This window comes from Actinomycetospora sp. TBRC 11914, assembly GCF_012933465.1.
Lineage (GTDB): Bacteria > Actinomycetota > Actinomycetes > Mycobacteriales > Pseudonocardiaceae > Actinomycetospora.
In genome coordinates, this window is sequence record NZ_JABBND010000009.1 from 1 (window position 1) to 113,991 (window position 113,991).

The 113,991-nt window shown below is 74.9% G+C and carries 107 protein-coding genes and 2 tRNA genes (1 of these 109 only partly in view); 47 read left to right on the forward strand and 62 right to left on the reverse strand.

The features are described from left to right. Window positions 1–17 precede the first annotated feature (17 nt). From mutM to coaD, 6 genes are all read right to left on the reverse strand, one after another. Window positions 18–893, reverse strand: coding sequence for a bifunctional DNA-formamidopyrimidine glycosylase/DNA-(apurinic or apyrimidinic site) lyase (gene mutM, locus HH311_RS15205; RefSeq protein WP_169184709.1), 876 nt, complete (start codon window positions 891–893; stop codon window positions 18–20). Between the two features lies 1 nt (window position 894). Then, window positions 895–1,608 (reverse strand): ribonuclease III, encoded by a 714-nt coding sequence (rnc, locus tag HH311_RS15210; protein WP_169184527.1) that lies wholly within the window; start codon window positions 1,606–1,608, stop codon window positions 895–897. 79 nt (window positions 1,609–1,687) lie between these two features. Beyond that, window positions 1,688–1,870 (reverse strand): 50S ribosomal protein L32, encoded by a 183-nt coding sequence (gene rpmF, locus HH311_RS15215; protein ID WP_169184528.1) that lies wholly within the window; start codon window positions 1,868–1,870, stop codon window positions 1,688–1,690. Between the two features lie 15 nt (window positions 1,871–1,885). Further along, on the reverse strand, window positions 1,886–2,491 hold the full coding sequence (locus HH311_RS15220; protein ID WP_169184529.1) for a DUF177 domain-containing protein: 606 nt from the start codon (window positions 2,489–2,491) through the stop codon (window positions 1,886–1,888). A gap of 78 nt (window positions 2,492–2,569) precedes the next feature. Beyond that, window positions 2,570–3,286, reverse strand: coding sequence for a DivIVA domain-containing protein (locus HH311_RS15225; RefSeq protein WP_169184530.1), 717 nt, complete (start codon window positions 3,284–3,286; stop codon window positions 2,570–2,572). A gap of 171 nt (window positions 3,287–3,457) precedes the next feature. Beyond that, the gene (gene coaD / locus HH311_RS15230) at window positions 3,458–3,940 is read right to left on the reverse strand and encodes a pantetheine-phosphate adenylyltransferase (protein WP_248292632.1); all 483 of its coding nucleotides are present in this window, start codon (window positions 3,938–3,940) and stop codon (window positions 3,458–3,460) included. A 26-nt stretch (window positions 3,941–3,966) separates the two neighbouring features. On the opposite strand from coaD, the gene HH311_RS15235 reads away from it, so the two are divergent. After that, window positions 3,967–4,626, forward strand: coding sequence for a GNAT family N-acetyltransferase (locus HH311_RS15235; protein WP_169184531.1), 660 nt, complete (start codon window positions 3,967–3,969; stop codon window positions 4,624–4,626). Here HH311_RS15235 and HH311_RS15240 read toward each other — a convergent pair. The 3 genes from HH311_RS15240 to HH311_RS15250 are packed head-to-tail and all read right to left on the reverse strand — an operon-like array spanning window position 4,613 to window position 9,449. Beyond that, window positions 4,613–5,482: a MaoC family dehydratase N-terminal domain-containing protein gene (locus HH311_RS15240; protein ID WP_169184532.1), complete on the reverse strand. Its 870-nt coding sequence runs from the start codon at window positions 5,480–5,482 to the stop codon at window positions 4,613–4,615. The two genes, HH311_RS15235 and HH311_RS15240, sit on opposite strands and share 14 nt — an antisense overlap. Window positions 5,483–5,490: 8 nt before the next feature. Then, window positions 5,491–6,072 (reverse strand): 16S rRNA (guanine(966)-N(2))-methyltransferase RsmD, encoded by a 582-nt coding sequence (gene rsmD, locus HH311_RS15245; protein ID WP_169184533.1) that lies wholly within the window; start codon window positions 6,070–6,072, stop codon window positions 5,491–5,493. Further along, window positions 6,069–9,449 (reverse strand): pyruvate carboxylase, encoded by a 3,381-nt coding sequence (locus tag HH311_RS15250; RefSeq protein ID WP_169184534.1) that lies wholly within the window; start codon window positions 9,447–9,449, stop codon window positions 6,069–6,071. Before HH311_RS15250 ends, rsmD begins: the two co-directional genes overlap by 4 nt. Before the next feature lie 167 nt (window positions 9,450–9,616). Between HH311_RS15250 and HH311_RS15255 the strand changes: the two genes are divergently transcribed. Further along, complete coding sequence (locus HH311_RS15255) at window positions 9,617–10,348, forward strand: hypothetical protein (protein WP_169184535.1); 732 nt, start codon at window positions 9,617–9,619, stop codon at window positions 10,346–10,348. 286 nt (window positions 10,349–10,634) lie between these two features. Here HH311_RS15255 and HH311_RS15260 read toward each other — a convergent pair whose 3' ends face one another. After that, window positions 10,635–11,531: a C40 family peptidase gene (locus HH311_RS15260; protein WP_169184536.1), complete on the reverse strand. Its 897-nt coding sequence runs from the start codon at window positions 11,529–11,531 to the stop codon at window positions 10,635–10,637. A 451-nt stretch (window positions 11,532–11,982) separates the two neighbouring features. Further along, entirely contained in the window at window positions 11,983–14,250 is a 2,268-nt protein-coding gene (locus HH311_RS15265) for an ATP-dependent DNA helicase RecG (protein ID WP_169184537.1), read from the reverse strand. A gap of 181 nt (window positions 14,251–14,431) precedes the next feature. On the opposite strand from HH311_RS15265, the gene rpmB reads away from it, so the two are divergent. After that, a complete protein-coding gene (rpmB, locus tag HH311_RS15270; protein WP_169184538.1) occupies window positions 14,432–14,623 on the forward strand; it encodes a 50S ribosomal protein L28 in 192 nt (63 codons plus the stop codon). Between the two features lie 106 nt (window positions 14,624–14,729). Here the strand turns inward: rpmB and HH311_RS33345 are convergent, their stop codons facing one another. Further along, entirely contained in the window at window positions 14,730–14,933 is a 204-nt protein-coding gene (locus HH311_RS33345) for a DUF397 domain-containing protein (protein WP_169184539.1), read from the reverse strand. Window positions 14,934–15,075: 142 nt separating this feature from the next. Here HH311_RS33345 and HH311_RS33350 point away from each other — a divergent pair, with 142 nt between their 5' ends. Next, window positions 15,076–15,531, forward strand: a complete 456-nt coding sequence (locus HH311_RS33350; RefSeq protein ID WP_169184540.1) for a hypothetical protein — start codon at window positions 15,076–15,078, stop codon at window positions 15,529–15,531. Between the two features lie 40 nt (window positions 15,532–15,571). On the opposite strand, the gene HH311_RS15285 is transcribed toward HH311_RS33350, so the two are convergent. Continuing rightward, on the reverse strand, window positions 15,572–16,255 hold the full coding sequence (locus HH311_RS15285) for a uracil-DNA glycosylase (protein WP_169184541.1): 684 nt from the start codon (window positions 16,253–16,255) through the stop codon (window positions 15,572–15,574). 79 nt (window positions 16,256–16,334) lie between these two features. Further along, complete coding sequence (locus HH311_RS15290) at window positions 16,335–16,865, reverse strand: GNAT family N-acetyltransferase (RefSeq protein ID WP_312030170.1); 531 nt, start codon at window positions 16,863–16,865, stop codon at window positions 16,335–16,337. Between the two features lie 229 nt (window positions 16,866–17,094). On the opposite strand from HH311_RS15290, the gene HH311_RS15295 reads away from it, so the two are divergent. From HH311_RS15295 to HH311_RS15315, 5 genes are read left to right on the forward strand one after another with little or no spacing between them, the layout of a single operon-like run. Further along, complete coding sequence (locus HH311_RS15295; RefSeq protein WP_312030171.1) at window positions 17,095–17,898, forward strand: IclR family transcriptional regulator; 804 nt, start codon at window positions 17,095–17,097, stop codon at window positions 17,896–17,898. Continuing rightward, entirely contained in the window at window positions 17,895–18,638 is a 744-nt protein-coding gene (locus HH311_RS15300; RefSeq protein ID WP_169184543.1) for an HAD family hydrolase, read from the forward strand. The genes HH311_RS15295 and HH311_RS15300 overlap by 4 nt, the downstream gene beginning before the upstream one ends. Before the next feature lie 4 nt (window positions 18,639–18,642). Next, window positions 18,643–20,121 carry an FAD-binding oxidoreductase gene (locus HH311_RS15305; protein WP_169184544.1) on the forward strand — a complete coding sequence of 493 codons (1,479 nt, stop codon included), beginning with the start codon at window positions 18,643–18,645 and terminating at the stop codon, window positions 20,119–20,121. Then, window positions 20,118–21,290 carry an FAD-binding protein gene (locus HH311_RS15310; RefSeq protein WP_169184545.1) on the forward strand — a complete coding sequence of 391 codons (1,173 nt, stop codon included), beginning with the start codon at window positions 20,118–20,120 and terminating at the stop codon, window positions 21,288–21,290. Before HH311_RS15305 ends, HH311_RS15310 begins: the two co-directional genes overlap by 4 nt. Beyond that, complete coding sequence (locus HH311_RS15315; protein ID WP_169184546.1) at window positions 21,287–22,693, forward strand: (Fe-S)-binding protein; 1,407 nt, start codon at window positions 21,287–21,289, stop codon at window positions 22,691–22,693. Before HH311_RS15310 ends, HH311_RS15315 begins: the two co-directional genes overlap by 4 nt. A gap of 13 nt (window positions 22,694–22,706) precedes the next feature. On the opposite strand, the gene HH311_RS15320 is transcribed toward HH311_RS15315, so the two are convergent. After that, window positions 22,707–23,672, reverse strand: a complete 966-nt coding sequence (locus HH311_RS15320; RefSeq protein WP_169184547.1) for a thiamine-phosphate kinase — start codon at window positions 23,670–23,672, stop codon at window positions 22,707–22,709. 173 nt (window positions 23,673–23,845) lie between these two features. Here HH311_RS15320 and HH311_RS15325 point away from each other — a divergent pair, with 173 nt between their 5' ends. Both HH311_RS15325 and HH311_RS15330 read left to right on the forward strand, forming a co-directional pair. After that, on the forward strand, window positions 23,846–24,100 hold the full coding sequence (locus HH311_RS15325) for an Lrp/AsnC family transcriptional regulator (RefSeq protein WP_169184548.1): 255 nt from the start codon (window positions 23,846–23,848) through the stop codon (window positions 24,098–24,100). Window positions 24,101–24,113: 13 nt separating this feature from the next. Beyond that, window positions 24,114–24,716, forward strand: a complete 603-nt coding sequence (locus HH311_RS15330) for a DUF3515 domain-containing protein (protein ID WP_312030172.1) — start codon at window positions 24,114–24,116, stop codon at window positions 24,714–24,716. A 12-nt stretch (window positions 24,717–24,728) separates the two neighbouring features. Here the strand turns inward: HH311_RS15330 and HH311_RS15335 are convergent, their stop codons facing one another. Both HH311_RS15335 and HH311_RS15340 read right to left on the reverse strand, forming a co-directional pair. Beyond that, entirely contained in the window at window positions 24,729–25,832 is a 1,104-nt protein-coding gene (locus HH311_RS15335; RefSeq protein ID WP_169184549.1) for a D-alanine--D-alanine ligase family protein, read from the reverse strand. 11 nt (window positions 25,833–25,843) lie between these two features. Beyond that, window positions 25,844–27,280, reverse strand: a complete 1,437-nt coding sequence (locus HH311_RS15340; protein WP_169184550.1) for a PLP-dependent aminotransferase family protein — start codon at window positions 27,278–27,280, stop codon at window positions 25,844–25,846. A gap of 69 nt (window positions 27,281–27,349) precedes the next feature. Between HH311_RS15340 and HH311_RS15345 the strand changes: the two genes are divergently transcribed. Next, the gene (locus HH311_RS15345) at window positions 27,350–28,030 is read left to right on the forward strand and encodes a pyridoxamine 5'-phosphate oxidase family protein (RefSeq protein WP_169184551.1); all 681 of its coding nucleotides are present in this window, start codon (window positions 27,350–27,352) and stop codon (window positions 28,028–28,030) included. 33 nt (window positions 28,031–28,063) lie between these two features. On the opposite strand, the gene HH311_RS15350 is transcribed toward HH311_RS15345, so the two are convergent. The 3 genes from HH311_RS15350 to HH311_RS15360 form a co-directional block, all read right to left on the reverse strand. Next, a complete protein-coding gene (locus tag HH311_RS15350) occupies window positions 28,064–28,528 on the reverse strand; it encodes an ATP-binding protein (protein WP_312030173.1) in 465 nt (154 codons plus the stop codon). A 74-nt stretch (window positions 28,529–28,602) separates the two neighbouring features. After that, window positions 28,603–29,613 (reverse strand): NAD(P)H-dependent glycerol-3-phosphate dehydrogenase, encoded by a 1,011-nt coding sequence (locus HH311_RS15355; RefSeq protein WP_169184552.1) that lies wholly within the window; start codon window positions 29,611–29,613, stop codon window positions 28,603–28,605. After that, window positions 29,610–30,410: a 1-acyl-sn-glycerol-3-phosphate acyltransferase gene (locus HH311_RS15360; protein ID WP_248292634.1), complete on the reverse strand. Its 801-nt coding sequence runs from the start codon at window positions 30,408–30,410 to the stop codon at window positions 29,610–29,612. Before HH311_RS15360 ends, HH311_RS15355 begins: the two co-directional genes overlap by 4 nt. A gap of 130 nt (window positions 30,411–30,540) precedes the next feature. Between HH311_RS15360 and cofC the strand changes: the two genes are divergently transcribed. The 8 genes from cofC (at window position 30,541) to HH311_RS15400 (ending at window position 42,484) form a co-directional block, all read left to right on the forward strand. Then, window positions 30,541–31,284, forward strand: coding sequence for a 2-phospho-L-lactate guanylyltransferase (gene cofC / locus HH311_RS15365; RefSeq protein WP_211190312.1), 744 nt, complete (start codon window positions 30,541–30,543; stop codon window positions 31,282–31,284). A 64-nt stretch (window positions 31,285–31,348) separates the two neighbouring features. Then, window positions 31,349–33,694, forward strand: a complete 2,346-nt coding sequence (locus HH311_RS15370) for an RNA degradosome polyphosphate kinase (protein WP_211190313.1) — start codon at window positions 31,349–31,351, stop codon at window positions 33,692–33,694. Next, a complete protein-coding gene (locus HH311_RS15375) occupies window positions 33,691–34,689 on the forward strand; it encodes an NUDIX domain-containing protein (RefSeq protein WP_312030174.1) in 999 nt (332 codons plus the stop codon). The genes HH311_RS15370 and HH311_RS15375 overlap by 4 nt, the downstream gene beginning before the upstream one ends. Window positions 34,690–34,793: 104 nt before the next feature. Continuing rightward, entirely contained in the window at window positions 34,794–36,722 is a 1,929-nt protein-coding gene (locus tag HH311_RS15380; protein WP_169184555.1) for a galactose oxidase early set domain-containing protein, read from the forward strand. A gap of 9 nt (window positions 36,723–36,731) precedes the next feature. Next, entirely contained in the window at window positions 36,732–37,688 is a 957-nt protein-coding gene (gene speB, locus HH311_RS15385; protein WP_169184556.1) for an agmatinase, read from the forward strand. Window positions 37,689–37,709: 21 nt separating this feature from the next. Next, a complete protein-coding gene (locus tag HH311_RS15390) occupies window positions 37,710–38,435 on the forward strand; it encodes a nitrilase-related carbon-nitrogen hydrolase (RefSeq protein ID WP_169184557.1) in 726 nt (241 codons plus the stop codon). Window positions 38,436–38,466: 31 nt separating this feature from the next. Further along, complete coding sequence (locus HH311_RS15395) at window positions 38,467–40,116, forward strand: NAD(P)/FAD-dependent oxidoreductase (RefSeq protein WP_211190336.1); 1,650 nt, start codon at window positions 38,467–38,469, stop codon at window positions 40,114–40,116. Window positions 40,117–40,333: 217 nt separating this feature from the next. Further along, window positions 40,334–42,484: an HNH endonuclease signature motif containing protein gene (locus HH311_RS15400; protein ID WP_169184559.1), complete on the forward strand. Its 2,151-nt coding sequence runs from the start codon at window positions 40,334–40,336 to the stop codon at window positions 42,482–42,484. 31 nt (window positions 42,485–42,515) lie between these two features. On the opposite strand, the gene leuD is transcribed toward HH311_RS15400, so the two are convergent. Together leuD and leuC are read right to left on the reverse strand one after the other, a co-directional pair. Then, complete coding sequence (leuD, locus tag HH311_RS15405) at window positions 42,516–43,106, reverse strand: 3-isopropylmalate dehydratase small subunit (protein ID WP_169184560.1); 591 nt, start codon at window positions 43,104–43,106, stop codon at window positions 42,516–42,518. 11 nt (window positions 43,107–43,117) lie between these two features. Continuing rightward, complete coding sequence (gene leuC / locus HH311_RS15410; protein ID WP_169184561.1) at window positions 43,118–44,539, reverse strand: 3-isopropylmalate dehydratase large subunit; 1,422 nt, start codon at window positions 44,537–44,539, stop codon at window positions 43,118–43,120. 65 nt (window positions 44,540–44,604) lie between these two features. Between leuC and HH311_RS15415 the strand changes: the two genes are divergently transcribed. Then, window positions 44,605–45,315 (forward strand): IclR family transcriptional regulator, encoded by a 711-nt coding sequence (locus HH311_RS15415; RefSeq protein WP_169184562.1) that lies wholly within the window; start codon window positions 44,605–44,607, stop codon window positions 45,313–45,315. A 41-nt stretch (window positions 45,316–45,356) separates the two neighbouring features. Then, window positions 45,357–45,992, forward strand: coding sequence for an MSMEG_1061 family FMN-dependent PPOX-type flavoprotein (locus HH311_RS15420; RefSeq protein ID WP_312030175.1), 636 nt, complete (start codon window positions 45,357–45,359; stop codon window positions 45,990–45,992). A 7-nt stretch (window positions 45,993–45,999) separates the two neighbouring features. Here the strand turns inward: HH311_RS15420 and HH311_RS15425 are convergent, their stop codons facing one another. Next, complete coding sequence (locus HH311_RS15425) at window positions 46,000–47,085, reverse strand: DUF2235 domain-containing protein (protein WP_169184564.1); 1,086 nt, start codon at window positions 47,083–47,085, stop codon at window positions 46,000–46,002. Window positions 47,086–47,187: 102 nt separating this feature from the next. Here HH311_RS15425 and HH311_RS15430 point away from each other — a divergent pair, with 102 nt between their 5' ends. Beyond that, entirely contained in the window at window positions 47,188–47,772 is a 585-nt protein-coding gene (locus HH311_RS15430) for a dimethylsulfonioproprionate lyase family protein (RefSeq protein WP_169184565.1), read from the forward strand. A 49-nt stretch (window positions 47,773–47,821) separates the two neighbouring features. On the opposite strand, the gene HH311_RS15435 is transcribed toward HH311_RS15430, so the two are convergent. Together HH311_RS15435 and HH311_RS15440 are read right to left on the reverse strand one after the other, a co-directional pair. After that, window positions 47,822–47,894: transfer RNA gene (locus HH311_RS15435), tRNA-Glu, on the reverse strand. A gap of 55 nt (window positions 47,895–47,949) precedes the next feature. Continuing rightward, window positions 47,950–48,021: transfer RNA gene (locus tag HH311_RS15440), tRNA-Gln, on the reverse strand. A 202-nt stretch (window positions 48,022–48,223) separates the two neighbouring features. Between HH311_RS15440 and ileS the strand changes: the two genes are divergently transcribed. Beyond that, window positions 48,224–51,421, forward strand: a complete 3,198-nt coding sequence (ileS, locus tag HH311_RS15445; RefSeq protein WP_169184566.1) for an isoleucine--tRNA ligase — start codon at window positions 48,224–48,226, stop codon at window positions 51,419–51,421. Window positions 51,422–51,428: 7 nt separating this feature from the next. Here ileS and HH311_RS15450 read toward each other — a convergent pair whose 3' ends face one another. From HH311_RS15450 to galT, 3 genes are read right to left on the reverse strand one after another with little or no spacing between them, the layout of a single operon-like run. Next, window positions 51,429–52,454 carry a LacI family DNA-binding transcriptional regulator gene (locus tag HH311_RS15450; protein ID WP_169184567.1) on the reverse strand — a complete coding sequence of 342 codons (1,026 nt, stop codon included), beginning with the start codon at window positions 52,452–52,454 and terminating at the stop codon, window positions 51,429–51,431. A gap of 10 nt (window positions 52,455–52,464) precedes the next feature. Beyond that, on the reverse strand, window positions 52,465–53,592 hold the full coding sequence (gene galK / locus HH311_RS15455; RefSeq protein WP_169184568.1) for a galactokinase: 1,128 nt from the start codon (window positions 53,590–53,592) through the stop codon (window positions 52,465–52,467). Then, a complete protein-coding gene (gene galT / locus HH311_RS15460; protein ID WP_169184569.1) occupies window positions 53,589–54,581 on the reverse strand; it encodes a galactose-1-phosphate uridylyltransferase in 993 nt (330 codons plus the stop codon). The genes galK and galT overlap by 4 nt, the downstream gene beginning before the upstream one ends. A 319-nt stretch (window positions 54,582–54,900) precedes the next feature. Here galT and HH311_RS15465 point away from each other — a divergent pair, with 319 nt between their 5' ends. Both HH311_RS15465 and HH311_RS15470 read left to right on the forward strand, forming a co-directional pair. Beyond that, a complete protein-coding gene (locus HH311_RS15465; RefSeq protein ID WP_169184570.1) occupies window positions 54,901–56,562 on the forward strand; it encodes a sodium:solute symporter family protein in 1,662 nt (553 codons plus the stop codon). 14 nt (window positions 56,563–56,576) lie between these two features. After that, on the forward strand, window positions 56,577–56,915 hold the full coding sequence (locus tag HH311_RS15470) for a hypothetical protein (protein WP_248292635.1): 339 nt from the start codon (window positions 56,577–56,579) through the stop codon (window positions 56,913–56,915). A gap of 63 nt (window positions 56,916–56,978) precedes the next feature. Here the strand turns inward: HH311_RS15470 and HH311_RS15475 are convergent, their stop codons facing one another. Beyond that, the gene (locus HH311_RS15475) at window positions 56,979–58,112 is read right to left on the reverse strand and encodes a CaiB/BaiF CoA-transferase family protein (protein WP_169184571.1); all 1,134 of its coding nucleotides are present in this window, start codon (window positions 58,110–58,112) and stop codon (window positions 56,979–56,981) included. Window positions 58,113–58,268: 156 nt separating this feature from the next. Between HH311_RS15475 and HH311_RS32715 the strand changes: the two genes are divergently transcribed. The 5 genes from HH311_RS32715 to HH311_RS15500 all read left to right on the forward strand — a co-directional run bounded on the left by HH311_RS32715 (window position 58,269) and on the right by HH311_RS15500 (window position 63,857). Continuing rightward, window positions 58,269–60,674 (forward strand): class F sortase, encoded by a 2,406-nt coding sequence (locus tag HH311_RS32715; protein ID WP_169184572.1) that lies wholly within the window; start codon window positions 58,269–58,271, stop codon window positions 60,672–60,674. A 116-nt stretch (window positions 60,675–60,790) separates the two neighbouring features. Beyond that, window positions 60,791–61,336 (forward strand): GNAT family N-acetyltransferase, encoded by a 546-nt coding sequence (locus HH311_RS15485; protein ID WP_169184573.1) that lies wholly within the window; start codon window positions 60,791–60,793, stop codon window positions 61,334–61,336. Window positions 61,337–61,402: 66 nt separating this feature from the next. Beyond that, complete coding sequence (locus tag HH311_RS15490) at window positions 61,403–62,152, forward strand: AIM24 family protein (RefSeq protein WP_169184574.1); 750 nt, start codon at window positions 61,403–61,405, stop codon at window positions 62,150–62,152. A gap of 56 nt (window positions 62,153–62,208) precedes the next feature. Beyond that, window positions 62,209–62,937, forward strand: coding sequence for a thiamine pyrophosphate-dependent enzyme (locus HH311_RS15495; RefSeq protein ID WP_169184575.1), 729 nt, complete (start codon window positions 62,209–62,211; stop codon window positions 62,935–62,937). Between the two features lie 26 nt (window positions 62,938–62,963). After that, the gene (locus tag HH311_RS15500; protein WP_169184717.1) at window positions 62,964–63,857 is read left to right on the forward strand and encodes a transketolase family protein; all 894 of its coding nucleotides are present in this window, start codon (window positions 62,964–62,966) and stop codon (window positions 63,855–63,857) included. Window positions 63,858–63,882: 25 nt separating this feature from the next. On the opposite strand, the gene lysS is transcribed toward HH311_RS15500, so the two are convergent. The 10 genes from lysS to HH311_RS15550 form a co-directional block, all read right to left on the reverse strand. After that, the gene (gene lysS / locus HH311_RS15505) at window positions 63,883–65,619 is read right to left on the reverse strand and encodes a lysine--tRNA ligase (protein ID WP_169184576.1); all 1,737 of its coding nucleotides are present in this window, start codon (window positions 65,617–65,619) and stop codon (window positions 63,883–63,885) included. Beyond that, window positions 65,616–66,413, reverse strand: coding sequence for a fumarylacetoacetate hydrolase family protein (locus HH311_RS15510; protein ID WP_169184577.1), 798 nt, complete (start codon window positions 66,411–66,413; stop codon window positions 65,616–65,618). The genes lysS and HH311_RS15510 overlap by 4 nt, the downstream gene beginning before the upstream one ends. A gap of 11 nt (window positions 66,414–66,424) precedes the next feature. Beyond that, window positions 66,425–67,393, reverse strand: a complete 969-nt coding sequence (locus HH311_RS15515) for a hypothetical protein (RefSeq protein ID WP_169184578.1) — start codon at window positions 67,391–67,393, stop codon at window positions 66,425–66,427. Between the two features lie 4 nt (window positions 67,394–67,397). Then, window positions 67,398–68,444, reverse strand: a complete 1,047-nt coding sequence (locus tag HH311_RS15520) for a 3-isopropylmalate dehydrogenase (protein WP_169184579.1) — start codon at window positions 68,442–68,444, stop codon at window positions 67,398–67,400. A gap of 142 nt (window positions 68,445–68,586) precedes the next feature. Then, complete coding sequence (gene serA / locus HH311_RS15525) at window positions 68,587–70,149, reverse strand: phosphoglycerate dehydrogenase (protein ID WP_248292653.1); 1,563 nt, start codon at window positions 70,147–70,149, stop codon at window positions 68,587–68,589. A 414-nt stretch (window positions 70,150–70,563) separates the two neighbouring features. Then, window positions 70,564–71,541 (reverse strand): hypothetical protein, encoded by a 978-nt coding sequence (locus HH311_RS15530; protein WP_169184581.1) that lies wholly within the window; start codon window positions 71,539–71,541, stop codon window positions 70,564–70,566. Between the two features lie 297 nt (window positions 71,542–71,838). After that, on the reverse strand, window positions 71,839–72,855 hold the full coding sequence (gene ilvC, locus HH311_RS15535) for a ketol-acid reductoisomerase (protein WP_169184582.1): 1,017 nt from the start codon (window positions 72,853–72,855) through the stop codon (window positions 71,839–71,841). Between the two features lie 27 nt (window positions 72,856–72,882). After that, the gene (gene ilvN / locus HH311_RS15540) at window positions 72,883–73,383 is read right to left on the reverse strand and encodes an acetolactate synthase small subunit (RefSeq protein WP_169184583.1); all 501 of its coding nucleotides are present in this window, start codon (window positions 73,381–73,383) and stop codon (window positions 72,883–72,885) included. Continuing rightward, on the reverse strand, window positions 73,383–75,287 hold the full coding sequence (locus tag HH311_RS15545; protein WP_169184584.1) for an acetolactate synthase large subunit: 1,905 nt from the start codon (window positions 75,285–75,287) through the stop codon (window positions 73,383–73,385). The genes ilvN and HH311_RS15545 overlap by 1 nt, the downstream gene beginning before the upstream one ends. A 243-nt stretch (window positions 75,288–75,530) precedes the next feature. After that, a complete protein-coding gene (locus tag HH311_RS15550; RefSeq protein WP_211190317.1) occupies window positions 75,531–76,982 on the reverse strand; it encodes a glucose/sorbosone family PQQ-dependent dehydrogenase in 1,452 nt (483 codons plus the stop codon). Between the two features lie 145 nt (window positions 76,983–77,127). Here HH311_RS15550 and HH311_RS15555 point away from each other — a divergent pair, with 145 nt between their 5' ends. Both HH311_RS15555 and ilvD read left to right on the forward strand, forming a co-directional pair. After that, window positions 77,128–77,868: a PH domain-containing protein gene (locus HH311_RS15555; RefSeq protein ID WP_169184585.1), complete on the forward strand. Its 741-nt coding sequence runs from the start codon at window positions 77,128–77,130 to the stop codon at window positions 77,866–77,868. A 92-nt stretch (window positions 77,869–77,960) separates the two neighbouring features. Then, window positions 77,961–79,802, forward strand: coding sequence for a dihydroxy-acid dehydratase (ilvD, locus tag HH311_RS15560; RefSeq protein WP_169184586.1), 1,842 nt, complete (start codon window positions 77,961–77,963; stop codon window positions 79,800–79,802). Window positions 79,803–79,809: 7 nt separating this feature from the next. On the opposite strand, the gene HH311_RS15565 is transcribed toward ilvD, so the two are convergent. Both HH311_RS15565 and HH311_RS15570 read right to left on the reverse strand, forming a co-directional pair. Beyond that, window positions 79,810–80,460, reverse strand: coding sequence for a DoxX family membrane protein (locus HH311_RS15565; protein WP_169184587.1), 651 nt, complete (start codon window positions 80,458–80,460; stop codon window positions 79,810–79,812). Window positions 80,461–80,517: 57 nt separating this feature from the next. Next, window positions 80,518–81,456 (reverse strand): 2-hydroxyacid dehydrogenase, encoded by a 939-nt coding sequence (locus HH311_RS15570; protein WP_169184588.1) that lies wholly within the window; start codon window positions 81,454–81,456, stop codon window positions 80,518–80,520. A gap of 61 nt (window positions 81,457–81,517) precedes the next feature. Between HH311_RS15570 and HH311_RS15575 the strand changes: the two genes are divergently transcribed. Further along, the gene (locus tag HH311_RS15575; RefSeq protein ID WP_312030176.1) at window positions 81,518–82,735 is read left to right on the forward strand and encodes a PQQ-dependent sugar dehydrogenase; all 1,218 of its coding nucleotides are present in this window, start codon (window positions 81,518–81,520) and stop codon (window positions 82,733–82,735) included. On the opposite strand, the gene HH311_RS15580 is transcribed toward HH311_RS15575, so the two are convergent. The 6 genes from HH311_RS15580 to gatC all read right to left on the reverse strand — a co-directional run bounded on the left by HH311_RS15580 (window position 82,732) and on the right by gatC (window position 88,563). Next, entirely contained in the window at window positions 82,732–82,962 is a 231-nt protein-coding gene (locus HH311_RS15580) for a hypothetical protein (RefSeq protein ID WP_169184589.1), read from the reverse strand. The genes HH311_RS15575 and HH311_RS15580 overlap by 4 nt on opposite strands. Window positions 82,963–83,106: 144 nt before the next feature. Beyond that, window positions 83,107–83,919: a hypothetical protein gene (locus tag HH311_RS15585; protein ID WP_169184590.1), complete on the reverse strand. Its 813-nt coding sequence runs from the start codon at window positions 83,917–83,919 to the stop codon at window positions 83,107–83,109. A gap of 343 nt (window positions 83,920–84,262) precedes the next feature. Then, window positions 84,263–84,916, reverse strand: a complete 654-nt coding sequence (locus HH311_RS15590) for a hypothetical protein (RefSeq protein ID WP_169184591.1) — start codon at window positions 84,914–84,916, stop codon at window positions 84,263–84,265. Window positions 84,917–85,205: 289 nt separating this feature from the next. Further along, window positions 85,206–86,720: an Asp-tRNA(Asn)/Glu-tRNA(Gln) amidotransferase subunit GatB gene (gatB, locus tag HH311_RS15595; protein ID WP_169184592.1), complete on the reverse strand. Its 1,515-nt coding sequence runs from the start codon at window positions 86,718–86,720 to the stop codon at window positions 85,206–85,208. Then, window positions 86,717–88,270 carry an Asp-tRNA(Asn)/Glu-tRNA(Gln) amidotransferase subunit GatA gene (gatA, locus tag HH311_RS15600; RefSeq protein ID WP_169184593.1) on the reverse strand — a complete coding sequence of 518 codons (1,554 nt, stop codon included), beginning with the start codon at window positions 88,268–88,270 and terminating at the stop codon, window positions 86,717–86,719. Before gatA ends, gatB begins: the two co-directional genes overlap by 4 nt. Continuing rightward, window positions 88,267–88,563, reverse strand: a complete 297-nt coding sequence (gatC, locus tag HH311_RS15605; protein ID WP_169184594.1) for an Asp-tRNA(Asn)/Glu-tRNA(Gln) amidotransferase subunit GatC — start codon at window positions 88,561–88,563, stop codon at window positions 88,267–88,269. The genes gatA and gatC overlap by 4 nt, the downstream gene beginning before the upstream one ends. 352 nt (window positions 88,564–88,915) lie before the next feature. Here gatC and HH311_RS31845 point away from each other — a divergent pair, with 352 nt between their 5' ends. After that, on the forward strand, window positions 88,916–89,593 hold the full coding sequence (locus HH311_RS31845; RefSeq protein ID WP_169184595.1) for an ACT domain-containing protein: 678 nt from the start codon (window positions 88,916–88,918) through the stop codon (window positions 89,591–89,593). A gap of 19 nt (window positions 89,594–89,612) precedes the next feature. Here HH311_RS31845 and HH311_RS15615 read toward each other — a convergent pair whose 3' ends face one another. The 3 genes from HH311_RS15615 to HH311_RS15625 form a co-directional block, all read right to left on the reverse strand. Beyond that, the gene (locus HH311_RS15615) at window positions 89,613–90,422 is read right to left on the reverse strand and encodes a 3-keto-5-aminohexanoate cleavage protein (RefSeq protein WP_169184596.1); all 810 of its coding nucleotides are present in this window, start codon (window positions 90,420–90,422) and stop codon (window positions 89,613–89,615) included. 180 nt (window positions 90,423–90,602) lie between these two features. Next, the gene (gene ligA, locus HH311_RS15620; RefSeq protein WP_211190343.1) at window positions 90,603–92,711 is read right to left on the reverse strand and encodes an NAD-dependent DNA ligase LigA; all 2,109 of its coding nucleotides are present in this window, start codon (window positions 92,709–92,711) and stop codon (window positions 90,603–90,605) included. Window positions 92,712–92,804: 93 nt separating this feature from the next. Beyond that, on the reverse strand, window positions 92,805–93,899 hold the full coding sequence (locus tag HH311_RS15625) for a methionine synthase (protein WP_396027444.1): 1,095 nt from the start codon (window positions 93,897–93,899) through the stop codon (window positions 92,805–92,807). 31 nt (window positions 93,900–93,930) lie between these two features. On the opposite strand from HH311_RS15625, the gene HH311_RS15630 reads away from it, so the two are divergent. From HH311_RS15630 to rpmJ, 5 genes are all read left to right on the forward strand, one after another. Next, window positions 93,931–94,767, forward strand: coding sequence for a TSUP family transporter (locus HH311_RS15630; RefSeq protein WP_169184599.1), 837 nt, complete (start codon window positions 93,931–93,933; stop codon window positions 94,765–94,767). 17 nt (window positions 94,768–94,784) lie between these two features. Next, the gene (locus tag HH311_RS15635; RefSeq protein WP_169184600.1) at window positions 94,785–95,612 is read left to right on the forward strand and encodes a 3-methyladenine DNA glycosylase; all 828 of its coding nucleotides are present in this window, start codon (window positions 94,785–94,787) and stop codon (window positions 95,610–95,612) included. Between the two features lie 9 nt (window positions 95,613–95,621). Then, the gene (locus HH311_RS15640; RefSeq protein ID WP_169184601.1) at window positions 95,622–96,692 is read left to right on the forward strand and encodes a glycosyltransferase family 4 protein; all 1,071 of its coding nucleotides are present in this window, start codon (window positions 95,622–95,624) and stop codon (window positions 96,690–96,692) included. 67 nt (window positions 96,693–96,759) lie between these two features. Beyond that, entirely contained in the window at window positions 96,760–96,924 is a 165-nt protein-coding gene (gene rpmG / locus HH311_RS15645; RefSeq protein ID WP_169184602.1) for a 50S ribosomal protein L33, read from the forward strand. Window positions 96,925–96,939: 15 nt separating this feature from the next. Beyond that, window positions 96,940–97,062 (forward strand): 50S ribosomal protein L36, encoded by a 123-nt coding sequence (gene rpmJ, locus HH311_RS15650; protein WP_169184603.1) that lies wholly within the window; start codon window positions 96,940–96,942, stop codon window positions 97,060–97,062. A 7-nt stretch (window positions 97,063–97,069) separates the two neighbouring features. On the opposite strand, the gene HH311_RS15655 is transcribed toward rpmJ, so the two are convergent. The 6 genes from HH311_RS15655 to HH311_RS15680 form a co-directional block, all read right to left on the reverse strand. Continuing rightward, window positions 97,070–97,366, reverse strand: coding sequence for a hypothetical protein (locus HH311_RS15655; RefSeq protein ID WP_169184604.1), 297 nt, complete (start codon window positions 97,364–97,366; stop codon window positions 97,070–97,072). 61 nt (window positions 97,367–97,427) lie between these two features. Further along, window positions 97,428–97,781 (reverse strand): PRC-barrel domain-containing protein, encoded by a 354-nt coding sequence (locus tag HH311_RS15660; protein ID WP_169184605.1) that lies wholly within the window; start codon window positions 97,779–97,781, stop codon window positions 97,428–97,430. A 25-nt stretch (window positions 97,782–97,806) separates the two neighbouring features. Beyond that, window positions 97,807–98,865, reverse strand: a complete 1,059-nt coding sequence (gene mnmA / locus HH311_RS15665) for a tRNA 2-thiouridine(34) synthase MnmA (protein WP_169184606.1) — start codon at window positions 98,863–98,865, stop codon at window positions 97,807–97,809. Between the two features lie 76 nt (window positions 98,866–98,941). Then, window positions 98,942–100,135 carry a cysteine desulfurase family protein gene (locus HH311_RS15670; RefSeq protein WP_169184607.1) on the reverse strand — a complete coding sequence of 398 codons (1,194 nt, stop codon included), beginning with the start codon at window positions 100,133–100,135 and terminating at the stop codon, window positions 98,942–98,944. A 122-nt stretch (window positions 100,136–100,257) separates the two neighbouring features. Next, complete coding sequence (locus HH311_RS15675; protein WP_169184608.1) at window positions 100,258–101,217, reverse strand: electron transfer flavoprotein subunit alpha/FixB family protein; 960 nt, start codon at window positions 101,215–101,217, stop codon at window positions 100,258–100,260. A gap of 31 nt (window positions 101,218–101,248) precedes the next feature. After that, complete coding sequence (locus tag HH311_RS15680) at window positions 101,249–102,031, reverse strand: electron transfer flavoprotein subunit beta/FixA family protein (protein ID WP_169184609.1); 783 nt, start codon at window positions 102,029–102,031, stop codon at window positions 101,249–101,251. Between the two features lie 229 nt (window positions 102,032–102,260). Here HH311_RS15680 and HH311_RS15685 point away from each other — a divergent pair, with 229 nt between their 5' ends. Beyond that, window positions 102,261–102,413, forward strand: a complete 153-nt coding sequence (locus HH311_RS15685) for a hypothetical protein (protein ID WP_169184610.1) — start codon at window positions 102,261–102,263, stop codon at window positions 102,411–102,413. A 9-nt stretch (window positions 102,414–102,422) separates the two neighbouring features. Here the strand turns inward: HH311_RS15685 and HH311_RS15690 are convergent, their stop codons facing one another. From HH311_RS15690 to HH311_RS15705, 4 genes are all read right to left on the reverse strand, one after another. Further along, window positions 102,423–103,646 carry an amidohydrolase family protein gene (locus tag HH311_RS15690; RefSeq protein WP_169184611.1) on the reverse strand — a complete coding sequence of 408 codons (1,224 nt, stop codon included), beginning with the start codon at window positions 103,644–103,646 and terminating at the stop codon, window positions 102,423–102,425. Between the two features lie 52 nt (window positions 103,647–103,698). Then, entirely contained in the window at window positions 103,699–105,189 is a 1,491-nt protein-coding gene (locus HH311_RS15695) for a sodium:solute symporter (protein ID WP_169184612.1), read from the reverse strand. Beyond that, window positions 105,186–105,392 carry a hypothetical protein gene (locus tag HH311_RS15700; RefSeq protein ID WP_211190319.1) on the reverse strand — a complete coding sequence of 69 codons (207 nt, stop codon included), beginning with the start codon at window positions 105,390–105,392 and terminating at the stop codon, window positions 105,186–105,188. The genes HH311_RS15695 and HH311_RS15700 overlap by 4 nt, the downstream gene beginning before the upstream one ends. A gap of 63 nt (window positions 105,393–105,455) precedes the next feature. After that, a complete protein-coding gene (locus HH311_RS15705) occupies window positions 105,456–105,926 on the reverse strand; it encodes a hypothetical protein (RefSeq protein WP_169184613.1) in 471 nt (156 codons plus the stop codon). Window positions 105,927–106,141: 215 nt separating this feature from the next. On the opposite strand from HH311_RS15705, the gene HH311_RS15710 reads away from it, so the two are divergent. The 4 genes from HH311_RS15710 to HH311_RS15725 are packed head-to-tail and all read left to right on the forward strand — an operon-like array spanning window position 106,142 to window position 109,966. Continuing rightward, entirely contained in the window at window positions 106,142–106,906 is a 765-nt protein-coding gene (locus tag HH311_RS15710; RefSeq protein ID WP_169184614.1) for a bifunctional 2-polyprenyl-6-hydroxyphenol methylase/3-demethylubiquinol 3-O-methyltransferase UbiG, read from the forward strand. Window positions 106,907–106,959: 53 nt separating this feature from the next. After that, on the forward strand, window positions 106,960–108,477 hold the full coding sequence (locus HH311_RS15715; RefSeq protein ID WP_169184615.1) for a 1,4-alpha-glucan branching protein domain-containing protein: 1,518 nt from the start codon (window positions 106,960–106,962) through the stop codon (window positions 108,475–108,477). Then, a complete protein-coding gene (locus HH311_RS15720) occupies window positions 108,474–109,706 on the forward strand; it encodes a glycosyltransferase family 4 protein (RefSeq protein WP_169184616.1) in 1,233 nt (410 codons plus the stop codon). Before HH311_RS15715 ends, HH311_RS15720 begins: the two co-directional genes overlap by 4 nt. Window positions 109,707–109,747: 41 nt before the next feature. After that, window positions 109,748–109,966, forward strand: coding sequence for a hypothetical protein (locus tag HH311_RS15725; RefSeq protein ID WP_169184617.1), 219 nt, complete (start codon window positions 109,748–109,750; stop codon window positions 109,964–109,966). Window positions 109,967–110,017: 51 nt separating this feature from the next. Here the strand turns inward: HH311_RS15725 and HH311_RS15730 are convergent, their stop codons facing one another. After that, window positions 110,018–110,764, reverse strand: coding sequence for an acyltransferase (locus HH311_RS15730; RefSeq protein ID WP_312030177.1), 747 nt, complete (start codon window positions 110,762–110,764; stop codon window positions 110,018–110,020). A 49-nt stretch (window positions 110,765–110,813) separates the two neighbouring features. Here HH311_RS15730 and HH311_RS15735 point away from each other — a divergent pair, with 49 nt between their 5' ends. Both HH311_RS15735 and HH311_RS15740 read left to right on the forward strand, forming a co-directional pair. Then, on the forward strand, window positions 110,814–111,665 hold the full coding sequence (locus HH311_RS15735; protein WP_312030178.1) for a ribokinase: 852 nt from the start codon (window positions 110,814–110,816) through the stop codon (window positions 111,663–111,665). Next, the gene (locus HH311_RS15740) at window positions 111,662–112,606 is read left to right on the forward strand and encodes a nucleoside hydrolase (RefSeq protein ID WP_169184619.1); all 945 of its coding nucleotides are present in this window, start codon (window positions 111,662–111,664) and stop codon (window positions 112,604–112,606) included. The genes HH311_RS15735 and HH311_RS15740 overlap by 4 nt, the downstream gene beginning before the upstream one ends. On the opposite strand, the gene HH311_RS15745 is transcribed toward HH311_RS15740, so the two are convergent. Next, window positions 112,596–113,991 carry the 3' portion of an MFS transporter gene (locus tag HH311_RS15745; protein WP_169184620.1) on the reverse strand. It continues 242 nt past the right edge of the window, so only the last 1,396 of its 1,638 coding nucleotides appear in the window; its start codon lies beyond the right edge, outside the window; its stop codon occupies window positions 112,596–112,598. The genes HH311_RS15740 and HH311_RS15745 overlap by 11 nt on opposite strands.

Sequence of the window (113,991 nt, forward strand, 5' to 3'; positions counted from 1 at the left end):
TAGTGCTCACGAGCGCGTCAGCGCACCTTCCGAGGCGCCTTCTGGCACGTCGGGCACCAGTACGACGAGCGGTTCGTGAACGACGTCCGCACGATCGGCGTCCCGTCGCGCGGGCACGGCTCGTCCTCGCGCCCGTAGACCGCGAGGGAGCGCTCGAAGTAGCCCCGGTCGCCGTGGACGTCGACGTAGAGCGCGTCGAACGACGTCCCGCCCGCGGCCAGCGCCTCACCCATCACCTCGGCGGCCGCGTCCAGCACGCGCCGTCCCTCTGGCCGGGTCAGCGTCGCCGTCGGGCGCAGCGAGTGCAGCCTGGCCCGCCACAGCGCCTCGTCCGCGTAGATGTTGCCGATCCCCGACACCACCGTCTGGTCGAGCAGCGCCCGCTTCAGCTCGGTGCGCCGCCGGCGGTAGGCCCCGACGGCCGCCTCCCGGTCGAACCGCGGGTCCAGCGGGTCCCGGCCGATGTGGGCCACCAGCGCCGGCACCGTCTCGCCGTCGGACTCCGCGGTGTCGACGGCGGTGAGGCCGCCGAACGTCCGCTGGTCGACGAACCGCAGCTCCGAGCCCCCGTCGTCGAAGCGGACCCGCACCCGCAGATGGGTCTCGTCGGGCCGCTCGGCGGGCTGCACCAGCAGCTGCCCGCTCATCCCGAGGTGCGCGAGGACGGCACCGTCGGGCTCGCCGTCGCGGGTGAGGTCGAGCCACAGGAACTTCCCCCGCCGCCGCGCCGCCGCCAGCGTGCGGCCCGCGAGGCGGCTCGCGAGCTCCGGCGCCCCGCCGGGCTGGCGCCGCACCGCGCGCGGGTGCCGCACCTCGACGGAGGACACGGTGCGCCCGACCGCGTGGTCGGCCAGACCGCGGCGCACGACCTCGACCTCGGGCAGCTCGGGCAGGTCAGCCCGCCGAACCCGAGGAGTCGGGGTCCTCGCCCTGCAGCGCCTCGTAGGCCGCCTGCGCCGCCTTCTGCTCGGCGTCCTTCTTCGTCCGCCCCACCCCGACGCCGAGGTCGCGGTCGGCCACCACGGCCGTCGCGGTGAACTCCTTGGCGTGGTCCGGGCCCTCGTCGGTGATCCGGTACTCCGGCACGCCCCGCCCGGTGGCCGCGGTGAGCTCCTGCAGGCTGGTCTTCCAGTCCAGGCCGGCGCCCAGCCGCGGCGCCGCGTGCATCAGCTCGCCGAAGAGCCGCAGCACCAGCGCCCGGGACACGTCGATGCCGTGCTGGAGGTGCACCGCGCCGAGGATCGCCTCGACGGCGTCGCCGAGGATCGAGTCCTTGTCGCGGCCGCCGGTCATCTCCTCGCCGCGGCCCAGGTACACGAGCTCGCCGAGCCCGAGGGTGCGGGCGACGCCGGCCAGCGCGTGCATGTTGACCACGCTCGCGCGGAGCTTCGCCAGCTGCCCCTCGGGCAGGTCGGGGTGCTCGCGGTAGAGCCGCTCGGTGACCGCCACACCGAGCACCGAGTCGCCCAGGAACTCCAGGCGCTCGTTGGTGGGCAGCCCGCCCTTCTCGTAGGCGTAGGACCGGTGGGTCAGGGCGAGCGTCAGCAGCTCGGGGTCGACGTCGACCCCGAGCACCCGGCTCAGCCGTGCGGCCCGGTCCTCACCCACGGCGTCCGGGTGGGCTGCCGTGCGGTCTTCTCCGTCGCGTCCCGTCGAGGGCGCGGGCGCCGTCGGGGGCACCCCGGCGTCAGGCCGGGGTGACGGCCCGGCGGCCGGCGTACTGGCCGCAGTTCGGGCAGGCGACGTGCGGGGGCTTCGGCTTCCCGCAGGCCTTGTTCTGGCAGGCGACGAGCGTGGGCGCGGACGCCTTCCACTGCGAGCGGCGGGCGTGGGTGTTGGCGCGCGACATCCGGCGCTTGGGGACGGCCACGGTGGTTCGATCTCCTCAGGTATCTGTGCTGTCGCCGGCGAAACGCTCCTGCAGGGCGGCCCAGCGAGGATCGATTCTCTCACGCGCGGTCCCGGCGGGCACGAAGGCCCATGCCTGTTCGTCCGGGGAGGCCACGCCGGGGCAGTCCTCGCGGCACAGCGGAGCGTTCGGCAGCTCGAGGAGCACCGCGTCGCGCACGGCCGGCTCCAGGTCGATCTTCTCGTCGACGATGCGGCTGACGTCGTCGGAGTCGGTCGTCTCGTCGGTCACCGAGTCCGGGTAGGCGTACAGCTCGGTGAGGTCGACGTCGACGTGGTCGTGCACCGGCCCCAGGCACCGGGAGCACTCCCCGACGACGTCGGCGCTCACGCCGCCGCTCGCCAGGACGCCCTCGACGACGGACTCGAGGCGCAGGTCCAGGTGGATGGGCTCGCCGGCGGGCACGCCGATGACCTCGAGGCCGAAGTCGTCGGGCGCGGGCACGTCGCGCACCCAGGGCTTCATGGTGCCCGGGCGCCGCGAGATCTCGCGCAGGACGTCGATCGTCCACGGACTCGTGGGGTCGGGCGGCGTCGCCCTGTCCTGGGGGGTCTTCTCGACCGGGGTCTTGTCAGTAGTCATCTCGCCGCGTTCCAACGTGCTCGGCCGAGGGGCGTGTTCCCGACGGCGGCCGTCGTCTCCCGAGGGTACGGGGCGGGTTCAGGCGCTCGCGCGGTCGGACCAGCGGGCGCCGTCGCCGGCGTCGTCGTGCTGCCCCGCGGCCGCCCCGACCTGCCCGGTGCGCAGCTGGTGGCGGTGCCGGCCCACGGTGTCGAGCACCGACTCGAGGGTCTCGGTGAACTCGGCGAGCGCCGTGTCGACGTAGGAGTCGCAGTCGGTCCGGGCGCGGTGGGCGTCCTCGGCGGCGCGGTCCAGAATGCGGCCGGCCTCGTCGCGGGCGGCGTGCGTGACGGCGTGCTCGGACACCAGCCGCTGCTGCTCGGCGCGCCCGTCGGCGACGGCGCGGTCGTAGCTCTGCCGACCGGCCTCGGCCATGCGGTCGGCCTCCGCCGCGGCCCGGTCGGTGAGGTCGGCGTACTCGCGGCGCCCGCGCGAGACGACCCGCTCGGCCTCGTGCTCGGCCTCGGCGATCATCTGCTGGGCCTGCTCCCGGGCCTCGGCGAGGAGCCGCTCGGCCTCGGTCCGCGCCTCCTCGGTGGCCCGCGACGCCTGCTCGGTGGCCTCGGTGACCAGCTGGTCGCGGTGGTCGAGCACGTCCTGGGCGTCGTCGAGCTCGCCCGGGATGGCCTCGCGGACGTCGTCGAGCAGCTCGAGGACGTCCCCGCGCGGCACGACGCAGCTCGTCGTCATGGGGACCCCGCGAGCCTCCTCGCAGATGGTCACCAGTTCGTCGAGCGCCTCGAACACCCGGTACACGTCCGCCCACCTCCCGCCGTCACGATCGCTGTTCCAGTCTGCGACGCCCGTCCCCGCGGGCGGTGCATTCGGCGCGGGTCCGGCGTGTCGAGGAGCCCGGCCCTGCACGGGAGCAACGGCACATTCCCGCCACCCGACGCGAGGACGGCGCCACTCACTCGTGGCGGACCGTCAGCCCAGCTTCGTCCGCAGCGCGTCGAGGACGGCGGGGGTCAGGAACGCCGAGACGTCCCCGCCGCCCCGCGCGACCTCCTTGACCAGCGAGCTGGAGACGAACGTGTGCGCCGGGTCGGCGGTGAGGAAGACGGTGTCGACGCCGGTGAGGTGCCGGTTCATCTGCGCCATCGGCAGCTCGTAGGCGTAGTCGGTGTCCGAGCGCAGACCCTTGGCGATGACGCCGACGCCCTGCTCGCGGCACCAGTCGACGAGCAGGCCGGAGAAGGCCGCCGTCGTGACGTTCGGGAGGTCGCCGACCGCGCCGGCGATGAGGTCGCGGCGCTCGTCGACGGTGAACAGGCCCTGCTTGGCGGGGTTGACCGCCACCGCGACGACGACCTCGTCGAACATCGCCGCCGCCCGGCGGACCACGTCGACGTGCCCCAGGGTCATCGGGTCGAACGAGCCGGGGCACACCGCGCGCATGGCGGTGATCATGCCCGATCCGCGCCACGATGGGCGCCGTGGACCCCGGCCTGCTGCGCGACGACCTCGCCGCGCTCTACCCGCAGTTCGCCGTGACCGTCGCCCACGCCGGCCTCCTGCTCGCCCCGCCGACGGACGTCGAGCTGCTCGAGCTGGCGGCGATCGTCGCCGAGCCCGGCGGCATCGTCGAACCCGGGCGGGAGCGCGAGCTGCTCGGCTGGCCCACCGAGGGCGGCGCCGTCGCCGCCCGCCGGTTCCTCGAGTGGGCCTGGCGCCTGCGGGAGGTCCCGACGGCGGGTCGGTGGCGGCTGCCGCTCGCCGTCATCGAGGGCGGCCGGACCGTCGGGCTCGTGGTGCTCTCGCACGAGGTCGACCACCCCGCGGGGACCGTGCACACCTCGTCCTGGCTGGCGCGGGCCGAGCAGGGCCGGGGGCTCGGCCGGCGGGTGCGGCTCATGCTGCTCGAGCTGGCGTTCGGCCACCTCGGCGCGGTCCGCGCGGTCACCGGGGCCGCGGCGGGCAACACCGCCTCGCTGCGGGTCAGCACCCGGCTCGGCTACCGCGAGACCCACCGCGAGACCGGCTCCGTCGTCGAGGTCCACCTCGCGGTCACCCCCGGCGCCTGGCGCCGGCGGCGCCTCGCCGACGTCGTCGTCGAGGGGCTCGACGGGTTCCGCGAGGCGATCACTCCAGGGTGATCGTCCCGGTCACCGAGGGCGGGAGGCCGACCGCGCCCGCGGTGACCACGAGCTCGTCGGTCCCCGCCCCGCCGTCGTGGTCGGCCACCAGCGGCGTCCCCGCGAACGCGGGCCGGGTGAGCCGGTAGTCGAACCCGGTCACGGTGCGCCCGGCCCGGTGGCGGCGCGGGATCTCCAGCAGCATCAGCGCGAGCAGCGGCCCGTGGACGACGAGGCCGGGGTAGCCCTCGACGCCCGTCGCGTACGGGTGGTCGTAGTGGATGCGGTGGCTGTTGTAGGTCAGCGCGGAGACCCGGAAGAGCAGTGTCTCGTCGGGGTGCAGCGTCACCGCCTCGCTGCTCGTGGCCGGCGCCGCGGCCGCGGGCGTGTCGAACCCGATCCCCCGCGCCTGCCCGGGGGCCTGCGAGCGGTAGACCAGGTCCGAGTCCTCGGTGACGGCCACGTCACCGCCCGGCCCGGCCCGGAACTCGTCGCGCACGGTCACCAGCAGCATCTCCCCGCTGCGGCCGTGCTTGACGCGGGCGTCGACGAGCGTCGACGTCCGGGACAGCGCCTCCCCCACCCGCATCGGCCGGGCCACGCGCAGCCGGCCGCCCGCGAACATCCGGCGCCGTTGCGGCAGCGGCGGGAGGAAGTGCCCGTCCTCGATGTGGCCGTCCTCCGCGAGCTCGTCCGAGCGGGGCTGCTCCAGGAAGCCGAACCAGTGCCACAGCGGCGGCAGGTCGTCGCCCTCGCCGGCCACCGGCTCGAGGTCGAACAGCCCGCTCGCGGCGGCGACCGCCCACGGCGTCGTCGTCCCCGTCGTGGTCACCGGCTCCGGGGCCCAGCCGCGGATCGCGTCCTCGAGGTCCGTCACGGCCACGATCATGCTCCCCGGCCGGGGGTTCCGCGGCGTTCGGCGGCCCACCCGCTCGCCAGGTGCAGCGTGGTCTCCCCGTAGACCCGCGGCTCCTCCGGCGCGAGCGCCTCGGGCCAGGCGGGGGTGCGCGACCGGGAGTCCCGTTCGACGACGACGAGCGCCCCGGCCCCGAGCCACGGCGGCAGCGCGGCGAGCACCGCGTCGACCTCCGCCTCGGTGTCGGCGTACGGCGGGTCGACGAACACCAGGTCGACCGTGTCGGTGGCCCGCTTGAGGAAGGTGAGGACCGAGGCTCGGCGCACGAGCGCACCGGACAGGTGCGTCGTGCGCGCGTTGGTCTGGATGAACCCGCAGGCCCGGGGGTCGCGCTCGACGAGGGTCGCGGTGAGGGCGCCGCGGCTCAGTGCCTCGAGCCCGAGCGCGCCCGACCCGGCGTAGAGGTCGAGCACCGTCGCGTCCTCGAGCGCCCCGCGCGCCTCGAGCAGCGAGAACAGCGCCTCGCGGACCCGGTCCGACGTCGGCCGGACGCCGTGGGGCGGCACCGCGATCCGCACGCCGCCCGCCGTCCCCGCGACGATCCGGCTCACGAGGACAGCACGACGACCAGGTCGCCGCCCTCGACCTGCTGGACGGACCCGATCGCCAGCCGCTCGACCGTCCCGGCCCGCGGCGCGGTGATCGCCGCCTCCATCTTCATGGCCTCGATCGTGCCGACGGTGTCGCCGGCCGCGACCCGGTCGCCCTCGGCCACCCCGAGCGTCACCACCCCCGCGAACGGCGCCGCGACGTGGCCCGGGTCGGACCGGTCGGCCTTCTCGGCGACCTTGACGTCGGTGTCGACGGCGCGGTCGCGGACCTGCACCGGGCGCAGCTGCCCGTTGAGCGACATCAGCACGGTGCGCAGCCCGCGCGCGTCGGGCTCGGAGATCGCCTCGAGCGCGATCAGCAGCTGGACCCCGGGCTCGAGGTCGACCGCGTACTCCGTCTCCGGGCGCAGCCCGTAGAAGAACTCCTGGCTGCGCAGCACCGAGGTGTCGCCGTAGGTGTCGCGGTGCTCGCGGAACTCCCGGGTGGGCCCGGGGAAGAGCAGCGCGTTGAGCGTGGCGGCGCGGTCGGCCTCGAGGCCCTTGCGGTCGTCGTCGGAGAGGTCCGCCGGTCCCGGGCGCTCGGTACGTCCCTCCAGCGCGCGGGTGCGCAGCGGCTCGGGCCAGCCGCCGGGCGGGTCGCCGAGCTCGCCGCGCAGGAACCCGATCACCGAGTCGGGGATGTCGTAGCGCGACGGGTCGGCCTCGAACGCGGCCGGGTCCACGCCGGCGCCCACGAAGTGCAGCGCGAGGTCCCCGACGACCTTCGACGACGGCGTCACCTTCACCAGGTGCCCCAGCATCCGGTCGGCGGCGGCGTAGGCGTCCTCGACCTGCTCGAAGCGGTCGCCCAGCCCGAGCGCCACCGCCTGGGTGCGCAGGTTCGACAGCTGCCCGCCGGGGATCTCGTGGGTGTAGACCCGGCCGGTCGGCGACGTCAGGCCCGCCTCGAACGGCGCGTAGACCTTGCGGACCAGCTCCCAGTACGGCTCGAGGGCGTTGACGGCGTCCAGCGAGAGCCCGGTGGTGCGGTCGCTGTGGTCGGTGGCCGCGACGAGCGCGGACAGCGAGGGCTGCGACGTCGTGCCCGCCATCGAGGCGACGGCCGCGTCGACGGCGTCCACCCCGGCGTCGATCGCGGCGGTGAGCGTGGCCAGCTGGCCGCCCGCGGTGTCGTGGGTGTGCAGGTGCACGGGCAGGTCGAACCGCTCCCGCAGCGCCCCCACCAGCCGGCGCGCCGCCGGCGGGCGCAGCAGCCCGGCCATGTCCTTGATCGCGAGCACGTGCGCCCCGGCGTCGACGATCTGCTCGGCCAGGCGCAGGTAGTAGTCGAGGGTGTAGAGCCGCTCGGCCGGGTCGGAGAGGTCGCCGGTGTAGCAGAGCGCGACCTCGGCCACCGCCCCGCCGGACTGCCGCACCGCCTCGATCGCCGGGCGCATCTGCCCGACGTCGTTGAGGGCGTCGAAGATGCGGAAGACGTCGATCCCGACGCGGGCCGCCTCGGCGACGAAGGCGTCGGTCACCTCCGTCGGGTAGGGCGTGTAGCCCACGGTGTTCCGGCCGCGCAGCAGCATCTGCAGGCAGAGGTTCGGCACGGCCTCGCGCAGCCGGGCCAGCCGCTCCCACGGGTCCTCGGCGAGGAAGCGCAGCGCCACGTCGTAGGTCGCGCCGCCCCAGCACTCCAGCGAGAGCAGCTCGGGCGCGGTGCGGGCCACGTGGGGCGCGATCTCGACGAGGTCGCGGGTCCTCACCCGGGTGGCGAGCAGCGACTGGTGGGCGTCGCGGAAGGTGGTGTCGGTGACGAGGACGCCCGACTGCTCGCGCAGCCACGCCGCGAAGCCCTCCGGACCGAGCTCCCCCAGCCGCCGGCGGGACCCGTCGGGCGGAGCCGCCGTGAGGTCGACGGCCGGGAGCTTCTCGCGCGGGTCGACGAGGTCGGGCGGGGCGCCGTGCGGCTTGTTCACCGTGACGTCGGCGAGGTAGCTCATCAGCCGGGTACCGCGGTCGGCGGGCGCGCGGGCCGAGAGCAGGCCCGGGTGGTCGGCGATGAAGCTCGTCGTGACCCGGCCGTCGCGGAAGTCCGGGTCGTCGAGCAGCGCCATGAGGAACGGGATGTTCGTCGACACGCCCCGCACCCGGAACTCCGCGAGGGCTCGGCGCGCGCGCCTGACCGCCGTCGTGAAGTCGCGGCCGCGGCAGGTGACCTTGACCAGCAGCGAGTCGAAGTGGGCGCTGATCTGGGCGCCGGCGTAGGCCGTGCCCCCGTCGAGGCGGACGCCGGAGCCCGACGCCGAGCGGTAGGCCGAGATCATCCCGATGTCGGGGCGGAACTCGTTGGCGGGGTCCTCGGTGGTGATCCGGCACTGCAGCGCGAAGCCGTGCAGGGCCACCGCGTCCTGGGACAGGCCGAGGTCGGCGAGGGTCTCCCCCGAGGCGATCCGCATCTGGGCGGCGACGAGGTCGACGTCGGCGACCTCCTCGGTCACCGTGTGCTCGACCTGGATCCGCGGGTTCATCTCGATGAAGTGGTGGTGGCCGTCGCGGTCGAGCAGGAACTCGACGGTGCCGGCGTTGACGTAGCCGATCGCGGTGGCGAAGCGGACCGCGTCGGCGCAGATCCGCTCCCGCAGCTCCGGGGAGAGGTGGGGGGCGGGCGCGATCTCGACGACCTTCTGGTGACGACGCTGCACCGAGCAGTCGCGCTCGAAGAGGTGCATGACGTGGCCCTGCGCGTCGGCGAGGATCTGCACCTCGATGTGCCGCGGGTCGACCACCGCCTGCTCGAGGATCACCGTGGCGTCCCCGAACGCCGACGACGCCTCGTTCATCGCGGCCTGGAGGGCGTCGCGCAGGCCGCGCTCCTCCTCGACCAGGCGCATCCCGCGCCCGCCGCCGCCCGCGACCGCCTTGACGAAGAGCGGGAACGTCATCTCCCGCGCGGCGGCGAGCAGGGTGTCGACGTCGTCGGACGGGTCGGAGGAGTCGAGCACCGGGACGCCGGCCTCGCGGGCCGCCGCCACGGCCCGGTGCTTGTTCCCGGCCATCGCGAGCACGCGCGGCGGCGGGCCGATGAAGGTGATGCCGGCCTCGGCGCAGGCACCGGCGAGCTTCGGGTTCTCCGAGAGGAACCCGTAGCCGGGGTAGATCGCGTCGGCCCCGGCCTTCCGGGCGGCGCGGATCATCTCCTCGATCGAGAGGTACGCCCGGACCGGGTGGCCCGCCTCGCCGATCTGGTAGGCCTCGTCGGCCTTGAGCCGGTGCTCGGAGTTGCGGTCCTCGACGGGGAACACCGCCACCGTGGCGGCGCCGAGCTCGTAGGCGGCACGGAACCCCCGGATGGCGATCTCGCCGCGGTTGGCCACCAGCACCTTGCGGAACATCGACTCCACCCTCCGGGACCGGCCTCGCGACGTCGGGGAGCACCACCCTCCCCGCCCGGCGGGGTGGAGCGGGCGCGACGTTATCGCGGGTCCGGGTGCGCGGCCGTGGTCCTCGTCGCCCCGCGTGCGGTACCAAGGAGGAGTCACCCCGGCGAGGAGGGCACGCGATGGCTGCCGACACCGTTCCCCTGCGACGCTCCGCCGTGCCCTGGCTCTACGGCCTCGCGGCGCTGCTGACCGTGCTCGTCCCGGTGGTCCTCCTCGGCGTCTGGGTCGGCGGGGCCGGCATCGGCGCCGCGCTGTTCGCCGCGGTCGCGGACCTCGTCGCCGCCGTGATCGCCGCGGCCACGGCGACGGTGCTGCTCGCCCGGCGGGGCGTCCGGCGGGTGCGCGCGACGGTGCTCGGCCACCCCGACGGCCGCGCCGGGCGCCTGGCCGCGCACGGTGCGGCACGCTGGGTCCTCGCCCGCGACCGCTTCGCCGCCCTGCAGGCCGAGTACGCCCGGGCGGAGTCCGACCCGCACGAGATCGCCGCGCGCCCGGCCCTCCGCGACGTGTCGGTGCCCGCCACGGCCCGCTTCGTCGAGGCGCTCGGCGAGGCGCACGACCTCGCCACCCCGGGCGAGCCGGCCGACCCGCGCGACCGCGAGCGCTTCACGGCGGCGGTCGACCGGGCGGTGGCCGCGTGGGATGAGGCGTGCCGCACGGCCGACGCCCTGGCCGCCGCCACGGGGCCCGTGGTCACGGGACCGCCGGTCACGCCGCGGCCCACCCTCGCCCCCGGCACCGCGGGCCGGCCTCGGTCAGCGGGGAGCGACGAGTACGGGGCGGCCGCCCAGGCGGTCCGCGCCGCGGCCGCGCGCGGGGTGCGTGACCTGCGGGAACGGTTGCGGGCCTGACGCCGCGCACCCGGTCAGCGGCACGATGATGCGCTGAGTAGTGCTGTGCGCTAGCTCACTTCACCCGATCGAACCCGATTGGGGAGGCCGTCGTTGGGACATCCTCTCGGGAACGGGCGCCGCGACGAGCGGGGCCTGACGAGAGACCATCGGTGTATGGGAGCTGGGGAGCGTCCGTCCACCGAGCAAGGCCCGGGGTTCCCTTTCGGGGAGGGAGCCCCGGGCCGTTCTCGTGTGTGGGGCCGTTCCGGTGGCCGGGTCGTGCCGGCCGGTGCGCGGTGCGGTCTCAGGCGACCCGGCGGGCGCCGACCGCGTTCTTCTCGATCTTCGACAGCGGCGTGTACTTGACGTCCTCGCCGCTGTTCGGCGCTTCGATGACCTTGCCGTTGCCGACGTACATGACGACGTGGCTCACGGGGCTGTAGAGGAAGATCAGGTCGCCGGGCTTGAGGTCGTCCATCGAGACCTCCTCGCCGACCTGCGACTGCGCGGCCGAGGTGCGCGGGAGGTCCTTGCCGGCCTGCTCGAAGGCGTACTGCATGAGCCCGGAGCAGTCGAAGGAGTTCGGGCCGGTGGCGCCCCAGACGTAGGGCTTGCCGAGCTTCGACTCCGCGGCGTCGATCGCGTCGGCGGCGATCGACGACGGCTGGTCCGCGGCGGGCTTCGCGGCCGGCTCGGGCGCGGCGGCAGCATGGCGGGCGGACGCGGCGACCGTCTTGTACTGCGGCGCCTCGACGTGCGACGCGGCCGGGACGACCGGCATCACGGTGGTGACCGAGGGGGCCTGCACCTGGTGCGAGGCGCCCTGCAGCGACAGGTTGCTGGACGCGAGGCTCGTCGGGAGCGCGACCTCGCCGGTGGTGGCGGGCTCGTCGCTCGGGAGGAGGCCGTGGGCGGCGGCGCCGCCCGCGCCGGCGAGGGCGCCGAGGGCGGCGAGCGAGAGGCCCGCGGTGCGCGCGGCGCGGTTCAGCGGCGCCGGGCCCGGGCGCTGGTCGCGCCGCGGCTGCGGGCCACCGGGACGGGGACCCCGGGGGCCGACCGGGCGGCCGTCGCCGGGGGCGCCGTGCGCGGCGCGGCCGGTCCACTCCTGCGGGATCGGCCCGAGCGAGCCCGTCGTCGCGGCGTCGGGCGCGCGGTGGCGCCCGGCGGGAACAGGCCTGACCGGAGGAAGGACAGCGGTCATGCGGGGTCTCCTCACCCGACGGCGACCGGACGAGGACGGCACGCGACCGTTCCCTGGTCGGCCCGACCGCTGGGGAGTGCTGCGGGCCGACGATCTCCGTCCCGTCCTGGACGTCCACGCGCTCCGGGGAGGCCGCCGAACGGGAGTCGGGCGAAACGGCCGAGCGCATCGGCACGCTGTTGCGGACCGACCGCCAGACCGTAACCGAACCGTGACCGGTGTGGCCCGGGCAGGACCTGGGTGTCGCGCCCGGAGGTCGCCCCCGCGCGGTGATCGGCGAGCGCCCCGTACCCGGATGGTCACCCGCTGTTCGCCCCGGCGACCGCGCGCGGCGCGCCGCCCGTCGGCCGTCCGGACCGCTCGACCCCCGTGGGAGCCGTTCGGGGGCGGTCGGTGGACCGTTCAGAGCCGTGCCGGGCCGTGCAAGGCCGTGCAGAACCGTCCAGAGTCCTCAGAGCCGGTCGAGGAAGCGGGCGCCCTCGTCACCGACGACCGCACGGACGAGCCCGACCAGCCGCGGGTGCCGGGCCAGCGCCGGGTCCTCCTCGAGCACCGTCCGCGCCACCTCCCGCGCCTCGGCGATCTCCTCGCCGTGCCGGCGCACCGAGAGGAAGCGCAGCGTGCTCATCCGCCCGGCCTGCTCGGTACCGAGCACGTCGCCCTCGCTGCGCAGCTCCAGGTCCAGGTCGGCCATGGCGAACCCGTCCGAGATCTCGGCGATGCGCTCCAGCCGGGTCATCGCCGGGCTGCCCGGCGCCGCGTCGGTCACGAGGAAGCACGACGCGGGCGACGTACCCCGGCCGACGCGGCCGCGGAGCTGGTGGAGCTGCGAGACCCCGAACCGCTCGGCGTCGAGCACCACGATCGCCGTGGCGTTGGGGACGTCGACACCCACCTCGACGACGGTCGTCGCGACCAGCACGTCGATGTCCCCCGCGCCGAAGCGGCGCATCACGTCGTCCTTCTCCTCGGCGGGCAGCCTGCCGTGCAGGATCTCGACCCGCAGCCCGGCCAGCGGCCCGGCGACGAGCAGCTCGGCCACCTCCAGGACCCCGAGGGGCGGGCGCCGCTCCTCCCCGTCGGCGGCGTCGTCGGGGGAGGCCGACCCGTCCGCCTGGTCGCCGGGGTCGGCGGGCTCGTCGTCGCCGATGCGCGGGCAGACGACGTAGGCCTGGTGGCCGGCGTCGACCTCCTCGCGCACCCGTTCCCACACCCGCGCGAGCCACTTCGGGAGCCCGCCGGGCACGGCCCGCGTCCCGATCGGCTGCCGCCCGGCGGGCAGCTCGTCGAGCACGGAGACGTCGAGGTCGCCGTAGAGGGTGAGGGCGACGGTGCGCGGGATCGGGGTCGCCGTCATCACCAGCAGGTGCGGCACGGTGTCCCCGGTGCGGGACCGGAGCTCGTCGCGCTGGCGGACCCCGAAGCGGTGCTGCTCGTCGACGACGACGAGGCCGAGGTCGGCGAAGCCCACGCCCTCCTGGATCACCGCGTGCGTGCCGACCACGATCCCGGCCGCCCCGGACTGCACGTCGAGGAGGGCCGCCCGGCGGTCCTTCGCCGACAGCGAGCCCGTGAGCAGGACGACGCGCGTGGCCCGGTCGCTGGTGTCGAGCTCGACCGGCTCGGGCAGGGCATCGGCGGCGTCGTCGAACAGCGCCGCGGGCTCCCCCGCCCGGCCCAGCGGGCCGAGCATGGCGCGCAGCGACCGGGCGTGCTGGGCGGCGAGGACCTCGGTGGGCGCGAGGAGCACGGCCTGGCGCCCGGCGTCGACGACCTGCAGCATCGCCCGCAGCGCCACCACGGTCTTGCCGGACCCGACGTCGCCCTGCAGTAGCCGGTTGAGCGGTCGGGTGCCCGCGAGGGACTCCGCGAGGTCGGCCCCGACCTTCTGCTGCCCGGCGGTCAGCGCGAACGGCAGGCGGGCGTCGAAGGCCGCCGCCAGGCCGTCGGCGGTCCGCGGGCAGGACGGCGCCGGGCGGTCGGACGCGGCGAGCTTCTCGCCCTGCAGGACGAGCTGGAGGGCCAGCGCCTCGTCCCAGGTCAGCCGGCGCATCGCGGGCTTCGTGTCCTCGAGCGTGGCCGGCAGGTGGATGTCGCGCAGCGCCCGGCCCAGCCCGACGAGGCCGTGGCGGCGGCGGATCTCCTCCGGGACCGGGTCCACCGGGTCGTCGAACACGTCGAGGGTCTGGCGGACCGCGGCGAGCAGGTCCCAGGTCTGGACGTTGCGGGTGGCGGGGTAGATGGGCGTGACCGGGGGGAGCTTGAGCGACTCCTCCCCCCCACCGTCGTCGTCCTCGCCGTCGGCCCGGATCTTGCGGGCCTGGGGGGTGTCGAGCTGCCAGCCCCCGCGAAAGCGCTGCAGCTTGCCGGCGAACATCGCCCGGCTGCCGCGCGGCATCTGCAGGTGGCGCCAGGGCTGGTTGAAGAAGGTGACGCCGAGCTCGATCGACCCGACCGAGATCTGCATGCTCGTGATGTCCAGCAGGCCGCGGCCCCCGCGCCGGGGACGGCGCTGGTGGGTGACGCGCTCGACCTCGGCCACGACCGTGACGTAGGTGCCCTCGCGCAGCTCCCGCGGGTCCATGGCCCCGAGGTCGTTCACCAGCTGGTACTTCCGCGGGAGGTGACGCAGGAGGTCACCGACGGTGTCCATCCCGAGGTGCTTGCGCAGCGCGGCCGCCGAGCGCCCGCCGAGGGCCGCCGCGAGGGGGGAGTCCATGTCCACCACGGGGTGAAGGTTCTCATCCCCCACCGACGGCGTGGCCGACTCAGCCGCACGCGGCGCCCCGGGACCCCCGGCCGCCGGGTCCACCCGGCCGCTCGGTTACGCTGGAGTCCTGTCGCGCGGGAGCTCGTCCGCCGCGCGCTCCGGTGATCGGCGATCTCGAGAGGTGTTCGAAGTGGCTGCGGTGTGCGACGTGTGCGCGAAGGGCCCCGGGTTCGGGAAGTCGGTCTCGCACTCCCACCGCCGGACCAACCGCCGGTGGAACCCGAACGTGCAGACGGTGCACGCCCGCATCGGCAAGGGCAACCGCCAGCGGCTCAACGTCTGCACCTCCTGCCTGAAGGCGGGCAAGGTCAGCCGCGCCTGACCCCCTCCCCGGCCGGCGGCCGGGGAACCACGCGCCACCTCGGGCCCGGCCTCGTGCCGGGCCCGAGGTGTGTCAGGGGGGTGCCAGGGTCAGCGGAGTGCCGGGGTCAGGGGCGTGCCGACCCGGCGTCGCACCCCGCCAGGTCGTCGAACTCGCCGTCCTTGGCGCCGCGCACGAAGGCGTCGACCTCGGCGCGCGTGTAGTGCAGCACCGGACCCTCCGCGTCCCCCGCCGCCCGGACCAGGAGCCCGCCGTCGGCCAGCCGGGCCGTCTCGATGCCCGCCCCGCTCGGTGTCCACGTCGGTACCACGGTCCTCCCCCCGGTGCACGCGTCGCGACCGCGGCACGTGCCGTCGGCAGACGCACATGCGGTCGTCCTTGCGCCTGCACGGTACGTAGGTGAAGATCGAACGACAGCCACCAGAGCCGATGAGCGACGAACGGGGGACGCGGTGAGCCGACCGGATCCGGACCCGGCCGCCGAGCCCCGCGTCCCCCGCGCCGAGCGCACGGTGCACCGTCGCTCGGCCCCGGTGCCGCTGCGGGTGGTGGCGCAACGTCTCACCCCCGAGGAGGCCGCCCGTCCGGCCGCGCCCGTTCCCGCTCCCCGTCCGGCGCCGGGCCCGGCCGCCGGGGCCCGTCCGGCGGCGGGCGCGGTGGCCACGCTCGAGGCCGCGCCGCCGTCCTCACCGGAGGCCGCCGGCCTGCCCGTCCGGGCCGACCGGCCCCTGCCCGTCCTCGACCGGCGGCCCCGCCGCAGGCCGTTCGCCCGCCTGCTCGCGCTGGTGCGCGGCCGGCGCCGGGCCGAGGGCTGCGGGCGGCACCGGCCCGACACCATCCCCACCAGCGGGTGGAGCATGTTCGCCCCGCACCGGCGCTCGCGGCGCCGCTTCGGCGCGCGGCGCTGACCCGCGGGATCCACCACCGGCCCCGCGGGCCTCATGGGTCTCAGGGCAGGCGCCAGTCCACCGGGTCGTCGCCGAGCTCCTCGAGGTAGGCGTTGACGCGGCTGAACGGCCGGGAGCCGAAGAAGCCGCCGGCGGCCGACATCGGGCTCGGGTGGGCCGACTCGACCGTGGGCACGTCCTCGCCCAGGAGCGGGGCGAGCGAGCGGGCGTCACGTCCCCAGAGGATCGCGACGAGGGGCTGGTCGATGCGGTCGACCAGGGCGCGGATGGCCTGCTCGGTGACCTTCTCCCACCCCTTGTTGCGGTGGGAGCCGGGAGCCCCGGGCGCCACGGTGAGCACGCGATTGAGGAGCAGGACGCCCTGCTCGGTCCACGGGGAGAGGTCGCCGGTGGCGGGCGGCGGGTGGCCGAGGTCCTCGCCGTACTCGCGGAAGATGTTCTGCAGGCTCTTGGGCAGCGGGCGCACGTCGGGCGCGACCGAGAAGGACAGGCCGACGGCGTGGCCGGGCGTCGGGTAGGGGTCCTGGCCGACCACGAGCACCCGCACGTCGGAGAACGGCTGGGAGAACGCCCGGAGCACGTTGGCCCCCGACGGGAGGTAGGTGCGGCCCGCGGCGACCTCGGCGCGCAGGAAGTCGCCCATCGCCGCCACGTCCTCGGCCACCGGTTCGAGGGCCTGCGCCCAGCCGGCCTCGACGGTCTCGGAGAGGGGGCGCGCCATCACGTGTCCCGGTCCTCGGTCGCCACGGCGATCACGCTAGCCGCGGGCGGGGCCGCCACCGCGTGGGGGTCGCGCCGCCCGGTCAGCCCGCGAGGTCCCGGGCGCAGCAGATGCTGCCGGGCTCGTCGCGGTAGACGCCGAAGCGGGGGATGCGGCGGTAGCCGCGCTCGGCGTAGAACGCCAGCGCCTCGGGCTGGCGGTCACCGGTCTCGAGGACGGTGCGGCGGCACCCGGCCGCACGGGCGGTGCGCTCGAGCTCGGCGAGCACCGCGGTCGCGAGGCCCCGCCGCCGGTGGGCCGGGTCGACCCACATCCGCTTGATCTCCGCGTCGTCGGGGCGCAGGACCCCGCGGTCCTCCGGGGCGACCGAGCCGGCGGTGTGCCGGCGCCAGCCGCCGCAGCACACCGGCCCGGTCCCCGGCAGGGCCCCGAGCAGGAACAGGCCTCGCGGGGCGGCGAACTCGGCGGGGTCGACCGGCGTGCGGTCGGCCCCGCCGTAGCGCTCGGTGTAGAAGGCCTGGACCGCGTCGACGAACCGGACGCTGCGGGGGTCGTCGTAGGCGGCGACCTCCAGCACCAGCCCGTCCGGGCCGGCGACCGACCCGGCCGTCACCTCGGTCGACGAGCGCGTCGGCGGGCCTGCCGGCGGTCGGCCGTGGACCTGGGGAGCTCGACACCCGTCGACGGCATGACTGCGTGCTCCTCCCCGTGACGTGGTGGCACCGCCGACGGTACTTCCCCGGCGCTCCCCTCCACAGCGCGGAACTTGTTTCCCGCATCGCGGAATGGTGCACTGGCCCCGCCGTGGGCCGGGCCAGGGGTACCCGGACAGGAGGTGCGCCGTGCCGGAGTCCCCGGGCCGTCCCGTCCAGTCGCTGCAGCGCGCGTTCGACCTGCTGGACGACCTCGCGGACGCCGGCGGCCGCGCCACCCTCTCCGAGCTCGCGGCCGCCTCCGGGCTGCCGGTCGCGACGATCCACCGCCTGCTCGCCACGCTCGTCGAGCTCGGCCACGTGCGTCGTGAGCCCGGTCGGCGCTACGCGCTCGGACCGCGGCTGGTGCGCCTCGGGGACACCGCCGGGCGGGTGCTGGGCGACGGGGTGCGCCCGGTGCTGGCCGACCTCGTCGCGCGCACGGGCGAGTCGGCCAACCTCGCGGGACTCGACGGCTCCTCGGCCGTCTACCTCGCCCAGGTGCCCTCGCCGCACCCGATGCGGATGTTCACCGAGGTCGGCGCCCACGTCCCGCTGCACTGCACCGGGGTGGGCAAGGCACTGCTGTCCACCGTGGGGGCCTCGCGCGCCCGGCAGCTCGTGGAGCGCGCCGGGATGCCGGCGCTCACCCCGTCCACCATCGTCGACGTCGTGACGCTCGATCGCGAGATCCGGGCCGGCCTCGAACGGGGCTGGCACGTGGACGACGGTGAGCAGGAGATCGGGGTCCGCTGCGTCGCGGTGCCCGTCCCCGACGCCCCGACGCCGTGCGCGGTCTCGGTGTCCGGGCCGGCGGCGCGCCTCGGCTCCGACCGCATGGCGGCGGTGGGCGCCCTGCTCGGCGAGGCCGCCCGGCGCATCGCCGGCCGGCCGGCGGGCGCGGCACCCGGCGCCGCCCCGGCCGTCCGCGTCCCCGAGGGGACGAGCCCGTGACCCGGCCGGTCGGGGTGTGCTGGGACGTCGACGGCACGCTGCTGCGCGGCGGCAGGGTCGGCGGCGAGGTGCTGCGCCGGGCGTTCCTGGCAGTCACCGGCCACGAGCCACCGCCCGTGGCGATGGGCGGGATGACCGACCACCTCGTCGCCGAGGCCTTCCGCGACGGCCTGCCGTCCGACCACGCCGCCGCGCTCTGGCGCCGCGGCGACGAGTACACCCGCGCGATGGTGGCGGCGATCGCCCGCGAGTGGGACGGCCGCGTCCCGGAGCTCGCCGAGGTCCTCACCGTCCTGCCCGGCGTGCCCGAGGCGGTCGGGCTGCTCGCCGCCGCACCGCACGTCGACCAGATCGTCGTCACCGGCAACGTCCGCGCGGGTGCCGAGGCCAAGCTCACCGCCGCCGGCCTGCACCCGGGGCCGTTCGACCTCGACGCCGGGGTCTACGGCGACCTCCCCGGGCCCCGGTCGGTCCTCGTCCACACCGCGCGGGCGCACCTCGAACGCCGCCACGGCGGCCCGGTGGCACTCGTCGTCGTCGGGGACACCCCGCGCGACGTCGAGGCCGCGCACGCCGCCGGGGCGCTGGCGGTCGGGGTGGCCACGGGCGCGGCCACCGCGGCCGAGCTCGCGGCGGCCGGGGCCGACCACGTCGCCGAGGACCTCGCCGACCCGTCGGCTCTGGTGGCGATCGTGACGGCGGCGGGCGAGGATCCCCACCACACCCGAGGGAGCGTGTAGAGCCATGGCCACACCCACCACCGCCACCGGGCCCACCACGGGCCCCCTGGCGGCGGACTTCGCCGCCGTCCTGCCCGACACGTGCGTCATCACCGACGAGGTCGGCCTGCGCAGCTACGAGTGCGACGGGCTGACCGGCTTCCGGCAGGTCCCCGCCGTCGTCGTGCTCCCGCGCGACGCCGAGGAGGTCGCGGCCTGCGTGCGGGTCTGCGCCCGCCACGGCGTGCCCTTCGTCGCCCGCGGCGCCGGCACCGGCCTGTCGGGGGGCGCGCTGCCGGTGGCGGACGGCGTCGTGATCTCGCTGCAGAAGCTGCGCCGGATCCTCGAGATCGACGTGGAGAACCGCCGGGCGGTGCTCGAGCCGGGCGTGTTCAACCTCGACATCACCCGGGCCGCGTCACCGCACGGGCTGTACTACGCCCCGGACCCGTCGAGCCAGCAGGTGTGCACCATCGGCGGCAACGTCGCGGAGAACTCCGGCGGCGCCCACTGCCTCAAGTACGGGTTCACCACGAACCACGTGCTCGAGATGGAGGTCGTGCTCGCCGACGGGTCGCTGGTCACCCTCGGCGGCCCCACCGGCGACCAGGCGGGGCCGGACCTGCGCGGGCTGTTCATCGGGTCGGAGGGCACGCTCGGGATCTGCACCAAGGTCACCGTGCGGCTGCTGCAGACGCCGGAGTCGGTGCGCACCCTGCTCGCGGACTTCCCGTCGATCGAGGCCGCGGGCGACGTCGTCGGCGACATCGTCGAGGCGGCGATCATCCCCGCCGCCGTCGAGATGATGGACTCGCTGGCTATGGAGGCCGCCGAGGCCGCGACGGGCGCCGGGCTGACCGTCGACGCCCCCGCGGCGCTGATCGTCGAGCTCGACGGGCCCGCCGACGAGGTCGACGCGGAGTTCGAGCACCTCACCGCGATCTGCGAGCGCCACGGCGCCACCCGGCTCCACGTGCCGACCGAGGCCGAGGAGCGCGCCCGGGTATGGAAGGGCCGCAAGGCCGCGTTCGCCGCGGTCGGGCGCATCAGCCCCGACTACATCGTCCAGGACGGCGTGGTCCCGCGGACGCGGCTGGCCGAGGTGCTGACGCGCATCGCCGAGATGGGCCGCGACGCCGGGCTGCGCGTCGCCAACGTCTTCCACGCCGGCGACGGGAACCTCCACCCCCTGGTGCTGTACTCGGAGGCCGCGGGCGAGCACGACGCCGCGGAGGAGCTCTCCACGCAGATCGCCGAGCTGTGCGTCGAGCTGGGCGGGTCGCTCTCGGGGGAGCACGGCATCGGCACCGACAAGGCGTGCTCGATGCCGCGGATGTTCTCCCCGGACGACCTCGACGTCATGCACCGCGTCCGCCTCGGGTTCGACCCCGACTCGCGCTGCAACCCGGGCAAGCTGTTCCCGACGCCGCGGCTGTGCGGCGAGCGGCCCGGCCCGTACCGCCCCCACCCCCTCGAGGAAGCCGGAGTGATCGAGCGCCTGTGACCACGTCGGACCCCACCACCGTCACCCCGTCGTCGCTCGAGGAGCTGCGCGACGCCGTCCTCGACCGCCCGGGCCCGATCCGTGTCGCCGGCGCCGGCACCGCGCACGACTGGGCGGGCACCCCGGCGCCCGCCGGCACCGTCCTGTCCACCACCGGGCTGTCCGGGATCGTCACCCACAACCCCGGCGACATGACCGCCGAGGTGTGGGCGGGGACGCCCTTCGCGCAGCTGCAGGCCCGGCTCGGCGAGCACCACCAGCGCATCGCCGCCGACCCCGCGCGGGAGGCCGACGGCGCCACGCTCGGCGGGCTGTTCGCCACGGCCGACTCCGGGCCGCGCTCGCTGCAGTACGGCTCGCTGCGCGACGTCGTCATCGGCGCCACGATCGTGCTCGCCGACGGCACCGTGGCCCGCTCCGGCGGCCACGTCATCAAGAACGTCGCGGGCTACGACCTCACCAAGCTGCTGCACGGCGCCCACGGCACGCTCGGGGTGCTCGCGGCGCTGGTCCTGCGCCTGCACCCCACCCCGCAGGTGACGGCCACCGTCGCGGTGCCCTGCGACCGGGCGGCGATGACCGACCTCGCCCGCCGCGTCGCCGACAGCCCCGTCGAGGCGGCCGCCGTCGCGTGGCACGACGGGCGCCTGCTGGCCCTGGTCGAGGGGTCCGAGCGGGGCGCGGAGGCCCGGGCCCGGCGGCTCGTCGAGACCCTCGGTGACGAGGCCGGCCTGCTCGCCCCGGACGACGCCACGGCCGCGTGGGAGGCCCACGACGCCGCGGTGCGCGCGCGGCCCGACGACCGGGCCGTGCTGCGGTTCGGGGTGATCCCGGGCTCGCTGTCCGGGGTGCTCGACGGGCTCGACACCGACACCGGCGGGCTGACCGAGGTCACCGCGTCCCCGCGCACCGGCATCGCGACCGTCGCCCTCCCCGCCGACGCCGACGTGGTGGCCGCCGCCCACCGCCGCGTCGCCGACGCCCACGGCACCTCGACGCTGCGCCAGCGGCCCCCGGGGGCGGACCTGCCCGCGTTCGGCCCCGCCCCGGCGTCGGCGGCCCTGCTGCGCCAGGTCGCCGCGTCCGTCGACCCCGACCAGCGCTTCGGCCGCGGGCGCCTCGCGCCCTGGCTGCCCCTGCCCTCCACCACCGTGGGAGCGACCGCATGACCGACACCCAGCCGCCCACCCACGAGACCGGCCCGTCCCCGGACTACACCTCCGAGCGCGGCGAGAAGGCCGCGCCGGAGCGCGCGGACGTCCTGAGCGGCGACTTCGGCAGCTTCGACGACCACCATCCGCCCGCCCAGGAACTGCTCGACGACTGCGTCCACTGCGGGTTCTGCCTGCCGACCTGCCCGACCTACGCGCTGTGGGGCGAGGAGATGGACTCCCCCCGGGGGCGCATCTACCTGATGGAGATGGCGGAGAAGGGAGAGATCCCGCTCGAGGGCGCCTTCACCACCCACATCGACCGCTGCCTGGGCTGCATGGCCTGCGTGACGGCCTGCCCCTCCGGGGTGCAGTACGACCGGCTGCTCGAGGCCACCCGACCGCAGATCGAGCGCAACGTGCCCCGGTCGCGGGCCGACCGGCTGTTCCGCGAGGCGATCTTCACCCTCTTCCCCTACCGGCGCCGGCTGCGGGCCGCGTCGCTCGGCGGCGCGCTCTACCAGAAGCTGCGGCCCGCGACGATGGACCGCCTGCTGGCCAAGCTGCCGCGCCGCCTCGAGCGGCTCGTGGCGATGGAGTCGCTGCTGCCCCCGGTGAGCGTCCGCGACGCGTTCGCGCGCACCCCCATCTTCACGCCCGCCGTCGGGACCCGCCGCGGGCGCGTCGGGATGCTCACCGGCTGCGTGCAGGACGTGTTCTTCCACCAGGTCAACCTGGCGACGGTGCGGGTGCTGGCCGCCGAGGGCCACGACGTCGTCGCGCCGGCCGAGCAGGCCTGCTGCGGCGCGCTCGGGCTGCACGCGGGCCGCGAGGAGGAGTCGGCCGAGCGGGCCAGGGCGCTGATCGCGGTGTTCGAGCGGGCCGAGGTCGACGTGATCGCGGTCAACGTCGCGGGCTGCGGCTCGTCGATGAAGGAGTACGGCGAGCTGCTCGCCGACGACCCGGTGTGGGCCGACCGGGCCGCGGCCTTCTCCGCGAAGGTGCGCGACGTCTCCGAGGTGCTCGCCGACGCCCTCGCCGACTCCCGGGCGCCCCGGCACCGGGTCGACGCCACCGTCGTCTACCACGACGCCTGCCACCTCGGGCACGCGCAGAAGATCCGGACCCAGCCCCGGGACGTGCTGCGCTCGATCCCGGGGGTGACGCTCACCGAGCTCCCGGAGGCCGAGATCTGCTGCGGGTCCGCGGGGATCTACAACATGCTGCAGCCGGAGGCGGCCGGCGACCTGGGCCGCCGCAAGGCCGACAACATCCGGGGCACCGGCGCGGACCTGCTGGTCACCGCGAACCCCGGCTGCCTGCTGCAGATCCGCAAGTACCTCGAGGGCGAGCTGCCGATGCTGCACCCGGTCCAGCTGCTCGACGCCTCGATCCGCGGGGTCCGGCCGCCGGGCATGTGACGGGGCCGGGCCGTCACCGCCAGTGGCGCCAGCCCGGGTCGCCCGCGCCGCCCCAGCGGTCGGCGTCGACGCTGACGCCGGCGCCCAGCCGGACGTCGGCGAACACCTGCCAGCCCTCGGGCACGGCGTCCTCGGAGGGGAAGCAGGCGACCAGGGCGTGGTCCTCGCCGCCGGTGAGCGCCCACGTCAGGGCGTCCTTGCCGAGCGCCGAGGCGATGTCGCGGAGCTTGTCGGCCACCGGGACGAGATCCGAGCGGACGTCGATGCGCACCCGCGAGGCCTCGGCGACGTGCCCGAGGTCGGCCAGGAGCCCGTCGGAGGTGTCGACCATCGCGGTGGCGCCGGCGCGGGCGGCCACCGGGCCCTCGGTGAACGGCGGGCGGGGGGTGCGGTGCGCGGCGACCATCGCCACCGGCGACCGGAACCCGCGCCGCAGCACCTCCATCCCCGCCGCGGACCACCCGAGCACCCCGCGGACCGCGACCACGTTCCCGACCTTCGCCCCGGACCGGCGGACCGGCTCGCGGCCCTGGAGGTCGCCCAGCGCCGTGATCGACACCACGATCTGCTCGGCCGACACCGTGTCCCCGCCGACCACCCCGATGCCGGCCTCGGAGGCCGCGTCCCAGATGCCGGAGGCGAGGCCGTCGACGACGTCGGTCGGGGTCGAGGCCGGACAGGCCAGCGAGAGCAGCAGCCCGGTCGGGACCGCGCCCATGGCCGCCACGTCGGCGAGGTTCGCGGCCACCGCCTTGCGCCCGACCTGTTCGGGACCGGACCAGTCGAGCCGGAAGTGCACGCCCTGCACCAGGGTGTCGACCGTCGCGACCACCCGGCCGTCGGGGGCGGCGAGCACGGCCGCGTCGTCGCCGGGCCCGAGGAGCGTGCCCTCGGGCTGGGGGCGGTCCGCGGTGATGCGGTCGATCACCCCGAACTCACCGACGTCGGCCACGCTGCCGCCCGGAGCCCGTGACGCCACGGGGCCGCTCCGCTCCGCTGCGTCTCCCGTTCTCCGGGTCGAGCTCCGCTCCGCTGCGTCTCCCGTCCGCCTCACCCGTCTACTCCCTGCGGTACCTTCCGACAGTTCGTGTCACGTCCCGTGCACGCCTCCCCGCGCGGGCGAGCGTGCCCGACCCCCGAGGAGGCCCGTCCGTGGTCCAGGCCTACATCCTGATCCAGACCGAGGTGGGCCGGGCTGCCGCCGTCGCCTCGGACGTGGCCGGGATCGAGGGTGTGACCCGGGCGGAGGACGTGACGGGCCCCTACGACGTCGTCGTGCACGTGGAGGCCCCCGACGAGGAGGCGCTCGCCGGGAAGGTGGTCGCCGCCGTGCAGAAGGTCCCCGGCATCACGCGCACCCTGACGTGCCCCGTGGTGTCCGCCGCGGCCCGCTCCACCTCCGCCTGACCCCGTCCCGCCGGTGACCCCCTCGCGCGCCCCGGAACTGCAGCACCGTCTCCCGCGGGTCCTGCTGGGGGTGGCGCTCGCCCTGCCGGTGCTGCTCGTCGTCGGCGTCCTGGTGGCCTCCCAGATCCTCGGCCGGCAGACCGACCCCGACCCGGAGACCGGCCCCCTCGCGGTCCCGGCCGTGCCCGTGCCCGCCGCCGCGTCGGCCGACTGCGCCCGGTTCTTCTCCGGGCTCCCCCAGGAGATCAACACCGGGAACGGGCTGCTGCCCCGCCGCGCGCTCGCGGCGCCGGCGCCGCCGGGCACCGTCGCGTGGGGCGGCGAGGAGCAGGCGTCCGGGCGCCCGGAGGACCAGCCGATCGTGCTGCGCTGCGGCCTGCCGGCGCCGGCCGAGCTCGGCCCGACGAGCCCGCTGCTCGACGTCGACGGGGTCGACTGGCTCCAGCTCCCCGGCGTCGGCGCGACGACGTGGGTGACCGCCGACCGCGCGGTGTATGTCGGCCTCACCCTGCCCGACGGCATCGGCAGCGGGCCGATCCAGGACGTCTCCCGCGGCGTCAAGATCACGCTGGTGAGCCGGAGCACGACGCCTCCCGCACCCACGCCGACCCGCTGACGACGGGGCACGTCACCGCACGCCGGTGCCGCGCGCGAGGGCGGTGTCGACGAGCGTCGTGAGCAGCGTGCCGTAGTCCACCCCGGTCGTCGCCCACATCCGCGGGTAGAGCGAGGTGGAGGTGAACCCCGGCATCGTGTTCAGCTCGTTGACCAGCACCCGGCCGTCGTCGGTGACGAAGAAGTCGACCCGCGCGAGGCCGGCGCAGTCCAGCGTGCGGAACACCCGCACCGCCTGCTCCCGGACCGTCTCCGCGACGGCGTCGTCGAGCTTGGCCGGCACGTCGAGCTCGACGACGTCGTCCAGGTACTTGGTGTCGAAGTCGTACCAGTCGTCGGGACCCGCCAGCCGGATCTCGGCGGGGACGCTGGCCTCGACGCGCCCGTCGGGGAACTGCAGGACCCCGCACTCGATCTCGCGCCCGACGACGGCGGCCTCGACGAGCACCTTGGGGTCGCTGCGGCGGGCGAGGGCGACGGCGTCGGGCACGTCGTCCCAGGCGGTGACGCGGCTGATCCCGACCGACGACCCGGCCCGCGAGGGCTTGACGAACACCGGCAGGCCGAGCCGGTCGCGCTCGGCGGGGGTGAGGTCGGTCGCGGCGCGGTCGAGCGCGACGGCGTCGCCGACGCCGAGCCCGGCGTCGCGCAGCAGCGCCTTCGTCACCACCTTGTCCATCGAGGCGGCGCTGGCGCAGACGCCGGCGCCCACGTAGGGCAGGCCCGCCGTCTCCAGCAGGCCCTGCACCTCGCCGTCCTCGCCGGCCGGGCCGTGCAGGACGGGGAAGACGGCGTCGACGGTCGCGAGGACGGCGCCGCGGCGGTCGTCGGCGAGGCTGATCAGCTCCCGGCGGGTGGGGTCGGGCAGCAGCGCCACCGGCTCGCCGGCCGCCGGGGTGACCTCGGGCAGCTCGCGCCCGTGCAGCCGCCACGGCGAGGTGTCGTCGCCGACGGCGAGCCACTCCCCGTCGCGGGTGATGCCGACCGCGACCACGTCGAAGCGCTCCCGGTCGAGGTTGTCGAGGATCCCGCCCGCGGACACGCAGGACACGGCGTGCTCCCCCGAGCGGCCCCCGAAGAGGACCAGCAGCGTCGGGCGCCGTGCGGGTGCTCCCATGCGCGCGGAGCCTACGCGGGCCCGACAGGTCCCCCACGCGGCCTGCCGGGGACCCCGCGCAGCACCTCGGTCCAGCGGGACAGCGCGCCGACCAGCGCGGTCCGGGTCGGGGCGGCCCACCCGACGAGGACGCCGTGGGTCCGGGCGGGCGCCGCGAGGTGGAACGCCGCCAGCCCGTCGACCAGCACCCCCGCCGCCGCCGCCCGCGCCACCGCGGTCTCCTCGGCGTCGGCCGAGGGCAGCGGGACCACGAGGTGCGCCCCCGCGCGGTCACCGACCACCTCGTGGCCGGCCTCCCCCACCGCCGCCACGACGAGCGCCCGGCGCGCCGCCAGCTCGCGGCGCAGCCGGGCGAGGTGGCGGCCGAGCGCACCGTCGGCGGCCCACGCCGCCAGCACCCCCTGGCCCGCGGGCGCGGGCCGCGTCCCGGTCGCCCGGCGGACCGCCAGCACCTCCTCGCGCAGGGCGGGCGGGGCGGCCATCCACCCGACGCCCAGCGTCGGCGTCGCGATCTTGCTGGCCGTGCCGAGGTGCACGACGACGTCGGGCGCGAGCGCGGCGAGGACCGGCAGCGGCGCAACGTCGTAGCGCAGCTCGCCGTCGTAGTCGTCCTCCACCACGACGAACCCCTCCACGCGAGCCCGGTCCACGAGCTCGCCGCGCCGGGCGACCGGCAGCCGGCCGCCGAGGGGGTACTGGTGCGCCGGGCTCACGACGACGACGTCGAGGCCGGTCGGCACCGCGCCGACCACCAGCCCGTCGGCGTCGACCGGCAGCCCGACCACCTCGTCACCGCCGGCCCGCACCACGCCGGCGGCCCGGCGGTACCCGGGGTCCTCGACCCCCACGCGCAGCGGGCGGCCCCGGGACGCACGGAGCACACCGAGCACCTCGGTGAACCCCGCGGTGGTGCCGGCGGTGGCGAGGAGCTCCCCCGGGGCGGCGGGGACCCCGCGGTGGCGCAGCAGGTGCTCGGCGACGGCGGCGCGGTAGGCCTCGGCGCCGGCGTGCTCCGGTCGCTCGGCCGGCTCGAGGTCCCCGGCCCGGCGCCACGCCCGCTGCCACGCCGCGGTGTCGAGCACCTCGAGGCAGGGTGCGCCGGGCCGGAGGTCGATCGACGACGGGGCTTTCCTGTCACTGGATGCAAGCAACGACGCTCCGCTGGCAACGGAGGCCACGGACGAGGGCGGCGCAGCGGTCACCACGGTGCCCGACCCGTGCCGCGCCCCCAGCCAGCCCTCGGCCACCAACTGGTCGTAGGCCGCCGTCGTGACCGTGCGGCTGACGCCCAGCTCGCGCGCCAGCACCCGGGTCGCCGGGACCCGGTCCCCCGGGCGGAGCCGGCCGTCGAGCGCGGCCCGGCGCAGCGCGTCGGCGAGCTGGACCGCCAGCGGGACCCCCGCCGCGCGGTCGAGCCCGACGACGACCGACGACACCGCGCTCGCCACGAGTGGCCTCCCCGATCGACGCGGAAGTGGCCCTCGCAGCATGCCACCGCAGCGGCGAGCATGGCTGCCATGACCCTCTCCGCGACGCCCCGCACCCGCTTGCGCCGCAAGCGCGAGCGGCAGGCCGACGACCGCACCGCCCTGCACGCCGTCCTCGACGAGGCCCTCGTCTGCCACCTCGGCCTCGTCGACCCCGAGGGGGCGCCGCTGGTGCTCCCGACGATGCACGCGCGCGTGGGCGAGGTGGTCTACGTCCACGGGTCGACGGGCGCCGCGAGCCTGGCGGCCGAGCGCGAGGTGTGCCTGACCGTCACGCTGCTCGACGGGCTCGTGCTGGCCCGCAGCGTGTTCTCCCACTCCGCGAACTACCGCAGCGCCGTCGTCCGGGGCCGGGCCCGCCGGGTGACCGACCCGGAGGAGCACCTCCGCGCCCTCGAGGCGGTCGTCGAGCACCTCACCCCGGGCCAGTGGGACCACGCCCGCCGGCCGGACCGCCGCGAGACCGCCGCCACCGCCGTCCTGGCGCTCGACCTCGCCGAGGCCAGCGTCAAGGTCCGCCAGGGACCGCCGGGCGACCCCGAGGAGGTGGCGGCGGGCGACCGGCGCTGGGCCGGGGTGGTGCCGATCAGCACCGTCCTCGGCACGCCCGAGACCTGCCCGGCGCTCCCGGACGACGTCGAGGTCCCGGAGCACGTGCGGGGATGGGCCGAACAGCCGCTGGGCCGCCGATCGACGGTGCGCGTTTCCTGACGTCCAGTGTCTGCGATGCGACACCGCTGACGGTCAGGCCGGGACGAGCGCCGGCACCGGCGCGACCCGGCGGCGCATCTGCACCACCGTGCCCGTGGCGCCGGAGATCACCGAGGCGTGCGCGAGCGTGTGCATGAGCGGCAGGCCGCGACCCCGCCAGCCGGGGGCCTGCGCGCGGCGCCAGGACCCGTCGTCGGACACGGTGACGACGAGGTCGCGCCCGCCGGAGAGCGGCGGCGACACCGCCGCCCACAGCCGCATCTCGCCGCGGCGCCGCGCCGAGGCGTAGGCGTGGTCGACCACGTTGGCGAGCGCCTCGTAGACGGCGAGGGTGAGGTCGTCGGCGGTGTCCGGGTCGGCCAGCGCGGTGAGCCAGACGCGGAAGTCGCGGCGGATCGCGGAGGCGTCGGCGCGGGTCGCGGGACCACTGAGGGTGAGCGGGCCGCCCGGCATCCCCGTACCGACCGCGGGTGGGCCCATCCGCTGCAGCACGTCCACGGAGCCCGGGATTCCTCGCCGGACACGGGCCGAAACCCGGCCCTCACCACTCGTGCACGGCTCGGGCACCCGACTCACTCGGGCTTGCGCTCCCGGTTGATGAGCTCGTCACCGACGTCACGCGCCGAGACGTCTCCGGCACACACCCGTCGCACCGCGTCCACGATCGGGGTGTCGACCTCGTGACGGCGGGCCAGCTCCCCGATGGCCTCGCAGGACTTCACGCCCTCCGCGACCTGGCCGTGGTTGGCCTCCTCGGCCTCGGCGACGGACATCCCCTTGCCCAGCGACGCCCCGAAGCGCCGGTTGCGCGAGAGCGGGGACGAGCAGGTCGCGACGAGGTCGCCCATCCCCGCGAGCCCGGCCAGGGTGAGTGCCTGCCCGCCGAGGGCCACGGTGAGCCGGGAGATCTCGGCGAGCCCGCGGGTGATCAGCGAGGCGGTGGTGTTGTCGCCGTAGCCGAGTCCCGCGGCCATGCCGCAGGCGAGCGCGATGACGTTCTTGCAGGCCCCGCCGAGCTCGCAGCCGATCACGTCGACGTTGGTGTAGGGCTTGAAGTAGCCGGTGGAGCAGGCGTGCTGCACGGCGACCGCGCGGTCGTGGTCGGAGCACGCGACGACGGTGGCCGTGGGCTGCTCGGCGGCGATCTCGCCGGCGAGGTTCGGGCCGCTGACCACCGCGATCCGGTGCGGGTCGACGGCCCCGGCGTCGGCGACGACCTCGCTCATCCGCTTGAGCGTGCCCATCTCGACGCCCTTGGCGAGGCTGACGACGGTGGCGTCGCGCGGGAGGTGGGAGCGCCAGTCGTCCAGGTGGGCGCGCAGCTTCTGCGCCGGGATGGCGAGCACGACGGTCGAGACCCCGTCGAGCGCGGCCTCGGCGTCGTGGGTCGCCCGCAGCCGGTCGGGAAGCACGACGTCGGGCAGGTACTCGGGGTTGAGGTGCTTCTCGGAGATCGCGTCCGCCACCTCCTGGCGCCGCGCCCACAGGCACACGTCGGTGCCCGCGTCGGCGAGCACCTTGGCGAACGTGGTGCCCCACGAGCCCGCCCCGAGCACGGCGTAGCGGCCGTCGGCGGTACTCACCGCCCCGTCCCCGTCCCCGGGCTCCCGGCACCGTTCCCGGCGTCCCCGACCGGGGCCTTCTCGCCCCGGACCTCCTCGAGCAGCGCGCGCACGGCGGACATCATCCGCTCCGTCGTCTCCCGCATCAGCGCGGCACCCGGTGGCCGGTCCCCGACGCGGGCCCGCAGGTCGTCGAGGTCGATCGGCGTGCCCGCCCTCACGGTGATCGTCGCCCCGAACGGCGAGGGGCGGATCTTCTTGCGGTAGTGGTCGTAGACCGCGAGCGTGCCCCAGTGCACCGTCGGGATCACCGGGACGTCGCTGGTCAGCGCCAGGCGCGCCGCCCCGGACCGGGCCTCCATCGGCCAGCCGTCGGGATCGCGGGTGATGGTGCCCTCCGGATAGATCACGACGACGCCGTCGTCGTCGAAGGCGCGGTGCGCCGCGGCGAGGCTCGCGCCGGCGTCGCGGGAGCCGCGCGAGACCGGGATCTGGCGGCTGCCGGCCATGATCCGGCCGAAGACCGGCACCTTCCACAGCGAGTCCTTCGCCAGGAACCGCGGGGTCCGGCGGGCCCGGTGGACGAAGACGGCGGTGTAGACCGGGTCGAGGTAGGAGACGTGGTTGCACACCAGCATCGCCGGGCCCTCGGCCGGCACGTTCTCCAGCCCGACCATCCGGCGCCGGGCGACCCACCACGTGATCGGGTAGAAGACGAGCGCCGTCAGCGCGACCCACGGCCCGGCCGGCTCGCGGCGCCGGCGGCGCACCGCGTCGGGCATCGGGGCCGCCGGGTCGCCGCGTCGTCCGCGCGCCATCGCCACTGTCGATGCCCTCCTCGCCGCCCCGCCGGTCCGCGGGCGCAGTCTCCCCCGGCGGTGATCGCGAGTCCACACTCCCGAACGGAGGAGTACGCGCCCGGGCGCGGACGGGCGGAGGATGGGGTCCATGCCCGTCGCGGTGGACCTCGTGGTCCCCATCAAGGAGCTCCGGCGCGCGAAGTCGCGGCTGGTCGGCGCCACCGCCGGCCTCGGCCGGGCCCCGGCCGAGGCCTCGGCCGCCCACGCCGACCTCGCGCTGGCGCTCGCGGCCGACACCCTCGCCGCGGTGCTCGCCTCGGCGGTGCGTCGGGTCGCGGTCGTCACCACCGACCCCCGCGCGGCCGCCCTGGTCCGCCCGGAGCGGTACGACGGGGCGGTCGAGCACGCCGACGGGGGGTGCGCGGCCCGCGCCGTCGTCGTGGACGACCCGGCGGCCGGGCTCAACGCCGCGGTCCGCGCGGGCGTCGAGGAGCTGGCGCGGGCCGGCCGCGGGCGCCCCGTGCCGGTCGCGGCCCTGCTCGGCGACCTGCCGGCGCTGCGGCCGGCCGAGCTGGACGCCGCGCTCGCCCGGGCCGTCGCGGTCCTCGCGGACGGCGCCCCGGCCGCGTTCGTGGCGGACCACACGGGCGAGGGGACGACACTGCTCGTGCTGGCCCGGCCGGGGGACGCCGTGCCGCACTTCGGCCCGCATTCGGCCCGGGCCCACGCGGCGGCCGGGGCCGTGGCGCTCGCCGGGGACTGGCCGGGCCTGCGCCACGACGTCGACGTCCCCGCTGACCTCGAGAGGGTCCGGGCCCTCGGCGTCGGGCCCGCCACCCGGGCCTGGCCCGACGCGCCGGTCCCGGCCGTGCCCCTCGCGGGGTGCCGCTGACCACACCCCCGCCCGCCGAGTGAGGCGGCCGCCGCACTCGCCCGCGCGGCCCGTGCTGGGGACAATGCGCCGTGTGAGCGACACGGAGGCCGGCGCGGCGGACACCGCCCTGCACGACGCCGTCGGGGCGGGGCCCGGGAGGCACGAGGCCCCCGTGGCGGCCGGTCCTCCCCCACCGGCGCCACCGACCGGGGCGGACATCGACACCGACGGGCAGGACACGGAGATCCGGCTGGTCGACGGCCGGGGCCGCCTGCCCGTCGCGCCCGCCCCGGCGACCCCGGCCAGCGACGGCTCCGCCGACCTGCCCGAGGACCGCTACCTCAACCGCGAGCTGTCGTGGCTGGAGTTCAACGCCCGGGTGCTCGCGCTCGCCGAGGACACCAGCCAGCCGCTGCTCGAGCGGGCCAAGTTCCTCGCGATCTTCGCGTCCAACCTGGACGAGTTCTACATGGTCCGGGTCGCGGGGCTGAAGCGCCGCGAGGAGACCGGCCTGTCGGTGCGCAGCGCGGACGGCCTGACCCCCCGCGAGCAGCTGGTCCGCATCGCGGCGCGCAGCCAGGAGCTCGCCGAGAAGCACGCCCGGGTCTGGCTCGACGAGGTCGGGCCGGCGCTCGAGGACGCCGGGATCCACGTGATCGGCTGGGACCGCGTCACCCCCGAGGCCCGCGAACGGCTCTCGGCGTGGTTCGACGCACAGGTGTTCCCGGTGCTCACGCCGCTGGCGGTCGACCCGGCCCACCCGTTCCCCTACATCTCCAACCAGTCGCTCAACCTCGCCGTCGCGGTCCGGGACCCGCAGACCGGCACCGAGCACTTCGCTCGGGTCAAGGTCCCGAACAACGTGCCGCGGCTGGTGCGGGTCGGGCCCGAGCCCGGCGACGACGACGAGGACGGGCCCGGCGCGGTGAACCACGACCTGCGCTGCTGGTTCCTGCCCATCGAGGACCTCATCGCCGAGCACCTCGACCGGCTGTTCGAGGGCATGCAGGTCGCCGAGCACCACGTGTTCCGGGTGACCCGCAACGCCGACCTCGACGTCGAGGAGGACCGCGACGAGGACCTGCTGCAGGCCCTCGAGCGGGAGCTCGCGCGCCGCCGCTTCGGTCCGCCGGTGCGTCTCGAGATCACCGACGAGATGAGCGAGCACATGCTGGAGCTGCTGCTCCGCGAGCTCGACGTCGACCCGCACGACGTCGTGCAGGTGCCCGGCCTGCTCGACCTGTCGGCGCTGATGGAGCTCCTGGGCCTCAACCGCCCGGAGCTCAAGGACCCGGTGTTCGTGCCGGCCACGCACCCGGCGTTCAGCGAGGGCGAGACCCCGAAGAGCGTCTTCGCCACGCTGCGCGAGGGCGACGTGATGGTCCACCACCCCTACGACTCGTTCTCCACGAGCGTCCAGCGGTTCATCGAGCAGGCGGCGACGGACCCGAAGGTCCTCGCGATCAAGCAGACGCTCTACCGGACCTCGGGCGACTCCCCGATCGTCGAGGCGCTGATCGACGCGGCGGAGGCGGGCAAGCAGGTCGTGGCCGTCGTCGAGATCAAGGCGCGGTTCGACGAGCGCGCCAACATCAACTGGGCCCGGGCGCTGGAGCGCGCGGGGGTCCACGTGGTCTACGGCCTCGTCGGGCTGAAGACGCACGCCAAGGCCGCGCTGGTGGTGCGCCAGGAGGGCGCCACGCTCCGGCGCTACTGCCACCTGGGCACCGGCAACTACAACCCCAAGACCGCGCGGCTCTACGAGGACATCGGGGTGTTCACCGCCGACGAGACCATCGGGGCGGACCTGACCGACCTGTTCAACGTGCTCACCGGGTACGCGCGGCGCCGCCAGTACCGTCGGCTGCTCGTGGCGCCCTACGGCGTGCGGCGCGGGGTGGTCGAGCGGATCGACACCGAGCGCGAACGGGCGCTGGCCGGGTGGAGCTCGGGCATCCGGATCAAGGTCAACGGGCTGGTCGACGAGCAGGTCATCGACGCGCTGTACCGGGCCTCGCAGGCCGGGGTGCCGATCGACCTGGTGGTCCGCGGCATCTGCGCGCTGCGGCCCGGCGTGCCCGGCCTCTCGGACAACATCCGGGTGCGCTCGATCCTCGGGCGCTTCCTCGAGCACTCGCGGATCTTCCACTTCGTCGGGGCGGACGAGCACTGGATCGGCAGCGCCGACATGATGCACCGCAACCTCGACCGCCGGGTCGAGGAGCTGGCGCCGGTCACCGACCCCCGGCTGGTCGCCCAGCTCGACGGGATCCTCGACTCCGCGACGGCGCCGTCGACGCGGTGCTGGGTCCTGGAGCCGGACGGGTCGTGGACGCCGTGGCCGGTGGCGGCCGGGGAGGATGCCGACGGGATGCAGGTCTGCGACCACCAGATCCAGCTGCTGATGCGGCGCGAGGCGAAGGCGTGACGGGGGACGCGGCCCAGTACGCCCCGACCTCGGGATCCGAGATCCGGTTCGCCGGGGAGTCCGACGAGGACCTCCCGCCGAGCATCCACGCCGCCGGCGCGGTGCTCTGGCGGCCCGGGCGCTCCGGCGACCCGGAGGTCGCGCTGGTCCACCGGCCCCACCACCAGGACTGGAGCCTGCCCAAGGGGAAGGTCGACCCCGGCGAGTCCCGCGCCCGCACCGCGGTGCGGGAGATCGGCGAGGAGACCGGCTTCGGCGCGGTCCTGGGGCGCCACCTGGCGACGGTGCGCTACCCGGTCGGGGGCGAGCGCAAGGTCGTCGACTACTGGGAGGCCCGCGCGGGCGAGGGCTCCTTCACCCCGAACGGCGAGACCGACGAGCTGCGCTGGTGCGACCCGTCGGAGGCTGCGGGCCTGCTCACCTACGACTCCGACCGCGACGTGCTCGACGCGTTCGCCCGCGGACCGCGGCCCCTGCACTCGCTGCTGCTGGTCCGGCACGCCAAGGCGGGCAAGCGGGGGACCTGGCCCGACGACGATGCCCGTCCCCTCGTCGACGAGGGCCGCGACCAGGCCCGCCGGGTCGCCGACCTGCTGACCGCGCACGGGGTGGGCCGCCTCGTCACGGCGCCGAAGGTGCGCTGCCGGGAGACCCTCGAACCCGCCTCGCACCGCCTCGGCGTCGGGATCTCCGAGGAGCCGGTGTTCGCCGACGAGGCGGTGCTCGCCGACCCCGACCGGGCGCGGGCGCGCCTGCTCGAGCTCGCGGCGGGGCCGACGACCGCGGTGTGCGCGCAGGGGGCCGGCATCCCGACCCTGGTGCACGAGCTGGCCGCCGACCCCCACGGCCGGGTCCGCCCCGACGTGGCGAGCAACCGGCGGCTGACCGACCCGCCCTCGCGCAAGGGCAGCGTGTGGTCGCTGTCGTTCCACGCCGCGCCCGACGGGACGCTGCGCCTCGTCGCGGCCGACTACGTGCGCGACCCCGCGATCTAGGGACACGGTCGCGTCACGGCACGGTCACGGGGCCGCCGTCAAGCCGCCGCACCGGCTCGGTTAGCGTTCACCACGGCCATCCGCCGGAACCGTGGAGAGTGGGCTTGCGCGCGAAGACACGTCGTTACCGACAGATCGCGCTCGTCGTCGTCGCCGCCGCCGTGCTGCTCGGGGTCAACGTGCCGCCGGCCGTGAACTACGTCCAGGAGTGGCGCCACGAGCGGCTGATCAACAGCGCGCCGTACAAGGCCCAGTACGGCCACTGGGACACCATCGAGGTGCCGCCGGACAACCGCGTCAACTCGATCCACGCCGCGCTGCTGACCGACGGCAAGGTCCTCCTCATCGCCGGATCCGGCAACAAGGAGGACATGTTCGCCACCAAGGCGCTCAAGAGCATGGTGTACGACCCGGCGACCGGGCAGTCGAAGATGATCCCGGTCCCCGACGACATGTTCTGCGGCGGGCAGACGGTGCTCCCCGACGGCCGCATCCTCTTCGCGGGCGGCACGCAGCGCTACGAGAAGCTCGACGGCGCGGTGACCAACGCGGCCGGGGCGATGCGGATCAAGAACGAGAACCCGAACGCCCCGCGCGTCCTCCCGGCGGGCACCGAGTTCACCTCGCCCACCGGCCAGAAGTACCGCTCCGACTTCGACACGACGGTGCCGCCGGCGGTGAAGACCGGGACGGGGGCGCGGACCAAGGTCACCGCGTCCGAGGAGAAGGTCTTCGTCGAGGCCGAGCAGCCCGGCCCGCAGGCGGTCAACGGCAACCGCGACAAGTACTCCATCACCGGGCTCAGCCCCGCCGACGCGAAGAACCTCTACGGCCTCGGCGAGCCGATGACCCTGGACAAGCAGGACTACCAGGGCACGAACAAGGCCTACACGTTCGATCCCAAGACCGAGCAGTGGACCGAAGTCCCGAACATGAACCAGTCCCGCTGGTACCCGACGCTGACGCCGCTCTCGGACGGCAACGTGCTCACGGTCGCGGGCCTGGACAACGTCGGGCAGGTGATCAACGGCCAGACCGAGGAGTACGACCCGAAGGCCAACACCTGGATCGACCGCAAGGACCTCAACCAGTACTTCCCGACCTACCCGGCGCTCTTCGAGACCGAGACGCCGCACAAGATGGTCTACACCGGCGCGACCGCCGGGTACGGCCCGTCGAACCAGGGCCGCATCCCGGGTTTCTGGAACATCGACGACAACCAGTTCACGCCGATCCCCGGGCTGCGCGACCCCGAGCTCATGGAGACGGCGGGCTCGGCGTTCGTCGGCCCGGTGCAGGACCAGCGGCTGGCCGTCGTCGGCGGCGGCGGGGTCGGCGAGAGCCCGATCTCGACGGCCCGGATCGACTTCCTGAACCTCAAGGACCCGGCGCCGCACTTCACGCCGGGCCCCAACCTCGCGCAGCCGACCCGCTACCCGAACCTCGTGAACATGCCCGACGACACCACGTTCATCACGAACGGGTCGCTGGACTACCGCGGCAAGGGCGCGACGAACAACCACCTCGCGTACACGCTGGACCCGACGACGAACCAGCTCTCGCCGATGGCCGACCCCAACATCGGCCGCGACTACCACACCGAGGCGCTGCTGCTGCCCGACGGCCGGGTCCTCGTGGCCGGGTCCGACCCCCTGTTCGACGACCAGAAGAACACGATCCCGGGCACGTTCGAGCAGCGGATCGAGATCTTCACGCCGCCGTACCTGGAGAAGGGCCTCCCCCGCCCGACGATCACCTCGGCCCCGCCGACGATGAACCGCGGCCAGACGGTCGACATCCCGACCCCGGACGCGAACCGCATCGCCAAGGCACGCCTCATCCGGACCTCGACGGCCACCCACGTCACCACGACCGACATGCGGGACGTCGCGCTGCCGATGCAGAAGACCCCGGACGGCGTGTCGGTGACGGTGCCGCCGGAGGCCACCATCACCCCGCCCGGCCCGTACATGCTCTTCCTCGTCGACGACAAGGGCGTGCCGAGCGAGGCGAAGATCGTCGACGTCCCGTAGGGCCGGGCCGTGCCGATCGGGCCCGTGGACGGGCAGCAGGTCCCCCGGTTCGCCGGGCCGGCCACGTTCGCGCGCCTGCCCCGGCTCGACGAGGTGTCCCGGGCGGACGTCGCGATCGTCGGGCTGCCGTTCGACGCCGGCGTGAGCTACCGGCCCGGGGCGCGGTTCGGCCCGGCCCACATCCGGGCGTCGTCGCGGCTGCTGCGGCCCTACCACCCGGCGGTCGGAGTGTCGCCGTTCGCGTCCCTGCAGGTCGCCGACGCCGGTGACCTCGCCCTCAACCCGTTCTCGATCGACGAGGCACTCGGCGCCGCCCGGGACGGGATCACCGCGCTCGCGCAGGACGGGGCCACCGTCGTCGGCCTCGGCGGCGACCACACCCTCGCCCTGCCGGCCCTGCGCGCCCTGGCCGCGCTCCACGGCCCGCTCGCCGTGCTGCACTTCGACGCCCACCTCGACACCTGGGACACCTACTTCGGCGCGCCCTACACGCACGGCACCCCCTTCCGCCGGGCGAGCGAGGAGGGGCTGATCGACCAGGAGCGGTCGATGCACGTCGGGATCCGCGGGCCGCTGTACTCCGCGGCCGACCTCGACGACGACTCCCGGCTGGGCTTCGCGGTGATCCGCGCCGACGACTACGAGACCGACGGCGTCGCCCGCGCCGTGGAGCGGATGCGCCGCCGGCTCGCCGGCGGACCGGTGTACGTGTCGGTGGACATCGACGTCCTCGACCCGTCCGCCGCGCCCGGCACCGGCACCCCCGAGGCGGGCGGTCTCACGTCGCGGGAACTGCTGCACTCGCTGCGCGGACTCGCTCCGACGGGAGATCAGGCGGGCCTCGACGTCGTCGGGATCGACGTCGTCGAGGTCGCGCCCGCCTACGACCACGCCGAGATCACCGGCATCGCCGCCGCGCACGTGGTCTACGACCTGCTCGCCGTGCTGGCGGCGACCCGGGGCTGACACCGGAGGAGGCTGGACGGCATGCGGATCGCGGTCTGGCAGGCGCGGGGTCCCGACGCCGGGTCGGTGCGGCTCGCCGACGCGGCCGCCCGGGCCGCGGCGGCCGGGGCCGACGTCCTCGTCACCCCCGAGCTGTTCACCACCGGGTACGGCAGGCCGTTCGGCCCACCGGACCCGGGCCTCGTCGGGCGCTGGCAGGAGATCGCGGCCGAGCAGCGGATCGCGCTCGTCGCCTCGGAGCCGCACGAGGGCCGCATCACGGCCGTCGTCGTGCGCACCGACGGCACCGTCGCCGGCCGCTACGTGAAGACCCACCTCTGGGGCGACGACGAGCGCGCGGCGTTCACCCCGGGCGACGGGACGCCGCTGCTGGTGGAGCTCGCCGGCCTGCGCTGCGGGGTGGTCGTCTGCTACGACGTCGAGTTCCCCGAGGTCGTCCGCGGCCTCGCCCTCGCCGGGGCGCAGGCGGTGCTGGTCCCCACGGCGCTCGACGACGAGGCCGTCGCGCGGGTGCTGGTGCCGGCGCGGGCGATGGAGAACCGCGTCGCGATCGCGTACGCCAACCAGGTCGGACCGGGGTTCTGCGGGGCCTCGGTGATCGTCGGCCCGGACGGCCGGGACCTCGCCCGGGCCGGGCGCGACGCCGAGGAGCTGATCGTGGCCGACGTCGTCGCCGCTGACCTGGAGCGGGCCCGCGGGCTGGGCGACTACCTCGCGGACCGGCGGCGGGAGACCTACCGGTGGTGACCGACGCGTGGTGACCGATCCCGGGCCGTCGATGCTGGTCCCCGACTTCCCGTTCCCCTACGACACCCACCTCGCCCACCCGGCCGGGCTCGGCGCGGTGCCCGTCGAGGCGCGCGGCACCGAGGTCGCGGTCGTCGGGGCCGGCATGGCCGGGCTCGTCGCGGCCTACGAACTGATGCGGCTCGGGCTGCGCCCCGTCGTCTACGAGGCGGGCGAGATCGGCGGCCGGCTGCGCTCGCAGGCCTTCCCGGGGACGCCCGGCGCGGTCGCCGACCTCGGGGGCATGCGCTTCCCCGCCTCCGGCCGGGCGTTCGGGCACTACCTGCGCATCCTCGACGTCCGGACCTCGCCGTTCCCCAACCCGCTCGCCCCGCAGACCCCGTCCACCGTGATCGAGCTCGGCGGACAGCCCTACTACGCGGAACGTCCCGAGGACCTGCCGCCGGTGTTCGGCGAGGTCTCGCGGGCCTGGGCGACCGCGCTCGCGGACGGCGCGGAGCTGCCCGCCCTGCGGGCGGCGGTCGCCGCCCGGTCCCCCGCGGCGATCAAGCAGATCTGGGACCGGCTCGTCCCCCGGCTCGACGACGAGAGCTTCTCGGGTTTCCTGGCCCGCTCGCCGTCGTTCGCCTCGTTCTCGCACCGCGAGCTGTTCGGCCAGGTCGGTTTCGGGACCGGCGGCTGGGACACCGACTTCCCGAACTCGATGCTGGAGATCCTGCGCGTCGTGGCCACCGACGCCGACGACCAGCACGTCCGCATCCACGGCGGCGCGCAGTCGGTGCCGCTGGGGCTGTGGCGGCGGGCGCCGTCGTCGCTGGTGGGGTGGACGCCCGGCGCGTCGCTGGAGTCGCTGCACGGCGGCTCACCGCGGCCGGCGGTCCGGGCGTTGCGGCGCCTCGACGACGGTCGGATCGGGGTCCTCGACCGCTGGGGCACGGAGCGGCCGTACGCCGCGGTGATCTCGACGGTGCAGTCGTGGCTGCTCTCGGCCGGGATCGACACCGACGAGTCGCTGTTCAGCCAGGACCTGTGGCGGGCGCTCGAGCGGTCGCACTACATGCAGAGCTCGAAGACGTTCGTGCTGGTGGACCGGCCGTTCTGGCGCGACCGCGACCCGGCGTCGGGCCGCCACGTCATGTCGACGACCCTCACCGACCGCATGACCCGCGGCACCTACCTGCTCGACGGCGGGGGCGGGCTCACCGACCCGGACGCGGCGACGCGGCCCGCGGTGCTGTGCCTGAGCTACACCTGGAACGACGACGCCCTCAAGTGGCTCGCGCTGCCCACCGACGAGCGGGTGCGGCTGATGCTGCACTCGCTGCGCCAGATCTACCCCGACCTCGACGTCGCCTCGCACATCCTCGGCGAGCCGATCACGATCTCGTGGGAGCGCGAGCCGCACTTCATGGGGGCGTTCCGCGGCAACCTGCCCGGGCACTACCGCTACCAGCGGCGGATGTTCACCCACTTCGTGCAGGACGCCTTCCCGCCCGAGCACCGCGGCCTGTTCCTGGCCGGCGACGACATCTCGTTCACCCCCGGGTGGGCCGAGGGCGCGGTGCACACGGCCCTGAACGCGGTGTGGGGGGTGGTGCACCAGCTCGGCGGCCGCTCGGCGCCGGGCAACCCGGGGCCCGGGGACCGGTTCGCCGAGCTGGCGCCGGTGGAACTGACGTGACCGCTGCGGATCTCGCGGACCGTGTCGCGCTGCACGAGCTGGTGTCCCGGCACAGCAGGGATGGCGCATCCGGCGTCGGGTGATCCGGCGTCGGCGGCGGCTGCTGGAGCGGTAGCGGCGCGTGCGGGGCATCGTGATCGGATCGTGATCATCTGGCTCGCGTCGAGCTGGGCGGGTGGCGCTGTGACTGTCAGACCCTCGAACTAGTGTTCGATCCATGACGGTGGCGGTGAGCTGGCAAGCCGAGCCCGACGAGGAACCCCTCGCCGAGGTCGTCGAGCTGCCCTGCCCCGACGTCGAGCACCTGCACGACCCCGCGGAGCTGCCCCCACCGGCGCTGCTGCTGGCCGCCGACCCCGTGGAGCTGCCCGGCCAGTGGGTCGACGCCGGGATGAGCGCCTGGTTCGCCCACACGAACCGGACCACCCTGGCTCTCGCCCGCTGGATGCTGGAGACCAGCCGGGCCCAGGCCGGCACCCGCGAACGTGTCCACGGCCGTCGCCGCGCCGGGAAGATCGTCGCCGCCTCCCTGGGCTGGTCGGAGGCCTACGCGGCGCAACGCATCGAGTTCGCCCGCCAGGTCCTCGAACGCCTCCCCGCCCTCGGCGAGGCCATGGCCGACGGCCGGCTCGAGGAGCGCAAGGCCGGGCTGTTCACCAGCGCCCTCGCCGATCTCGACACAGCCCAGGCCCGCACCGTCGTCGAGCGGGTGCTGCCCGACGCGCCCCGGCTGCCCTTCGGGGTGCTGCGCGCCCGCATCGAGGCCGCCGCGGAAGCCGTCGACTCCGACTGGGCCGCCGCCTGGCGCGCTGCGGCCATCGCCCGCCGGCGCGTCACCTTCCGCGTCGCCCCGTCCGGAGCTGCCGAGCTGTGCGGGCTGGACCTGCCCGAGGAACCCGCCCAGGACGCGCACGACCGCATCGTCGCCCTCGCCCGCGCCGTGGCCCGCCGACTGCGTGCCGCCGGAGCGGACGCCCCCATCGGGCCGATCCGCTCCGAGGTCATGCTCACCCTCACCGGCCCCGACGGCGCGGGTATGTGGGACGCCGACGTCGTCGAGCACGTGGTGTCGCGCTTCGGCGACGACAGCGACGGCGGCGCCGACCCTGACGACCCCGACGACGGGCCGGACGACGAGGGACCCGACGACGAGGGACCCGACGACGAGGGACCCGACGACGAGGGACCCGACGACGAGGGACCCGATGACGAGGGACCCGATGGCGGGCCTGAAGACGACAGGGCCCGGGACGACGAGCCCGACACCGACGAGCCCGACGACCTCGGGTCCCGCGAGAGACCGTCGCAGGCGTCCGGCCCAGACGACGCCGCACGGGAGAAGCAGCCGACGCCCTGGCGGGTGCCGTTCGTCCCGCGGGTCGCGCTGCGGGTCGGCCTGGCCACGGTGCTCGGCCTCGACCGGCGCCCGGGCCACCTCCCCGGACGCGGCCCGGTCACCAACCAGGTCGCGATCTCCATGGCCTGGAACCGCCCCCACAGCACCTTCCGGCTGCTGCTCTACGACCCCGACGGCGCCCTCGACCACGTCCTCACCGTCCGCCCACCGCGGAACGGTCCGCCGCCCCCGCACGCCGCGCAGCGGCGCCACCACGTCGTCGAGCTCACCGCCTACACCCACGAGCTCGACGCCCCCACCGCCGCGCTCGCCGACCCGACCCGTGGCGAGCTGCCGGGGCCGACCCCGCGCGACGCCCTGGTACCCGGCGACGCCCTGACCCTGCTCGAGCGGGCCGGCCGCGCGCTGAAGCGTGCGCGGGCACGTCCGCCGGAGGAGCACCCTGCCCGCACCGAAGCCGAGGTCGGCAACCGCTTCCCGAGCGCCGAGCTGCGGGCCTGGATTCAGGCCCGCGACCGCACCTGCCGCCACGTGGCCTGCACCGCCGACGCGATCGGCTGCGACGTCGACCACACGGTGGCCGTCGTCGACGACGGCCGCACCGAAGCCGGTGACCTCGGTCCGTTCTGCCGCCGCGACCACGCGTTCAAGCACGATCCCGACAGCGGCTGGACCGTCCGGCAACCCAGGCCCGGTCGCTTCGAATGGACCTCGCCGACCGGCCGGCTGCACATCAAGGAGCCCGAGCCGTACGACCCGCTGCCCGATCCCGTCCCGCGCACCGACCCTGACCACCACTACCTGCTCGGCCTCACCAGCGAGCCGCCGCCGCCCGCCCCGCCGCCGGGCAGCCCCCGCCGCAACAAGCACGGCTTCCTCACCCGAGCCGCCCTCGACACCGCGGCACATCTACGCCGGCGCGCCCGCGAGCAGCCCCGGCCCGCCACCGAGACCGAGACCGAGACCGACCCGAACCCGGATGAGCGCTTTCCCGAGGAGCCGCCCTTCTAGGTCCGCCGCTCGTGGCCGTTGTCGAGCCCCCTCAGACCAGCGTGGTCGGCTTGTGCGAGGGCCGGGTCGTCTCGTAGGCGTCGATGTCCTCGGCGTGGCGCAGGGTGAGCCCGATGTCGTCGAGCCCCTCCATGAGCCGCCACCGGGTGTAGTCGTCGATCGTGAACGGGACGACGAGGTCCTCGGCGGTGATCGTCTTGGCCTGCAGGTCGACGGTGAGCTCCATGCCGGGCCGCGACTCGATCTTCTTCCACAGCAGTTCGACGTCGGAGTGCTCGACGGTGGCCGCGAGCAGCCCCGCCTTCGACGAGTTGCCCTTGAAGATCTCGCCGAACCGCGACGAGATGACCACGCGGAACCCGTAGTCGAGCAGCGCCCACACGGCGTGCTCGCGCGACGAGCCGGTCCCGAAGTCGGCGCCGGCCACGAGCACCGACCCGTGGCTGTAGGGCTCGGTGTTGAGCACGAACGAGGGGTCGGCGCGCCACGAGGCGAACAGCCCGTCCTCGAAGCCGGTGCGCGTGACGCGCTTGAGGTAGACCGCCGGGATGATCTGGTCGGTGTCGACGTTCGAGACCCGCAGCGGGGTCCCGATGCCGGTGTGCGTCGAGAACTTCTCCATGACGGGTCCCCTCAGGCGAGCGTCAGCGTGGTCGGCGACAGGTCCTCGGGCGAGGACAGCGTGCCCCGCACGGCGGTGGCGGCGGCGACGAGCGGCGACACGAGGTGGGTGCGCCCGCCCTTGCCCTGCCGGCCCTCGAAGTTGCGGTTGGACGTCGAGGCGCACCGCTGGCCCGGCTGGAGCTGGTCGGGGTTCATGCCGAGGCACATCGAGCAGCCCGCGGAGCGCCACTCGGCGCCCGCCGCGGTGAACACCTCGTCCAGGCCCTCCTGCTCGGCCTGGGCCTTGACCTGCATCGAGCCCGGCACGACGAGCATCTGCACCGAGTCGGCGACGTGGTTGCCGCGCAGGACGTCCGCCGCCGCCCGCAGGTCCTCGATCCGGGCGTTGGTGCACGAGCCGAGGAACACCACGTCGACCGCGACGTCGCGCAGCTTGGTGCCCGGCTCGAGGCCCATGTAGGTCAGCGCCTTGCGGGTGGCGGCCGCGTCGTCGTCGTCCATCTCCGCGGGGTCGGGCACCGACTCACCGAGCGGGAGGCCCTGGCCCGGGTTGGTGCCCCAGGTGACGAACGGGGTCAGCGAGTCGGCGTCGACGTGGACGACGGCGTCGAACTCGGCGTCGTCGTCGGTGCGCAGCTCCCGCCAGGCCGCGACGGCCGCGTCCCACTCCTCGCCCTGCGGTGCATGCGGGCGGCCCTTCAGGTACTCGAAGGTGGTCTCGTCCGGGGCGACCATCCCGGCGCGCCCGCCCGCCTCGATGGACATGTTGCACATCGTCATGCGCGCCTCCATCGACATGGCGCGCACCGCCTCGCCGCGGTACTCGAACACGTAGCCCGCGCCGCCGCCGGTGCCGATCTGGGCGATGACGGCGAGGATCACGTCCTTGCTGGTCACGCCCGGGCGCAGCTGCCCCTCGATCTCGATGGCCATGGTCTTGAAGGGCCGCAGCGGCAGCGTCTGGGTGGCGAGGACGTGCTCCACCTCGGAGGTGCCGATGCCGAACGCGAGCGCGCCGAACGCGCCGTGGGTGGAGGTGTGCGAGTCGCCGCAGACCACCGTCGTGCCCGGCTGGGTGAGCCCCAGCTCCGGGCCGATCATGTGGACGATGCCCTGGTTGCGGTCGCCCATCGGGAAGAGCCGGACGCCGAACTCCTCGACGTTGCGGCGCAGCGTCGCCACCTGCGTCGCCGACGTCTCGTCCGCGATCGGCTTGAGGATGTCGAGCGTCGGGACGTTGTGGTCCTCGGTGGCGATCGTGAGGTCGGGACGCCGGACCGGCCGGCCCGCGAGGCGCAGCCCGTCGAAGGCCTGCGGGCTGGTCACCTCGTGGACGAGGTGGAGGTCGATGTAGAGGAGGTCGGGCTCCTGTCCCTCCCCGTGACGGACCACGTGCTGGTCCCAGACCTTCTCCGCGAGTGTGCGTCCCACCGTCTCACCTCTGCCGTTCCCCACCCCGTAGGCAATCTCACGGAGTGGGACTAGTGTGTCGTCCCGTGGGACAGACTAGCGGAATCGGCGTGCTCGACAAGGCGGTGGGGGTGCTGCGGGCGGCGGCCGTCGCCCCCTGCGGCCTCGGCGAGCTGTGCGACCGGACCGGCCTCCCGCGCGCCACCGCGCACCGCCTCGCCGTCGGGCTCGAGGTGCACCGCCTGCTCGAGCGTGACGCGGACGGGCGCTGGCAGCCCGGCCCCGCGCTCGGCGAGCTCGCCCACGGGCACCACGACCCGCTGCTCACCGCCGCCGAGGAGATCCTCCCGACGCTGCGCGACCTCACCGGCGAGAGCGTCCAGCTCTACCGCCGCGAGGGCGGGTCCCGCGTGTGCGTGGCCGCCTCGGAGCCGGCGTCGGGCCTGCGCGACACCGTCCCGGTCGGGGTGCGGCTGCCGATGACGGCGGGCTCGGGGGCGCGCATCCTCGCCGCCTGGTCCGACCCGGACGCGGCCCTCGTGGAGGGCCGCACCCCCGCCGAGGTGTTCGGGGCCGAGCCGATGGCCGAGGTGCGGCGCCGCGGCTGGGCGCAGAGCGTGGCCGAGCGCGAGGCCGGCGTGGCCAGCGTGTCGGCGCCGGTGCGGGGTCCCGACGGCGGCGTCGTCGCGGCGGTCTCGGTGTCGGGGCCGGTCGAGCGCATCGGGCGCAAGCCGGGCTCGCGGTGGGCGAACGACCTGCTCGCCGCCGCGCGCGACCTGGAGAAGGCCCTCGTCTGACGGTGGCGCAACGGGGTTGCCCGCCGACCTACCCTCGGGTGGTGAGCGAGGGCAGGCACATCACCACGGTCGAGGAGCTCCGCGCGGTCGTCGGGGAGCCGGTGCGCCGGGCCGTGACGAAGCAGCGCGACCGGCTCGACGACACCGACCGGGCCTTCATCGCCCGCAGCCCGTTCCAGATGCTCGCGACGGCGGGCGGCGACGGCACCGTCGACGTCTCCCCCAAGGGCGACCCGGCCGGCTCGGTGCACGTGCTCGACGACCGGACCCTCGTGATCCCGGACCGCCCCGGGAACCGTCGGGTGGACGGCTTCGGAAACGTCCTCGAGAACCCGCACGTCGGGCTGATCTTCCTGGTCCCGCGCCGCTCCGACACGCTGCGCGTCAACGGGACCGCCCGGGTCCTGCTCGACCCGCCCTACGCCGACGAGCTGCGCCACCGGGCGCACGTGCCGCGGCTGGTGCTCGAGGTCGGCGTCGAGGAGGTCTTCACCCACTGCGCCAAGGCGCTCCTGCGCGCGAACCTGTGGGAGCCCGAGCAGTGGCCGGCCGACGACCTCCCGAGCATCGCGCAGATGGACCGCCGCACCACGGCCGACCAGAGCCTCGCCGAGCTCGAGGCCTACTACAGCGAGGAGAACACCCGCTCGCTGCTCTACCGCGCCACCCCGCCCTGACGCCGCGTCACGGCCCGAGCGGCGCGTCGACGTCCTCGACGCGATGGTCCGGCCCCGCGAGGTAGGTCGCCAGGTTCTCCGGGTGGTAGCCGAGACCCGCCTTCGTGGACCGGGTCACGACGGTGTCCGCGGCCGCCTCCGCCGTCGGATCCGTCGTGCCGATCCCGCGCACGAACGCGCCGAGCAGCCGGTAGGCCCACGTCATCGTCTCGTGCACGGGGCCGAGCGGGTCGGGAGCGACGTCCCCGATGCGCGGGGACGGACCCCCGGCCCGCGTCGGCGCGAGCGGCGAGTCCGGCCGGAGCGCCAGGCCCGCGTCCACGGCGTGCCGGGCCATCCAGCGCAGGGTGACGTCGGAGAGACCGTGCGAGTCCTCGCCGCCGCCGACGTCGCCGTGGCACCCGGCGAACCAGGTCTGGTGGCGGGGCACCGCGCCGTCGGTGGGTGGGTCCCAGAGCGTGGGCCGGAACGGCCGGCGACGTTCGTCGACGGCGACCGCGTGGCAGGCCGCGTCGACGGTGGAGCTCAGCCGGGTGTCGTGGAACTGCCACGGCCGGTTGAGCACGTCGACCAGCTCGATCCCCGAGAGCGGGATCCCCAGGGAGCCGACGGTGTCCCACACCCCGACGAAGCGGATGCGCGTCTCGGAGGAGTAGGCCGCGCGGAACTGCTCGGCCTCCGCGGCGTCGGGCGCCGAGGCGTCGTCCCGGCGCCGGTAGAGCGCGTAGGCCTCCTCGAGACGGTCGACGTGCTCGGGCCGTAGCACCCCGCAGTTGCGGATCAGCCCGACGACGCTCCGGGCGGTGTAGGCGCCACGGCTGAAGCCGATCGCGAAGATCTGGTCGCCGGGGCGGAACGCGGTCACGACGGTGCGGTAGACGTCCCGCACGACGGCCGACAGCCCGTACCCGAACGCCCCGCCGAGCAGCCGCTCGCCCGGCAGGGTCCCGACGCCGTCGTGGTAGTGGACGACCTGCTCGGTCCCGTCCGGGGCCCGGGGGGCGATCTCCTTGGCCAGCCGCTCGACGTTGGTCGGGGACGGTTGTCCCGCGGTGCTCCAGGTGCCGTCGCAGCAGACCACGAGGCGCTTCACGGCGCGTCGTCCCGGCCCTGGCCGCGGGGTTCCTCCACGCCCGGCATCATCGCGCACCGAGGTCCCCGGTGGGGAGCGTCCCGAGGTGCCAGGATCGCCCCCGTGAGTGCGCCGGGACCCGCCGTCGACGCGTTGACCGCCCGCTTCGTCGCGGCGCTGGGCCGCCGCGGCGCGATGGCCGAGCTGATGGCCCTCGCGAGCCTCGGCGGACCGCCGCGGCTCACCACGACACCCCCGGACCTCCCCGTCCTGGCCCACCTCGACGAGGCCGTCGCCCGGGTCGGTGACGAGGTCGACGGCCAGCTCCGCGAGGCCATCGCGCTCCTGGGCGCCCGCGCGGACTGGACCCGGACCGCCGGTTACGCCGACGACGCGGCCCTGTTCGCGGGCTACGCCCACGCGACGCTGCGGGGGTCGCCGGACGACGAGCTCGTCCTGGGGCTCGTGCTGCTCGGTCCCGGCGTGCACTATCGGGCGCACCACCACCCGGCCGAGGAGTGGTACCTGCCGCTCGGCGGGCTCCGGTGGGACCACGGCGGAGGCTGGGTCGACGAGCCGCCCGGCGAGCTCATCCACCACGCTCCGTGGCAGCCGCACGCGATGGCCACCGACGACCGGCCGGTGCTGCTCGCCTACCTGTGGTCCGGCGACGTCGCCACGCCCTCGGCGTTCGTCGACGCCCCGTGAACGACGGAACGCCGTGATCCGGTCCGGATCACGGCGTTCGTTCGTGGTGTAGCCCCGAGGGGATTCGAACCCCCGCTACCGCCTTGAGAGGGCGGCGTCCTAGGCCGCTAGACGACGGGGCCCTAGGAGGAACAGCGCTCTGGAAACCCTACCGGGCTGCCGGAGCACCGCTCGCAGCTGGGGTACCAGGACTCGAACCTAGAACAACTGAACCAGAATCAGCCGTGTTGCCAATTACACCATACCCCATGGCGCTCACCGAGCGTGACCAACCGGTCCGCCCGATGACGACGTCCATCGTAGAACACCGCCGGGCCGCCGCTCGACGCCCCCCGGCGACCCCGGCGAAGCCGCAGGTCACGGCAGGTGACCGCGCCCGCTCCGGGCACGGGGCCCGCTCGGTAGGCTGGAGCGGTTGGTCCGCCCCATCACCGCGAGGGAAGCAACACCCGTGAGTCCTGGCTTCGCCCCCCTGCCCGCGAGCGTCGACCTGCCGAGCGTCGAGCAGGAGATCCTCGAGCGCTGGGACAAGCGCGACGTGTTCCGCCGGTCGCTGGAGCAGACCGCGCAGGGCGAGCCCTGGATCTTCTACGAGGGCCCGCCGACCGCCAACGGCACGCCCGGCACGCACCACGTCGAGGCACGCGCCTTCAAGGACCTCTTCCCGCGGTTCAAGACGATGCGCGGCTACCACGTGCCGCGCCGCGCGGGCTGGGACTGCCACGGCCTGCCGGTGGAGCTCGCCGTCGAGTCCGAGCTGGGCTTCACGAGCAAGGGCGACATCGAGCGCTACGGGATCGCCGAGTTCAACGCCGCGTGCCGCGAGTCGGCGCTGCGCAATGTGTCGGCGTTCGCGGCGATGACCGAGCGCATGGGCTACTGGGTGGACCTCGACGAGGCCTACATGACGATGGCCCCGCGCTACGTCGAGAGCGTCTGGTGGTCGCTCAAGGTCATCCACGAGAAGGGCCTGCTGGTCGAGGACCACCGGGTCACCCCGTACTGCCCGCGCGACGAGACGCCGCTCTCCGACCACGAGGTCGCCCTCGGCTACGAGGACACCGTCGACCCCTCGGTCTACGTCCGCTTCCCGCTGACAGATGGCCCCTGGGGGGCGAGCGCAGCGACGGGGGACGGGCGCGCCGGCGCGGACATGCTGGTGTGGACGACGACGCCGTGGACGCTGCCGTCGAACACGGCGGTCGCCGTCGAGCGCACCGTCACCTACGCCCGCGTGGCGCGCGACGACGGACCCGACCTGGTACTCGCGGAGGACCTCGTCGCCCACGTCCTCGGCGACGACGCGGAGATCACCGAGCGCCTCTCCGGTGCCGAGCTCATCGGCTCCCACTACACCCGCCCGTTCGCGCTGCTCGACGCGGCGGACTTCGGTGACGACGCCTGGCGCGTGGTCCACGGCGACCACGTCACGACGGAGTCCGGCACCGGCCTGGTGCACATGGCGCCGGCGTTCGGCGCCGAGGACCACCAGGTGGCCCGCACCGAGGGCCTCGGGATGGTCAACCCGGTCGGGCCGAACGGGCACTTCCACGACGACGTCCCGCTGGTCGGCGGGGTGTTCTTCAAGGCCGCCGACCCGGCGCTGGTGGCGGACCTGCGCGAGCGCGGTGTGCTCTTCCGCGCCGCGGACTACGAGCACTCCTATCCGCACTGCTGGCGCTGCCACACGCCGCTGATCTACTACGCGCTGCCCAGCTGGTTCATCCGCACGACGGAGATCCGGGACCGGCTGCTCGAGGAGAACGAGAAGACCAACTGGTACCCGCCGCACATCAAGCACGGCCGGTACGGCGCCTGGCTGGAGAACAACGTCGACTGGGCGCTCTCCCGCAAGCGGTACTGGGGCACGCCGCTGCCGGTGTGGCGCAACGACGCCGACCCGGCCGAGGTCGTCGTCGTCGGGTCCCTCGCCGAGCTGGGCGAGTGGGCCGAGCAGGACCTCTCCGAGCTCGACCCGCACCGCCCCTACGTCGACGACGTCACCTTCCCCGCGCCGAGCGGTAACGGGACCATGCGCCGCGTGCCCGACGTCATCGACGTCTGGTACGACTCCGGCGCCATGCCGTTCGCCCAGTGGGGCGCGCCGCACCACCACGAGGCGGACTTCGAGGCGGCCTACCCGGCGCAGTACATCTGCGAGGCGATCGATCAGACCCGCGGCTGGTTCTACTCGCTGATGGCGGTCGGCACGCTGGTGTTCGACCGGTCCTCCTACGAGAACGTCGTCTGCCTGGGCCTGCTGCTCGACGAGCAGGGCCGCAAGATGTCCAAGCACCTCGGGAACATCCTCGACCCGTTCGAGCTGTTCTCGACCCACGGCGCCGACGCGCTGCGGTGGCTGATGCTGGCGTCGGGCTCGCCGTGGGTGGACCGGCGCGTCGGGCACGAGGCGCTGCGCGAGATCGTCCGCAAGGTCCTGCTGACCTACTGGAACACCGCGTCGTTCCTCGTCACCTATGCCAACGCGGCCGGCTGGACGCCGGGCACCGCCGCCCCGGCCGCCGCGGAGCGCCCGGCGATGGACCGGTGGGCGCTGGGCGAGCTGCGGGCCTGCGTCACCGAGGTCACCGAGGCGCTCGACGACTTCGACTCCTCGCGCGCCGGCCGCGCGATCACGGCCTTCGTCGACGACCTGTCGAACTGGTACGTCCGCCGCTCCCGGCGCCGGTTCTGGGACGGCGACCCCGCGGCGCTCGCGACGCTGCACGAGTGCGTGGAGACGGTCAGCCGCCTGATGGCGCCGTTCACGCCGTTCGCCACCGACTACGTGTGGACGCTGCTGCAGGGCGAGGGCGGCGCCGGCCTGGCCGAGGGCACCCCGGACTCGGTGCACCTCGCGGCGTGGCCCGAGGTGACGCCCGCACCCGACGGCGAGGCGGTGCTGCGGCGGGAGATGGACCTGGTCCGCCGCGTCGTCGAGCTCGGCCGCTCCACCCGGGCGGCCTCCGGGGTGCGCACCCGTCAGCCGCTCTCGCGCGCGGTCGTCTCCGCGCCCGGGTTCGCCGACCTGGCGGCCGCCGCGGACGACCACGCCGGCCAGGAGCGCGAGCTGCTCGACGAGATCTCCGACGAGCTCAACGTCGCCGCGGTCGAGACCGCCGGCTCGGACCTCGTCGAGATCGAGGTGAAGCCGAACTACCGGGCCCTGGGCAAGCGCTTCGGGAAGCAGACCCCGGTCGTCGCCGACGCCGTCAAGGCGTCGACCGACGCGCCGGTCGACGGGGTGCTGACGGTGACCGTGGACGGCTCCGACGTGCAGCTCTCCGGCGACGAGATCCTCGTGTCGGAGACGCCGCGCGAGGGCTGGGCGGTGCGGACCGAGGGCGGGCTCTCGGTGGGGCTCGACACCGAGCTCACCGACGAGCTGCGAGAGGCCGGCCTGCTGCGCGACGTCCTGCGGTTCGTGCAGGACACCCGCAAGCAGCTCGGGTTCGAGGTCTCCGACCGGATCGAGCTGTGGTGGACCGCCTCCCGGCAGGACACCGCGGACGCGATCCGGAACGGCGAGGTCACCGTCGCCGCCGAGTGCCTCGCCGTCGCGGTCACCGAGGGCGAGGGACCGGGTGACCTGTCCGCGCAGCGCTCGGAGGATCTCGGCCTCACCGTGTGGGCCCGCGTCCGCGCCTGAGACCCCGTCACGTGCTCCCCCGCACCACCAGCCGGGGCGAGAGCAGGCGGTGCTCGGCGGGGTGGCCGTCCACCCGGCGGCCGAGGACCTCGAGCAGGGTGCGGCCGAGCTCGTACTTGTCGGTGTGCACCGTCGTCAGCGGGGGGTCGAGGAGGGCGGCCATGGTGATGTCGTCGTAGCCGACCACCGCGACGTCCTCGGGCACCCGGCGGCCCGTGGCCCGGAGCGCCTGCACCGCGCCGATGGCGAGGAGGTCGTTGAACGCGAACACCCCGGTGACGTCGGGGTGCCGGCCGAGCAGTTCGCGGACCGCGGCCGACCCCGCGGTCACGGTGGGCGGGCCGGTGACGACGTGGCCCGCCGGCTCGGGGTGGTCGTGCTCGCCGAGGACGGCGAGGAACGAGCGGCGCCGCACCGGCTCGACGCCGACGGCCCCGTCGAGCATCCCGAGCCGGGTGTGCCCGCGGGCGTAGAGGTGCTCGACGGCGGCCCGGGTGCCGGCGCCGAAGTCCGAGATCACCGAGGCCACGCCCTCCCCCGGGGAGCGACGGTCCGCCACCACCAGCGGCAGCCGCCGCCCGAGGGCGACCAGGGACTCGTCGTCGAGGGCCTCGAAGAAGCCGATGGCCCCGGCCGCGCCGGAGTCGACGATGGCGCGCGTCGCCTCCCGCTCGGCGTCGGCGTCGGCGTCGGTGTTGTGCACGACGACGGCGAGGCCGCGTCCCGCCGCCGCGTCGAACACGCCGCGGGCGACGGCCGGGAAGAACGGGTTCGCGATGTCGGAGAGGATCAGCGCGAGCGTCCCGGCCCGCTGGGTGCGCATGCCGCGGGCGAACGCGGAGGGGCGGTAGTCGAGCTCCTCGATGGTCGCGAGCACCCGGTGCCGGGTGGCCGCGCTGATCTCGCCCTTCCCGTTCATCGCGCGCGACACGGTCTGGCGTGAGACCCCGGCGGCCCGGGCGACGTCGTCGATGGTCACGCGCACGCCCGGGTGGGGGGTCCAGCCGTCCCCGTCGTCCACGGACGCACCCACGCCGCCGACCCTAGACGTCCCGCCGGGCGCCCGGGGCCGGCGCGACCTCGCGCACCGTCGGCTCCGGGCCGCGGGCGGCGGCCCGGCAGGCGGCGGCGACGTCCTCGAGGGCGGCCCGCGGGACGAGCGCGAGCACCGAGCCGCCGAAGCCACCGCCGACGATGCGCGCGCCCAGCGCCCCGGCTCCCTCGGCCGCGGTGACCAGGGCGTCGACCTCGGGCACCGAGACCGCGAAGTCGTCGCGCAGCGAGGCGTGCGACGCCGCGAGGACCGGCCCGACGTCGGGCGCCTTCCCGGCCCGCAGGAGCGTGACCACCTCGTGCACCCGCGCCTCCTCGGTGACCACGTGGCGGGCGCGGCGGCGCAGCACCTCGTCCGCGAGCCCCTCGACCCCGGCGAGGTCGGCGTCGCGCAGCGCCGGCACGCCGAGCGCCGCGGCGGCCGCCACGCACGCGGCCCGCCGGTCGGCGTACCCGCCATCGGCGAGATCGTGGCGGACCCGCGAGTCGACGACGAGGATGCCCAGCCCGGCCTCCTCGAGGCCCAGCGCGACGTCCTCGGTGGCCATCGACCGGCAGTCCAGCAGCAGCGCCGAGCCCTCCCGGCACAGCAGCGACGCCGCCTGGTCCATGATCCCGACCGGCGCGCCGACCACCTCGTTCTCGGCCCGCCGCCCGGCCGCGGCGAGGGCGAACCGGTCGAGGTCGGCGCCGCCCAGCTCGGCGACGGCGAGGGCGACCGCGCTCTCCAGCGCCGCCGAGGAGGAGAGCCCGGCCCCGAGCGGCACCTCCCCGTGCACCACGAGGTCCCAGCCCGACGGCTCCAGCCCCGCCTGCTCCAGCGCCCACACGGTGCCCAGCGGGTAGGCCGCCCAGCCGGTCGCCTCCCGCAGGGTCCCGACGGCGGCCGTGGCCGGCCCGGTGCCCGGGTCCGACGAGCGGACGGTGACGGTGCCGTCGGGGCGGCGCCCGGCCGCGACCCAGGTGCGGCGGTCGATGGCGAAGGGCAGGACGTGCCCCTCGTTGTGGTCGGTGTGCTCGCCGATCAGGTTGACCCGGCCGGGCGCGGAGAAGACCCCGTCGGGGGCGTGGCCGTGGGCGTCGAGGAAGGCCGCCCGGACGTCGTCCAGGGCACTCATGCCGGCACCGCCACGTCGGCCGCCGCGGCCTGTAGCCGTGCCCCGGCGACCTCGGGCGCGACGTCGGTGAGGAACGCCCCGCCGAAGGTCTCCGAGCCGGCGAGGTACTTGAGCTTGCCCTCGCCGCGGTGCGGCGGGCAGATCTCGAGGTGCAGGTGGCCGAGCGCGCGCTCGTCGTCGGGGACGTTCACCGGCGCGCTGTGGATGCCGAGCAGGTAGGAGGTGCGGAACCCGAAGAAGGCGTCGTAGCCCGCGAGCACCCGGCCGAGGACGCGCGCGAGGTCGTCGCGGGCGGGGCCGTCGAGCTCGGGCATCGTCCCGACGTGGGCCCGGCTCCAGACGTCGACCTCGTACGGGAAGCGCGCCCACGGCGGCACCCCGGCGAGGAAGTGGGTGCCCTCGACGACGACGCGGGGCCCGCCGGTCTCCTGGGCGACGACGTCGCAGAACACGCACCGCCCGGTGCGGTCGCGGTGCTTCGCGGCGGCGCGCTGCTCCCGCGCGGGCCGGGGCGGGACGTCGGGGTAGGCGTAGATCTGGCCGTGCGGGTGGTGCAGCGTCACCCCGACGGCCTCGCCCTTGTTCTCGAACGGCAGCACGTAGGCGACCCCGGGGTCGGCGGCGAGGGCGGCGAAGCGGTGCGCCCAGGCGTCGACGAGCAGCCGGATCCGCTCGACCCCGACCGAGGCGAGCGTGGCCTCGTGCTCGTCGGTGAAGACGACGACCTCGCAGTGCCCGTAGGCGGGCTCGACCGGCACGAGGTCGGTGCCCTCGACGTCGGGCGCGGGCGGGTCGGTGGTCAGCGACGGGAAGCGGTTGTCGAAGACCGCGATCTCGTAGTGCTCGCGCGGGATCTCGGTCTCCGGCCCGCCGGGGCGGGTCGGACACAGCGGGCAGGCCGCGGCCGGGGGCTTGTAGGTGCGGTCCTGCCGGTTGGTCGCGAAGGTGACCCACTCGTCGTGGGTGGGGTCGTAGCGCCGCTCGCTCACTGCGCCGCCCTCGCACCCGCGACCTCGAAGTACGTGATGTGACGGCCGTCGGCCAGGAGCTCCCCGGTGACCACGAGACCCGGAACGGTGGCCGGCCCCGCCTCCACGTCAGGAACGCCTCGTTGCGGACGTCCAGTGTCAGGAACGCGACGTTCCTGACGTCGCCAGCCGTCCGGCGTCGTCATCGATCGCCCTCCTCACCTCGGTGCTCTTCATGCCCTCTTGACGTCCACCACGGGAGGGGCGACCCTGTGGCCCGCCTTACGATAACGTTCACGGGAACATTCTCGGAACACCCGCTCCAGTGCAAGGGGACGCGATGCTGCGCCTGAATCCGGGATGGCTGGACTACACGCTCCTGGCGCTCTACTTCGTGGTCGTCCTGGGCATCGGCGTCGTCGCGCGCCGCGCCGTGGGGACGAGCGCAGATTTCCTCCTCGCCGGCCGCGCGCTCCCCGCGTGGGTGACCGGCCTCGCCTTCGTCGCCGCCAACCTGGGCGCCACCGAGATCATCGGCATGGCCGCCAACGGGGCGGAGTACGGCGTCGCGACCGTCCACTACTACTGGATCGGCGCGGTCCCGGCGATGGTCTTCCTCGGCATCGTCATGATGCCGTTCTACTACCGCTCCAAGGTCAGATCGGTTCCGGAGTTCCTACGGCTCCGCTTCGGGAACGGCACGCACGTCCTCAACGCGGTCGTCTTCGCGGTCGCCTCGGTGCTCATCGCCGGCGTCAACCTCTACGCGCTGGCCATCGTGCTCAACGCCCTGCTCGGCCTGCCGCAGATCTGGGGCATCGTGCTGTCGGCCGCGGTCGTGCTCGTCTACATCGGCTTCGGCGGCCTCGGCTCGGCGATCTACGGCGAGGTGCTGCAGTTCTTCGTCATCCTCGCCGGGCTCATCCCGCTCGCGATCGTCGCGGTGCGCCACGTCGGCGGCTTCCACGCGCTGGGCGAGAAGGTCACGCAGTCGGCGCTCGGGCCGGAGGGCCTGCACGCCTGGCAGGGCACCGGGATCGGCAGCGTCACCAACCCGATCGGCGCCAACTGGATCTCGATCGTCCTGGGCCTGGGCTTCGTCCTGTCGTTCGGCTACTGGACCACCAACTTCGCCGAGATCCAGCGCGCCCTCTCCGCCAAGGATCGCTCCGCCTCGCAGCGCACCCCGCTGATCGCCGCGTTCCCCAAGCTCTTCATCCCGGCCGTGACGATCATCCCGGGCCTCGTCGCGCTCGTCGCCATCCCCAACTTCGGCAACGAGAGCTCGGGCGGGCTCGAGTACAACGACGCGATCCCCGCCCTCATGGGCCAGCTGCTCCCCGAGGGCGTGCTCGGCATCGCGATCACCGGCCTGTTCGCCTCGTTCATGGCGGGCGTCGCGGCGAACGTCAGCTCGCTGAACACGGTGGTCACCTACGACCTGCTCCAGCCCTACCTCGCGAAGGGCCGCAGCGACCGGTACTACCTGACCGCGGGCCGGTGGGTGACCGTGGCCGGCGTCGTCATCGCGATCTTCACCGCGCTGCTGGCGTCGTCCTTCAACAACATCATGACCTACCTGCAGTCGCTGTTCGGCATCTTCAACGCGCCGATCTTCGCGACGTTCATCCTCGGGATGTTCTGGAAGCGGACCACCGGCTGGGGCGGCTTCTCCGGCCTCTTCACCGGCGTCATCGCCGGCACCCTGGTGTTCGTGCTCGCCGAGGCCGGCGTCGTGGACTTCGGCTCCGGCATCGCGGTGAGCTTCTACCAGGCCGGGGCGGCGTTCCTCGTCGACGTCGTCGTCACCGTCACGGTCTCGCTGGCCACCGCCCGGCCCGAGCCCGAGCGCCTCGCCGGCATCGTCTACGGCGTCCCCGGCGCCGACGGCGTGGTCCCGACGCTGCGCCAGCCCCGCGAGCGCGTCTGGTACCGCAAGCCGGTGCTGCTCGGCAGCATCGCGCTCGTCATCACCGTCGTCCTCAACATCCTCTTCGCCTGAGCCCGGGAGTCACCATGAGCGAAGCAGCCAGGAGCGGGCCGGCCAGGAAAGAGTCAGCCCGGAACGAGTCGGCCCAGGGCGAGTCGGCACACGGCGGCCCGCAGGACACCGTGCAGACCGGCAGCCGCATGCAGCGGCTCTTCGACCTGCGCTACGTCATCGGGGTCCTGCTCGGGATCTACGGGATCGTCCTCGTGGTCCGGGGCGCGCTCGACGGCCCCCAGCAGCTCGCCCAGGCGGCGGGGACGGCGATCAACCTCTGGACCGGCATCGGCCTGCTCGTCGTCGCGGTGGTCTTCCTGGCGTGGGCGCGGCTGCGCCCGCTCGGGATCGACACCACCGAGGAGGAGTAGGCCCACCCGGCGCGGTGCGGCCCGGGAGGCGCGGCCCGGGCCCACCGCCGGGCGTCGCGGCCCTCAGACCGGGGGTCCGACGTCCGGCACCGGACCCATCCAGGGCGAGCGGCCGTCGGCGAACGTGATCGGCGGCAGCAGCGTCCGGATGGGTCCGGCCGAGCTGTCCACCTCGACGAACCGCCCGCGCCGCTCGTGCTGCGGGTGGGTGAGCACCTCGTCGAGCGTGCGACGGCGGGCGTTGGCCACGCCCGCCCGCTCGAGCCGCTCGACGAGCTCGTCGCCGGTCAGGTCCGCGAGCACGGCGTCGATCGCCGCGTGCAGCGCGGGCCGGTTCTCGACGCGGGCCGATCCGCTCGCGAAACGCTCGTCCTCGGCGACCGACGCGTCGCCGAGCACCACCTCGCAGAAGCGCTGCCACTCGCGCTCGTTCTGGATGCCGAACACCACCTCGACACCGTCTCCCGCCGCGAACGCGCCGTACGGGGCGATGGCCGGGTGGCTCGTCCCCGCGCGGACCGGGGCGCGCCCGCTCCCGGCCGCGTACTGCAGCGGGAAGCCCATCCACTCGCTCAGGGCGTCGAAGAGGCTCACCTCGAACGCGGCGCCCTCGCCGGTGCGCTCCCGGTCGTAGAGCGCGGCGAGGATGCCGGAGAACGCGTACATGCCCGCGCCGATGTCGGCGGCCGGGATGCCGGCCTTGGCCGGGTACTCCTCCGTGCCGGTCACCGAGACGAGCCCGGCCTCGGCCTGGATGAGCAGGTCGTAGGCCTTGGCGTCGCGGTAGGGCCCGGTCGAGCCGTAGCCGGAGATGCTGCAGTGGACCAGGCGCGGGTGGTCCCGGCGCAGCGCGTCGGCGCCGAGCCCCAACCGCTCGGCCGCGCCGGGGGCGAAGTTCTGGACGAAGACGTCGGCGCCGCCGATCAGCGCGCGGACCCGCGCCAGCTGGTCGGGGTCCTTGAGGTCGGCGGTCACCGACTCCTTCGACCGGTTCAGCCACACGAAGTGGCTGGAGAGGCCGTGCACGACCGTGTCGTAGTCGCGCGCGAAGTCGCCCCGCCCCGGGCGCTCGATCTTGACCACGCGGGCGCCGAGGTCCGCGAGGTGGCGGGTCGCGAGCGGGGCGGCCACGGCCTGCTCGCAGGACACGACGAGGACGCCCTCGAGGGGCAGGGGTCGCGACGCGGAGTCGGTCATGACGACGATCGTGCCGGTCCGACCCGAGGTCCGCTCCACGTCACACTCCGACACCTCTCCGAAGTCGCGTCACGCGAATGGGTGTAGATCGTTCCTTCGTCGAGTGGTCGCTCTCGAGCAGCGGTGGCGACCAGAGCGTGACGGGAGCGGCGCCCGATGAGACGCAGTGCGCGCACGGCGACGGCGGTGGTCATCACCTCGGCCTTCGGCCTCGTGGTCGCGGCGACCTCGACCCCCGGCGGTCCCCCGACCGTGCTCGCGGCGGGCGGACAGGTACTGCTCGCCGATCACGACGACGACGGGTCGGGGTCCGGCTCCGGCTCGTCGGCGCACGGGTCGGGTTCGGGTTCGGTGCTCGACCTGGGGGGCGCGCTGTCGGTGTCGCACTCGTCGCACTCCTCGGGCTCCGGGTCGCACTCGTCCGGCTCGCACAACTCCGGTACGTCGTCGCACTCGTCGTCCTCGTCCTCGTCCTCCTCTTCGTCGGGATCGCACGACACCGGCACCGTCCACCTGCCCGCCGTGCAGCTCCCGAAGGTCGAGTCGGGCAGCACGTCCGCGGCGAAGGCCCCGGCGTTGACGCCCGAGGTGAAGCTCCCGGTGGTGCAGACGCCCGAGGTCAAGCTCCCCGCGGTGCAGACGCCCGAGGTCGAGCTCCCCTCGGTATCGGTCCCTTCCGCGTCGGTGCCCTCCGTGTCGGTGCCCTCGGTGTCGGTGCCCTCGGTGTCGGTGCCCTCGGTGTCAGCGCCCTCGGTGTCAGTGCCCTCCGTGTCGGTGCCCTCCGTGTCCGTGCCCTCCGCCCTGGTCGCCGTGCCGAACCTGCCCCTGCCGGCGCTGACGCCGTCCATCTCGCTGGCGAACATCGCCCCGCTCCTCGCGCCCGCCGACGTGCTCGCAGGGGTGCTGCAGAGTCCGGCCCTGCCCTCGGCGCTCCCGTTGTTCGGGCCACCCACCGGCGACCAGGGCGTCCTGCGCGTCGCGCACCTCTCGCCCTCGACCGGCGCCGTCGACATGTACGCCGAGGGACCCGGCCTGCCCCTCACGAAGGTCGCGTCCGACGTCACCTACCGGGGCGTGAGCAGCTACCTGGCCGCCACCCCCGGCATCTACACCCTCCAGGCCCGCCCGGCCGGCGCCGCCCCGACGTCCCCGCCGGCGCTCACGGCCGCCGTCGCCGTCTCGCCCCGCTCGGCGCAGACGGCCGCCTTCGTGGACGTCGGGCCGAACGACTCACCCCAGGCCGAGGTGCTCGACGACGGCAGCACGCCCGCGCCGCCCGGCAAGGCCTACGTGCGGGTCGTCTCGGCGGCGGCCGGAGTCGGACCGATGGACGTCGTCGCGCGCGGCGGGGGCGCGCTCGCCCAGGGCCTCTTCTACGGGTCGGGCTCCTCGTACACCGAGGTCGACGCCAGGACCTGGACGATGGACGTCCGGACGTCGAACGGCGAGACCGCCGTCGCGACGGTGCCGGTGCCGAGCACCGCGGTCGCGACCGTCGTCGTCGGCCGCGACGCCCACGGCGCCCTCGCCGCCACCGCGGTCCCGGACGCCGCCTCGGCCTTCGCCGCCGCCGCACCGGCCGCGGCGTCCCCGGCGCCCGCCGCACCCGCCCCGGCAGCACCCGCGTCGCCGGCTCCCGCGTCCCCCGCACCCGCGTCCCCCGCCCCCGCGCCGACCTCAGCGGCACCGACCACGACACCGGCACCGTCCGCCCCCGCGACGACCTCTCCCACGCCGCGGCCGGCTCCGACGTCACCGCCGAAGCGGCTGCCGCGTGGCGGGGTCCCGGCCGGGTTCGGCGGGCTCGCCGACCTGGAGAGTCGCCTCGTCCCGGTCCAGGTGCGCTCGGCCCCGGCGGCCTCGCCTGCTCCGGCGTCGCCTGCTCCGGCGGCCCCTGCTCCGGCGGCCCCTGCTCCGGCGGCCCCTGCTCCGGCGGCGGCGCCCGCTCCCGGAGCGAGCACGCTCGACGCGGCGCCCGGCCCCTCGCTCGTCCCGCTCACCCAGCGCCGCGCCGCGCCGGCCGCCCCGGCGCTGGTCCCGCTCCCGGCCCGCCCGGCCCCGACCGCCCCCGCCCTGGTGCCCCTGACGGCCAAGCCGGCCCCGGCCGCCGTCGCCACCGGCGCCCGTCCCGCCGGCCTCGTCGTGCCCGCCGCCGGGATCGACGCCCCCGACGTCGGGACCCTGGGCCTGGACGGGGACGGCGAGCTGCAGGCACCGGCGACCCCGAACGACGTCGGCTGGTACCACGACGGCGCGAGCCCGGGCGACCCCGGCACCGCGGTGCTCGTCGGGCACGTCGACTCCTGGCGCGGTCCCGGCGTCTTCTGGCGCCTCCGCGACCTGCGCCCCGGCGACGCCATCGACGTGCCCCGCAGCGACGGCACCGTCGCGCACTTCGCGGTGGACGCCGTCGAGACCGTCCCCAAGGACGCCTTCCCGTCGGAGAAGGTCTACGCGCCGACCGCCGGGCCGTCGTTGCGCCTCATCACCTGTGGCGGGCCGTTCGACCGGTCGGTGCGCTCCTACGAGGACAACGTCGTCGTCTACGCCTCGCCCCGCTGATCGACCTCCGTGGAGAGAAGTGCCCCACATGTGGGGCAGTTCCTCCCACGGATCGCGATCATGGGAGGCGGAACCCGGCCTGGCACGGCGCCGCGGCCCGGGGAATGCTCGCCGGCGTGGACATCCGCCCGGCCCGACCCGAGGACGCCGATGCCGCCGCCGCGATCGCGGCCGTCGTCGCCGAGGAGGGGACCATCGGCGCGCAGCCGCCGGTGGACGTCGCCGCCCGCGCCGATGCCCTCCGGTCCCTGCTCGCCGCAGACGGCCGCGGCGGGATGTGGGTGCTGTGCGGCGACGACGACCGCGACCGCGACCACGGGCCCGTCGTCGGCGTCGCGACCGCCGTCGAGCGCATCACCGGCGTGCTCAGCATCGCGATGATGCTGCTGCCCGGGGCGCGCGGACGCGGGGGCGGGCGTGGCCTGCTCGACGCCGTCCTCGCCCACGCCCGCGCCACCGGCGTCCACAAGGTCGACCTCGAGGTGTGGCCCGACAACGGCCGGGCGATCGGGCTCTACGCGTCGGCGGGCTTCACCGTCGAGGGCCTGCGCGAGCGGCACTACCGGCGCCGCGACGGCTCGCTGCGCTCGTCGCTGATCATGGCCCGCCGGACCGACGACGGCGGGAACCCCGACGATCAGCCGGACGTTGACGCTTCGTGATCACCAGGCGGATGATCCGGACGATCGTCCGCGGTTCCGAGCACCGTGAGTCACGAGGAGACCTCGATGCGCAGCAACCTGTTCGCCCCCGAGAACCAGGAGCAGGAGTCCGCGCAGCCGGGCCTGCGCCTGCAGAACTCGAAGATGCTCAAGATCGAGCTCGACGGCGAGGCCCTCGCACGCCAGGGGTCGATGGTCGCCTACCAGGGTGACGTCCGGTTCGAGGCCAAGGGCTCCGGCGGGCTCGGCAACTTCGTCAAGCAGAAGCTGACCGGCGAGGGCGTGCCGCTCATGCGCCTCACCGGGCGGGGCGACGTGTTCCTCGCCGACGCGGCCGCGGACGTCCACCTCATCGACCTCGAGGGTCCCGACGACGCGCTGACGATCAACGGGAAGAACGTCCTCGCCTTCGAGCCGTCGCTCTCCCACGACATCCAGATGGTCCCGGGCGCCGGCTCCATGGGCGGCGCGGGCCTGTTCAACTGCGTCTTCCGCGGTCGCGGCCGGCTCGCGATCACCGCGAAGGGCGCCCCGGTGGTGCTCACCGTCGACGCCCCGACCTACGCCGACCCGCAGGCGGCGATCGCGTGGTCGGCCGGGCTGCAGACGGGTCTGCACCGCGCGGAGCAGTTCGGCCTCGGCACGCTCATCGGCCGCACCACCGGCGAGGCCTTCACGATGTCGTTCGCCGGGCGCGGCTTCGTCATCGTGCAGCCCTCCGAGGAACTGCCGCAGAGCGCGATCAGCGGGACCGGCGGCGGCGACCAGACCGGCGTCGGCGGCGTCGCGGGCGTGCTCGGCGGCTTCCTGCGCTAGACGTCCCGGGCCGGTGCCTTGACCTGAATCGGCGTCGAGGTTGCACGGTCGTCGGCATGACCATCCTGCGACCTCCCGTGACGAACGGCGAGCTGCACCGGCTGATGTCGCTCATGACCGGCGACGAGAAGCACTCGGCCGCCGCCACCTCGACGCTGGACGTGCTGCACGTCCTCTACGACCGCGTGCTGCACGTCGACCCGGCCCACCCCGACGACCCGGCCCGCGACCGCTTCCTGCTCTCCAAGGGCCACGGCCCGATGGCGTACTACGCCGTCCTCGCCGCCCACGGCTTCCTCGACGAGGCCGAGCTCCCCGGCTGGGCGACGCACGGCTCGCGGCTGGGTCTCCACCCCGACCGCACACTCATCCCCGGCGTGGAGATCGGCAGCGGCTCCCTCGGGCACGGCCTGCCGCTCGCGATGGGCACCGCGCTCGGCCTGCGCGCGCGGCGGATCACCCGTCCCGACGGCGGCCCGCGCGTGGTCGTGCTCGTCGGCGACGCCGAGCTCGACGAGGGCTCCAACCACGAGGCCATCGCCTACGCCGGGCGGCGCGGGCTCGCGAACCTCACCGCGGTCGTCGTCGACAACGTCTCGTCGACCCACGGCTGGCCCGGCCTGTGGACCGAGACCGGGCTCGCCGAGCGCTTCCTCGTCGAGGGCTGGCGCGCGATCACGGTCGACGGCCGCGACCACGACGCGGTCGAGCTCGCCCTGGACGCGGCCCACGACGACCGGCCGCTGGCCGTCGTCGCCCGCGTCGAACCGAAGGAGGCCTCGTGACCGCCACGCTCGCCGTCCCGACCACCATGCGCGAGGCGTTCCTGCACGCCGCCGCGGACCTCGTCCACGCCGACGACCGGGTCGCGCTCGTGCTCGCCGACATCTCCGCCGGCGCCGACCCGGTCCCCGCCCTGGCCGCGCGCCACCCCGACCGCGTGGTCAACGTCGGCATCCGCGAGCAGCTCATGGTCGGCGTCGCCGGCGGTCTGGCGCTGGCCGGGGTGCGGCCGATCGTCCACTCCTACGCGCCCTTCGCGGTCGAGCGGCCCTACGAGCAGCTCAAGGTCGACCTCGGTCACCAGGGCAGCGGCGCGGTGCTCGTCTCGATCGGCGCGTCCTACGACGTCGGGTCGGGCGGGCGCACCCACGAGGCCCCCGAGGACGTGGCGCTGATCGACACGCTGCCGGGCTGGACGGTCCACGTCCCGGGCCATCCCGACGAGGCCGACCGGCTCGTCCGCGACGCGGTCGCCGCCGACGGCCTCGTCTACCTGCGGCTCTCCGACGCGACCAACGCGGCGCCGCACCACGGCGCCGGGCTGGTGACGGTGCGGCGGGGCACCGAGGGGGTCGTCGTCGCCGTCGGGCCGGTCCTCGACACCGTGCTCGCGGCGGTGGCCCGCGCCGGCCGCGACCTCACGGTGCTCTACACGACGACGCCGCGGCCCTTCGACGCGGCCGGGCTGCGGGCCGCGGTCGACGCGCTGGCCCCGAAGCACGCGGCCGCGCCGACCGTCACGGTGGTCGAGCCCTACCTCGCGGGCACGTCCGCGCGGGTGGTGGCCGAGGCGCTCGCCGACCGTCCGCACCGCCAGGTGATGCTCGGGACCCGCCGCGAGGAGCTCCGGCTCTACGGCACGCGGGCCGAGCACGACGCCGCGCACGGCCTCGACGTCCGCCAGGTGGCTGACGCCTTGTGAGCACTAAGTGTCGCTATACCGACAGTTAGTGCTCACGAGCCGTCAGGCACCTCCGCACCGCCTCCGGCCCGGCGGCCAGGAGCAGCGTCGGGAGCCGCGGGCCGGTGTCGGAGCCGACGAGGAGCCGGTAGAGCAGCACGAAGAACCGGCGCTGGGCGGCCTTGAGCTCGTCCGTGGGCCTGGTGTCCATCGGTAGGCCCGCCTGGACCTTCGGCACGCCGTAGACCAGCGTCGTCAGGCCGTCCAGCGACCAGTCCTGCTCCAGCCCCTCGAGCAGGAGCCGCAGCGACTCGCGGTCGGTGTCGTCCAGCGACGCGAGCAGCTCCTCGTCGGGCGCGGCGAGCAGCCGGGTGTGCGACTCCTCGGGCATGTAGTGCTCGACCCAGTGCTCGGCGCAGTCGAGCCGCGGCCGCAGGTCGTCGAGCGTGACCGGGTCCTCCGGGTCGCCCGGCACCAGTCCCGACAACAGCCGGCCGAGCTGCTCGGGGTCGCCGGTGGTCACGTCGACGACGGAGGTGAGCGTCCGGAAGGGGACCGGCTGCGGCGTCGTCGGGAGCGCCCGCTCCGCCGTCGTCACCGAGCGGGCGTGCCCGAGCGCCTCGATCGCGCCGGTGGTGCCCGCCGCGACCTTGCGCGAGAGCGCGTCCCACTCGTCGTAGAGCCGGGAGAGCTCGGCGTCGAACGCCACCTTGATCGCCTGGTTGGGACGACGGCGGGCGTAGAGCCAGCGCAGCAGCGGCGCCTCGAAGACCTCGAGCGCCGACGACGGCGTCGGGACGCCACCCTTCGACGACGACATCTTCGCCTGCCCGGAGATGCCGACGAACGCGTACATCGGCCCGATCGGCTGCCGGCCGCCGAAGACCTCGCGGACCAGCAGACCGCCGACCTCGTACGACGAGCCCGGCGACGAGTGGTCCACCCCGCTCGGCTCGAAGTCGACGCCCTCGAACGCCCAGCGCATCGGCCAGTCGACCTTCCAGACCAGCTTGCCGCGGGTGAACTCGCGCAGCAGCACCGTCTCCGACGACCCGCAGGCGCAGGTGAAGGTCATCTCGGTGGTCGCGTCGTCGTAGGCGACGATCGTGGTGTCGTCGGTCCCGCACGCGCCGCAGTAGGGCTTGTAGGGGAAGTACTCCCCCGTCGTGGACCCCACCGCCTCGTCGGGGTCGACGCCGGCGTCGCCGCCCTCGGCAGCCCCCTCGGAGTCGGGCCCCTTCCTCGTCCGGAACCGGCCCAGCACCTCGTCGATGCGCGCCCGCTCGCGCATCGCGAGCAGCGTCGGCTCGACGTAGGCGCCGGAGGTGTACATCTGCGTCTGGCTGATGCCCCGGAACGGGACGCCGAGGCGCTCCAGCGCGTCGACCATCGGGGCCTTGAAGTGCTCGGCCCAGTTCTCGTGCGCGCTGCCGCGCGGCGCCGGCACCGAGGTGAGCGGCTTGCCGATGTGCTCGGCCCACGAGTCGTCGATCCCGTCGACGCCCTTCGGCACGCGGCGGTAGCGGTCGAAGTCGTCCCACGAGATGAGGTGCTCGCAGGCGATCCCGCGGCGCCGGATCTCGTCGGCGACGAGGTGCGGGGTGAGGACCTCGCGCAGGTTCCCCAGGTGGATGGGTCCCGACGGCGAGAGGCCCGACGCGCACACGATCGTCCGGTCGGCGTCGCCCTCCTTCTCGTGGGTGGCGATCACCTCGTCGGCGAGGGTCGCCACCCAGTCCTGCGAGGTCGACTCGGCCGCCTCGCCGCCCCGGCGTCGGCTCACGGGCGGTCCCTCACCGGGTTCGTCAGCGTGCCGATGCCCTCCACCGTCACCGAGACGGTCTGCCCGTCGACCATGGGGCCGACCCCGGCCGGCGTGCCGGTGAGGATGGTGTCGCCGGGCAGCAGCGTCATGACCCGGCTGATGTAGGCGATCTGCTTCTCGATGCCGTGGATGAGCATCGACGTCCGCGACTTCTGCACCGAGGCGCCGTCGAGCGTGGTCTCGATCGCCAGGTCGGACGGGTCCAGCGTCGTCTCGATCCACGGGCCGAGCGGGCAGAACGTGTCGTAGCCCTTGGCGCGGGTCCACTGGCCGTCGGAGGACTGCAGGTCGCGGGCGGTGACGTCGTTCGCGACGGTGTAGCCGAGGACGACGTCCTTCGCGCGCGCCTCGGGCACGTCGCGGCAGGGCTGCCCGATGACGACGGCGAGCTCGCCCTCGTAGTCCACGCGCTGCGAGTCCGGCGGGCGCTGGATGGGCAGGCCCGGCCCGATCACGCTGGTCGAGGGCTTGAGGAAGATCAGCGGGTTGGCCGGGGCGTCGCCGCCGCCCATCTCGGCGACGTGCTCGGCGTAGTTCTTGCCGATGCAGACGACCTTCGAGGGCAGGATCGGGGCGAGCAGCCGGACGTCGGCGAGCGGCCAGGTGCGGCCGGTGAAGGTCGGGTCGCCGAACGGGTGCTCGGCGATCTCGGCGCAGACGTCGCCGGCGGTCGGCTCCCCGCCCCCGGTCGTCGGGGACTGGAGGGCGGCGAAGGAGACACCGTCGGGGTGGGCGATCCGAGCGAGACGCACGGTCACCCACCCTATCCCCGGCGCCCGACCCGCCCGGCGACCACGGGCTCGGACTCGTCGACCCACGCCCAGGGGTCCTGCAGCGCCCGGCCGAGCTCGCGGTTCAGCGTCGCGACGTCGGTGCGCCGCAGCGCCGCCAGCCACACGCCCCGGTCCGTCCAGGTCCAGGCCAGCCGGGGCCACGTCGGGTCCGGGGTCGCGGGCGCGGCGGCGCGCAGGGCGCGGGCCACGGCGACGTGCACGACGGTGCTGAGGTCCTTCCCGGCGCCGAGCCAGTCGAGCTCCCGCTCGTCCTCGCCGAGCGCGAGCCGCAGCCGGGTCCGCACCGCCCGGCCCTCCTCGGCGAGGTCGACCGCGACGAGCCGCACCGCGAGGGCGTCGCCGGCGAGCCGGTCGAGGTCCGCGACCTGCGCGGCGAGGGTGTCCGCGAGCTGCTCGGTGTGGGAGTCGTGGACGGCGAGCGCGCGCAGGTGCTGCGCCGGGTCGAGCCCGGGGTGCCAGTACGGCGCCTCCTCGACGGCCGTGAGCACCGAGTCCACGGTCACCGGCTCCCCCGCGTCGGCGGCGGCCTCGAGGAGGTCGACGGGGCGGGGTGCGTGGGGGGCGAAGAGCCCGGTGCGGTCGAGGATCCCGACGATGCGCGCGAGCTCGGCCCGTCCCGACGCCGAGAGCTCCGGCACGGAGTCCGGGTCGGGCTCGGGGCGGGGGGTCCGGTGGACCGGCCGGGCCGGTCGGTGCACCTGCCACCCACCGACGGGGCCGGAGTGGCGCAGGGCCCGGGCCTCGCGGCCCCGGCGGTGGTGCCGCACGGCCACCGTCGAGAACCCGACGAGGACCACGGCGGCGAGGACGAACAGCACGAGGCCCGACGCGCCCATCTCCCGGTTCTGCAGCCCGAGCACGACGAAGTACGCCGTGATCCCCAGACCGCAGGCACCCCAGAGCAGGGCGAGGACGTCGTCGATCGACGGGCCCCGCACCGTCTCAGGCCAGGCTGCGCGACCCCGTCGAGGACGAGACGAGCGCGGCGAGCCGGTCGCCGACCGCCGACGTCCCGCCGGGGTTCTGGTGGTCGCGGGTGGCGAGGTCGAACGCGACGGCGGCCTCGACGCGGCGGGCGAGCTCCGGCTCGCCGAGGTGGTCGAGCAGCAGCGCGACCGAGAGGACGGCCGCCGTCGGGTCGGCGATGCCCTTGCCCGCGATGTCGGGCGCCGAGCCGTGGACCGGCTCGAACATGCTGGGGTTCGCGCGGCTGACGTCGAGGTTGCCCGAGGCCGCGAGCCCGATACCGCCGGTCACGGCGGCCGCGAGGTCGGTGAGGATGTCGCCGAAGAGGTTGTCGGTGACGATCACGTCGTACCGCGACGGGTCTGTGACAAGGTGGATCGTCGTGGAGTCGACGTGCTGGTAGTCGACCGACACGTCGGGGTGCTCGAGCGAGACCTCCTCGACCACGCGCGACCACAGCGAGCCGGCGTGGGTGAGGACGTTGGTCTTGTGGACCAGCGTCAGCTTGCGACGCGGGCGGTTCGCGGCGCGGGTGAACGCGTCGCGGACGACGCGCTCCACGCCGAACGCCGTGTTGATGCTGACCTCGGTCGCGATCTCCTGCGGGGTGTCCTTGCGGAGCAGCCCGCCGGTGCCGGCGTACGGGCCCTCGGTGCCCTCGCGGACGACGACGAGGTCGATCTCCGGCTGGGCCGACAGCGGGCCGCGGACGCCGGGGTAGAGCCGCGCCGGGCGCAGGTTGACGTGGTGGTCGAGCTCGAAGCGCAGCCGCAGGAGCAGCCCCCGCTCGAGGATGCCGCTGGGCACCGACGGGTCGCCCACCGCGCCGAGCAGGATCGCGTCGTGGTCGCGCAGCTCGGTGAGCACCGACTCCGGCAGGAGCTCACCGGTCGAGTGCCAGCGGGCGGCGCCGAGGTCGTAGTGGGTCGACTCGATCTGGGGCGCGACCTCGCCGAGGACCTTCAGCGCCTCCCCGACGACCTCGGGTCCGATGCCGTCCCCGGGAACCACCGCGAGTCGCATGACCAGACTTCCTCCCCCGACGGGCCGACCTCGATGGTGCGACCGGGCTCACCTGCGGTGGAGGCTACCGCGCGTGTCGAAGGGGCTCCGCACCGGATCACCCGCTCGACGGTCGCGCCGGATCGACCTCACCCGTTCGGGGTCAGCCGAAGGGGATCAACCGGGTGGTCCGGGCGCCGAGCGCCTGCCCGATCGGGGCCAGGACCTCCTCGCCGACGGGCTGGTCGACGCGCAGCAGGATGAGTGACGACGCCTTGTCGGTCGTCTGGGACATCTGGGCGGCCTCGATGTTGATGTCCGATTCCCCCAACAGGGTCCCGACGGTGCCCAGGGCACCCGGGCGGTCGGCGTACTCGACGAGCAGGACGTGGCCCTCGGCGCGGATGTCGAAGGAGCGGCCGTTGACCTCGACGAGCTTCTCGACCTGGTCGCGGCCGGTCAGGGTCCCGGAGACGGTCACGGCCTCGCGGCCGTCGTGCAGCCCCCGCAGGGTCACCATGCTGCGGTGGTTCGGGCTCTCGGTGGCGGTCTCGACGTCGACGGTCACCCCCCGCTCCTGCGCGAGGGCGGGAGCGTTGACGAAGGTGACCGGCTCGTCGACGACCTCGCCGAAGACCCCGCGCAGCGCGGCCAGCCCCAGCACCGCGACGTCCTCGTGGGCGAGCTCGCCGCGGACCTGCACCGTGATGCCGGACGGCTGCCCGACCAGCGTCGAGAGCAGCGTCCCGAGCTTCTGAGTGAGGCCCAGCCAGGGCCGGACCTCCTCGCCGACCGTGCCGCCCTGGACGTTGACGGCGTCGGGCACGAAGTCGCCGCGCAGCGCGCGCAGCACGCTGTGGGCGACGTCGGTGCCCGCGCGGTCCTGGGCCTCGGCGGTCGACGCGCCGAGGTGGGGCGTGGCGGTGACCTGCTCGAGCTCGAAGAGCGGGCTGGAGGTGGTGGGCTCGGTGACGTAGACGTCGACGCCCGCCCCGGCGACGTGCCCGGAGCGGATGGCCTCGGCCAGCGCCTCCTCGTCGACGAGGCCGCCGCGGGCGGCGTTGACGATGATCACGCCGGGCTTGGTCTTCGCGAGCGCCTCCTTGCCGATGAGCCCCTGCGTCTCCGGGGTCTTCGGTAGGTGGATCGTCATCATGTCGGCCCGGGCGAGCAGCTCGTCGAGCCCGACGAGCTCGATGCCCAGCTGGGTGGCGCGACTTGCCGGGAGGTAGGGGTCGTAGGCGATGACGTGGGCGTCGAACGCGGAGATGCGGGCGGCGAACAGCTGGCCGATCTTGCCGAGGCCGACGACGCCGACCGTCTTGCCCTGGATCTCCACGCCCGAGTACCTCGAGCGCGCCCACTCGCCGCGGCGCAGGCTCGCGTCGGCGGCCGGGATGTGGCGCGCGGTGGCGAGGAGCAGCGCGAGGGCGTGCTCGGCGGCCGAGACGATGTTCGAGGTGGGGGCGTTGACGACCATGACGCCGGCCGCGGTGGCGGCGGGGACGTCGACGTTGTCCAGCCCGACGCCGGCGCGGCCCACCACGGTCAGCCTGGTCTGGGCCGCGAACACCTCGGCGTCGACCTGGGTGGCGCTGCGGACGAGGAGGGCGTCGGCGTCCCCGACGGCCGCAAGCAGCGCGTCCCGGTCGGTGCCGTCGACCTGCCGGACCTCGACCTCGTCGCCGAACACCTCCAGCGTCGACGGCGCGAGCTTCTCGGCCATCAGGACGACGGGCCTGGCGTTCGGCGGGGTCACGGTGTGCGGCGCTCCTGGGTCGGCGGCTTCGGGCGCACGCCGAGGACCCGGGGCGAGCACGTCGGCGTGCCGGTGGGTCATCGTGCCCACGGTCACGCGACCTTATCGCCGCCTTTGTGATCCAGCTCTCATGGTCCCCCCGGGCCCGCCGCCCCGGCCCCGGCCCCGGCTGGAAGCAATGGCGCATCCCTCCCGTGTGGCGGGAGCACGGCGCCATCCGCTCAGGGACGCGCCCCCATCCCGCCTGGAGCAATGGCGCATTGCTCCCACCGGGTGACAGAACGGCGCCACTGGCTCGCAGCGCCGGTCCCGCGCCCGGAACCCGACCACCGACCCCGACACCCGACACCCGACCCCCGACGCCCGCCCGACCGACCTGCGTCACGCGCTCCGCGGCAGGTCGGGCTGCCACCGCACGAGCGGGGTCGGCAGGTTCGCGGCGACCCGGATCGCGTCGAGGACGTCCTGGTACAGACCGGCTGGGTCCCGCGCGATCCGACTCGGCCGAATCCCGTACACGTGCAGCCCAGCCGACCGGTAGGCGCGGTGCTGCCGCTCGGTCTCCACGACCTGGTCCGCCGTCGAGAAGTGGTGCTCCGTCGAGTCGATCGGGAGGACGAGCCCGATCTCCGGCACGTAGGCGTCCGCGATCCCGAGCAGACCGGTGGCATCGCTGAGGCGCACGTTGAACACCACGCTCTGCGGCAGGTCGGGGTGCTCCGACCACCACGCGTGGAAGTCGAACTCCGCTGCCGAGCGGGCGCCGTCCTCAGCGGCCCGCAGCACCGCTCGTGGGGTGGCGCTCCCCCGCTGGGACCCGGCGTCGAGCTCTTCGAGGAGCGTCCCGACGAGGAGCATTCTCCGCTGCACGGGCTCGGTGAGGATCGCCGCGATGTCGGAGCGGTCCCGCATCCGGCGCGCCGCGTCGAGGACACATCGCTCGACGGGCGCCACCGGCAGCTCGTCCCGGACGATGGCCGGACGGAGGCGAGTGGTGCGCTCGACCCGGATCGTCGGCGTCGACTGGACCCGCATCCCCGCGGGGACGAGCAGGTGGACCGCCGCCGGCAGCTCGCCGCGCCGGAGCAGGTGGGCGCGGGCGGCGTCGAGCCCGGTGAGGAGCGCCCGGTCGCCGGCGTAGACGAGTCCCGCCCGCACGAGCTGGCGTCTGGTCGGCGTGCCGGTACTCAGCCGGACGGTCGCGGGAGCCATCAACGTCCACGGGCCGTCGTCCTGACACCAGCGGTAGATGGTGCTCTCCGGCATGCCCAGGCCCATCAGGGTCCGGACGTGGATGGTGTCGTCGACGGCCGCCTCGCGGATGCGTCCCATCTCCGCGGCCCACCTGCCTCGCCTCATGTCCGAAGCGTGCTGGGGTCCGGCGCGGCGCCGTGAGCGTCGAGCGAACGGGTTGGGGACAACCCGGGCCCCACTGCCGGTGGGGACGAACGACGACGGCGGACGTACCAACGCGGTACGTCCGCCGTCGTCGTCACCGCTCCGCGGGTGAGCGGCGCCGTCCTGGCACCCGATGCCAGGAATGCGCCATTGCTTCCGGACGGGGCGGCCGCACACCTGCGAGCGAACGGCGCCGTTCTGGCACCGGACGCCAGGAATGCGCCATTGCTTCCGGACCGGGGCGACCGGCCAGGACACTCAGGTGCGGTCGCGCCCGATCCACGGCATGAGGCCGCGCAGCTTGGCGCCGACCTGCTCGATCTGGTGGGCCTTGCCCTCCTCCTCGAGCTTGGTGAAGTTCGGCCGGCCGTTCTCGTCCTCGGCGATCCACTCGCGGGCGAACGAGCCGTCCTGGATCTCGCCGAGGATGCGGCCCATCTCCTCCTTGACCGCGGAGTTGACGATGCGCGGGCCGCGGGTGAGGTCGCCGTACTCGGCGGTGTCCGAGCAGCTCCAGCGCTGGCCGTAGATGCCCTTCTCGTACATGAGGTCCACGATCAGCTTGAGCTCGTGGAGGCACTCGAAGTAGGCGATCTCGGGCTGGTAGCCGGCCTCGACCAGCGTCTCGAACCCGGCCTGGACCAGCGCGGAGGTGCCGCCGCAGAGGACCGCCTGCTCGCCGAAGAGGTCGGTCTCGGTCTCCTCGGTGAAGGTCGTCTTGATGACGCCGGCGCGCCCGCCGCCGATCGCCGCCGCGTAGGAGAGCGCGAGCGCCTGGGCGTTGCCCGACGCGTCCTGCTCGACCGCGATGAGGCACGGCACGCCCTTGCCGTCGACGAACTGCCGACGGACGAGGTGGCCCGGGCCCTTGGGCGCGACCATCGCGACGTCGACGTCCTTCGGCGGCTGGATGAGGTCGTAGCGGATGTTGAAGCCGTGGCCGAAGAAGAGCGCGTCGCCCGAGTTCAGGTTCGGCGCGATGTCGTCGGCGTAGATGTAGCGCTGCTTGGTGTCCGGCGCGAGGATCATGATGAGGTCGGCCTCGGCGGCCGCCTCGGCCGGCGTGACGACCCGCAGGCCCTCCTCCTGCGCCGCGGCGCGGGACTTCGAGGACTCGGGCAGGCCGACGCGGACGTCCACGCCCGAGTCGCGCAGCGACAGCGAGTGGGCGTGGCCCTGGCTGCCGTAGCCGATGACGGCGACCTTGCGGCCCTGGATGATCGAGAGGTCGGCGTCGGCGTCGTAGAAGACCTCGGCGTTACCGATGGAGCTCATGGGGACTGCGGGTTCCTTCCTGGTTTCCTAACGGTTGGCGGCGATGGCCCGCGGACCGCGGGAGAGCGCCACCATGCCCGACTGCACGATCTCGCGGATGCCGTAGGGCTCGAGCATCCGCCGCAGCGCCGACAGCTTGTCGGCGGTGCCGGTGGCCTCGACGGTGACGGCGTCGGGGGCGACGTCGACCACCTTGGCCCGGAACATCTGGGTCACCTCGAGCACCTGGGAGCGCACGGTGGCGTCCGCGCGCACCTTGAGCATCACCAGCTCGCGCTGGACCGACGTGGCCGGCTCCAGCTCGACGATCTTGATGACGTTCACCAGCTTGTTGAGCTGCTTGGTGACCTGCTCGAGGGGGAACTCGTCGACGCTCACGCAGATGGTCATCCGCGAGATGCCGGCCTCCTCGGTCGGCCCGACCGCGAGCGACTGGATGTTGTAGCCGCGACGGGAGAACAGACCCGAGATGCGGGCCAGCACGCCGGGCTTGTCCTCGACGAGGACGGAGAGGGTGTGGTCGGTCATCAGGCCCCGTCCTCGCGCTCGAGGTTGGTGACGACCTCGTCGGCCCCGCCGGCCTCGGGGTCGTCGAACAGCGGGCGGATGTCCCGCGCCGCCATGATCTGGTCGTTGCCGGTGCCGGCGGCGACCATCGGCCAGACCTGGGCGTCCGCGCCGACGGTGAAGTCGATGACGACGGGGCGGTCGGTGATCGCCATGGCCTGGTTGATCACGCGGTCGACGTCGTCGCGCGACTCGCACCGCAGGCCCTCGCAGCCCAGCGCCTCGGCGAGCATGACGAAGTCCGGCACCCGGTGCTTGTGCGTGCCGAGCTCGGTGTTCGAGTAGCGCTCGCCGTAGAACAGCGTCTGCCACTGCCGGACCATGCCGAGGTTGCCGTTGTTGATGACGGCGACCTTGATCGGGATGCCCTCGATCGCGCAGGTGGCGAGCTCCTGGTTGGTCATCTGGAAGCAGCCGTCGCCGTCGATGCACCAGACGGTGGTGTCGGGCTTCCCGACCTTCGCACCCATGGCCGCCGGCACGCCGTAGCCCATGGTCCCGGCGCCGCCGGAGTTGAGCCAGGTACGCGGGTGCTCGTAGCCGATGAACTGCGCCGCCCACATCTGGTGCTGCCCGACGCCCGCGGCGTAGATCGCCTCCGGCCCGGCGATCCTGCCGATCCGCTCGATGACGTACTCCGGCGAGAGCGTGCCGTCGGCCGGCTCGTCGTAGCCGAGCGGGAAGGTCTCGCGCCAGGAGGTGAGCTGGTTCCACCAGGCGGTGAGGTCGGGGGTGCCGGTCTCGGCGGCCCGCAGCGCGGCGGTGAGCTCGCCGATGACCTCGCGGGCGTCGCCGACGATCGGGACGTCCGCGACGCGGTTCTTGCCGATCTCGGCGGGGTCGATGTCGGCGTGCACGACCTTCGCCTCGGGCGCGAACGTGGTCAGGTCCCCGGTCACGCGGTCGTCGAACCGGGCGCCCAGCGCCACGAGCAGGTCGGCCTTCTGCATCGCGGCGACGGCGGCGACGGTGCCGTGCATGCCGGGCATGCCCAGGTTCTGCGGGTGCGAGTCGGGGAACGCGCCGCGCGCCATGAGGGTGGTGACGACGGGTGCCCCGGTCTCCCGGGCCAGCTCCAGCAGCTCGGCGGACGCCTCGGCCTTGACCACGCCGCCGCCGACGTAGAGGACGGGGCGCCGGGCCGCGGAGATCAGCCGGGCCGCCTCGCGGATCTGCTTGCCGTGGGGCTTCGTCGTCGGGCGGTACCCGGGGAGCTCCATCTGGGCCGGCCACGAGAACGTCGTCTGGGCCTGCAGCACGTCCTTGGGCAGGTCGACCAGGACGGGGCCCGGGCGGCCGGTGCCCGCGATGTGGAACGCCTCGGTGATCGCCCGCGGGATGTCGGCCGGGTCGGTCACCAGCATGTTGTGCTTGGTGATCGGCAGCGTGATGCCGCAGATGTCGGCTTCCTGGAAGGCGTCGGTCCCGATCATCTTGCGCCCGACCTGACCGGTGATCGCGACGATCGGCACCGAGTCCAGCATCGCGTCGGCGAGCGGCGTGACCAGGTTGGTCGCGCCCGGGCCCGACGTCGCGATGCAGACGCCGACGCGCCCGGTGGCCTGCGCGTACCCGGTGGCGGCGTGGCCCGCGCCCTGCTCGTGGCGGACCAGGATGTGGCGCACGAGCGTGGAGTCGTAGAGCGGGTCGTAGGCCGGGAGGATCGCCCCGCCCGGGATGCCGAAGACGACGTCGCAGCCCACGGCCTCGAGAGAGCGCACGAGGGACTGGGCCCCCGTCGCGGGGACGGGGTCGATGCGGGCCGGGCGGGGCGCCGCCGGGCGGGACGTCGGCTGGGCTGCCGTGTCCTGCTGCTCGGTCGGCGCGCCGGATCGCGGAGCGGGACGCGGTCTGGCGGTGGTCATCGGTGATCAGCCTCTGGTCGGGACGAGCCGGGGGTGGACACGCCGGCGTGGAACACAAAAAGGCCCCCGCCGCCGGGAGGCGGAGAGGGCAGGCGCGTCAGATGTCTCGGGCAGCGAGCACGGAGCTCGTCAGACGCTGACGCGCCCGGCGAGTACGAGAATTCGCTCCAGCATGGCGGCCACGGTAGCACGGCGCCCGCGGGGCCCGGCCAGGCCTGGCCGGAGTGATCCATGACCCGCGCGTCACCGGGTCGGGGCCGTGAGGCCGGTCAGCGGGAACTCGAGCACGCTGCCCGGATCGTCGAGGGTGCCGGTGCGCGAGCCGGACTGCGGCCCGGCCTGCCCGTCGCTGTCGGTGGCGACGTAGAGGTGGGTGTGGTCGGCGCTGAGGGCGACGTCGCGGTAGCGGTTGCGGGTGCGGAAGAGCTGGATCGTGTCGCCGCGGAGGGAGCCACCGTCGCCGGTCAGCGGGAAGACGAAGACCGACCCGGTCTTCAACGCCGGCACGAGGAGCGCGTTGGCCACCGCGGGGTCGGGGGCGCCCTCCGCGGGGAGGTAGTCGAGGGCGGCGGGGGCGATCGAGGGCCAGCAGAGGTAGTAGTCGTCCGGCGTGCACTGCGGGTCCTGGAAGTTGTGCCCGGTCGGCACCGTGTACATCGTCCGGAGCGGCTCGACGTAGTCGGGGGAGTTCCAGACGGTCTCGGGCGGGCCACGTGGCACGCTCGGCGGGTCCTGGTAGTCGTCGTACGTCAGTTGGGGGCAGTCGGGGGCGGCCGACCAGTCCGCGTACCGGTAGGCCTGGTCGTCGCGGAACCCGGACACGTACGGCCAGCCGTAGTTCGCCCCGGGCCGGAGCAGGTTGATCTCGTCGTCGCTCTTGGGGCCGTGCTCGTCGGAGAAGATCCGGCCACCCGGGCCCACCGCGAGGCCCTGGGGGTTGCGGTGGCCGTAGGTGACGACGTGGCTGCGCACGCCGTGGATCACCGGGTTGTCGGATGGCACCGAGCCGTCGAGGTCGATGCGCAGGACCTTCCCGGCGTACGTGCTCCAGTCCTTCGCCGCGACCTGCGCCGCGGTGGGGAGATCCTGGGACCGGATCGGCTGGCAGGCCCGGTCGAACTGGTTGTTGCCCTGGTCGCCGAGGGAGTACCAGAGCTTCTGGTCCGGCCCGAGGATCAGCCGTCCCCCGTCGTGGTCGTGGCTGGCGGGGAGCCCGCTGATCACCTCGACCGGCGCCGAGAGGGTGCCGCCCGGATCGCGGTGATAACGCACGATCTTGGCGCGGAGGTCCTCGGCGGGCGGCGGGACGGCGTCGTAGGTGTAGGCGACGAACGCCGAGTCGCCCGCGAACGCGAGGCCGAGCAGACCGTCCTGCGCGCCGCTCGCGGAAGCGTCCGGGACGGTCAGCGCCACCGTGCGTGTGCCGTCCGCCGGGCTGATCCGGTCGACGCGCTTGCCGATCTTCTCGGTGACCCAGAGCCAGCCGTCGGGACCCCAGACCAGCTCCCACGGCGCGGCCAGTCCGGTGGTGAGCACGCGCATGCCGGGCACGGGCGGCGTGCCGGCCAGGCGGGGAGGTGGGCTCCCGCAGGCCGCGAGCACGGTCGCCACGGCGAGCGCGAGCAGCGGCAGGACGCGTCGCGGGCGCCGGCGCGCACCACCGGTCCCACCACCGCACGCTCCGCTGCGCCACATCGGTCCGTCCCCTCGCGGCTCCCGATGACACCGGGGCGGACCCCACCGACCCGGACCGACCAGGCTAGCGCCGCGGTGGCGCCCACGGCACCGCCTCGAGGGCATGCGGCGGCGACCCCGGCCGCCGGCTGGCACCATCGCGGAGGTGAGCGAGGAGCGGGGGACGACCGCGGCGCCGGCGGAGGACGTCGAGGAGACGGCGGCGTCCGGGGCGGTGTCGCGCGACGGGCGGGACCGCGCGGACGACCAGGTCGTCCACCCCGACGCGCGCCCGGCGACGTTCCGGGCGGTCCCGACGGTCGCGCTGGTCGCGATCGGGTTCCTCGCGCTCTGCCTCTCCCCCATCGCGTTCCAGGGCGGTGTGTGGTTCCTGCTGTTCCTGATCCCGCTCGCGGCGGCCGTCTGGGTGGTGCGCTCGCGGACGCGGGTCGACGCCGGGGGCGTGCACGTGCGGCGGGTCCTGGGCACGCGGTCTCTGGCGTGGTCGGACGTGACGACGCTGCGCCTCGACCAGCGCCGGTGGGTGCGCGCGGTCCCGCGCGAGGGCGCCGACCTCGAGCTGCGCGGGGTCCGCATCCGCGACCTCGGCCGCGTCGGGGAGGCCAGCGGCGGCCGGATCAGCGCGCCGAGCCCCGCCGACGCCGAGGCCGCCGCGGAGCACGCCCGCGAGCTGGAGGCCGCCCGGATGCGGGTCGCCCGGCTCCGCGACCAGCAGGACGCCGACGGACCGGGCACCGCGCGGGCGGAGGCCGAGCAGGCCGACGGCGGCGGGGTCGGGGGTTTGGACGCCGAGCCCGGCGCCTCCGACGGCGAGGCGACGCGGAGCACCGACGGTCCCGAGACCGGCACCGGTGGCACCAGCGGCAGCGACACCCACCACTCCTGACCACGGGGCGGCCCGAGCGCCGCGGGCACGCGATCACCGCGGCGTAACCTCGCCGGTCGTACCCCCCCGCGTCCGTTCCAGGAGGACCTGCCGTGCCGCCGCTCCGTTCCCGCGTCACCACCCAGGGCCGCAACGCCGCCGGCGCCCGCGCGCTGTGGCGGGCCACCGGCATGACCGACGACGACTTCGGCAAGCCGCTCGTGGCCATCGCGAACTCCTACACGCAGTTCGTGCCCGGTCACGTCCACCTCAAGGAGCTCGGCGAGCTGGTCGCGGGCGCGGTGCGCGAGGCCGGCGGCATCGCGCGGGAGTTCCACACCATCGCCGTCGACGACGGCATCGCGATGGGCCACGGCGGGATGCTCCACTCGCTGCCGAGCCGTGAGGTGATCGCGGACGCCGTCGAGCACATGGTCCAGGGCCACGCCGTGGACGCCCTGGTGTGCATCTCGAACTGCGACAAGATCACCCCGGGCATGCTCAACGCGGCGATGCGGCTCGACATCCCCACGGTCTTCGTCTCCGGCGGGCCGATGGAGGCCGGGAAGGCCGTCGTCGTCGGGGGCGTCGCGCAGGCCCCGACCGACCTCATCACCGCCATCTCGGCCAGTGCCTCGAGCGAGGTCACCGACGACGGCCTCACCGAGGTCGAGCGCTCCGCCTGCCCGACCTGCGGCTCCTGCTCGGGCATGTTCACGGCGAACTCGATGAACTGCCTCACCGAGGCGCTCGGGCTCTCCCTGCCCGGCAACGGCTCCACCCTCGCCACGCACGCCGCCCGCAAGGCGCTCTTCGAGCGCGCGGGTCGCACCGTGGTCGAGCTGGCGCGCCGGTGGTACGAGCACGACGACGAGTCGGCCCTGCCCCGGAACGTCGCCGGCAAGCACGCGTTCGAGAACGCGATGGCCCTCGACGTCGCGATGGGCGGCTCCACGAACACCGTGCTGCACATCCTCGCGGCGGCCCACGAGGCCGGCCTGGACTTCACCCTCGCCGACATCGACGCGGTCAGCCGCCGCGTGCCCTGCCTGTCCAAGGTCGCCCCGAACTCCAGCTACCACATGGAGGACGTGCACCGGGCCGGCGGCATCCCCGCGATCCTCGGCGAGCTCGACCGGGCCGGGATGCTCCACCGCGACGTCCACGCGGTCCACGCCGAGAGCCTCGAGCAGTGGCTCGGGCACTGGGACGTCCGCGGCGCGCGGCCCTCCGAGGAGGCCGTCGAGCTGTACCACGCGGCGCCGGGCGGGGTCCGGACCACCGAGCCGTTCTCGACGTCGAACCGCTGGAGCTCGCTCGACACCGACGCCGCCACCGGCTGCATCCGCGACGCCGCCCACGCCCACTCCGCCGACGGCGGCCTCGCCGTGCTCACCGGCAACCTCTCCACCGAGGGCGCGGTCATCAAGAGCGCCGGCCTGCCCGAGGACGGGCGGCACTTCCAGGGCCCTGCGCGCGTCGTGGACTCCCAGGAGCAGGCCGTCTCGATCATCCTCAACCGCGAGGTGCAGCCGGGCGACGTCGTCGTCGTGCGCTACGAGGGCCCCGCCGGCGGGCCGGGCATGCAGGAGATGCTGCACCCGACGGCGTTCCTCAAGGGCGCCGGCCTCGGCGCGGTGTGCGCGCTCATCACCGACGGACGGTTCTCGGGCGGCTCGTCGGGCATCAGCGTCGGGCACATCTCGCCCGAGGCCGCGGCCGGCGGCGCGATCGCGCTCGTCGAGAACGGCGACCAGATCCTCATCGACGTCGACTCCCGCCGCATCGAGCTGCTCGTCGACGACGACGTGCTCGCCGAGCGCCGCGCCAAGATGGAGGCCTCGGAGCGCCCCTGGCAGCCCGCCCAGGAACGGCACCGGGAGCTCACGAGCGCCCTGCGCGCCTACGCGAAGCTCGTGACCTCGGGCGCCACCGGCGCCGTCCGGCAGCTCTGAGCCGGGCTCAGCGGAACGCGAGGAGCACGGTCAGGCCGGTCCCGACGCCGATGATCGTGCACGTGACGCCGACCGGTGTCTGGGCCCGGAACCAGGCACGGTCGGCGTCGCCGCTGAGGCGCCCGGGCCCGACCAGCACGACGACGGCCGCGAGCACCAGCCCGAACAACGGCCCCTCGACGGGCCCGACGGCCATCGCGGCCCACGCCGCGGGGAGGCTCACGCCCAGCGCGACCACGCCGATCGCCAGGAGCGCCGCCCCGGCGAACGACGCGAACACCCCGAGCCCGACGAGCACCCCGGCGACGAGCTGCGCCCACCCGTAGGCGGTCACGAGCGGCGACACCGGCGCGAAGCCGTACCCGGCGACGAGCGCGGCGACGGCGTCGGCGGCCCCGTGCCCGCGCGGCAGGTCGAACAGCGCCCGCGCACCCCCGAGCAGCGCGGTGAGCCCGAGCACGACCCGGACGACCAGCAGCCCGACGTCGGCACCCCACGGCCGCACGACGACCGCCCGCGTCGGGATTGGCTCGTCCGACGGGCCGCCGAGCGCGTCGTCACCGACCCGCCACGGGAACACCGCGGTGTCGCTCGGCGCGCCCTCGAATCCGAAGACCGAGGCCGGCTCCCCGGTCACGGTGGATCTGCGCCAGCCCACGGACGGAGCCTAGAACGCCCCGTTCGGGTGATCACGCCGCCACGCGGGCGGAACGATCTAGTACTGCCCGACGACGAGGTTGGGCGGGTCCTGCCCGGCCCGCACCGCCTCGAGCTGGGTGGCGACGACGCGGTAGGCGCGGTCGAGGTGCCCCGGCACGCTGCCCCCGACGTGCGGGGTGAGCAGCAGGCCCGGCGCCGACCAGAGCGGGTGGTCGGCGGGCAGCGGCTCGGGGTCGGTGACGTCGACGGCGGCCCGCAGCCGCCCGGCCGCCAGCTCGGCGAGCAGCGCGTCGGTCTGCACGACGGGGCCGCGGGCGGCGTTCACGAGCAGCGCACCGTCGGCCATGGCGGCGAGGAAGTCGGCGTCGACCAGGCCCCGCGTGGCGTCGGTGAGGGGCACGAGGAGCACGACGACGTCGGCCTCGGGCAACAGGCCGGGCAGCTCGTCGACCCCGTGCACGCCCTCGCGCGCCCTCGTCCCGACCCGCGTCACCGACCCCACCTCGAACGGCGCGAGCCGGCGTGCGGTCTGCTCCGCGAGGTCGCCCGCCCCGACGAGCAGCACCCGCTTGCCGGTGAGGGTGTCGGTGACGTGCTGGTCCCACGTCCCGGTCAGCTGGTTCCGCACGAAGGCCGGGATCTCCCGGACCACCGCGAGGATCGTCGCGAGCACCCACTCCGCGGTGACCCCGCCGTGGGCGCCCTGGCAATCGGAGAGGGCGACCCCCTCGGGGAGGTGTCCGACGAACCTCTCCGCACCCGCCGAGAGCAGCTGGACCAGCCGCACCTTGGGGCAGGCCCGGATCATGGCCGCCGCGGCGTCCTGCGCGAGGAACCCGGGGATGAGCACCTCGGCCTCGGCCGCCTCGGGCGGGAGGCCCTCGGGCCCGGCGGACTCGTCGTAGCGCACCGCCCGGACGCCCTCGAGCGACGACAGGGCGCGCTCCCCGACCTCGTCGGGCACCAGCACGATCAGCTCGCTGTTCTCGGCCATCGCCCGCCAGGCTAGACCGGTTCACGGTGCGCTCAGCCGCCGACGCCTAGGCTGTCCGCCCGTGTCCGGTCCGTCGCCCCGCGTGCCCGGCAGGCGACGTGGGCGACCACGCGCGGTGCGCGGCGCCGCCGCTGTGCTGCTGGTGGTCCTCGCCCTGCTCGTCGCGGGCTGCGCCCGCTTCCCCGACGCGTCGTCGCAGCCCTGGCGCGACAACCCGGAGATCGGTCCGGAGAAGGTCCCGTCGCCGCAGTCGCCCGCCCCCTCGGAGCCCGCGCCCCCCGCCGGCCAGCCGCCGAACGGGCCCGCGGCCGCGCCGGGCCCCTGCGTCGACCCCGACCCGCAGGTGGTGGCGACGTGCCTCGGGCCGATCGCCGCGGTCGTGACGCTGCCCGGTGGCCAGGCCGCGCTCGTCGCCGAGCGCACCACCGGCCGCATCCTGCGCGTCGCGCCCGACACGGCGCCGCAGGTCATCGCGACGGTGCCCGTCGACGCCGCCGGCGACGGCGGGCTGACCGGCCTCGCGCTCTCCCCCACCTACGCCGAGGACCAGCTGGTCTACGCGTACGCGACGACGGCGTCCGGGAACGCGGTGCTGCGCGTCGCGCAGGGCGACGTGCCGAAGCCGATCCTCTCCGGCATCCCCCGCGGCGCCTCGGGCAACCGCGGCGCGATCGGCGTGGAGCCGACGGGGACGCTGCTCGTCGCCACCGGCGACGCCGGCGACCCGGCCTCCGCCGCCGCCCCGACCTCGCTCGCGGGCAAGCTGCTCCGCCTCGACCCGTTCGGCCGGCCCGCGCCGGGCGACCCGGTCCCGACGTCGCCGGTGGTCGGCTCCGGGCTGCACTCCCCCGGCGACGTGTGCCCCGACGCCGCCTCCACCACGACCTGGGTGACCGACCGCGCGGGCACCCGCGACGTCCTGCTGGCCGTGCGGCCGGGCTCGGTGCCCGGCGCCGCCGCGGCCGCCGCGCCGGCGTGGACGTGGCCGGACCGTCCCGGCGTCGACGGGTGCGCCGCCGGCGGCGGCTCGCTGTTCGTCGGACTGAACGACACCAAGGCCGTCTTCGTGCTGAAGCCGACGGCCGAGGGACGCTTCGTCGGCACCCCGGAGACCGTCCTCCCGAACACCTACGGGCGCATCTCCGGGGCCGACCTCGCGTCCGACGGCATGCTCTGGCTCGGCACCGTGAACAAGGACCCGGGCGGCACCCCGGGCGCCACGGACGACCGGGTCATCCGCATCCGCCCGCCCTCGGGCGGCGGCTCGGGTCCCGACTAGGCGCTCCGCACGACGTTTCCCGTCGCTGCCACCCCTCCGTAGAGAAGTTCGTCCAGCCGACGCTCCTCCTCGGCGATCCGCTCGCGGATCGGCTGCGCGAGTGGGTCGAGATCGCGGTCGACGTCCGGTGGCAGGTCGCTCAGCTCGACCTCGGCCTCCTGGATGCGGGTCCGGATGCCGACCGCCACCCGTGCCGTGTCGATCTGCGCGTGCCACGTCGCCGACACCGCGTCCCTGATCGCGACGTATTCGCGTTGTCGTGACAGCCCGAGCGCCCCCCGACCGTTGTCGACGAAGGCCGCCGCGGCGACGCCGTCGGGCTGGAGCTGCCCGACGGCCTTGGCGACCGAGGCCCGGGCCGCCTCCCGCTGCTAGTCGTAGCCGAAGCTCGCGATGAACCCGAGCGTGAGCAGGTGCAGGCACACCATCCGGTCCCAGCGTCGCCTCGGCTCCTTGCCGGGTTCCCGCGCCTCGTGCGGGGCCATGCCCAGGAAGAAGTCGAGGAGGACCCCGATGCTGCGCCTCTGGTCGACGAGGCTCGTCGACGGATCGCCGCCCGCGCCGTCGCCATCACTCCGGGGGAACGGGACCACGGCGTCCCGCACCAGCTCCCAGTAGCGGGTCCAGGTGAAGGGATGGCGCTCGTCGTCGGTCCCGGAGCCGGAGTCGGCGCTGTGGTCGAGCAGGGCCCGGAAGGCGTCGTTCGCGAAGTGGTCGCGGCCCGGCATGTCGTCCCGGGGCGTGAGATCGCTGTTGGTCGTGGCCCAGAAGAAGCTCTTGACGAAGCGGAGGAAGTCCAGCTCCTTCTGCTCGTCACTGATCCGGGCGTCGATGAAGACTGCCTCGCGCTCGAACGAGCGCGCCGCGATGAGCAGGTTGAGGAAGCGGAAGACCATCGAGTGGAAGAAGTATTGATCCTGTGATCGGTGGATGTCGGCACCGTCGAACTTGAGCCAGCGGTACTCGCCCGCGTAGGCCTGACTCATGCGCCGGTCCCAGTCGACCGCTGCCTCGAGCAACCGGGCGTGGTAACGACCCACCAGCTTCGTGAGCTTCTTCCGCTGGTCCCACTCGTGCTGCTTCCGCAGCAACAGGGTGTCGCCCCAGACGCGTGTCTGAAAGGTGACCAACGCCGTCACCAAGGACACACCCGCCGAGATGAGGATGGTGATCAAGCTGCTCACGTGCGGCCCCCGTCTGCTGCGGTCGGGGACGCCCCTCCACTCCCCGATCGGTTCGCAGTGTGGGAGCACCGGCGGCGCGCCGGGACGCCGCTGCGTAGAACTGCGTAGTACCGCCCACCCGGGAGGAGCAGGAGACGGCTCTCCGTCCTACGCACGCCTACCGACACAGCCACGGCCCCGCCTCCGGCACCGGGGCAGCGGTGCGGGGACGGGGCCGTGGATGGGGGGAGCGGACGGATCCCGCCGGAGGCGCCCAACCGTGTCGGAGTCGGTCGGACGGGCCGGCGTGGGGGGGACCGCCGCGGTCCGGGGTGGGGAGCCCCGGACGGTCATCGGGGAGCGATCAGGAGAAGGAGAGCAGGCTGGACTGCGGCGCGCTGCCGCCCAGGGCGGAGCCCCAGTGCGTGACGTCGGCCTTGCCGTTGTCGACGGCGTGCGTCAGGTCGTTCTTCATGAGCCCGAACTGCTCGCTCGCCTCGTGGGAGGTGAGGCCGTCCTTCGCCGCGGCGGCCCAGTTGGTGCGGGCGTGCGAGGCGTCGACGCCCGCGTTCGAGAGCGCGTGGCCGGTGTCGGTCGCCATGTCGGAGATCGGCAGCGACGACGGCGCCGACGGCACCGAGGAGAACGACGGGGCCGAGGACAGCGACGGGGCCGAGGGCAGCGACGACGGCGCCTTGCTCTTCAGCGTGGACGCAGCGTGGGAGGCCTTGTCCTGCGTGTCGGAGGCGTGCTCCTTCATCGAGGACGACACGTCGTGCGCCGAGGTGTGCGAGACCTTCGAGAACGGGGACGACTTCGCGGCGTCCTGGACCTCGTGCGACCCCTGGCTGACGTGCTCCTTGATGTCCTGCGTCGAGGGCGCGTGCGGCGCCGGCGACGCGAACGCCAGGGATGCGGTGCCGCCGGCGAGGGCGAGCGCCGCGGCAGCCGTGAAGGCCCCCCGGCCGGCGAGGCGGGTGGCGTGGGACGACGAGTGGGGAGCGTGGTGAGCGCCCATGCGAAGGCCTCCTCCTATCGGTGTTAGCGGATACGACCGGTCGGCGGATCAAGGTGCCTCCGCCCGGAGCCCAGCCACGAGCTGTTCTCCGTACACCCCAACGGATGAGTCCTATTTGGGTTACGGATCGGTCACGGCGAGTCTGCCGGAGTAGCGGAGGTCACCCTGCGCGATCGGACGACACGACCGGTGATCACGGGGGGCCACGCCGAGAACGACGCGAGGGGAACCCCGGCCGCGTGGAGCGGCCGGGAATTCCCCTCGCGAGTGGGACGGTGGGGGCGGCGGTCTACGACGAGGCGCCGACCCGCTCCAGCACCAGTTCGTTGACGCGGGCCGCGTCCGCCTGCCCGCGCGTCGCCTTCATCACCGCGCCGACGATCGCGCCCGCGGCCTTCGTCTTGCCCGCCCGGATCTTCTCCGCGACGGCCGGCTGCGCGGCGAGGGCCTCGTCGACGGCGGCGGTGAGGGCGGAGTCGTCGCTGACGACCGCGAGCCCGCGCCCGGCGACGACGTCGTCCGGCGATCCCTCCCCGGCCAGCACCCCGTCGACGACCTGACGGGCCAGCTTGTTGGTCAGCGTCCCCTCGGACACCAGGGCGATGACCCGCGCGACCTGCTCCGGGGTGATCGCGAGCTCGGTGAGCGCGACGCCCTGGGTGTTGGCCTGCTGCGCGAGGTAGGACACCCACCACGACCGGGCCGACTCCGAGGACGCCCCCGCGTCCACCGTCGCGGCGACGAGGTCGAGCGCGTCGGCGTTGACCAGGTCCCGCAGCTCCTCGTCCGAGAGGCCCCAGTCGGACTGGATGCGCGCCCGGCGCTCCCACGGCCGCTCGGGCAGCTCCTTCCGCAGCCCCTCGACCCACTCCGCCGACGGCTCGATCGGCACGAGGTCGGGCTCGGGGAAGTAGCGGTAGTCGGCGAGCGTCTCCTTCGCGCGGCCCGGCGAGGTGGTGCCGGACTGCTCGTCGAAGTGCCGGGTCTCCTGCCGCACCGTGCCGCCGGAGAGCAGCACGCCCGCCTGGCGGCCCATCTCGTAGCGCACCGCCCGCTCGACCGAGCGCAGCGAGTTGACGTTCTTGGTCTCGGTGCGGGTGCCGAACGTCGACGAGCCCTTCGGCATCAGCGAGACGTTCGCGTCACAGCGCATCGACCCCTGGTCCATGCGCACGTCGGACACTCCGAGGCCCTTGACGACGTCGCGCAGGGCCGAGACGTAGGCCCGCGCCACCTCGGGCGCCCGCGTGCCGGCGCCGACGATCGGCCGGGTGACGATCTCGATCAGCGGGACGCCGGCGCGGTTGTAGTCGAGCAGCGAGTAGTCGGCGCCGTGGATGCGGCCGGTGGCGCCGCCCATGTGCAGCGACTTCCCGGTGTCCTCCTCCATGTGCGCGCGCTCGATCTCCACCCGCCACGTCGACCCGTCGTCGAGCGGCACGTCGAGGTACCCGTCGAAGACGATCGGGTCCTCGTACTGGGAGATCTGGAAGTTCTTCGGCATGTCCGGGTAGAAGTAGTTCTTCCGGGCGAAGCCGCTGCGCTCGCGCACCGAGCAGTTCAGCGCGAGGCCGATGGTCACCGCGCTCTCGACCGCGCGGGCGTTGACCCGCGGCAGCGCGCCGGGCAGGCCGAGGCACACCGGGCAGATGTTGGTGTTGGGCTCCGCGCCGAACTCGTTGCGGCACCCGCAGAACATCTTCGTCGCGGTGTTGAGCTCGACGTGCACCTCGAGCCCCATCACGGGGTCGAAGCGCTCGCAGACCTCCTCGACGGTGTACGGGGCGGCCTCGACGGTGGTCATGACGCTCCCTGCAGGGCGGCGGGATCGGGGACGGTCGACGCGAACGGCACGCCCGACGCGGTGTCCCGGGCGAGCTCGTAGGCCGCACCGACGCGATAGGCGCGGTCGTCGGCGAGCGCGGGCGTCATCACCTGCAGCCCCACCGGCATGCCGTCCTCGGCGGCCAGGCCGCACGGCACGGACAGTCCCGCGATACCCGCGAGGTTCGCCGGGATCGTGCAGAGGTCGGCGAGGTACATCGACACCGGGTCGTCCACGCGGTCGCCGATCGGGAAGGCGGTCGTGGGCACCGTCGGGGACACGAGCACGTCGCAGCGCTCGAACGCCGCGCTGAAGTCCCGGACGACGAGCGTGCGCACCTTCTGCGCCTTGCCGTACAGCGCGTCGTACGACCCGGCCGAGAGCGCGTGGGTGCCGATCATGATGCGGCGCTTCACCTCGGCGCCGAACCCGGCCTCCCGCGTGGCCGACATGACCTCGTCGGTGGAGCGCGACCCGTCGTCGCCGACGCGCAGGCCGTAGCGCATCGCGTCGAAGCGGGCGAGGTTCGACGACGCCTCGCTCGGCGCGATGAGGTAGTACGCCGGCAGGCCGAGGGTGAACGAGGGGCACGAGACCTCGACGACCTCGGCGCCCAGCTCCGTGAGCACCCGGACGGCGTCGGTGAAGGCCGAGAGCACCCCGGTCTGGAAGCCCTCCCCGGAGAGCTCGTTCACCACGCCCACGCGCACGCCCGCGAGGTCGCCGCGCGCGCCGGCCAGGGCCGCCTCGACGACGGGCGGGAGCGGGGCGTCGATCGAGGTCTGGTCGCAGGGATCGTGCCCGCCGACCACCTCGTGCAGCATCGCGGCGTCGAGCACGGTGCGCCCGAACGGCCCGATCTGGTCGAGCGAGGACGAGAACGCCACCAGCCCGTACCGCGAGACCGTGCCGTAGGTCGGCTTCACCCCGACCGTGCCGGTGAAGGCGCCGGGCTGACGGATCGACCCGCCGGTGTCGCTCCCGAGCGCCAGCGGCGTCTCGCCCACCGCGGTCGCCGCGGCCGACCCGCCGCTGGACCCGCCGGGCACCCGCGCGGGGTCCCAGGGGTTGCGGACGGCGCCGTAGGCGGAGTTCTCGTTCGACCCGCCCATCGCGAACTCGTCGAGGTTGGTCTTGCCCAGCGGGACCAGGCCCGCCTCGCGCAGCCGGCGCACGACGGTGGCGTCGTAGGGCGGCCGCCAGCCGTCGAGGATCCGCGACGCGCACGTGGTCGGCATGTCGCGGGTGATCATGTTGTCCTTGATCGCCACCGGCACGCCGGCGAGCGGGCCGCGGACGGTGCCGGCGGCGATCTCGTCGTCGACGGCGGCCGCGGCCGCGAGCGCCGCGTCCGCGGCGACGTGCAGGAACGCGTTCAGCCCGGTCCGCTCGACCGCCTCGATGCGCTCCAGGTGCGCGCGGGTCACCTCGACCGACGAGACCTCCCGGGCCTGCACGCGGCGGGCGAGCTCGGCGGCGTCGAGGCGCGTCAGGTCCTCGGCCCCGGGACCGTTGTCGGCGCTGCTCACGGCTCCTCCCCCAGGATGCGCGGGACGCGGAAGCGGCCCTCCTCGGCGGCGGGGGCGCCCGCGAGGACGGCCTCCCGGTCGAGGGACGGCTCGGGCTCGTCGGCCCGCAGGACGTTCGTCAGCGGGGCGACGTGGCTGGTGGGCGGGACGTCGTCGTCGATCTCCGACACCCGGCCGACGGTGTCGAGGATGGCGTCGAGCTGGCCGGAGAACACGTCGAGCTCGTCGTCGGTGACGGCCAGCCGGGCCAGTCGGGCGAGATGGGCGACGTCGGAGCGCGTGATGTCGGACATGATCCTCCGAGTGGGGACCTGGTCAGGCCCCGTGACGTACCTGGGTCGATCCATCCTAGGCGTCACGCGTCGGGCTCCTCGACGCGGTTTCGGCACGCCCACCCCGGACCGGATCGCCTCCCCCGACCAGGTTTACCACCGCTCCGCGCTGCCCACCTCCCGCCGGGCCCCCACCCCGGGTCCTCGCTCCGTGTCGGGCGTGACTGGCACACTCGCCGCGCCCGCCGGAGTGCGCGACGCCGACGGGCTCGTCGGCGTGCCCGCCGTGGCGCGCCCGACCCTGCCGGCACGGCGGTGTGGCGGTGCTGGCGGTGCTGGCGGTGGCGGGACGACCACCGGGGACGGAGGCGGCGTGACCTACCTGCTGCGAGTGGTGCTGCCCGACCGACCGGGCACCCTCGGCGCGGTCGCGTCGGCGCTCGGCGGCGAGGGGGCGGACATCCTGTCCGTGGACGTCGTGGAGCGCCACCAGGGTGTGGCCGTGGACGACCTGGTGGTCGACCTCCCGGCGGCCCGGCCGCCGGACGTGCTCATCACCGCCGCCGAGTCGGTGCGCGACGTGACCGTCGAGTCGGTGCGCCCGTTCTTCGGCCCGCTCGACACCGCCCGCGAGCTGGAGCTCGTCGAGGCCGTGGCCGCCGACCCCGACCGCGGGATCGCGCTGCTCGCCGACGCCGTACCCCGGATCTTCCGGTCCGCGTGGGCGATGGTGGTGGAGGCCTCGACCGGCGACGTCTGGGGCGACGGTGGGACCCGCGTGCACCGCGTCGCGGCGAGCTCGGCGGCACCGGAGACCGACGCGGAGACCCTCCCCTGGCTGCCGCTGGCCAAGGCGACGGTGCTCGACCCGACCGGCGGCCACGAGGTCCCCTCGGCCTGGACCGACCTGGACACCGAGCTCGCGGCCGCCCCGCTGGGGCGGCCGGACCGGGCCCTGGTGCTCGGCCGACCCGGCGGGCCCGGGTTCCGCCCGTCGGAGCTGGCGCGGATCTCCCACCTCGCGGGGATCGTCGCCACCATGACCGGCTGAGCCCCGCGACCCGTCGTGCTCAGCGGCGCGGCTCGGGGCGGATGCCGCGCAGGCCGGCCAGGGTCGGACCCCAGCCCGGCCGGCGGCGCTCCGCCAGCCGCGGCGAGACCGCCTGGCCGAGGGCGTAGCGGACCAGCTCCTCGTTGCCGGTGGCGAGCCAGGTGCCGTCGGGACCCTTGAGCGTGTCCTCGAAGCCCATGCGGGTGTCGAGGTTGTTGCGGCGCGCGTAGTCCAGCACCGGCCAGGCGCCGCCCTCCTCGCCGTGGAGCAGGATCGGGACCGACATCGGCCCGAGCGCCTTGAGGATGCGGACGGCCTCGGCGACGGCGGTGTCGGGGTCGGTCACCGTGACCTCGGCGAGCACCCGGACCGTGCCGCGCGGGACGCCGGCCTGCTTGAGCTGGACGGCGTCGCCGGTGGTCCACACCCCGAGCTCGATACCGATCCCGACGGAGTCGAGCGCCTCGCAGACGATCTCCCAGCCGCGCTCGTGGACGTTGACCGAGGCGACGTCGGGGCGGGCGTGGTCGGGCAGGCGGGACCACTGCTGCACCAGGTCGGTGCGCTTGAACGGGTCGGGCTCCACCCAGCGCGCGGTGGTCACGCCGATCTCCATCGACGGGGCGGCCTGGCGGATCGCCCCCACCACGGCGCCGATGGGCCCGGGGTCGAGGCTCTCCTGCCCGTCGGTGTCGCGCGGGTGCACGTGAAAGCTCGTCACCCCGAGCGCCGCGACCGCCCGGGCGTCCCGGGCGAGGTGACGGGGCGTCATCGGGACCGCGGGGTAGACGTCGGCGGGGCGGGCGCCGTTGGGGCAGCACTGGAGCACCTGCGCGTCACCTCCCCGTCCGTGCCCGGTGCCGCTCGCGCGGCAGTGCGACCAGGATATGGGACCAGCTTCAACCTTCTCCGCTGCGACATCAACGTCTGCACGTGCGTCTGCACGCGTTTCGGCCACATCCCACCCGTCCGCCGGAGCGGACGCCGCAGAGTGACCGCCCCCGGCGAGCTACTCCTCGAGGGCGGCCGTCGCCTCGGCACCCGCCGGGACCTGCGCGTTCTCCCGCGCCGCGTCCGGTCCCTGCTCGAGGAGCACCCGGAACCCGTCCTCGTCGAGGATCGGGACCTTCGCGGCCACCGCCTTGTCGTACTTCGAGCCCGGTTCGTCCCCGACCACGACGAATGCCGTCTTCTTCGACACCGACGACGCCGCCCGGCCCCCGCGCGCGAGGATCGCCTCCTTGGCCTCGTCGCGGGAGAAGGTCGGCAACGACCCGGTGACCACCACCGAGAGCCCCTCGAGCGTGCGCGGGGTCGACTCGTCGACCTCCTCGGCCAGGTCCACCCCGGCGGCGCGCCACTTCTCGACCACCTCGCGGTGCCAGTCCACCGAGAACCACTCGCGCACGGCGGCCGCGATGGTCGGGCCGACGCCGTCGACCGCGGCCAGCTCCTCCTCGCTCGCGGCGTCGATGGCCTCGACCGAGCGGAAGTGCCGGGCGAGGGCCTGCGCGGCCGTCGGGCCGACGTGGCGGATCGACAGCCCCACGAGCACCTTCCACAGCGGCCGGTGCTTGGCGGTCTCGAGGTTGGCCAGCAGCTTGCGCCCGTTGGCCGAGAGGTTCCCGGCCTTCGTGCGGAACAGCGGGACCTCCGCGAGGGCGTCCTCGGTGAGGGCGAACACGTCCCCCTCGTCCTGCACCGCACCCGCGGTCAGCAGCGCCGTCGCCGCCTCGTAGCCGAGGACCTCGATGTCGAACGCCCCGCGGCCCGCGACGTGGAAGAGCCGCTCCCGCAGTTGCGCGGGACAGGACCGCGCGTTGGGGCAGCGCAGGTCCTTGTCGCCCTCGCGCATCTGCCGCAGCTCGGTGCCGCACTCGGGGCAGTGCGTCGGCATGACGAAGGCGTGCTCGGTGCCGTCCCGGGCCTCGACGACGGGGCCCAGCACCTCGGGGATCACGTCGCCCGCCTTGCGGATGATCACCCGGTCCCCGATGAGGACGCCCTTGCGCTCGACCTCGCCGGCGTTGTGCAGGGTGGCCAGCGACACCGTCGAGCCCGCGACCAGCACCGGGTCCATCTCCGCGAACGGGGTGACGCGGCCGGTGCGGCCGACGTTGACGCTGATGTTCCGCAGCGTCGTCGTCGCCTGCTCGGGCGGGTACTTGTAGGCGATCGCCCAGCGCGGCGCCCGGGCGGTGGAGCCCAGCCGTCGCTGCAGCGCCACGTCGTCGACCTTGACCACCACGCCGTCGATCTCGTGCTCGGCGTCGTGCCGGTGCTCGCCCCAGTAGCGGGTGTGCTCGATGACCGCGTCGACCCCGTGCAGCACCCGGGTGTGGGTGGACACCGGCAGGCCCCAGGCGGCGAGCGCGTCGTAGGCCTGGGACTGCCGTTCCGGGGTGAAGCCGCGCCGCTTGCCCAGCCCGTGGCAGATCAGGCGCAGCGGGCGGGTGGCCGTGACCCGCGGGTCCTTCTGGCGCAGGCTGCCGGCCGCGGAGTTGCGCGGGTTCGCGAAGGGCTGCTTGCCCGCCGCGACGAGCCCGGCGTTGAGCTCCTCGAAATCGGCCAGCCGGAAGAAGACCTCGCCGCGCACCTCGATGAGCTCGGGCACGCCGAACTCGTCGGTGCCGGTGAGCTCGGTGGGCACGTCGGCGAGCGTGCGCATGTTGAGGGTGATGTCCTCGCCGGTGCGCCCGTCGCCACGGGTGAGCGCGCGGGTGAGGTGGCCGTCCTCGTAGAGCAGGTTGACCGCGAGGCCGTCGATCTTGAGCTCGCAGAGGTACTGCAGCTCCTGGGTGGGGAAGTCGAGCTCGCGCTGCACCCGCAGCACCCACTCGCGCAGTTCCTCGGGCTCGAAGGCGTTGTCCAGCGAGAGCATCCGCTCGAGGTGGTCGACCGCGACGAAGTCGGTGGAGAACCCGCCGCCGACCCGCTGCGTGGGGCTCGCCGGCGTCACGAGCGACGGGTACTGCTCCTCGAGGGACAGCAGCTCGCCGAAGAGCTCGTCGAACTCGCCGTCGGTGACGATCGGCGCGTCGAGCACGTAGTAGCGGAACTGGTGGTCGCCCACGACCTCGGCCAGCTCCTGGTGCCGCGCCTGCGCCTGCGCGGGCAGGTCGGCCGTGCCGGTCGAGGAGGCGGTGGTCTCGCTGGTCACGGCGCCGAGGGTAGCCGCGGGGTCCGACAGCCACGCCTGCTCAGCGGCGCCTCACCAGGACGAGGGCGGGTCCGCGAACGCCTGCGCCAGCTCGACGCTGCGCGCCATCGCGGACCGGGCCCACGCCGGGCTCGCCCCCGCCAGCCCGCAGGCGGGCGTGACGACGGCCCGGTCGGCCAGCCGCGCCCGGTCGAACCCGAGGCGGTCGGCGAGCTCCAGCGCCGGCCGCGCGAGGTCCGCCAGCTCCGGGCGGCCGTCCGGGTCGGTCGAGGGCACCACCCCCAGCCACAGCTCGGTGGGCGCGTCCCACAGCTCGCCGAGGGCGTCGAGCACGGGGCCCGAGCGGTCCAGGGCGGTGAGGTCGACGGCCACCGCGTCCGCGCCGCTCGCCCCGAGCAGCGCCAGCGGCGGCGTCGGGTGGCAGCAGTGGACGACGACGCCGGCCGCGCCCGCCCCCCGGGCCGCCTCCACCAGCGTCCCCAGCCCGGCCCGCGCGTCGGCGCCGGGCACCGCGCGCACCGTGCCGTACCCGCTCGGGGTGGGCAGCGAGCCGGCGAGGACGGCGGGCAGCGTCGGCTCGTCGAGCTGCACCACCACCTCGGCGCCCGTCCGGCGGCCGAGCTCGGCGACGTGGCCGCGCAGCCCCTCGGCGAGGCTCTCGGTGAACTCCGCGACCGCGCCCGGATCGGTCAGCACCCGGTTGCCGTTGCGCAGCTCCACCCCCGCCGCGAGCGTCCACGGGCCGGCGACCTGGGTCTTCACCCGGCGCGGGGTCGCGCCCGCCTCGCCCAGGGCCTCGTCGAGCGCGTCGACGTCGCGGGCGAGGAGCTCGACACCCCGCCGGTGCTGCGCCCCGGGCCGGGCGGTGACCCGGTACCCCGACGGCCACACCTCGACGGCGAGGTCGACCAGCAGCGCGGCCGCCCGCCCGACCATGTCGGCACCGACACCGCGCGCGGGCAGCTCCGGGACGTGCGGGAAGCCGGGCAGCTCGCCGACGACGGTGCGCGCGGCCTCCCGCTGGTCGGTCCCCGGCAGCGAGCCCAGTCCGGTGGCACGCTCCTCCGGGGCGAGGGGCGCGTCCGGCACCGCGGCCGGGGTATCGGCCTGGTCCACCTCGGGCACGACGAGCAGGGGATCGCTCACGCCCCAGGTGTACCCGAGACCGAGGAGGGCCGTGACGGGCGGGGACGGGCAACGGGGCCGCACCGGGCGCCTGGTGGGCATCGGCGCCGTCAGCGGGGTCGTCGGGGGGCTGCTGGGCGGTGGCAACGGGGTGCTGACCGTCCCCGCGCTCGCCCACGACACCTCGCTGTCCCGCCCGGCGGTCCACGGCACCTCCACGCTCGCGGCGACGCCGGTGTGCGTGGCCGGCGCGCTGGTGTACTGGCTGGCCGGCGGCACCATCGACCTGACCGCGGGCGCCGGGATGATCGTCGGCGGGATGGTCGGCGGGGTCTGGGGCGCGAGGCTGGTGGCGCGCGCCTCGGACACGGTGCTGCGCGTCCTGCTGATCGCGATCCTCGCGCTCACCGCCGCCAAGCTCTACCTCGACGCGGCCGGGCTCGACCCGGCCGACGGCGCCGCCGTCGTCCCCGCGCCGCTGCTCGCGACCCCGTGGTTCGTGGTGCCGGCGGGCCTCGTCGTCGGCGTCGTCGTCGGCGCCTGGGCCGGGGCGATGGGCCTGGGCGGTGGCCTGCTCGCGGTGCCCGCGCTGGTGCTGCTCTTCGGCGTCGACCTCCACACCGCGGCGGGGACCTCGCTGCTCGTCTTCGCGCCGAACTCCCTGGTGGGCGGGCTCGCGCACCGGCGGCAGGGCACCGCCGACCTGCGCATCGCGACCCTGGTCGGGCTCGCCGCCGTCCCCGGCGCCGTCGGCGGTGCGTTCCTGGCGCTCGCCCTGGGCAACGCGGTGGTCGGGCTCGTGTTCGGCACGTTCGCGCTGGTGATGGCCGTGCGGGAGGTCGCCCTGCTCGTCCGGCACCGGCGCGCCCCGGCCCGCGCGCCCGGGTAGGGCACCCTGGGAGCACGATGCCCCACCTCGACGAAGCCACCTGGCGGGCCCGGGCGCGGGCCCACGCGGAGCGCGCCGACGCGCTGACCGCGGGCCACCGCGCCCGGCGGGAGCGTCGCGAGAGCCACCCCGTCGAGGACTTCCTGTTCACCTACTACCCGACGCGGCCGGGGCGGCTGCGGATCTGGCACCCGGGGGCCGACGTCGTGCTCGCCGGCGCCGGCGAGCGCGCCGGGTGGAAGCACTACGTGCCCGACGGGAGCCGCGTCGACGCCGCGTCGATCCGGCCGGAGACGGTCGCCTTCGTCCGGGACCTGCTCACGGCCACGGCGTCCCGGCCGGCCCACCTGGGCTGCTTCGGGCTGCACGAATGGGCGATGGTCTACCGGGACCGCGACACCCGCCACCCGGTGCCGCTGCGGCTCGGGCCCGAGGGCACCGACGCCGTCGTCGAGGACCACCGGCTGCGCTGCACCCACCACGACGCCTACCGCTTCTTCACCGCCGGGGCCGCCCCCCGCAACGCCGGGCGCCCCACCCGGGAGGGACAGGTCGCCGTCGAGCAGCCGGGGTGCCTGCACGCGACGATGGACCTCTACAAGTGGGCGACGAAGCTCGGCCCGCTCGTGCCCGGCGAGCTGCTGCTGGACACCTTCGAGCTGGCCCGCGACGTCCGCGTCCTCGACATGCGGGCCTCGCCCTACGACCTCACCGCCCTCGGCCACCCGCCCGTCCGCATCGAGACGGCGGCGGGGAAGGCCGAGTACACCCGCGCCCAGCAGGGCTTCGCGGCACGCGGCGCGGTGCTGCGGGCGCGGCTGCTGGAGATCGTCGCCGACCGCTAGGGTGCCGCGATGCTGGTGCAGGTGGAGTTGCCGGAGAACATGGACGTCGCGGCCCACGAGGCGGCGAACGCCCGGGACGAGGTGCCGGACCGTACGCCGTACGGCCTGCACCACCTCGAGGACGACCCGGACGTGCACGTGCAGTTCCGCCCGTCGCTGCGCCGCCCGGCCCTGCAGTGGGTGTCGCGCAAGGTGCGCAACCGGCTCGACGGCTTCGAGCCGGTCGCCGTCGCGGCGTCGGCCCTCTCCCCCGCGCGCCGCCGCGCCGACGCGGTGCTCTGCATGGACGAGCACACCGGCTTCCCGGCCGCGCTCGTGCCGGGCGGGCCGCCCACCGTCGCGAACATCGTCTGGGCGGGCCGGCCGGAGCGCTACGACCGCGTGCAGCGGGCGACGGTCGGGCGCGCGATCCGGCGGCTCTCCGGGGTGGTCACGCAGGCGGCCGGCGCCGACGCCGACCTCACCGAGGCCTGGGACCTCGACCCCGCCCGGGTCCACCACATCCGGCTGGGCATCGACACGGACTTCTTCCCGCCGCAGCCGTGGGACGAGGCGACCCCGACGGTCGCGAGCGTCGGCGACGACCAGTTCCGCGACCACCCGCTGCTCGTCGACGCGGTCACCCGCGTCCGGAAGCGCGGGGTCCCCGCCCGCCTCGAGCTCGGCACCACCCGCAGCGACGTCGACGTGCCCGACGAGCTCGGCGTGCTGCACCGGCGCCGCATGGAGGGCGCGGTGCGGGCCATGTACCGGCGCTCGTCGGTGATCGCCGTGGCGCTGCAGCCGACCCGGCGCGGCAGCGGCTCCACCGTGGTCCTCGAGGCGGCGGCGAGCGGACGGCCCGTCGTCGTCACCCGCAACCCGGCGATGGAGGGCCTGGTGGAGCACGGGGTGCGCGGCCTGCTCGTCGACCCCGAGGACCCCGAGGCCATGGCGGACGGGATCGCCGAGCTGCTCGCCGACCCCGAGCGCGCCCGCGCCATGGGCGAGGCCGCCCGGGAATGGGTCACCGCCGAGCACAGCAGCGCGGTGATGGCGTCCGACCTCCGCGCCGTGCTGCGGGCCGCGACCGGCGCCTGACGTCCCGGGAACACTCCTCGGTCGGTTGCTGTTAATGACAATCAGAACCGACAAGGGGAGGGCAGAGATGGCGAGGAACGACGTCCGACCGATCGTGAAGCTGCGCTCGACGGCGGGGACGGGCACCACCTACGTGACCCGCAAGAACCGTCGCAACGACCCCGACCGGCTGGTGCTGCGCAAGTTCGACCCGCGCGTGCGCCGGCACGTGGACTTCCGTGAAGAGCGCTGAGGACAGGAGACGACCATGAAGGTGCGTGCATCGCTCAAGGCGCTCAAGCAGAAGCCGGGCGCGAGCGTCGTCCGTCGCCACGGGCGCACCGTGGTGATCAACAAGACGAACCCGAAGGGCAAGGCCCGCCAGGGCTGAGCCCGGCTCAGGACCCCGGGTCGGTGACGCGCAGCAGCAGGGCGACGAACGCGTCGGCCTGCAGGCGCCCACCGGCCCGGACCTCGCCGCCCCGGCGCTCGTCGTCGGCGACGAGCTCCGCGGCCACCCGGTCCAGGGCCCGCAGCAGGGGCTGGGCGAGCTCGGCGGAGATGTCGCCGGCGAGGTCCAGCGTCCCGTCGGGCCGCCGCTCGGTGCGGATGCTGGCGAAGGCGTCGCGCAGCACGGTGCGGGGCTCGCCGGCGACGAGGTCGGGCTCGGAGTCAGGGTCGGGGTCGGGGCTCATCGACGACGGGGCTTTCCTGCCACTGGATGCAAGCAAGGACGCTTCGCTTGCACGGGGTAGGTCAGCGGCGGGCCAGCCGGCGCCCGGTGCGCGGCCCGTAGTCCAGCCCGTAGTGCGCGAAGATCGCCGGCTCGTCCTCCACCGGGAGCTCGCCGTCGGTGTCGATCGACGGGGCGTCCTTCGCGAGGTCCTTCGCGACGGTGACCTTGACGTGGTCCGGGTGGACCAGCGCGCCGCGGATCGGCACGAACGCCAGGCGCTTGCGGTTGAACAGGCCCAGCTCGACGGTGACGAACGACGGCTCGTCGGTGGCCGTGTCGTAGTACACCGCCTCCATGTCGCCGATCTTCGCCCCCGACGGGTCGACGACCTTCTTGCCCAGCCAGTCGCGGATGTTCTCGGCCTCGAACGCCATGGGCGCCGATCATAGGGGCGCGGGGTCAGGCCGTGGCGGTGATCGTCGCCGAGCCGAGCACGCGGTCGTCGTCGTAGACCACCACCGCCTGCCCGGGGGCGACCCCCCGGAGGGGCTCGTGGAGTTCGGCGGTCAGCGAGCCCTCGGACACCGTCACCCGCGCCGGCGCCAGGCCCCCGTGGGCGCGCACCTGCACGACGACGTCGTCGACGGTCCCCCACGGCGCGTGCCACACCGGGCGCCCGGCCGCGACCGACCGGACGTCGAGCTCCTCCGCCGGGCCGACGCGGACCTGCCGCGACACCGGCTCGATGCCCAGCACGTAGCGCGGCCGGCCGTCCGGGGCGGGCCGGTCGAGACCGAGCCCGTGGCGCTGCCCGACCGTGAACCCCGCGACGCCGGTGTGCCGGCCGAGCACCGCGCCGGAGGCCGCGTCGACCAGCTCGCCCGGGGCCTGCTCGAGGCGCTCGTCGAGGAACCCCCGGGTGTCGCCGGAGGGGATGAAGCAGATGTCGTGGCTGTCGGGCTTCTCGGCGACGACGAGCCCGCGGCGCGCGGCCTCGGCCCGGACCTCGGACTTGTGCGAGTCCCCGAGCGGGAACACCGCGTGCGCCAGCTGCTCGGCGGTGAGCACCCCGAGCACGTAGGACTGGTCCTTCCCGGCGTCGGCGGCGCGGCGCAGGACCCCGTCGGTGAGGCGCGCGTAGTGCCCGGTGACGACGGCGTCGAACCCCAGCGCGAGCGCCCGGTCCAGCACCGCCGAGAACTTGATCTTCTCGTTGCACCGCAGGCAGGGGTTCGGGGTGCGCCCGGCCGCGTACTCGGCGACGAACGGCTCCACGACGTCGGCGCTGAACCGCGCGGCCATGTCCCACACGTAGAACGGGAGGCCGAGGACGTCGGCGCAGCGCCGGGCGTCGTGGGAGTCCTCCACCGAGCAGCACCCGCGGGCGCCCTCGCGCATCGTCGCGGGCTTCGCCGAGAGCGCGAGGTGCACCCCGACGACGTCGTGGCCCGCGTCGCGGGCGCGCGCGGCGGCGACCGCCGAGTCGACCCCGCCGCTCATCGCGGCCAGGACCCTCACGAGGTGCCTCCGGCTCGTGAGCAGAAAGTGTCGCTATAGCGGCACTTTCTGCTCACGGGCGCGCCAGCGCACCTATTCATGACCGCGCCAGCGCCCCCCGGGCGCGCTCCACGACGGGCCCGATCGCCGCCACGGCCGCGTCCACGTCCGCGGCGGTCGAGCTGTGGCCGAGCGAGAACCGCAGCGAGCCCCGCGCGGCCGCCTCGTCGACACCCATGGCCAGCAGGACGTGGGAGGGCCGCGCCACCCCGGCGGTGCACGCCGAACCGGTGGAGCACTCGATCTCGTGGGCGTCGAGCAGCATGAGCAGGCTGTCGCCCTCGCAGCCCGGGAACGACAGGTGGGCGTTGCCGGGCAGCCGGGCCGGGCCCCCGCCGACCGGTGCCGCGTCGAGCGGGACGCCGTTCAGCGTCGCGTCGGGGACCTCGCCGACCAGCCGGGCCACGAGGTCGTCGCGCAGCGCCGCGAGCTCCACGGTCCGCCGCGGGGCGTCGTCCACGGCCGCGCGCACCGCGGCCGCCAGGGCGACCGTGCCGGCGACGTCGAGGGTGCCCGAGCGGACGTCGCGCTCCTGACCGCCGCCGTGCAGCAGCGGGACGCAGGAGGCGTCTCGGCGCAGCAGCAGCGCGCCGACCCCGACGGGGCCGCCGAGCTTGTGCCCGGTGAGCGAGAGCGCGTCGGCGCCCGAGGCCGCGAAGTCGACCGGCAGCGAGCCCACGGCCTGGACCGCGTCGGTGTGCAGCGGCACGTCGAAGGAGTGCGCGACGTCGGCCAGCGCCCGGATGTCGTTGACGGTGCCGACCTCGTTGTTGGCCCACATCACGCTGACGACCGCGATCTCGCCGGCGTGGGCGGCGAGCAGCGCGCGGAGCTCCTCGGGGTCCACCCGGCCGGCCGCGTCGACGGCGAGGACGTGCATCGTCGCGCCCTCGTGCTCGGCGAGCCACTCCGCGGCGTCGAGGACCGCGTGGTGCTCGACGGCCGAGACCACCACCCCGGTCCGCCGCGGGTCGGCCGCCCGACGGGCCCAGAACACGCCCTTGAGCGCGAGGTTGTCGGCCTCGGTGCCGCCGGTCGCGAGGACGACCTCCGTGGGCAGCGCGCCGACCGCCTCGGCGATCGTCTCGCGGGCCTCCTCGACCTCCTTGCGCGCCCGGCGCCCCGCCGTGTGGAGCGAGGAGGGGTTGCCGACGCGGCCGAGCGCCTCGGTGTACCGGGCGACGGCCACGGGCAGCATCGGCGTCGTGGCCGCGTGGTCGAGGTAGGTCATCGCCGAACGAGCGTAATCCTCCTGATGGGCGAGCGCTCCCACGGTCTCGCCGAGCGGTCACGAGCGAAGGGCCCCTCCGGTGCTCCGGAGGGGCCCTTCGCCCGATCAGGGACGGCCGCGGGTCACGAGGACCGCTTGCCGACCTCCTCGGTCAACTGCGGGGCCACCGAGAACAGGTCGCCCACGATGCCGAAGTCGGCGATCTCGAAGATCGGCGCCTCCGGGTCCTTGTTGACCGCGACGATCGTCTTCGAGGTCTGCATGCCGGCCCGGTGCTGGATCGCGCCGGAGATGCCCAGCGCCAGGTACAGCTGCGGGGACACGGTCTTGCCGGTCTGCCCGACCTGGAACTGGTTCGGGTAGTAGCCGGAGTCGACCGCGGCGCGCGAGGCGCCGACGGCGGCGTGCAGCGAGTCGGCGAGCTTCTCGACGACCTCGAAGTTCTCCGCCGAGCCGACCCCGCGGCCACCGGAGACGACGACGGTCGCCTCGGTGAGCTCCGGACGGTCGCCGCCGACGATCGGGGCCCGGTTCGAGACCTTGGCCGAGCGCGCGGCGTCGATCGCGGGGACCTCGACGGTCTCCTGCGTCCCGGCCCCGGCGGCCTCCTCGACCTCGATCGAGCCCGAGCGCCACGAGACGATCGCGGTGTCGGTGGTGGCGTGCGACTGCACGGTGAACGCGCCACCGAAGATCGAGTGCTGGCCGTTGCGGTCGCCGTCGATGTCGACGAGGTCGTTCAGCCACCCGGAGTTGGTGCGCACCGCCAGGCGGCCCGCGACCTCCCGGCCGTCGGCGCCGGCCGGGATCAGCACCGCGGGCGGCGAGACGCGCTCGACCAGGGCGGCCAGCACGTCGACCTGCGGCGTCGACAGGTAGTTCACGGCGTCGTCGGACTCGGCGACGTAGACCTTCTCCGCGCCGTGGGCGGCGAGGCCCTCGGCCAGCTTGGTCGCGGTGCCGGGCGTGCCGACGACGACCGCGGAGGGCTCACCGAGGCGGCGGGCCGCGGTCAGCATCTCGTACGTGTTCTTCTTGATCTCGCCGTCGACGTGGTCGACGAGGACCAGTACCTCACTCATGGTGTCTCCTCGCTCGCTCGTGGACGGGTGCTCAGATGAGCTTCTGACCGACGAGGAACTCGGCGATCTTCTGACCGCCGTCGCCCTCGTCCTCGACCTTCTGGCCGCCCGACTTCGGCGGGCGCGGCGCGAACGAGTCGACCTGGACGAGCGAGCCCGCGAGCCCGACCTCCGAGGCGTCGAGCCCGAGGTCGGAGATTCCGAGTGTGCTCACCGGCTTCTTCTTGGCGGCCATGATCCCCTTGAACGACGGGTACCGCGGCTCGTTGATCTTCTCGGCGACGCTCACGACGGCGGGCAGCGACGCGGTGACGTCGCAGGTGCCCTCGTCGGTCTCCCGCTTCACCGTGGCGGAGCCGTCGGCGACCGAGAGCTCGTTGGCGTGGGTGAGCGACGGCCACCCCAGCACCTCGCCGACCATCCCGGCCATGGCGCCGCTGCGGCCGTCGGTGGCCTCGTTGCCGGCGATCACGAGGTCGACGTCGCCGACCGTGCCGATCGCCTTCGCGAGGACCTTCGCGGTGGCCACGGCGTCGGAGCCGTGGATCGCGTCGTCGTTCACGTGGACCGCCTTGTCCGCGCCCATCGAGAGGGCCTTGCGGACGGCGTCGGTGGCGCGGTCGGGTCCGGCGGTCAGGATCGTGACCTCGGCGTCCCCGGCCTCCTTGATCTTGAGCGCCTCCTCCACGGCGCGCTCGTTGATCTCGTCCAGCACCGCGTCCGACGAGGCGCGGTCCAGGGTCTTGTCGCCGTCGGAGAGCGTCCGCTCCGACCAGGTGTCCGGCACCTGCTTGATCAGCACGACGATGTTCATGGGTCCTCTGTGACCTCCTGTGCCTGCGAATCCCGTGACCGCCGGCAGCCGTTGTTACTCGCCGGTAGTCATTCGCTCCGAGCCGACTGTCCCACGATCACGTTCCGAGGGCGACGTGGCGTACCCCTCTCATGTTACCCGCGAGTAGGTAGTAGGGACCTACTGGCCGGTAACTTGTGCCGCGTACCGTGAACCGGACAGATCGGATTCGCACCCCCAGGAGGACGCCGTGGCCGGCATCGTGGCGAAGGTCCAGGAGTTCCTGCGCAGCCCGCAGGGACGCAAGTACACCGACCAGGCGAAGCGCTACGCGCAGGACCCGAAGAACCGCGCGAAGGCCCAGGAGCTGTTCAAGCGGTTCGGCGGCGGCAAGAAGCACTGACGCCGGGCGTCAGGCGAGGGCGACCGGCACACCAGCGCGCCGCACCGCCCGCAGCCGCGCCGACAGACCGTCCAGCCCGCCGTCGCCGTCCAGCGACCCGGAGACCACGCACAGGTCGGCCGCCAGCCCGGGTGACACCCGACCGGTGACGTCGCCGAGCCCGAGAAGCCGCGCGCCCGCCGACGTCGAGGCGGCGACGACCGCCTCCGGGGACATCCCGCAGGCCGCCATGAGCGGCAACTCCTCGAGGTTGCGACCGTGCGGGCCCACCCCCGAGTCGGTGCCCATCGCGATCCGGACCCCCGCCTCGACGGCCCGGCGGATCGACTCGGTGTGCACGTCGACCACGGCCGCCGCCTTCGCCACCACCTCGGCGGGCAGCCGGGCCCCCGCCGCGGCCGCCTCGAGGACGGCCCGCGGGGCCACCAGCGTCGGGACCAGCACGGTGTCGCGCTCCAGCATCAGGGCGATCGCCTCGTCGTCGAGGAAGATGCCGTGCTCGATCGAGCGCACCCCGGCGCGGACCGCGTTCTTGATCCCGGTCGCGCCCTGCGCGTGGGACATGACCTCCCGGCCCTGCGCGGCGGCCTCCGCGACGACGACCGCGATCTCCTCCGGGGAGAACTGCGAGTGCTCCGGGTCGTCGCCCGGGGACAGCACGCCGCCCGTCGTGCAGATCTTGACGACGTCGGCGCCGGCCCGGAGCACCTCGCGCACCTTGAGCCGCACGCCCTCGACGCCGTCGGCGACCCCGCTCGGCCGGCCGGGGTGCGGCAGCGACAAGGGGACGCAGTGCCCCGAGGGCATCCAGCCGTCGGAGTGCCCGCCGGTCTGGCCCAGGATCGACACCGCGATGCGCATCCGCGGGCCGGCGACCAGCCCGTCGGCCACCGCCTGGCGGACCCCCGCGTCGGCGCCGCCGGCGTCGCGCACCGTCGTCACCCCCGCCCGCAGCGTGGCGGTGAGGTTCCGCGCGGCCGCGAAGAACTGGTAGGAGAACGGCGTCGTCACCCGGGAGAGCAGGTCGACCCCGGAGCTGGTGACGTGGACGTGGGCGTCGACGAAGCCGGGCGTCACGGTCGCGCCGGTGCAGTCGAGGGCCTCGTCGCCGTCCAGCCCGGGCCCGACGTCGAGGACCGTGCCGGTCGCCGTGTCGACGACGACGTCGGCGGTGGCCGCCGCCGCACCGGTCCCGTCGAGCACCTCGCCGCCGTGCAGGAGCAGCCGTGCCATCGCCGTCGTCCTCCCTCAGCCGGCCAGAGCGCGAGGGGACCCCTCGGCCGCTCTAGTCGACCGAAGGTTCCCCTCGCGCGACCGATCCCGCCGGGCGAGGGGACGATTCGGTCGCTCTGTCCGCCCGAGGGGTCCCCTCGCGCGGGCCGCCGCGGCGCCGCTCGAGCAGGGCGCCGAGGGCGACGACGACGAGGTTGGGCACCAGCGCGACGAGGCCCTCGTTCACCGTGCCGGCATAGGGGCCGAAGGTGAGCACGACGACCACGACCTCGCCGACGACGAGGCCCGCGAGGATCGGCCGCAGCCCGACCCACCGCCGCGCGAACAGCGCCAGCGCGAGCGCCGGGACCAGCTGGTCGAGCCCGGAGTACGTGAGCAGCAGCAGGTTGGCCAGCAGGTCGGGGCGCACGATCGCGAGCACCAGCGCGAGGGCCGTGAGCCCGACGACCGAGAGCTGGTTGGTCACCGTCTGGCCGCGCACGGTGGTGGTGCGCACGACGTTGCGGGCCACCAGCGTCGACATCCCGATGAGGATCCCGGCCGCGGGCACCATCGCCGTCGCGGCCGTCGCCACGACCACCACGCCGACGAACCACGACGGGAACACCTGCCCGGCGAGCACGAGCAGGGCGCCGTTGCTGCTGGTCGAGGGCGGGAGCGCGGTCAGCGCGACGAAGCCGATGACCATCGGGATGGCCAGCGCCAGTGAGTAGATCGGCAGGTAGGCGTAGTTGCGGCGCACCGCGCGCTCGGAGCCGGCGGAGAGCAGCGCGGGCCAGGAGTGCGGCAACGTCAGGAACAGCACCCCGAGCGTGGAGGCGACCGTCGAGGAGATGAAGTACCCGGCGTCGTACTCCCCCGCGTGGATCGTCAGCATCCGTGGCGCGTGGGCGAGCACGCTCTCGAACGTCGGCCCGATCCCGCCGTTCACCGCGGCCGGGATCACCGCGAGCAGGACGATCAGCACGACGAGCATGAGCGCGTCCTTGAGGTAGGACGTGGTCGCGACGCCGCGGATGCCGGCCCAGAGCACGAAGGCGACGACCAGCACGAAGGCGACGACCATGCTCAGCGTCCCGGAGGCCTTCTCCCCCGTCGCGAGCTGCACCGCGAGGCCGAGCCCGGTGATCTGCAGCTGCAGGTAGGGCAGCAGGAAGACCACGCCGAGCACGGCGACGAGGCCGCCGAAGGCCCGCGAGCCGAAGTGCTCGGCGAGGAAGTCGGCCTGGGTCACGTGCCCCTGCTCGCGCGCCCGCCGCCAGACGACCGGGCCGAGGAAGTACAGGCCCGCGTACGCCAGCGGGACGTAGGGCAGCGCGTAGAGCGCGGCCGCGCCCCCGGCGAAGGCGAGGCCAGCCATGCCGAGGAACGTGAAGGTCGTGAAGACCTCGCCGGCCTGGAGGAACCACATCGTCCAGGACCCGAACCTCCGGCCCCCGACCGCCCAGTCGGAGACGTCGGTGATGGCTCCCCGCCGCCCGAGCAGCCCGACGCCGGCGATGACGAGGATCCCGACGAGCGTGACGACCAGGGTGGTGCTCATCGGCGCTCCTCCTCGTCGTCGGGACCCCGCGTGGTCTCGACGATCGCCAGGACGGGCGTGATGAGCAGGACCAGCACGCCCATCCACACCATGATCGAGGGCAGCCCGAACCAGAGCGCCGGGCGGTTGACGAAGCCGAGCAGCGGCGAGGCCAGGAGCCCGACGGCGATGAGCACGAGCACCACGTAGCAGACGAGCGTCACGGGGCGTGGTCGGCGCATACCCCACTGTGAGGTGCGTGTGGGGCGGAAGGCAACGGGCCGGGGTCAGTCCCGACGGTGCCGGCCGCCCGCCTCGCGGGCGGGGTGCGGGGCGCGGAGCGGCGCCGACGGGCGCGGCCGGGGCGACGGCACCGGGCGGTCGGCCGGGACCGGCGGCGCAGCGGGGCCCATCGGAGCGGCGCTCGACGGAGCGCTCGGAGACGCGGGCAGGGCGAGGCGCGCGGCCGCCGGCAGGGCCTTCGGGGCCGGCCCGTCGAGCCCACCGCGCAGGAGCCGGACGAGGGCCTCGTACCACTGGACCAGCAGCGTCCAGGGCGTGGTCGGGACGCGGTCCTCCCGACGGCGCCGCGACACGACCTCACGGCAGGGGCGGCACACGTGCCGGGCGGTGGCGCCGAGCGGGGCGAGGTCGACGACGGTCCCGCACAGCCCCATCGGCGACTGGCCCGTCCGGTTGGCCTGCTCGAGCTCGGTGGCCATGACGGCGTGCTCGGCGCCGTCGGCGCGGGAGGTCATCGACAGCGGGCGATCACCCGGAGTCGGCGGCGGCCAGGAACCCCAGCCGGCTCCGCCCGCTCCGCCGACCGTCGATCGCGCTCCGGGAACCGTTCGGCGCGCGTCGGTCGACATGGGTCCATTCTGCGGGCACGCGGCGCGACCCACCGCCCCACGCGTGCCGCCCGTGCGGGTGATTCTGCCGACCCCCGGACGCCGTCGAGGATGATGCGCCGGTGGAGACCGCCGAGACCCTGCCCCTCACCGGCGAGCGCACCGTCCCGGGCATCCGCCACGAGAACTACTGGTTCCGCCGCCACGAGGCGGTCTACCGGGCGCTCGCCGGTGACTGCCGGGGCGCGACGGTCCTCGAGGCCGGTGTCGGGGAGGGCTACGGGGCGGCGCTGCTGGGCGGGGTCGCGGACCGCGTGATCGCCCTCGAGCTCGACACCCCGACCGCCGCCCACGTCGCGCGCCGCTACGGCGGGGCGCTCCACGTCGTCCGCGCCGACCTCGCGGCCCTGCCCCTGCCGGACGCCGCGGTCGACGTCGTCGTGACCCTCCAGGTGATCGAGCACCTGTGGGATCAACCCGGCTTCCTCCGGGAGTGCGCCCGCGTGCTGCGCCCCGGCGGGCGGCTGCACTGCTCCACACCGAACCGGCTCACGTTCTCCCCCGGCAACGCCCTGACCGACCGGCCCCTCAACCCGTTCCACACCTACGAGCTCGCCGCGACCGACCTGGCCGCGCTGGTGCACGACGCCGGCCTCGCGGTCACGACGCTGCGGGGCCTGCACCACGGCGCGCGGCTCGCCGAGCGCGACGCCCGCCACGGCGGCTCCCTCGTCGACGCCCAGGTGGCGCTGGCCGTCTCCGGCGAGCCGTGGCCGGACCGGCTGGCCGACGACGTGGCGCAGGTGGGCGTCGAGGAGTTCGACCTGCACGCCGACGACGTCGACGCCTCGCTGGACCTCGTCGTCAGCGCCGTGCGGCCGGCATGAGGCCGAGCTCTACCGCTCGGTAACCTGCTCGGGCGACGACGGAGAGGGGCGGCATGGGCGGCAGCGAGGGCACGTTCTGCCTCGTGCTGCACTCCCACCTGCCCTGGCTGGCCCGCCACGGCGCCTGGCCCGTCGGCGAGGACTGGCTCTACCAGGCCTGGGCGCACTCCTACCTGCCCGTCGTCGACGTCCTGCACCGCCTGGCCGAGCAGGGGCGGCGCGACCTGCTGACCCTCGGCGTCACCCCGGTGCTCGCCGCGCAGCTCGACCACCCCTACTGCCTGCGCGCGATGCACTCGTGGCTGGCCGACTGGCAGCTGCGCGCGCACACCACCCACCGCCGCCTGCCCGAGGTCGCCGCCCGTGAGCACCGCGCGGCCGCGGGTGCGCTGCGCACCTTCGAGGAGACCTGGCGCCACGGCGCGTCGCCGGTGTTCCGCTCCCTGGCCGACGACGGCGTCGTCGAGCTCCTCGGCGGCCCGGCCACCCACCCGTTCGGCCCGCTGCTGCCCGGCCGGGTGCGCCGCTTCCTGCTCGACGGCGGCCTGCGCGACACCGCGCGTCGTCTCGGCCGCCGGCCGGAGGGCATCTGGGCCCCGGAGTGCGGCTACGCCCCGGGCATGGAGCACGACTACGCCGCCGCGGGGGTGCGCCGCTTCCTCGTCGACGGGCCGGCGATGCGCGGGGACACGGGGGCCGCGCACCCGGTGGACGGCACGGACGTCGTCGCCTTCGGCCGCGACCTCGACGTCACCTACCGCGTGTGGTCGCCCCGCGCCGGCTACCCGGGCGGCGCCGACTACCGCGACTTCCACGCCTTCGACCACGCCTCCGGGTTCAAGCCGTACCGGGTGACCGGCAGGCGGATCGCCGAGAAGGCGCCCTACGACCCGGAGCGCGCCGCGGCCGCCGTCGCGCGGGACGCGGCGGACTTCGTCGGCGTCGTCGTCGAGCGCCTGCGCGACCTGCGGCGCCGGCGTGGCCGGCCGGGGCTCGTCGTCGCCGCCTACGACACCGAGCTCTTCGGCCACTGGTGGCACGAGGGCCCGGCGTGGCTGGAGCAGGTCCTGACGCTGCTCCCGGCCGCCGGGGTGCACGTGACGACGCTGCGCGGGGCCGTCGAGGCCGGGCACGTCGAGGAGCCGGTGGTGCTGCCCGCGTCGTCGTGGGGCTCGGGCAAGGACTGGCGGGTGTGGGACGGCGCCGCGGTGGCCGACGTGGTCGCCGGCAACGACGACGTCGCCCGCCGGCTGCTCGCCGCCGTCGACGGCGTGGACCGCCCGGCCGGGCGCGACCGGGTCCTCGACACGCTCGCCGTCCAGGCCGCCCTGGCCCTGTCCAGCGACTGGGCGTTCATGGTCACGAAGGACTCGGCGGCGCACTACGCCCGGCGCCGGGCCGCGGCGCACCGCGACCGGGTCCGGGAGCTCACCGACCTCCTCCCGGCGGGCCGGCACGCCGAGGCCGCCCGCCGCGCGGCGGAGTTCGCCGCGCAGGACGACCTGTTCGGCCACCTCGACGCCCGGGCCCTGACGCGGGCCCGCGACCGCGAGCTGGTGGCCGCCCGATGAGGGTCCTGCTCGTGTCGTGGGAGTACCCGCCGGTGGTGGTCGGCGGGCTCGGGCGCCACGTCGGCGCGCTGGCGACGCACCTGGCCGCGGCCGGGCACGACGTCGTCGTCCTCACCCGCCAGCCCACCGGCACCGACGCCGCGACGCACCCGACGACGGACACCGTGGTGGACGGCGTGCGCGTGCTGCGCGTGGCCGAGGACCCGCCGCACCTGGAGTTCGTGCACGACCTCGTCGCCTGGACCCTCGGGCTCGGCCACGCCCTGGTCCGGCCCGCGCTCGGGCTGCTGCGCGACTGGCACCCCGACGTCGTGCACGCCCACGACTGGCTCGTCGCGCACGCCGCGATCGCGCTGCGCGAGCTGGCCGGCGCGCCGCTGGTGGCGACGGTCCACGCCACCGAGGCGGGCCGGCACGGCGGCTGGCTCTCCGCGCCGCTCAACCGGCAGGTGCACTCCGTGGAGTGGTGGCTCGCGCAGGCCGCCGACGCGCTCGTGACCTGCTCGCACGCCATGCGCGAGGAGGTCGCGGGGCTCTTCGACGTCGACGCGGAGGGGATCACGGTGCTGCACAACGGCATCGACCCCCGCGGCTGGGCCGGCCCGTCCGCGCCGGTCGGCGGCACCCCGACGCTGGTCACGTTCGGCCGGCTGGAGTGGGAGAAGGGCGTCCAGGACGTCATCGCCGCACTCCCCGCGATCCGGCGCGCCCACCCGGGGACGCGGCTGCTGGTGGCCGGGTCCGGGTCGCACGCCGGTTGGCTGGCCGACCGGGCCCGCGCGGCCCGCGTGCGCCGGGCGGTGACGATGCTCGGCCACGTCGACGACGCCGCCCTGACCGCCCTGCTCGGGCGGGCGTCGGCCGTGGTGCTACCCAGCCGCTACGAGCCCTTCGGGATCGTCGCGCTCGAGGCCGCGGCCGCCGGGGCCCCGCTGGTCGCCTCGCGGGCCGGGGGACTCGGCGAGGTGGTGCTCGACGGCGTCACGGGCCTGTCCTTCGACCCGGCCGACGTCGCGGGGTGCGCGGTCGCCGTCGTCGCGGCCCTGGACGACCCGGCCGCGGCGCACCGCCGGGCCCTCGCGGCGCGCGACCGACTGGACACCGACTTCGCCTGGCCGGCGATCGCCGCGGACACCGCCGCGCTCTACGCCCGCACCCGGCGTCGGGAGGCGACGGTGCCGCCGGGCCGGCCGAAGATCCCGACCGGGAACGTGTTCGGCCGGGGCTGAGGGGTTTCCGGGGGCGTCGGTCGCGGGCAATCGGACCGTCGATGACCACCGCAGCGAACGACCCCGACGGCCCCGACGCGGCGGCGCGCGAGGACCCGCGCGCGGCCGTCGACGACCTCGAGTCCGCCGTGGTCCACGGACCCGACGGCGACACCCCGGACCCCGCCGAGGACGACGACCCGCCGTCGCCGGCGTTCGACCTCGACCTCGAGCCCGAGGACCAGGGCACCGCGGAGGCGGCGGCGGGGAATCCGGAATAGGTGCGCTTCGCGCCCGTGAGCACTTTCTGGTGCCATGACACCAGAAAGTGCTCACGAGCCGGAGGCACCTCGCGCGGTCTCCGCCGCCCTCGCCTGTTTGCGGGCGATGTCCGCCAGCGCCGCCCGCTCCGACGCGGCGGCCTCGTAGTCGGCGATCCGGTCCCGGACGACCCGCGCCGGCGCCCCCACCGCCACGGCGAAGTCCGGGATGATCCCCCGCACCACCGCGTGCGCGCCGAGCACGCAGCCGCGCCCGACCACCGCGCCGCGCAGCACGGTGACCTTGGTCCCGATCCAGGTCTCCGGGCCGATGCGCACCGGGCTCTTGACGATGCCCTGGTCCTTGATCGGGACGTGGACGTCCTCGTAGCGGTGGTCGAAGTCGCAGATGTAGATCCAGTCGGCGAGCAGCGTCGAGGCCCCGAACTCGATGTCGAGATAGCCGTTGACGGTGTTCTCGGCCCCGAACACCGCCTTGTCGCCGATGCGCAGCGAGCCCTCGTGGCAGCGGATCCGCGTCCGGTCGCCGAGGTGGACGAACCGCCCGATCTCCAGGCGCCCCAGGCCCGGCCGGCACTCCAGGGACACGCCCTTGCCGAGGAACACCATCCCGCGCAGCACGATGTGCGGCTGCCGGATCCGGAGCCTGGCCAGCCGCCAGTAGCGCACCAGGTACCACGGCGTCCACGCCCGGTGCCGGACGATCCAGCGCAGCGAGGCCCAGGAGAACAGCCGTGCCTGCGCCGGGTCGTGCCGTGTCGCCCAGCGGGCCCTGTCCGGATGCCGGCTCCGACTCACCCGCGGCAGGATACGGCGGCGCCGGCGCGGGGACGGCAGGATGCCCCGCGTGGATGCTCCGGGTCGCAGCGTCGTCGTGGTCGGCAGCGTGAACCTCGACCTGGTCGCCCGCGTCGGTCACCTCCCCCGGCCCGGTGAGACGCTGCCCGCCCACGGGCTCTCGCGCCACCCCGGCGGCAAGGGCGCCAACCAGGCGCTGGCCGCCGCACGGCTCGGCGCTCACGTGTCGCTCGTCGGCGCGGTCGGTGACGACCCGTTCGCCGGCGAGGCCCTGGCCCTGCTGCGCGACGGCGGGGTCGACCTCACCCGCGTCGTGACCGTGGCCGACCGGCCGACCGGCACCGCGCTCATCCAGGTCGACGACGACGGCGAGACCACGATCGTCGTCGACGCCGGCGCCAACGCCTCGGTGACGGTGCCGGCGGGCCTCAGCGCCGACGTCGTGATGACCGTCCTCGAGGTGCCCGACGAGGCCGTCGCGGCCGCCGTCGCCGTCCCCGGGTTCTCGGTGCTCAACGCCGCGCCCGCCCACGCCGTCCCCGACGAGGTGCTCGCGGGCGTCGACCTGCTCTCGGTGAACGCCGAGGAGCACGAGGTCCTCGGGCGCACCGCCGACCTCGACGCGCTGCCGGCCGTCGCGGTCACCCACGGCGCCGCGGGGGCGAGGTTGCGGCGGTACGGCCGCGAGGTCGCGACCGCGGAACCCCCCGCCGTGCAGGCCGTCGACGGCACCGGCGCGGGCGACGCGTTCACCGCGGCGCTCGCCCTGGCCCTCGCCGGGGGTCTCGACGACGGGTCCGCGCTGCGGCGGGGCTGTGCGGTCGGCGCGCTCGCGGCGACCCGCGCCGGCGCCCAGCCCGCGCTGCCCACGTCCGCCGAGCTCGAGGAGATCTCCGCATGACCCCGCTCATCGTCGACACCGACCCCGGCGTCGACGACGCGTTCGCCCTCGCCGTCGCCGCCCGCAGCCCGGAGATCGACCTGCGCGCGGTGACCACCGTGCACGGCAACGTCACGGTGGACCGGACCACCGACAACGCCCGCCGGCTGCTCGGGACGTTCGGCCGCGCGGACGTCCCGGTCGGGCGCGGCGCGGACCGGCCGCTGGTCCACTTGCTCGGCCGCCGCTCCGCCGGCATCCACGGCACCGACGGCCTGGGCGGGCGGGCCGCGGACTTCGGCCCGCCGGTCGACGAGTCGTCACTGCGGGCCGTGGCGCTCATGGCGTCGGTCATCGAGGCGTCCGAGGAGCCGGTGGTGATCGCCGCGATCGGCCCGCTCACGAACATCGCGACGCTGCTCTCCGCCCGGCCGGACCTCGAGGAGAGCATCGCGCGGTTCGTGCTCATGGGCGGGTCGATCGGCTACGGCGGGAACGTGTCCGCGGCCGCGGAGTTCAACGTGTGGGCCGACCCGGAGGCCGCGCGGCGGGTGCTCGCGGGATCGGTCGTCCCGACGACGATGGTCCCGCTCGACCTCACGATGCGGATCACGGTGAGCGCGGCGTGGCTCGACGAGCTCGCGGCGTGCGGGCCGGTGGGGGCCGCGCTGGCCGCCACCCGCGAGTCCTACCTCGCCGCCTACTCCGCCCGGTTCGGCCACGCCGCGATGGCGGTGCACGACGCCGTCGCGCTGCTGGAGGCGATCACCCCGGGGACGGTGTCGGCGACCCCGCTCCCGATCGACGTCGACACCTCCACCGGCCCCGGGCGCGGCACCACGATCGGCGACCTCCGCGGACCCGAGGCGGCGGCGACCGACGGCGCGCGCCCGGTCGACGTCGCGCTGGACGCCGACCCGGACGCCGTGCGCGCCGAGCTCTGGCGCCGCCTCACGGGGTGACGGGCGCGTCCACGGAGTCGTCCGCGGTGATGTTGGCCCGCTGCGCGGTCCCGCCGAGCGCCACGGCCGCGAGCAGCGCCGCGACCAGCGCGCTCACCGCGCAGACGACGTAGCCGATCGAGTACGCGTCGCCGAGCGCGGCGAACGCGACGTCGTGCAGCGGGTTGCCGGGGACGCTGACCTGCCCCAGCGGCCCCGACTCGATCGCGCCGGCCGCGGCGGGCGGGGCCTTGGCGACGAAGGTCCCGACGGCGGCGTCGAGCGACGGGTCGGCCTGCCGCTCGGCCGCGATCACCGAGGCGGCCCGGCTCAGCGCCACGGCGCCGATGATCGCCGGGCCGAGGGTGAACCCGAAGTCGCGCAACTGGCTCGTCGTCCCCGACGCCATGCCGGCGAGGTGTGGCGGCACGGTGTTGACCGCGACCGCCGTGACCCCGGAGAGCGCGAAGGCGAATCCGATCCCGATGACGGCGAGCGGCGCGATCACCGGGGCGAGGGAGTGGTCGGCGACCCCGAGCGTCGACATCCACACGTCGCCCACCCCGATGAGCAGGAAGCCGAGGCCCAGCGGCCAGCGCGGGTCGAAGGAGTCGATCACCTTCGCGGTGAGCGGCATGAGGACCAGCGCGAAGCCCTGCAGGAGCACGAACGCGGTCGCCGTCTCCAGCGGGCTGAAGTCCTGGATCGCCGAGAGCCGGATGCTCGTGGCGTAGGCGGTCCCGAGGAACGCGAACATCCCGAGCACCGTCACCACGGAGTTGACCGAGAACGCCCGGCTGCGGAAGAGGTCGAGGCGCAGCAGCGGGGCCCGGGAGCGCCGCTCGGCGGCGAGGAACAGGACGAAGAAGACGGCCGCCACCACGAAGGCGCCGATGATGGTGCCGTCGGAGAACCCGGTGGTCGACCCCTGGATCACCGCGAACAGCAGGGCGAACAGCGCGATCGCGATGGTGGCCTGCCCGCCCCAGTCCAGCGAGCGGCCCTCCGGCGACGACGAGTTCTGCGCGGCGAGCCCGATCAGCGCGCTGGCCACGGCGAGGATGCCGACCGCGACGAACGCCCAGCGCCACGCGGCCGTCTCGCTGCCGCCCCAGGGCAGCTGCGTGACCAGGCCGCCCAGCAGCGGGGACACGAAACCGCCCGAGGACAGGCCGGCGGCCCAGATCGCGATGCCCTTGGCCCGGCTGCGGACGTCGTGGGTGCCGGCGGCGACCATGGCCAGCGTCGTCGGGAACAGCACGGCCGCGCCGATCCCGGCCAGGGCCTGGCCGGTCCAGAGGATCGGGATCGCGGCGGCGCTGCCCGACGTCGGCGTCAGCACGCTGATCAGCTCGCCGACCGCCAGGAGCAGGCTGCCGCCGATCAGCAGCCGCTTGCGCCCGAAG

Excerpts from the sequence above, each read along its gene's own strand:
- HH311_RS15220 (WP_169184529.1), bottom strand. The coding sequence starts at position 2,491 with ATGACTACTGACAAGACCCCGGTCGAGAAGACCCCCCAGGACAGGGCG.
- coaD (WP_248292632.1), bottom strand. The coding sequence starts at position 3,940 with ATGATCACCGCCATGCGCGCGGTGTGCCCCGGCTCGTTCGACCCGATG.
- HH311_RS15250 (WP_169184534.1), bottom strand. The coding sequence starts at position 9,449 with ATGTTCCGCAAGGTGCTGGTGGCCAACCGCGGCGAGATCGCCATCCGG.
- HH311_RS15255 (WP_169184535.1), top strand. The coding sequence starts at position 9,617 with ATGGCTGCCGACACCGTTCCCCTGCGACGCTCCGCCGTGCCCTGGCTC.
- HH311_RS15260 (WP_169184536.1), bottom strand. The coding sequence starts at position 11,531 with ATGACCGCTGTCCTTCCTCCGGTCAGGCCTGTTCCCGCCGGGCGCCAC.
- HH311_RS15265 (WP_169184537.1), bottom strand. The coding sequence starts at position 14,250 with ATGGACTCCCCCCTCGCGGCGGCCCTCGGCGGGCGCTCGGCGGCCGCG.
- HH311_RS15305 (WP_169184544.1), top strand. The coding sequence starts at position 18,643 with ATGGCCACACCCACCACCGCCACCGGGCCCACCACGGGCCCCCTGGCG.
- HH311_RS15315 (WP_169184546.1), top strand. The coding sequence starts at position 21,287 with ATGACCGACACCCAGCCGCCCACCCACGAGACCGGCCCGTCCCCGGAC.
- HH311_RS15335 (WP_169184549.1), bottom strand. The coding sequence starts at position 25,832 with ATGGGAGCACCCGCACGGCGCCCGACGCTGCTGGTCCTCTTCGGGGGC.
- HH311_RS15345 (WP_169184551.1), top strand. The coding sequence starts at position 27,350 with ATGACCCTCTCCGCGACGCCCCGCACCCGCTTGCGCCGCAAGCGCGAG.
- HH311_RS15360 (WP_248292634.1), bottom strand. The coding sequence starts at position 30,410 with ATGGCGCGCGGACGACGCGGCGACCCGGCGGCCCCGATGCCCGACGCG.
- cofC (WP_211190312.1), top strand. The coding sequence starts at position 30,541 with ATGCCCGTCGCGGTGGACCTCGTGGTCCCCATCAAGGAGCTCCGGCGC.
- HH311_RS15370 (WP_211190313.1), top strand. The coding sequence starts at position 31,349 with ATGCGCCGTGTGAGCGACACGGAGGCCGGCGCGGCGGACACCGCCCTG.
- HH311_RS15390 (WP_169184557.1), top strand. The coding sequence starts at position 37,710 with ATGCGGATCGCGGTCTGGCAGGCGCGGGGTCCCGACGCCGGGTCGGTG.
- HH311_RS15395 (WP_211190336.1), top strand. The coding sequence starts at position 38,467 with ATGCTGGTCCCCGACTTCCCGTTCCCCTACGACACCCACCTCGCCCAC.
- HH311_RS15400 (WP_169184559.1), top strand. The coding sequence starts at position 40,334 with ATGACGGTGGCGGTGAGCTGGCAAGCCGAGCCCGACGAGGAACCCCTC.
- leuD (WP_169184560.1), bottom strand. The coding sequence starts at position 43,106 with ATGGAGAAGTTCTCGACGCACACCGGCATCGGGACCCCGCTGCGGGTC.
- galK (WP_169184568.1), bottom strand. The coding sequence starts at position 53,592 with ATGAGTGCCCTGGACGACGTCCGGGCGGCCTTCCTCGACGCCCACGGC.
- HH311_RS15465 (WP_169184570.1), top strand. The coding sequence starts at position 54,901 with ATGCTGCGCCTGAATCCGGGATGGCTGGACTACACGCTCCTGGCGCTC.
- HH311_RS15470 (WP_248292635.1), top strand. The coding sequence starts at position 56,577 with ATGAGCGAAGCAGCCAGGAGCGGGCCGGCCAGGAAAGAGTCAGCCCGG.
- HH311_RS15475 (WP_169184571.1), bottom strand. The coding sequence starts at position 58,112 with ATGACCGACTCCGCGTCGCGACCCCTGCCCCTCGAGGGCGTCCTCGTC.
- HH311_RS32715 (WP_169184572.1), top strand. The coding sequence starts at position 58,269 with ATGAGACGCAGTGCGCGCACGGCGACGGCGGTGGTCATCACCTCGGCC.
- HH311_RS15490 (WP_169184574.1), top strand. The coding sequence starts at position 61,403 with ATGCGCAGCAACCTGTTCGCCCCCGAGAACCAGGAGCAGGAGTCCGCG.
- HH311_RS15495 (WP_169184575.1), top strand. The coding sequence starts at position 62,209 with ATGACCATCCTGCGACCTCCCGTGACGAACGGCGAGCTGCACCGGCTG.
- HH311_RS15500 (WP_169184717.1), top strand. The coding sequence starts at position 62,964 with ATGCGCGAGGCGTTCCTGCACGCCGCCGCGGACCTCGTCCACGCCGAC.
- HH311_RS15520 (WP_169184579.1), bottom strand. The coding sequence starts at position 68,444 with ATGCGACTCGCGGTGGTTCCCGGGGACGGCATCGGACCCGAGGTCGTC.
- serA (WP_248292653.1), bottom strand. The coding sequence starts at position 70,149 with ATGGCCGAGAAGCTCGCGCCGTCGACGCTGGAGGTGTTCGGCGACGAG.
- HH311_RS15530 (WP_169184581.1), bottom strand. The coding sequence starts at position 71,541 with ATGAGGCGAGGCAGGTGGGCCGCGGAGATGGGACGCATCCGCGAGGCG.
- ilvC (WP_169184582.1), bottom strand. The coding sequence starts at position 72,855 with ATGAGCTCCATCGGTAACGCCGAGGTCTTCTACGACGCCGACGCCGAC.
- ilvN (WP_169184583.1), bottom strand. The coding sequence starts at position 73,383 with ATGACCGACCACACCCTCTCCGTCCTCGTCGAGGACAAGCCCGGCGTG.
- HH311_RS15545 (WP_169184584.1), bottom strand. The coding sequence starts at position 75,287 with ATGACCACCGCCAGACCGCGTCCCGCTCCGCGATCCGGCGCGCCGACC.
- HH311_RS15550 (WP_211190317.1), bottom strand. The coding sequence starts at position 76,982 with ATGTGGCGCAGCGGAGCGTGCGGTGGTGGGACCGGTGGTGCGCGCCGG.
- HH311_RS15570 (WP_169184588.1), bottom strand. The coding sequence starts at position 81,456 with ATGGCCGAGAACAGCGAGCTGATCGTGCTGGTGCCCGACGAGGTCGGG.
- HH311_RS15590 (WP_169184591.1), bottom strand. The coding sequence starts at position 84,916 with ATGGGCGCTCACCACGCTCCCCACTCGTCGTCCCACGCCACCCGCCTC.
- gatB (WP_169184592.1), bottom strand. The coding sequence starts at position 86,720 with ATGACCACCGTCGAGGCCGCCCCGTACACCGTCGAGGAGGTCTGCGAG.
- gatC (WP_169184594.1), bottom strand. The coding sequence starts at position 88,563 with ATGTCCGACATCACGCGCTCCGACGTCGCCCATCTCGCCCGACTGGCC.
- HH311_RS15635 (WP_169184600.1), top strand. The coding sequence starts at position 94,785 with ATGCCCCACCTCGACGAAGCCACCTGGCGGGCCCGGGCGCGGGCCCAC.
- HH311_RS15640 (WP_169184601.1), top strand. The coding sequence starts at position 95,622 with ATGCTGGTGCAGGTGGAGTTGCCGGAGAACATGGACGTCGCGGCCCAC.
- rpmG (WP_169184602.1), top strand. The coding sequence starts at position 96,760 with ATGGCGAGGAACGACGTCCGACCGATCGTGAAGCTGCGCTCGACGGCG.
- rpmJ (WP_169184603.1), top strand. The coding sequence starts at position 96,940 with ATGAAGGTGCGTGCATCGCTCAAGGCGCTCAAGCAGAAGCCGGGCGCG.
- HH311_RS15655 (WP_169184604.1), bottom strand. The coding sequence starts at position 97,366 with ATGAGCCCCGACCCCGACCCTGACTCCGAGCCCGACCTCGTCGCCGGC.
- HH311_RS15660 (WP_169184605.1), bottom strand. The coding sequence starts at position 97,781 with ATGGCGTTCGAGGCCGAGAACATCCGCGACTGGCTGGGCAAGAAGGTC.
- HH311_RS15670 (WP_169184607.1), bottom strand. The coding sequence starts at position 100,135 with ATGACCTACCTCGACCACGCGGCCACGACGCCGATGCTGCCCGTGGCC.
- HH311_RS15675 (WP_169184608.1), bottom strand. The coding sequence starts at position 101,217 with ATGAGTGAGGTACTGGTCCTCGTCGACCACGTCGACGGCGAGATCAAG.
- HH311_RS15680 (WP_169184609.1), bottom strand. The coding sequence starts at position 102,031 with ATGAACATCGTCGTGCTGATCAAGCAGGTGCCGGACACCTGGTCGGAG.
- HH311_RS15690 (WP_169184611.1), bottom strand. The coding sequence starts at position 103,646 with ATGGCACGGCTGCTCCTGCACGGCGGCGAGGTGCTCGACGGGACCGGT.
- HH311_RS15695 (WP_169184612.1), bottom strand. The coding sequence starts at position 105,189 with ATGAGCACCACCCTGGTCGTCACGCTCGTCGGGATCCTCGTCATCGCC.
- HH311_RS15705 (WP_169184613.1), bottom strand. The coding sequence starts at position 105,926 with ATGACCTCCCGCGCCGACGGCGCCGAGCACGCCGTCATGGCCACCGAG.
- HH311_RS15715 (WP_169184615.1), top strand. The coding sequence starts at position 106,960 with ATGGGCGGCAGCGAGGGCACGTTCTGCCTCGTGCTGCACTCCCACCTG.
- HH311_RS15720 (WP_169184616.1), top strand. The coding sequence starts at position 108,474 with ATGAGGGTCCTGCTCGTGTCGTGGGAGTACCCGCCGGTGGTGGTCGGC.
- HH311_RS15725 (WP_169184617.1), top strand. The coding sequence starts at position 109,748 with ATGACCACCGCAGCGAACGACCCCGACGGCCCCGACGCGGCGGCGCGC.
- HH311_RS15740 (WP_169184619.1), top strand. The coding sequence starts at position 111,662 with ATGACCCCGCTCATCGTCGACACCGACCCCGGCGTCGACGACGCGTTC.